This is a genomic window from Parashewanella sp. 2210YD4-3, from assembly GCF_056591735.1.
Genome location: NZ_JBWQOG010000009.1, coordinates 57,672 through 167,910 on the forward strand (window position 1 = coordinate 57,672; position 110,239 = coordinate 167,910).

Here is a 110,239-nt window from a genome sequence, read left to right on the forward strand (position 1 = left end):
ATTACTCTATGCCGACCACTTAGTTCAGTGACACTTCAAGTATTACAGGGGAGATGACCTATTTTTTCTTCGTTGGACGCTGCCAACCAGAAAAATTTCGCTGCTTACTGCGTGCCACGGCTAATTGTTCATTATCCACTTTAGTCGTTATCACCGAGCCCGCGCCAACCGTGGCCATATGACCTATTTCAGCTGGTGCCACCAGCGATGAATTAGAGCCGATAAAAGCGCCATCACCAATGATGGTTTTAAACTTATTTACGCCGTCATAGTTACAGGTAATGGTACCAGCACCAATATTGGCTTTCTCACCCACTTCGGTATCACCAAGATAGGTTAAGTGACCCGCTTTTGAGCCTTTACCTAAGATGGATTTTTTCATTTCTACAAAGTTGCCTACATGAGCATCTTGCTTAAGCTCTGCTCCTGGGCGTAAACGGGCAAAAGGACCAGCACTGGCATCTTCACCTACAATGGCATCTTCAATGATGGAGTAAGGCTTAATAACCGCATTATCAGCAATGGTACTGTTGATGATGATTGCACCTGCACCAATCGTAACGTTATTGCCAAGTTTTACTTCCCCCTCAAAGACGGTATTGACGTCAATCATCACATCCATGCCGACATTCACGGTACCGCGGATATCGATACGACTCGGGTCACGTAGGTTTGCCCCTTCAAGCATCAGCTTTTCTGCCTGACGAGCTTGATAAGCACGCTCTAGTTGTGCCAGTTGTACTCGGTTGTTGGCACCTTCAACTTCAATTGCCGATTCAGGATGTGCGGTGGCAATATCTACCCCTTCAGCGTGTGCCATGGCAATCACATCTGTCAGATAATATTCACCTTGGGCGTTGTCTGAAGACAACTGAGACAGCCAGATTTTTAGCTGTTTACCTGGAAGCGCCATAATGCCGGTATTAACTTCATTGATGGCGAGCTGCTCTGCATTGGCATCTTTTTGCTCCACAATGCCAATGACTTTGCCATTGTCACGCACGATACGACCATAGCCTGTTGGATTATCCAGCTTAACTGTCAAAATAGCTAAACCATTATCAGACTTAGCTTCAAGTAATGCTTGCAGGGTTTGAGGTTGGATAAGTGGCACATCACCGTAAAGTACTAATACCGTGTCATTGTCATCAATGTGGTTATTCGCTTGCGCGACCGCATGACCTGTGCCTAATTGTTCAGCTTGCAGTACCCAATTTAGGCTGTTATCCGTCACGGTTGCTTTTAGCTTGTCACCACCATAGCCGTACACCAAGCTAACGTTTTTCGCGTCAAGTTGATGCGCGGTATCAATCACATGCTCGACCATAGATTGGTGAGCAATAGGGTGCAGTACTTTTGGCAAATCGGAACGCATCCGAGTTCCTTTGCCAGCCGCAAGAATAACAACATTGAGAGCCATGGTAATGTCCTTTAAAAAAATCTGTCGATGATTTTAACGGAATTGAATTTAAAGCGGAAAAATAATTTGAGGGAAACAAGAAAAAAGCCCAAGTTTGATAGCAGGCTATCAAGCTTGGAAGTCGAATTTATACTTTCTGAATAAATGAGGTTGTCATAGTACGGCTATCTCTGGATAGGGTGGATGAGGCTTTAGAGTCCTTCACTTCCTCAAAAGCGGCAGATAGATTAATAAAATAGCCTTTAACGGCATGCTCATTATCATATTTTTTATTTAATTCGGATGATGCACCTTCAGGAGGACGCTCCATCGTACGTAAACGATTTATGGAATCAGTAAGCGCAAATTGTGCTAAATCAAAGCCTTCATAAATGCTTTGCAACTGTTGCCCTTCTGGACTATTCGTTAAGTAATATACGAGTGCCGGTACTAACACATCCGCCGACAACCCGTGGGTTAAATCCACTTGTATTTTTTCCCCTTCCTGCACCGACTGTTGCATCCACTGAGTAAATTTTTCTTCATTTTGTTGAATATAAATTGGCAATCTTTCAGGTAAAGATTCAAGAACAGGTTGCCCATCATCATCTCTCACACTCTTTAACAAATCAGTTAATTCTTCAGAATGAAGTAACTGATCATCATATAAATAATCAATCATCCCATCTTCGGATATTCTTACCTCAAAGAGTTCATGGTATGACTCAGGAGTCGCCGCTTTCATTCTTAAAAATGTTGCATACGTGCTGGTTGATATTGCAGGGGCAAATGTCGGTTTATCCTCCGGCTCACGTAAAGGCTCACTTAGAGAATCACAGATAGCTTCTTGTGCAAGTTCAGCATGCACATTGACATACTTTTGGTAATCATTCATTGCCGAGTTATAAAAATCACCTATCAATTGCTGATTGGTGGCATCATGGGTTTTATGAAATCGGTTACTCAGCCCTTTGAAAAAATCTTGAAGCCGTTCGAGTATACCTCTTTTGAGCGCTTGTCCATTATCTCCCTTCAATATGCCTTGCATACGACTAATATTAAGGTTTACTTGTGCAGTATCGTTTTTAACTCCAGACATAACGTTGTTCATCCATGCAATTGGTTATGTATAAGTGTAGAAAAAATAGAGGAAAGTAATACCAAACTTATTATCTTTCTGTGAAGTTTGGTAATAAATGTTCATTTAAAGGCATTAAAAAAGGCGACCCTGAGGCCGCCTTTTTTCATTCACCATTGATTTATCTGGCAATGTTCTTCTTGATGGTTTCTACCACGCGAAGCTGTGCCATGGCTTTGGATAACTCCACCATAGCAGATTCGTAGTCGAAATCTTGTCCTGCATCAGCAAGTAAGGCTTCGGCACGTTTCTTGGCTTCATTCGCCGCGTCTTCATCAATTTCGTCGGCACGCAACACCACATCAGCTAATACCGCAACCGAAGTGTGTTGTACTTCTAGCATTCCGCCAGATAAGTAAAACACTTCTTCAGCGCCGTCTTGCTTAACGATGCGTGCCATGCCAGGCTTGATAGTGGTCAGTAAAGGCGCGTGACCAGGTTTAATACCCAGTTCACCTTCAGTACCGGTTACCTCTAATAGTGATACTCGGCCATTGAAAATGCGCTTTTCCGCACTCACGATATCAAGATGTACTGTCATGGCTGCCATCCGATCTCCTTAAGAAACTAGGCCTTGCGAGCAAGACCTAAGCTCTATTATTACTTGTTGGCTTTTTCTACCGCTTCTTCGATAGAACCAACCATGTAGAACGCTTGCTCTGGAACGTGGTCATAGTCACCGTTTAGTAGGCCTTTGAAGCCTGCAATGGTGTCTTTCAGAGAAACGTACTTACCAGGAGAACCGGTAAAGACTTCAGCCACGAAGAATGGTTGCGATAGGAAACGCTCAATCTTACGTGCACGCGCTACGGTAGTCTTATCGTCGTCTGACAATTCGTCCATACCAAGAATCGCGATGATGTCTTTTAGCTCTTTATAACGTTGCAGTACAGTTTGTACACCGCTCGCTACGTCATAGTGCTCTTGACCAACAACTTGTGGGTCTAGCTGACGAGACGTTGAATCTAGCGGATCAACGGCTGGGTAAATACCCAAAGATGCAATTTGACGAGACAATACAACGGTCGCATCCAAGTGAGCAAACGTCGTTGCTGGCGATGGATCCGTTAAGTCATCCGCAGGTACGTATACCGCTTGTACAGAGGTAATAGAACCTGTCTTCGTCGAGGTAATACGCTCTTGAAGTACACCCATCTCTTCTGCAAGAGTTGGCTGGTAACCTACCGCTGATGGCATACGACCTAGAAGTGCTGATACCTCAGTACCGGCTAGGGTGTAACGATAGATGTTATCAACGAACAATAGTACGTCTTTACCTTCGTCACGGAACTTCTCAGCCATTGTAAGACCAGTCAATGCAACACGTAGACGGTTTCCTGGCGGCTCATTCATCTGGCCGTATACCATGGCTACTTTGTCTAGTACGCCTGACTCTTCCATCTCGTAGTAGAAGTCATTACCTTCACGAGTACGCTCACCAACACCCGCGAATACAGATAGGCCCGAGTGAGCCTTCGCGATGTTGTTGATAAGTTCCATCATGTTTACGGTTTTACCTACACCGGCACCACCGAACAGACCAACTTTACCACCTTTAGCAAACGGACATACTAAGTCGATAACTTTGATGCCGGTTTCTAATAGTTCAGTAGTACTTGACTGATCTTCATATGATGGAGCTTCACGGTGAATGACGTATTTGTCATCGCCACCGATTTCGCCAGCTTCATCAATTGGCTCACCCAATACGTTCATGATACGGCCTAGAGTAGCCGCACCAACTGGAACTTGAATTGGTGATCCTGAGTTTTCAACCTCGATACCACGACGCAAACCGTCTGATGAACCCATAGCAATGGCACGAACTACACCACCACCAAGCTGCTGCTGAACTTCCAGCACCAAGCCATTACAGGCACCTTCACCTACGATTTTCAGAGCGTCATATACCTGAGGTACAGCAACTTGTGGAAACTCAACGTCCACAACCGCGCCAATTACTTGGACAACAGTACCTGTGCTCATGATTAATCCTCTAAAATTTTTTTTACCTAGCCTAAACGGCGGCTGCGCCTGATACAATTTCCGACAGTTCTTGCGTAATCGCTGCCTGACGGGCTTTGTTGTATACCAGTTGCAAATCGTTGATCAGTTCACCAGCGTTGTCTGTTGCTGCCTTCATCGCAACCATACGGGCTGCTTGCTCAGACGCAACGTTTTCAACAACACCTTGGTACACTTGAGACTCAACGTAACGAACCAATAGTTGATCCAATAATGCTTTCGGATCTGGCTCGTAGATGTAGTCCCAATGATGACCGATGTACTCATCATCTTTTTCCGGTTTTGGCAAAGGTAGCAGCTGTTCGATCACTGGGGTTTGTGTCATGGTATTTACAAACTTGTTGAATACCACGTACAAACGATCCAATTTGCCTTCGTTGTAAGCTTGTAGCATTACCCGTACGGTACCGATCAAATCTTCTAACGCCGGAGCGTCGCCAAGACCTGATGCGTGTGATACCAGGTTACCACCAAACTTTTTGAAAAATTGCACACTGCGAGAACCGATAGGACAAAAGTCCACTTCAGCGCCCTTGTCTGTCCAAGTTTTCACGTCTGCCGCAACTTTCTTAAACAAGTTAACGTTCAGACCACCACAAAGACCACGGTCGGTTGACACTACGATGTAACCAACCCGCTTGGCATCTCTCACCTCTAAATAAGGGTGTTTGTACTCAAGAGAGCCTTGCGCGACGTGACCGATCACCTTACGCATAATATCCGCATACGGACGGCTAGCTTCCATTCGATCTTGCGCACGGCGCATCTTACTGGCAGCAACCATCTCCATCGCGGAGGTGATCTTCTGAGTGTTTTGAACACTCCCGATCTTAGTTTTAATCTCTTTAGCGCCGGCCATCTCTACTCTCCAATCTGGACCTGAGGTGCCTTAAGACACCTCCTGTACATTACCAGGTTTGGGTTTCAACGAACTTGTCTAGACCTGCTTTAAGACTTGCTTCGATGTCGGCGTTATAGTCGCCAGTCTCGTTGATGGTCTTAAGTAGATCAGCGTGTTCGCTGTTCATGTATGAGAGCAGAGCGGCTTCGAAGTTACCGACTTTGTTCAGCTCAACACCTTTTAGGTAACCTTTTTCAGCTGCGAAAATAGATACAGCTTGATCGGCTACGCTCATTGGTGCGTACTGCTTTTGCTTCATTAGTTCGGTAACACGCTCACCATGCTCAAGTTGAGCACGTGTTGCATCATCAAGGTCAGATGCAAACTGAGAGAACGCTGCAAGCTCTCGATACTGTGCTAGTGCGGTACGAATACCACCAGACAGTTTCTTAATGATCTTGGTTTGCGCAGCACCACCTACACGAGATACCGAAATACCTGGGTTAACTGCTGGACGTAGGCCAGAGTTAAATAGGTCGGTTTCTAGGAAGATCTGACCATCGGTAATCGAAATTACGTTGGTTGGTACGAACGCAGAAACGTCACCCGCTTGGGTTTCAATGATTGGAAGAGCAGTCAAAGAACCAGTCTTACCTTTCACTTCACCCTTGGTGAACTTCTCTACATACTCTTCGTTTACACGAGCAGCACGCTCTAGTAGACGCGAGTGAAGATAGAATACGTCACCTGGGTATGCTTCACGGCCTGGTGGACGCTTAAGTAGTAGCGAGATCTGACGGTAAGCAACAGCTTGCTTAGACAAATCATCGTATACGATCAGCGCATCTTCACCGCGGTCACGGAAGTATTCACCCATAGAACAACCAGAGTATGGCGCTAGGAATTGAAGCGCTGCCGCTTCAGAAGCCGTTGCTACTACTACGATAGTGTTTTGTAGTGCACCGTGCTCTTCCAGCTTACGTACTACGTTAGCAATGGTAGAAGCTTTTTGGCCTACCGCTACGTATACACAAGCAATGCCTGAGTCTTTCTGGTTGATGATGGCATCAATTGCCATCGCGGTTTTACCGGTCTGACGGTCACCAATAACAAGCTCACGCTGACCACGACCGATTGGGATCATAGAGTCAACGGCTTTATAACCGGTTTGGATAGGTTGTGATACTGACTTACGTTCAATAACACCTGGTGCGATTACTTCTACAGGAGAGAAGCCATCGTTATCCAGTGGACCTTTACCGTCGATTGGTTCACCTAGTGTGTTTACCACACGACCTAGTAGACCACGGCCTACTGGTACTTCTAGAATACGACCAGTCGTTTTAACTTTTACGCCCTCTGCCAATCCGGCATAAGAGCCCATCACTACGGCACCTACAGAATCACGTTCTAAGTTCAACGCGATTGCATAACGGTTGCCTGGCAATTCGATCATCTCACCTTGCATAACGTCCGCTAGGCCGTTAATGCGGATGATACCGTCACTTACTGCAACGATAGTACCTTCGTTGCGTGCTTCACTGACGACTTCGAACTGCTCGATCCGCTGTTTAATCAGATCGCTGATTTCAGTGGAATTCAGTTGCATGCTCAAACTCCCAATTACGACAGCAAGTCATCGGTCATACGCGATAATTTTCCGCGTACTGAACCGTCAATGACAAGGTCGCCTGCTTTGATGATGACACCAGCGACTAAGCTAGCATCAATGCTGCAATTCAGCTTTACTTTGCGTGCTAGACGCTGTTCTAGTTGCTTGCTGATTTGCTCAAGTTTCTCTTGGCTTAATTCGGTTGCAGAAACTACGTCAGCTTCTACTTCCTTCGCCCAAGCATTACGAAACTCGACAAAAAGTTCAGCAACAGCAGGTAGAACTTCTAAGCGTCCGTTTTCAGCCATTACTTTGATCAGGTTTTGACCATGTTCGTTAAGCTGGTCACCACAAATACCGTTAAAGAATTCCGCCAACTTCTGTGGGGCTAAAGCGCCTTTCAGTGTTGGAGCAATATCTTCATGGCTAGCGACTTGTGCAGCAAACTCAAGCATTTCTGCCCAAGTATCAACTGCACTTTGCTCAACAGCATAGTCAAACGCTGCCTTTGCGTAAGGGCGAGCAATGGTGGTTAACTCAGCCATAACTCCACTCCCTTATCAAATTTCAGCAACCAGTTTTTCAACAATGTCACTGTGCGCGTTTTGATCAATTGAACGTTCAAGGATTTTTTCAGCACCTTGAATAGCTAGAGAAGCAACTTGCTTACGCAATTCTTCTTTAACACGATTACGTTCGGCTTCAATTTCTGCGTGACCCTGAGCGATTATTTTCGCACGCTCAGCATCAGCCTCAGCTTTAGCTTCATCTACGATTTGAGCTTTACGCTTGTTAGCGGACTCAATGATTTCGTTTGCACTAGCTTTGGCTTCTTTTAGTTGGTCAGTGGCTTTCGCTTGAGCCAACTCTAAATCTTTTGCGGCGCGATCCGCATCAGCTAGACCGTCAGCGATCTTCTTCTGGCGCTCTTCGATTGCAGCTAGAAGAGGTGGCCATACATTCTTCATGCAGAACCACACAAAGATTGCAAATGCTAACGTCTGCCATAGTAGAGTGATGCCGATATTCACAACAGCCTCCTAATTAGAGTTAAGACAGAAGCGTGTGTTACAGCATGCCACCCAATGGGTTGGTGAATAGCATAAATAATGCAATACCCACACCGATCATAGTTACGGCGTCAAGTAGACCCGCTACGATGAACATTTTAACTTGAAGCATAGGAGCCATTTCTGGTTGACGTGCAGCGCCTTCCAAGAACTTACCACCTAATAGGCCGAAACCGATTGCAGTACCTAATGCACCCATACCAATCAGTAGAGCAACAGCGATTGCTGTCATACCTAAAATCGTTTCCATCTTTATCTCCGATTCTAAATCTAATTTAGTTGTTTGATTTAGTTAAAAAATTTTCTTCAGCAATCCTTAATGATCTTCATGTGCCATGCTTAAATAAACAATGGTCAACATCATGAAGATAAATGCCTGCAAGGTAATAACTAGAATATGGAAGATTAACCAACCTAAGTGTAATGTCACACCTAGAGCGGAAAGAGCCAAGTTAGTACCGTACATTAGCGCAATAAGGATGAAGATCAACTCACCCGCGTACAAGTTACCGAACAAACGCAAAGCCAATGAAATTGGTTTAGCGATAAGTGTTACGGATTCTAGCAGGAGGTTGACTGGTATCATTGCCCAATGGTTAAAAGGCTGTAGTGTTAATTCTTTTGCAAAACCTGATACACCCTTAACCTTGATGCTGTAATAAATTATCAGCAAAAACACACCTAAAGCTAAACTGAAGGTAATGTTAAGGTCAGTTGATGGCACCACTTTCAAATATGGAATACCCATTGCCATAGCTAACTCAGGTAGCCAGTCAACAGGGACCATATCCATGAAATTCATCAAGAATATCCATACGAAAATGGTTAACGCAAGAGGTGCAATCAGAGCATTTTTGCCGTGGAAAGTTTCTTTAACACTGTTGTCTACAAATTCAACAATCATCTCTACAAAGCACTGAAGCTTCCCAGGGACGCCTGTTGTCGCTTTTTTGGCAACAGAGCGAAACAACCACAAGAATAGAACACCCAAACCTACCGAGAAGAACAATGAATCAGCGTGCCACGCCCAAATCCCATCACCAACGGTTAAATTGGTAAGGTGATGTTGGATATAGCCCTGCGGTGTTAGCGCTTCACCAGATGCAGCCATGATTCATCCCACTTAACTTTGCTTGAAGTATAAAGGTGCCGTCCAATGCACCATCAGCGCCAATAGATAACCCACAAACACCGGCATAAAACCGAATTTGAATACGCTAAATATCAACGAGAAGAATGCTATTGTCAGCAGCAACTTTACCGCTTCCCCCCAGTAAAAGCTTTTTAAGACTTTATCTGCTTGGCTTGCTCCTGAACGAGAGAAAGCAAGGGTTGCGAACACAAAATTAGGAACTACGGCAACAAGGCCCCCCGCAAAAGCGGCGATCCCGTATTGTAATTCCCATACGATAGAGAAGATGATAAAACTGACGACAGACACCACAGCTTGAGCCAAAACCAGTTTATAGGCGGCACTACGGCCACGACGAGCTAAAATCGCAGTCAAATTACCCTCTCCATTTCCATACTTTTTTTATCGATATTGCCAATGAATTTTTTATTCAAGGCTATTCAGACAAAAAAGCTGGCGAAAGTATACCGGAGTGGGGTTTCAATGCAACTTTGTAAACACGAAAATAACGGGTTTGCAATCAGAACAGTGGTAAATAGGCTGTCAGATCACATTAACATTTTTACGGAAGGTGATACGGCAAGTGTAAACAAGTGAATAACTAGCCGCGTACGGTGGGACATAAACGACTAGTTATAGAAAATTAGTGAATTTTACTTAATATCCCATCCAGCTCAGATAAATCTTGATAATTAATGACGATTTTACCTTTACCTTTGCTGTTATGACTGATGGCGACTTTGGCTCCAAGCTTTTCGACTAATTGTGCTTCTAGGCGTTCCACATCGCTGTCTTTTTGTTTCGCAGTTTGCTCTTTTTGTGGGTTTAAGGCTTTATTGACCAAGCGTTCAGTATCACGAACGGTCATCTCTTTCGCCACCACTTGACGTGCTAATGTGGTCTGTAAATCGCCTTCAGCGGCCAGCAAGGCACGGGCATGCCCCATATCCAAGTCACCGTGCTCTAATAAACGCTTAACGGGTTCATTAAGGCCATTAAGACGCAATAAATTGGTGACTGTGGTACGAGATTTACCGACGGCATCAGCGACTTGTTGATGAGTCAATTCAAATTCATTCAGTAAACGGTCAAGGGCAATGGCTTCTTCCATCGCATTGAGATCTTCACGCTGAATGTTTTCAATCAGAGCAATAGCAACCGCAGATTCATCGGGGACTTGTTTTACAATACAAGGCACTTTTTCAAGTTCCGCTTGCATTGAGGCACGCCAGCGACGCTCACCAGCGATGATTTCGTACTTACCACTGTCTACCTTACGCACTACGATAGGTTGAATAACCCCTTGAACGCGAATGGATTCAGCCAATTCATCAAGGGCATCGGGTGACATGTCTTTACGTGGTTGGTATTTGCCCGGTGTGAGTAAATCAACATCAAGGCGCATCAATTCGTTGTGACCAGGTACAGCCTGTGCCTGAGCTTCAATCTGCTGCTCAGCCTCGACTTGCTCTTGTTCCAATTTTTGTTGAGAAACTCGACTGGTACTCAGTAAGGCATCCAGTCCTTTACCTAATCCACGTTTTTTCACTGTCATTTTGTTTCCTTAAGCCGTCGCTTTTTGCTCACTACGGCGAATGATCTCACCAGCCAATGCTAAGTAAGCTTTAGCACCAGCACTGGATTTGTCGTAATACATAGCTGGCGCACCAAAACTTGGTGCTTCAGCTAAACGCACGTTTCTTGGGATCACAGTCCGATATACTTTATCACCAAAGTGTTGTTTCAACTGATCAGACACATCATTAGCTAATCGATTACGGGGATCGTACATGGTGCGCAAAATCCCTTCAATGCCCAACCCTGGATTTACCATCGCCGCTAACTTACTAATGGTGTCCATCAATGCCGTTAATCCCTCAAGAGCATAATATTCACATTGCATTGGCACTAATACGCTATCGGCTGCAGACATGGCATTAACCGTTAACATGTTCAATGACGGTGGACAGTCGATAAAAATAAAATCATAGTCATCTTTAACTGGTGCTAATGCAGTTTTTAACCGCACCTCTCGAGCAAAAAACTCCATTAACTTAATTTCGGCCGCCGTAACATCACCATTTGCGGCTATCAGATCGTATTTGCCACTTGAATTAACCACGACTTCTTTAAATGGCGTTTCATCCACCAACAAATCATAAGCCGTGCGTTTCACATCGTACTTATCGATACCACTACCCATGGTGGCATTGCCCTGAGGATCAAGATCGATTAACAGTACTTTGCGTTTAGTGGCCGCCAATGATGCCGCTAAATTCACACAAGTCGTTGTCTTTCCTACGCCACCTTTTTGGTTCGCTACAGCAATAATTTTTGCCACATTCCTGTCCTATTTTGTCTGTAACTTCAATAAATGTCGTTGTTCATCTAAACGAGGTACTTGTAATTCTATGGTGTCAATGACACGGTAACCATCAGGGATATGCGCCATTTCATCATCGGTTAATTGCCCTTTTAGGGCATAAAAAATACCTTGTTCATTCGGTAAATGATGACACCAATTTAACATATCTTTGACCGATGCAAAGGCTCGACTCAAAACCCCATCAAATCCTTTTTCATCTTGATAAGTTTCGACTCGGCTTTCCACTGACGTGACATTGTGGATCCCTAATTCAAACTGAACTTGCTTTTGAAAGCGAATACGCTTGCCAAGGCTATCAAGTAATACAAATTCTTTGTCTGGATTTAAAATAGCTAACGGTAACCCAGGTAATCCTGGACCAGTACCAACATCAATGAAACGTTGTCCGGTTAAGTAAGGTGAGACGACGATCGAATCGACAATATGCCTTGTGAGCATTTGTTTGGGATCACGCACCGAAGTTAAGTTATAAGCTTTGTTCCACTTATCAAGCATAGCAATTAAACCTAGAAGTTGCTGCTGTTGTTGCTCGGTAACGGTTAATTTTGCCGCTTGAATATCTAACGCCAATTGCTGCTTTAACTCTGATGTCATGTTTAGACTCACCAAATCCAGTTAAAAAAAGTAATCAGACATTATGAAGCTCTACAAACAACAAGGGAAGACATTCGTCTTCCCTTAGTGCGTTTTTTCGATATTTTTACAAAAAATTAGCTACATTTCCGTAAAAGGCCACGCTTTTTCAGATGTACTAATAATATTGAAATTGCCGCGGGGGTGATCCCAGATATACGTGACGCTTGGCCAATGGTTTCTGGCTTGGCATCATTAAGTTTGCCTATCACTTCATTGGATAAGCCTGGCACTTCTTGATAATCCAGATCGTTTGGCAGACCGGTATTTTCATTACGCTGCTGTTTTTCAATCTCTTGCTGCTGACGTTGAATATAACCGGAATACTTCACTTGAATTTGTACTTGTTCCGCCGCTAACGGATCTTCTAGTGCTGGACCAAATCCTTCAATCCCTGTTAGTTTGTCGTAATCCATTTCTGGACGACGCAAGAGTTCTTCAAAGGTGGCTTCGCGAGAAATCGGCGAATTCAAGTGTGGGTTTAGATGATCAATAAGCTCTGAATTGGGGTGTACCCAATGACTGCGTAAGCGTTGAAGTTCCAGCTCAATCGCTTCTTTTTTGTCACTAAACGCTTGCCAACGAGCATCATCCACCAAACCAAGTTCACGACCTTTTTCGGTGAGACGCATATCGGCATTATCTTCACGTAGCAATAAACGATATTCGGCGCGGCTGGTAAACATGCGGTAAGGCTCTTTAGTACCTAAGGTTGATAAGTCATCAACAAGCACGCCCAGATAAGCTTCATCACGACGTGGACACCAAGATTCTTTACCTTGAACTTGCAAGGCGGCGTTCATACCAGCAAGCAATCCTTGAGCGCCCGCTTCTTCATATCCTGTCGTACCGTTGATTTGTCCTGCAAAGAACAAACCATCAATATATTTAGTTTCAAGCGAATTTTTTAGATCTCGTGGATCAAAATAATCGTACTCGATGGCATAACCCGGACGAATGATCTGAGCATTCTCCATCCCCTTGATAGATCGCACTAAGTTTAGCTGAACATCAAAGGGTAAACTGGTTGAGATCCCATTTGGATAGATCTCATTAGTATTTAAGCCTTCAGGTTCTATAAAGATCTGATGAGAATCTTTATCAGCAAAGCGCATGATCTTATCTTCAATTGATGGGCAATAACGAGGCCCAACACCATCGATCACTCCTGAATACATCGGGCTTCTGTCTAATCCACCACGAATAATGTCGTGGGTTTGCTCATTGGTATGCGTGATGTGACAGCTGATCTGCTGCGGGTGTTGATCTACATTGCCTAAAAACGACATCACTGGCAAAGGATCGTCGCCCTTTTGTTCGGCCATTTTCGAGAAGTCTAAGCTATTAGCATCAAGACGTGGCGGCGTACCGGTTTTTAAACGCCCCATACGCATTGGCAGTTCTTGCAAGCGTTTTGCAAGGCTGATTGATGGTGGATCGCCCGCACGGCCGCCACTGTAGTTTTCAAGCCCAATGTGGATCTTGCCACTTAAAAATGTGCCTGCCGTTAACACTACGGTTTTAGCTTTAAACGCCAACCCCATTTGTGTCACTACACCGACAACGCGATCGTTTTCAATCACCAAGTCATCAGCCGATTGTTGAAATAAACGTAAATTAGGTTGGCTCTGTAAAATTTGTTGGATCTTGGCTCGATACAAGCTGCGATCGGCTTGAGCACGAGTCGCTCTAACCGCTGGGCCTTTACTTGAATTTAAAGTACGAAACTGTATACCGGCATAGTCAGTAGCAATGGCCATTGCCCCACCTAGCGCATCGATCTCTTTAACTAAATGCCCTTTACCTATACCGCCAATGGCTGGGTTACATGACATTTGACCCAAAGTATCAATATTATGTGTCAATAATAGGGTTTGCGATCCCATTCTTGCTGCCGCTAAAGCGGCTTCTGTTCCAGCATGGCCACCACCGACTACGATGACATCAAACGCTTCATGAAACTGCATTTCACACCTTTAAATTTGCGTTAATACGCGATAACGATCGTTGACATCAAGATAATGAGTTTTCAATTCGATCTGGATGTCTGTATGGGCTGTATTTTATCACGTTACCCACAATGAGTGAACGATGAAGTGAAATAGAATTTGATCAAAGGATCCGCTATATAATATATAAAGATCTATATAAAGATCTTTTATTATTACTTATTATTAAGCAGACCCTATCCTGTGCAAAAGTGATTAAAGGTGTTATTTTTCAATAAGTAATGCGCACTTGGATCATGTGATCAATTTGCGATCTATTCGAATATAAGCTGGGGATAGATCGCATGGTTATCCACAGGCCTGATCCAATTGAAATTAACGGTCGATCTTATTCCTGCTTGATCAGAGGTAGATCCAAGTTTACCCACAGAGTTATCCATAGTCTGGATAACCCGTGAATAAAGACGATCTAAGGTGTGGGAAACTTGAAGTGAAATACAGAAAAGTTAAGCTATTTGATCTTTCCAGCTTTCTAACCAACTGATAGCGGTATCTTCTGGAAGATTTTCGTCTAACACATCGATCTGGATCTTATCCACAATGGTGGTGGCACCGAGCTGTTGAAAACCTTGGATCAAAATTTCAGGCCCTTGGCAAAAAGTATCGTAACTTGAGTCGCCAATGGCACAGATCGCAAATTTTACTTGGCTTAGATCTGGTAATTGATCCATTAATTGTTGTGCGAAAGGTTGGATATTGTCGGGTAATTCACCAGCACCGTGAGTTGAAGATACCACCAGCCAGATACCATGATGAGGGATATCATCTAGGTTAGGTTCTAGATGTTGAGTGACATCATGCTGTTCTAATAATGCTATTAGTTCATCTGAAACATACTCAGCACCGCCCATCGTTGTGCCAACAATTACTTCTATTTTTGCCATTTAATTTTACCTACGAGTGTTATCTAACTGCATCTTAGCATTGAAAACTTGTGTAATTCGATATTAGATATGAGATACAGTGAATGAAATATCCTTCATTATTTATGAGTCGAGTATGAAGTATTTAGCTATAACATTGATGGTTTGGGCCTTGATAGGCTGTCAGGCTAATCCAATGAAAGATAAGCCATTAGCTATCAACTCATCTTTTCATAAGGTGCTAAATTTAACCTCAGGTAAACATATTGTGGTCGATGTTCCTCAATATGAAGCTGCCAGCATCGGTAGCTATAGCATGCGTTTGTATGGTATTTCCGATCCTAATTTTCCATTCGATAACTTTATAACGGGCTTGATCCAACCACGAGATGGGGTGGTTATAGCGGTCGATATCATTGAACAATCCAACTCACAAGCAGTGATCCAAGTAACCATACAAAGTGCTGGCAGTGGTGGTTATCTGCAAAAAGATCGCTATCGAATTTATGGTAATAACCTTAATTTTATCAAATCTACATAGTTAATAAGGTATAGAGCAACCATCTGTTTTTAGAACTTATTTTCCCAATTGGGGTCTATTGAATAATGATAAATGAGTGCATGCGTAAATTGGATGTTGAAGTAAAATGGATGATAAGAAACAGGGAAGTATCTGTGGAGGTGAATACACTGCGGATTACATAAATATTAAGGCGATAAACGGTTCTGCTTTAGAAGAACCTATAATGACTCGCGAATCACAACCTTTAATAAATGTTAAGTATATTGCTCTAGCTCTGGCATTAAATAGCTTTTTTGTTTTTTTTCTCAATGTGAATATCGTCGTTACTCAACCTCAAAAAGAGGCTCTTTCTGAAGCTAAAAATACTCGAAACGTTCATTCATATTTGTACTTCACTCAAAAAGAACTCGCCTCTGAGCCATTGGTTCAACCTGAAGCGTTAGCCGTAAAAGAAAAGGTGGTTTTATCTAAATCTGTTTCGCTACCCCCTATAGACTTCAAAGATAATCAAAAAGTGGTGAACAAGACTACGGGTGACATGTCTTTCAGTGTAAAGCCGTCAATACCATCAATAGAAAGTATAAAATCGGCGACAAGATCTTATTTACAAACAAAGCAGGTAGCAGAACTATCGTTGGCCGCTGGCCACTATGCTGATACACAAACACAGTTAGGTACGTTAAGTGAGATGACACCCTCAATGGAATCGGCATGGGTTCCCAAAGCAGAAAAATTTGAAGACAAAAGGCTTATTCACTCTGCGCTTGATCCAAATAGAATTGTTAAAGAAGGGCACGAATGTTGGAGAGTGATAAAAATAGGGAGCAAACTAAAGCCTGATGCTGAGATCCTTGGTTATAAATTTAAATGTGGTCTCACAGATACTGAAAAAGCGCTAAAAGCCGCGTTGAGTAATAGAGTAAAAAACTGATGGCTAAACTTCAGCCAAGAAATTCGAAACTTGATACAGGCTATATACAGTTTAAATTTCATAGCATCATAAATTCGGGGTACTAATATCAGGTTGCTAGGTATTACGATGGCTATTGCGCAAGTTTATGTTGGAACATCTTACTCTTTATTAAGTGAAGAATCTGATGAAGTCGCTTCCTCTGCATCTGTAAATATTAATCTGGCAGATGATGACTTAGAAGCTATCTTTACGGACGAGACAGGAGATGAAGCATTACGGTGTATAAGCAGTTATGGTGCCGAACAACTGTGTAAGAAAAGAATCAATTACGACATAGAATCTTCATCTGGAGAGCGCATTAAATATCATCAAGTTTCACTGTTTTTTATCGCTTGTAGAACCGGAAATAAAGAGGTAGTTGATGCATTGCTATCAGGAAAACCGGATTTAAATGAACAGACTTGTTGTGACGGTGAAGTAAGCCGTCGTACACCATTAATGGTAGCTATTATTAAAAAACATACGGATATCGCAGAGTTATTAATAAAAGCTGGAGCTGTGGTTGAGTTAGTTGACGAGCAAGGCATGAATTGCGAAGAAATGGTTGAGATCGGTTACCAATACCAACCGGAATCTAAAGAAAAATTATTAAATCTCATTATTGCTAATGAGGCTGTTTACTGGGAAGGTCCTCATCAGGTTCCACTATACAGCCTCTATAAAAATGCTAATAATCCATTGGAATTATCAACTGGCTATTTAAGATTAAATTTCAGAGATGTTCCAAAAAAGCTCTATTTTAAAGTTAGAGTTTAATTATTATCCACGTTCCCTGTGTGATAATTATTTCCTGATTTGAGGCTTTATTTGCCAATACAGAACGAGCTGAATATTTTCCCAAGCAAATCATCAGAGGTGAATTCTCCGGTAATTTCAGACAGTGCCATTTGAGTCATTCTTAATTCTTCAGCCAAGAGTTCACCCGCCATATAGACATCCAGTTGTTCTTTACCTTGAAGTAAGTGTTGTGTGGCGAGATCTAAGGCTTCTAAGTGACGACGGCGGGCGATAAAACCACCTTCAAGATTACTCTGATAACCCATTAAGGTTTTTAAGTGCTCTTTAAGGCTATCAACGCCTTCGCCTGTTTTAGCTGAAATACCAAATACTGGGTGATCTTTGGATTCGTTATCGTGAGCGCCAAGAATTTCTTCAGTAATATCGGCTTTATTGCGAATGACGGTGATGCCAAGATTTTTAGGTAAGCGATCGATAAAATCTGGCCAAATATCGTGGGGATCGACTGAGTCTGTGGTGGTACCATCAACCATGAATAGCACACGATCGGCACGGTCTATTTCTTCCCATGCCCGTTCAATCCCGATTTTTTCAACCGCATCTTGAGTATCACGCAGACCTGCCGTATCAATAATGTGCAGTGGCATACCATCTAAATGAACGTGCTCGCGCAGCACATCGCGAGTGGTACCTGCAATATCGGTCACAATTGCAGATTCTTTGCCTGCGAGGGCATTCAATAATGATGATTTCCCTGCATTTGGGCGACCAGCAATGACGACTTTCATGCCTTCACGCATAATGGCACCTTGCTGAGCACTGGTTTTTACGCTGCTCAAACTATCAATGATTTGATTGAGTTTATTGGCAATTTTCCCATCACTTAAAAAGTCCACTTCTTCATCAGGAAAATCAATCGCGGCTTCAACATATAAACGCAGGTTTGTGACGTCATCCACCAATTGATGAATGTGATTAGAAAACTCACCTTGCAGAGAGTGCAGGGCACTTTTGGCGGCTTGTTCACTGGAAGCATCAATTAAATCGGCAATGGCTTCAGCTTGGGCTAAATCCAGCTTGTCGTTCATAAAGGCTTGTTCACTGAATTCCCCCGGTTTGGCGGTTCGCACCCCTTGAGTTTCCAGCACGCGTTTGATCAACATATCCAATACCACTTGACCGCCGTGACCTTGAAGTTCAAGCACATCTTCTCCAGTAAAGGAGTTAGGCCCTTTGAAGAATAACGCAATACCTTGGTCAATAACGCTATTGTCTTGATGTTTAAAGTCACAGTATTCGGCGTAACGCACTTTTGGGATATGACCGAGCACCGATTGGGCTACTTGCTCAGCTAACGGGCCTGAAACTCGAATTATGCCAACTCCTCCACGACCGGGAGCGGTAGCTTGGGCAACAATGGTATCTGTGGTCACGGTACTTTCCTGTGATTTTCTATATGGATTGAAAATGGGTTACATCTTTTTAGTAATACCACTTAAATGAAAATAATATTAATAAAAAAGGCGGCTTAATCGCCGCCTTTATTTTATCACTTAGCTGTCGTTATTACTTATTTTCAGCTTTTTTAGCCAGCTTAGCGTAAATGATTTTTTGCTGAGTGATAGCCACAAGGTTACCCACTACCCAGTAAAGTACGATACCTGATGGCATCCAAAGGAAGAACACCATAAAGATCAGTGGCATGTACTGGATCATTTTTTGTTGCATTGGGTCCATCTGTGGTGACACAGGTTGCATTTTTTGCATTAGCCACATGGTGGCACCCATTAATACAGGCAGAACATAGTATGGATCTTTAACGGATAAGTCGGTGATCCACAGCATGAATGGTGCATGGCGCAATTCGTAACTTTCAATCAACACCCAGTAAAGTGCGATGAATATTGGCATTTGCAGCAAGATAGGTAAACAGCCACCCATAGGGTTCACTTTTTCTTTCTTGTACAGCTCCATCATCGCTTGACCCATCTTTTGACGGTCATCACCAAAGCGTTCTTTGAGTGATTGCATCTTAGGTTGCAAATCACGCATTTTCGCCATTGAAGTATATTGCTTTTTGGTAAGCGGGTATAAACCACCACGAACCACTAAGGTGATCAAAATAATCGCAACACCCCAGTTACCCACGATAGATTGGAAAAACATCAATAACCAGTGGATAGGTAGAGCAAGCCACCAAAGGAAACCGTAATCCACTACAAGGTTTAAGGTTGGTGAAAGTGCTGATAGGGCTTCTTGATCTTTTGGACCAACATAAAACTCAGATTGAATGCTTTGAGAAGCACCTGGCTGAACGTCGTATACCGCACCACGGAAACCAATATTGGCTAGGCCACCGGCACTGGTGCTGGTATAAATGTTGTTTTTGTCACCCGCTGGCGGAACCCAAGCTGAAACAAAGTAGTGTTGCAACATTGCAACCCAGCCACCTAAGGTGTGTTCTTTAAGTGGGCTTTTAACAAGCTCATCAAACTTATATTTTTCGTAGCGTGTATCTTGGGTTGAGAATGCAGGGCCACGATAAGTCGGCATCATCATGCTAGTTTCATGATCTTTAATGCTTTCTTTTAGCTGACCGTACATCTGAACTTGTAGCGCTTGGCTTGAAGTGTTGTTGATGTCATAGCTCACACCAACGTTAAATTTGCCACGGGTAAAGGTAAAGGTTTTTACATATTTTACGCCGTTTTCTGCTACATAAGTCAGTGGTACTTTAAGGGTATCTTCACCATTTTCGAGCTGATAGTTTGGCTTGACGCTGCTAAATGTTGCGCGACCATTAACACTATCAATACCACCTTTACCAATCAGACCGCTTTGGGCAATGTAAGTAAAGGTTCGGTTTTGATGCAAAATAACAAATGGTTCGTCTTTACCTTGCTCAAGTTTATGAGACACCAAAGCGGCATAAACAATGTCACCACCAACAGGGTTAATTTTGACATTAAGTTGATCGGTGGTTACTTCAATCAATTGTGTTGAAGCCGTAACTGAAGTCGGTACGGAATGCTCCGCTTCAGGTACGTCAGAAGTACCAGCATGATTAATAGCATTGCCAGTGGTTTGGGTTTGCTGTGCGGTTTGTGTGGGTTGTGGATTTTTATCCACTTGCCACTGTTGCCACAGTACGAAGCTCACAAGCAGCAGACCAATTAGCAATATATTGCGTTGAGATTCCATAGCCTATTTGTTACACCTGTCGTTTTTTTCGGGGACGGGATCACTCCCGCCGGGATGTAAAGGGTGACATTTTAATATGCGTTTGATTGCAAACCAACTCCCTTTAAAAAATCCGTGGATTTTTATTGCGTCAATAGCATATTGGGAGCAGGTTGGGACAAAGCGGCATCGCGGTCCAAGTAGTGGACTGATCACAATTTGGTAGGTACGAACGAGTGTTATGCCTAACCATTGTAACGGCGACATAGCTTTCGCCATAATTTTTCCACCAATTTATGTAGAGCAGCGTTATCCATTTTAGTTACACCATGACGAACCAACACCACAATGTCAATGGCTGGCAAATCATGTTGATGACAACGAAAACTGTCACGAATGATACGCTTAACTCGATTTCGAGCTACGGCAAGTTTCACCTGCTTTTTAGGAACTGTTAAGCCCATACGAGGATGATTGTGATCATTACTGACCGCTAACAGTGTAATTTCAGCAGAAGAAGCCTTGATAGGATTAGAAAAAACAGTGGAAAATTGAGCGGGAGTTAACAGACGTAACTCCCGCGGAAAGGTTTGTTGTTTATCTGCCATTAAACATTAAGCAGATAAACGAGCGCGACCTTTAGCACGACGACGTGCTAAAACCTTACGACCACCTACAGTAGCCATACGGGCGCGGAAGCCGTGAGAACGCTTACGCTTAAGGTTGCTTGGTTGGAAAGTACGTTTACTCATTTTGGCAATCCGTCTTTATTCTATAGTTAACCTGACTTTTAGCTCTTTTCTATATAAATAGAACAGAACCTAGGGTCAAAAAGAGGGCGAATTGTAATCACTTTATGTTTGCTCGTCAATATGGAAGCAAAATAAGTGTAAAAATAATGTTCACTGTCTCTTTCAGGGGATTAGAGAAGATCACTAAGAGTTGTGGATAAGTCTGTGTGTTAGCACTACATCTAGTGATCTGATCGCAAAAATAACACTTTAAAAGAGCAAGTCATTTGATCGTGACTGATCACAATTTATAGGGCGCGGTTGGCACATATAGGCGAATAGCAGATCTTTTGTGATCGAAAAAGATCTCGCTCGTTTTCACCTTTTTGATCTATCTGGGGATAAATGCATTTAAAGATGGCGATCTTCGAAGACAAACTATAGAATATTTAACCTTTCGGGTGATCATTTGGGGATGAAATAAGTGGCAGTTTCACTTTGGCAACAGTGTATCGGGCGACTGCAAGATGAGCTTCCAGCTCAGCAGTTCAGTATGTGGATCCGACCGTTACAAGCTGAAATGGATGGGGAAACCTTGGTGTTGTACGCACCAAACCGCTTTGTGCTGGATTGGGTTAGGGATAAATACCTCAGCATGATTAACCAATTCTTTATTGAGCAGATGGGAGCCGATGCTCCGAAGTTACGCTTTGATATTGGCAGTAAGCCGGTGGTAAAAACGCCTTCAGCAGTCAGTGTAGCACCTGCCTTTGAGCCTAAAGCGGCGAAACCTAGAAAAGCAAATTCAGCGGCGACACAAGCGGCGAACCCGAACCATCGTAGCAATATCAACCCTACGTATCAGTTTGATAATTTCGTAGAAGGTAAATCAAACCAGTTAGGTAAAGCAGCAGCATTGCAAGTGGCTGAAAACCCTGGTGGTGCGTATAACCCGCTGTTTTTGTATGGTGGTACTGGTTTAGGTAAAACTCACTTATTACATGCCGTGGGCAATGGTATTATCAAAAATAAGCCAGATGCCAAAGTGGTGTACATGCACTCAGAGCGATTTGTGCAAGATATGGTAAAAGCCCTGCAAAATAACGCCATCGAAGATTTTAAGCGTTATTACCGTAGTGTTGATGCGCTATTTATTGATGATATTCAATTTTTTGCTAATAAAGATCGCTCTCAAGAAGAATTCTTCCATACCTTTAATGCGTTGCTTGAAGGTAATCATCAGATTATCCTAACCTCAGATCGCTACCCGAAAGAGATCGACGGTGTGGAAGATCGCTTAAAATCTCGTTTTGGCTGGGGATTAACCGTAGCGATTGAGCCACCAGAGCTTGAAACTCGCGTCGCTATTTTGATGCGTAAAGCCGAAGAAAGCGGCATTGTGTTGCCAGATGAAGTGGCATTCTTTATTGCCAAGCGTTTACGTTCCAATGTTCGTGAACTTGAAGGGGCATTAAACCGAGTTATCGCCAATGCCAACTTTACCGGTCGTCCAATTACTATTGATTTTGTGCGTGAAGCTTTACGAGATTTACTGGCGCTACAAGAAAAATTAGTGACGGTTGATAACATTCAAAAGACGGTTGCAGAATACTACAAAATTAAGATGGCCGATATGTTGTCTAAGCGTCGCTCCCGTAGTGTGGCAAGACCACGACAAGTTGCGATGGCCTTAGCGAAAGAGCTGACTAACCAGAGTTTACCGGAAATTGGCGATGCCTTCGGTGGCCGTGACCACACTACAGTATTACATGCATGCCGTAAGATTGCTCAACTGAGAGAAGAAAGCCACGATATTAAAGAAGATTACGCCAATTTGATCCGTACATTATCGTCTTAGCTACACAATATTGTCGTTAAAATAAACACTAAGCGAAGTGATAACGTTGTTATTTCTGTCGAAGCTAGTGTTTATGAATTAATTGAATAATAATAGAATTACTTTGTCGATCACGACACGCAAAATCCAAACGCTAATAAGGTAACCATCAGGGAGCTAGACATATGAAATTTTCTATTGATAGGGATGCGCTATTAAAACCGTTGCAATTAGTCAGTGGTGCAGTAGAAAAAAGAAGTAATATGCCTATTCTGTCTAATGTTTTGATGGAAGTGAGTGGTAACTTACTTAGAGTCACTGGTACAGACTTAGAAGTTGAGCTAGTCGGTGAGTCTGCCCTTAATACAGACGCGGAAGAGTCACGCATTACCGTTCCTGCCAAAAAGCTATTAGATATCGTTAAGTCTTTGCCTGAGCAAACCGAGCTTTACTTTGAACTACAAGAAGGTAAAGCCTTACTTCGCTGTGGACGAAGCCGTTTCTCATTAGCGACCTTACCGGCTGATGAATACCCAAACGTCGAAAGCTTTGATGCCGATATTGAGTTTAGCCTTAAGCAAGGTACGTTAAAAACGGTTATTGATTCGACACAGTTTTCAATGGCAAACCAAGATGTTCGTTATTACCTCAACGGTTTGTTAATGGAAACCGATGGCAGTGTCCTTCGTGCCGTTGCTACTGATGGTCACCGTTTAGCACTGAGCCACAAAACCGTAGAAGCGTCATTACCTGAAAAGCAGGTGATTGTGCCTCGTAAAGGGGTGATGGAAATGCTTCGCTTGTTGGATGATGAAGACAAAGATGTCACCATTGCCATTGGTGATAATGCCATTCGTATTACTACAGAAACCGCGGTATTTACCAGTAAACTGGTTGATGGGCGTTTCCCTGATTATCAACGTGTATTACCAAAAGGCGGCACCAAAGTGGTGATTGCCAGCCGAAATTCGCTAAAGCAAGCCTTACTGCGCGCATCGATTTTATCCAATGAAAAATTCCGTGGTGTAAGGGTGTCACTTGAATCTGGATTGATGAAAATCACCGCCAATAACCCAGAGCAAGAAGAAGCGGAAGAAATTGTAGATATCGATTATAACAATGATCCATTAGAAATTGGTTTCAATGTCAGCTATTTATTGGATGTACTTAACCATATTCGCGCTGAAGATGTACGTATCACCTTAATTGATAACAACTCTAGTGCCCTTATCGAAAACCACGAGGAAGAAGATTCTATGTACGTGGTTATGCCAATGCGCCTGTAGAGGGGCATTTCGCATTTTGGTTGTATGAGTTTAACTCAATTACACATTCATCAATTTCGCAATATTCAATCTGCTCGGTTGCAATTTGACGCTGGGCTTAATTTAATTTGTGGTGAGAATGGCAGCGGCAAAACCAGTGTGTTGGAAGCCATTTATTTTCTAGGAATGGGGCGTTCGTTTCGCAGTCATCTTAGCCAGCGCGTTATTCAATATGACGCCAATGAACTGACCTTATTTGCTGAGTTGAATCAGCCGGAAGGCAAGATGAAGCTAGGCCTAAGGCGTTATCGCAGTGGTGATATTGACGTTCGCTTACAAGGGGAAAAACTAAAACGGTTATCTGAGCTTGCTGAAACGCTGCCTATTCAGGTAATCACCCCAGAAAGCTTTTCTTTATTGTTTGAAGGTCCAAAAGCCAGACGTCAGTTTATTGATTGGGGAGCGTTTCATTCCGATCTTCAATTTCACGGGGTTTGGGGTAACGTCAGGCGCATTCTCAAACAACGTAATCAATTACTTAAGCAACAAGCCAGTCAAGAAACGCTAAAGGTTTGGGATGCAGAGTTGGTTCGTTATACAGAAGCTGTCACAGAGATCAGAAATCACTATGTTGACTCGTTAAATGCGGTGTTAACAGGTATAATTGATAAGTTTTTACCTCAGGTCGAAGTTAAGGTCAGTTTTACTCAAGGTTGGGATAAGAAAATCCCTTATGCTACTGTGCTTTACAGTCAATATCAGCGGGATTTAGCCGCCGGTCACACCAGCAGTGGTGCTCATAAAGCTGACTTACGATTACGGGTAGGGAATCTACCGGTACAAGATGCGTTATCTCGAGGTCAACTAAAATTACTTGTGTGTGCGCTTCGTATCGCACAAGGCAAATTATTAAAACAGCAAATCGACAAAAGCAGTGTGTATTTGGTTGACGATTTGCCGTCGGAGTTAGATAGCAAACACCGACAGTTATTACTATCGCAGTTATTAGAAACTGAGGCGCAAGTGTTTATTACCGCCATCGAACCAACTGCGATCACGGATTCGTTACATAGCCCTCCAGTACAAATGTTTCACATGGAACAGGGAAATGTTACGGTTAAGGACGCCACTTCATTGTGAATTGGTTAAGGTTATTATTGAGAGAATAATATGTCAGAGAATAGTTACGATTCTTCGAGCATTAAGGTATTAAAAGGCCTTGATGCAGTACGTAAACGACCTGGGATGTACATCGGTGACACTGATGATGGTACAGGTCTACACCACATGGTATTCGAAGTGGTCGATAACTCCATCGACGAAGCCTTAGCTGGACACTGTAGTGAAATCACCATCACCATTCATGCCGACGGTAGTGTTGGAGTAAAAGATGACGGTCGTGGTATACCGGTTGCGATTCACCCTGAAGAGGGTGTCTCGGCGGCACAGGTGATCATGACGGTATTGCACGCCGGTGGTAAGTTTGATGATAACTCTTATAAAGTATCAGGCGGTCTGCACGGTGTAGGTGTTTCGGTGGTAAACGCCCTATCTGAAAAGCTGCAATTAACCATTCGTCGTGATGGTAGTGTTTACGAGCAGTTCTACCACATGGGTGAGCCTGAAAAACCCATTGAAATTATTGGTGAAACCGATAAGACCGGAACTGAAATTCGTTTCTGGCCGAGCGGTGAAACCTTTACCGATTTATTGTTCCATTTTGATATTCTGGCTAAGCGTGTGCGTGAGTTGTCGTTCCTTAACTCTGGGGTGGCGATCCGTTTGGTTGATGAGCGTGACAACAAAGATGAATTCTTCAAATACGAAGGGGGTATCGGTGCGTTTGTTGAATACTTAAACCGTAATAAAACACCAGTCAATAAAGACATTTTCCACTTTGTGGCAGAAGGTAAAGACGGCATTGGCGTTGAAGTCGCTATGCAGTGGAACGATGGTTATCAAGAAAACATCTTCTGCTTTACCAACAACATTCCACAACGTGATGGCGGTACTCACTTAGCCGGTTTCCGTGGTGCTTTGACGCGTAACCTGAACAGTTACATGGAGCGTGAAGGCTACAATAAGAAAAACAAGACCAGTGCCAGTGGTGATGATGCTCGTGAAGGCTTAACCGCGGTTATTTCAGTGAAAGTGCCTGATCCAAAGTTCAGCTCGCAAACCAAAGATAAATTGGTATCAAGTGAAGTAAAGTCAGCGGTTGAGCAAACCATGAATGAAAAGCTCAACGAGTTCTTATTAGAAAATCCCGTTGAAGCTAAATTGATTGTCGGTAAGATCATCGATGCTGCTCGTGCTCGTGAAGCGGCGCGTAAAGCCCGTGAAATGACGCGTCGTAAAGGTGCATTAGACTTAGGTGGCTTGCCGGGTAAACTGGCAGATTGCCAAGAGAAAGATCCTGGTCTTTCAGAAATCTACATAGTGGAGGGTGACTCTGCTGGTGGTAGTGCTAAACAAGGTCGTAACCGTAAAAATCAGGCGATTCTGCCACTAAAAGGTAAAATCCTGAACGTAGAAAAAGCCCGTTTTGATAAGATGTTGTCTTCGCAAGAAGTGGCAACCCTAATTACGGCATTGGGTTGTGGTATCGGACGCGACGAATACAACCCAGATAAAACCCGTTACCACAACATCATCATCATGACCGATGCTGATGTCGATGGCTCTCACATTCGTACACTGCTGCTTACGTTCTTCTTCCGTCAAATGCCTGAGTTGATTGAGCGCGGTTATGTGTACATCGCTCAGCCTCCTTTGTATAAAGTGAAAAAAGGTAAGCAAGAGCAATACATCAAAGATGAAGCGGCATTAACTCAATACCTAACGACTTTGGCATTAGATGGCACCAGTATTCACCCAACTCAGGGGGCACCGGGTATTTCGGGTCAGCCATTGGAGCGTATGGTGATTCAGTATCGCCAAGTAGAGAAAATCATTGATCGTTTAGAGCAACGCTTCCCTAGCTTTATTACGGAGCGTTTGTTGTATCAAAGCAATGTTCAGCCGCTTCTGAGCGATGAAGGTAAAATGACTCAATGGTTGAACAGCTTAATTGAAGATCTTACCAACAATGAGTCAGGTGGCGTATTGTTCTCGGGTAATGTGATCTTTGATTCTGAGCGTCAGGTATATTTACCAAACTTGACCATTCGCAAGCATGGTATTGATACCAGTTACCTGTTTAGCTTTGAGTTTTTCCAATCGAATGATTATCAAACCATTGCCAGCTTGGCGGCAGATATGGAAGGCTTGATCGAAGAGGGTGGTTTTGTACAGCGTGGTGAAAAACGCAAAGACGTTGCTAACTTTGTTGAAGCACTTACTTGGCTAGTAGGTGAAGCCAAACGTGGCTTATACATTCAACGATACAAAGGGTTGGGTGAGATGAACCCTGAGCAGCTTTGGGAAACCACTATGGACCCAGAGACTCGTCGTATGCTGCAAGTAACCATTGAAGATGCGGTGGGTGCTGATCAGCTATTTACCACACTAATGGGCGACCAAGTAGAACCACGTCGTGACTTTATTGAGTCTAATGCACTTAATGTAGCAAACTTAGATGTGTAAATAGTATTAAGTCAGTCGACGGGGAATGCGTCGACGTGGAGCAAAAGGGGTCTGTTCAGATCCCTTTTTTGTTTCTGGAATAGACAAGGATAACTTACTGTGAGGTAAGTCTTGGTGGCCTTCTGCATTCTGTAATTGGGCTTCAAATAATCTTCTTATAGGCGCACATTTGCTTGCAGGCCAATATTTTTCTGCAATCCCCCAAGGGGTATACAACTCAACCGTTGTTTCATCAACACGAAGCTCAAGCATAGGCGCAATACTGGCACCATTCTCAAGCAGTTTCTTTACTGCTAGTTGATTCATGGTGAGCGTGGCAATATGGATAGGCTTGCATTTATGTTTGTCTTTTAAAGATAAATTGCAATCAAGCGCAGGTTTATAGCTACCTAAAATTCTAAATGAAAGTAATAGCTTCAATGCGTTGTGGCTGTGGTTGACGATAGCAAGGTGAAGTGGAGTCACTTGCCCATCGAGATAAAGGGGTTGCTGATTGATTGTTAGTTCCAAGAAAGTGTTGGCGGCTTGGTTTATTTGACTTATGGCTATATCATAATTGAGTAATGCCATTAACGTTTCATAGTCATCATTTTTAGCTGCTATATGAAGGGGGGTGATCCCGTTTTTAAGTATGGCAGCTTTCATAAAGTCAGGGTTGTGTTTCATCAAGCGGTGAATGAGCTTGGGTAGTTTAGCTTGTGTTGCTAACATCAATAAATTCTTTTGTCCTGACTCTATACTTCTTAAGCCTTTGTCCCAAAGAATGTTAATGAGCGCTTGTTTACGATAAATAATGGCAAAGTGCAACAAGTTCAAGCCTTGGTTAGATTGGGCTTGAATATGAAGCTGTAATGGCGCGTTAGGTGTTAAACATAATAAGGTTAAGGCTTTTTCATCCCCTAATTTTACGGCTAAATGTGCGGCAGAAAAGCCATTTACATCGTATAAATTAAGCGCTGTTGCAAGGTTAGTTTGAGATAATAACCACTCCAACACATGGTATTGTTTTGCCGCTGTCGCGAGATGAAAAACCGTTTGATGGTTGTTCTCAGTCTGTTGTTTACAAGAAGCACCTGCTTTTGTAAGTTGCTTTACGCAATCTAGCTTACCTAATTTAACGGCGTAATGCAGTGGAGTTAAACCTTTACCATCTACCTTATCAATATAAAGCCCTTCTGCAACCAGTAGAGGAATTAGGGTATGTTGCTCATTGATGCATGCGTGATGTAACAAGCTTTGAGCATCATTACCTTCTAATGTTTCCCAATCTGGTATTTGTTCCATTAGGTGTTGTAAATGCTCTCTAAGTCCACATTGGCAGCAGACATACAACAAGGTGCGCTGAAGCGTTACTTTTGAATATTTAGGTTCTTTCTCTAGCCAAATATTGATGTCTTCAATTGTTGTTTGAATGACAGTTTTAGGATGTTGGTTTATAAAGGCATGAATAACAATAGGTTGATTCCATTGTTGGCAACATTTTATCCACTTCAATACATTGCCGGTATGAAGAGAGTATGGAGTGATCACTGCGGATTCAATCGCTGTTACTGGCAGTTTTTCCTTGTTTTCTAGCCATAAGTCCATTGCCATATCATCCTGTCCGCCTTTTATGGATAACAGTGTTCGCGTTGCTTGTTTTAAACTTGCGATATGGTGCGATGATGCTTGTGGCTGACTGATCATAGTATTGAGCTCATCCATTACAGTCGTAATCGTTGTTTGTGATAGTAAATGCCACAGTTGTTGATTACGGCTCCAAGGAGTTTCCACCCACTGATAAAGTTGTGCTGAGTTGTCTACTACATAGGGAGTACTCTTTTGGTTGATGTACTCTTGTAAACTGGTTTTTACCGATAATATCCAATCAATATCGTTTAAAGTCGACGTGATAGACAAAGCTTTTTGAATTGCTTGAGTTGAACCAAGCTTTAATTTCGGCTCAGTTGCGACTATATGCAATAGCAGTTCGGCTTCTGTTATTGAGTGTGATTGTGGGGATAAACTAGCCACAGATATCATCAAACTGTCTAAATCTAAGCCTTCTTTCACCGCCAGTAACACTAACACCGCAAGTTGAGGTTGATAGGTAAGAGAAGCTATAAAATTAACCTGAGGCGCAGAAAGTGGGTGGGTGCTGGGAGTCACTCTTTCCTTATGAATAGAGAGATGTTGCATAAGCTCTTCTAACATAACGTACACGGCACACTGCCATTTATGGCTATTTAATATTGAAGGGTCAAGCTTACAGATACTATCAATAATGGGCTCTACAGAAATTTGTGAACTTAACGCTATAAATTGATGAGCAAGCGCTTCAGGGAGTTGACCCGGTATGAACTTTACTATTTTTGAAGCCATATTCCCCAATTCTACGGGGTTACCATTAGCAGATGTCGTTTGATTGATTTGGTATGCCATGGTTAGCGTTATCTATCCTCGTATATAGAATTACGTATTGAAGCAGATTTTGGCTCAACAATTGAAGCTTTTGTGAAGCAAGTTTAATTAAAACAAGTTGATGAGATTTCTTGAACAGGCCTATTATTTAGAATACATCTTATTCAATTTCTATTATTTATAAATTGGAAAGGGCTATTTTTATACTGAATTGAGTAATTAAGGCAAATTATGTCCACAGGGGTTGTAAGTGGTCAATCCGTTAACGCTTGGGTTGATTCAGACATTGATAAACAGACATCGGCACAAGATAACAATGAAGAGCTTGAATCGAGTTTCGCAGAGATCTCTCAGCAACAAGGCTTATCTGAAAGCTATAAAAATGCTGTGAGTAATAGTGTATATGAGGTTCTTATCGCTTTCAAAGACGCAGATCAGGCCTGTGCCATCGAACAGTTGCTTATAATTAGAAGTGATAAGTGTTCCACACAAAGCAAACTTCAAGCTTATGAACGGCTTTTGGAGTTAACTAGTCCAGCATTTCGTAGTCATTTCCGATTGGAGCATCTCAATGATGGCTCATTATTTCTTAAAGCGTTTAATATTGAGCAAGTGCTAGAAGACTATGAATTAATTGAACTATCAAGTGTATGCACTCTCAACAAATCTTTAGAAACCGCAGGTTGGGATAATATAGACATTACGAATATAGAGTTCGAAAAGTTAAAAGCCGACTGCCTTCCTTTAGAACAATATTTTAAACGTGATCAGTTACAGAGGGTTAAATGGCTTTGGGTTCAGTTTGTCACTGATGACACACCGGCTTATCTCCGCTTTAATGCCTTTTTAGAGCTCAAAACGCATTTGGCTGCCCCAGCTGATGTCTCCGAGTTTTCTATACTTCCTTTAACGTCGCCAACAACCCCAAATGAACCTGTCCGCAATGGAGTGAGGTTGCAAATAGGTAAACGTGTTCGAATTGTAGAAGACTCTGGTGCTGCGACTTTGAGGACGGAACTAGTTGATTATTATCATCGTAAAGTAGGGCAAGAAGAGAAGTGTTTTGATAAACAACTTGATCAAGATTTACATCGATCTGAATATGCCTTTGTCGATGAGCACGGACTAAAAACGGTTTTGAAGAATGAAGACTTATCGCCAGATAAGCTTAACAGTATAGAGGCCCGCGAAATTAGCAGCCCGTTTCAAGTTGGCTTTAAAAAAATGTTAGCTTGTCAGGACTTTGTAGGAAAAGTATTAGAACATTTCACTTATGGGGTTGGATTAAATAAGCCCGTTAAAGCTAAAACATTTACTATTCTTTCTCAGGAACACCATCTCTTTGAATTTCATATTGAATCTTGGACGCCAGATCAAATGCTTGAAGGCACTAATTTGCTAAAGGCTATGGTGGCCGATGTGCAAGTGCTTATTGGTCCGAACGAAGTGACTTGTTTTGGTTTGGTTAACCGCAAAGAGAATTGATCTCTGTTATTGATATGCCAACAAGAAAAGAAGCTAAATCTGGTGAAACCGTTGAACATGCCGCAGGTACCACTGTTTAAGTAGCGCTACAGAAACCATCTATATAGGGCGGCAATGTTATTAGCAGGAAGCAAACTAATGGGCACCTTCATGGGTGCCCATTGGTTACACCATTAAGACTGCAGTAAAGAAATATCCGCCACTTGCAAGAACAAGGTGCGTAAGTGATTCAACAAGGCTAAACGGTTACGCTTAAGCGCTTCATCTTCTGCCATCACCATTACATCTTCAAAGAAGGTATCGACGTTAGTACGAAGTGCAGCTAACTGATTAAGCGCCGCTTCATAGTTACCTTCTGCAAACAGTGGTGCAAGTGCTGGCTCAAGCTCAGTTAATTGTGCGGCCAGTTTGATTTCAGCGTCTTCAGCAAGCAAACTTTGATTGATTTCACTTGAACCATCAATCACATTCTTAGCCAGAATGTTCGATACGCGCTTATTAGCCGCGGCAAGCGCTGTCGCCTCTTCGCGCTTTCTGAATTCAGAAACGGCATGAATACGTTTATCAAAATCTGCAGGCTCTGTCGGTGTGCGAGCGAGTACTGCTAAGATCACATCTACATCTACGCCTTTATCTTGATACCAAGAACGGAAACGTCCCATTAGGAATTGCAGTACATCATCGTGAGTATTGTCATTGCTAACACTATTACCGTGAAGTTCAGCCGCTTTAGCAATTAAATCGACCAAGTCGAGTGGCAGTTTGTTTTCTACGATAATACGTAAAATACCAATCGCGGCACGACGAAGAGCAAATGGATCCGCTGCGCCTTTCGGGGCTTGGCCAATACCGAAAATACCCACTAGAGTATCGAGCTTTTCAGCTAGAGCGACAGAGCAGGAAACCAATTCGGTAGGGACACGATCACCTGAGAACTTAGGCTGATATTGCTCTTGCAGTGCAAGTGCAACCGACTCAGTTTCACCATCAAGGCGAGCATAGTGCATCCCCATAGTGCCTTGAGTATCGGTAAACTCCATCACCATCTCGGTCATCAGGTCGGCTTTCGATAACAAACCAGCACGGGCTGCATCATCTTGGTTAGTGCTTAATAACCCTGCGATGTATCCGGAAAGGGCACTAATGCGATTTGCGCGATCTTTCAACGTACCCAACTGCTTTTGGAATACCACACTTTCTAGACTTGATAAGCGCGACTCTAAGCTGCGTTTTTTATCGGTGTTAAAGAAGAATTCTGCATCGGCTAGGCGAGGGCGGATCACTTTCTCGTTACCATCAATAATTTGCTGTGGATCTTTCGACTCAATGTTGGTCACAAAGATAAAATGAGGCAGCAAGTTACCAACATCATCAAATACTGGGAAGTATTTCTGGTCGCCTTTCATGGTGTACACCAAGGCTTCTGATGGCACATTTAAGAAGTCATTTTCAAAGTTGGCTTTCAGTACCACAGGCCATTCAACCAATGATACTACTTCGTTTAATAGCTCGTCAGTCAGTTCAGCGATACCACCCAGTTCTTTCGCAGCTTGCTCAGCACCTGCTTTAATAATGGCTTTACGCTCTGCGTAATCAGCCATCACTTTACCGGTTTCTTTTAGAGTTGCTAAGTAATCATCTGCATGAGTCAGTTCAAACTCGCTTTGACCCATAAAGCGGTGACCACGAATGGTACGCGCTGATTGAATACCTAATACCGTGCCGTCAATCGATTCAGCCCCTAAAAGCATAGTAACTGTGTGAACCGGACGAATAAATTGGGTAGTGTTGCTACCCCAACGCATTGGTTTTGGAATAGGTAATTTATCTAAAGAACGTTGAGTCATTTCAGCGACTAACTCGCTGGTGGCTTTACCCGTGACTTGGGCTTTATGCAGCAGCCATTCACCTTTGTCAGTCACAAGGCGCTCAGCCTCTTCGACACTGATGCCATTTCCACGTGCCCAGCCCATAGCGGCTTTGGTTGGGTTGCCATCGGCATCAAAGGCACTGCTTACGGCAGGACCACGTTTTTCAACGATTTTGTCGGCTTGTGCTACGTCTAAGTTTTCAATACGCAGTGCCAAACGGCGTGGAGCAGCGAACCATTGTGAGTTATCAAAGGTTAATTCAGCTTTGTTAAGCTCTTCAGTAAAATTAGCTAAAAACGCTTCAGCAAGTGTTTTAAGGGCTTTTGGTGGTAACTCTTCAGTACCAATCTCAATGAGTAAGTTTTCTTTTTTCATTTTCTAATTACCTCTTTACTTACACATTGGGAAGCCAAGTGCTTCACGTGCGGCATAGTAAGCTTCAGCGACACCTTTCGCCATGGCGCGAACGCGCAAAATGTAGCGTTGACGTTCGGTTACTGAAATGGCGTGACGAGCATCAAGCAGGTTGAATGCATGAGACGCTTTCATCACTTGCTCATAAGCAGGCAGTGGCAATGGCTTTTCAAGTTCTAATAGCTTGTTGCACATTTCTTCACATTTGTCGAAAGTGGCAAATAAGAAATCGACGTCAGCATGGTCGAAGTTAAACTCAGATTGCTCGACTTCGTTTTGGTGGAATACGTCACCATAAGTGATTCGACCCATAGGGCCGTCTGTCCACACTAAGTCGTAAACGCTGTCTACGCCTTGAATATACATCGCAAGACGCTCAAGACCATAGGTGATTTCACCAGTAACAGGAGTACATTCAAGACCACCGACTTGTTGGAAGTAGGTAAACTGGCTGACTTCCATACCGTTTAACCAGACTTCCCAACCCAGACCCCATGCGCCTAATGTTGGAGACTCCCAGTTGTCTTCAACAAAGCGAATGTCGTGGACTTCTGGATCTACGCCTAAGGCTTTTAGAGAACCTAAGTACAGCTCTTGAATATTGTCAGGAGACGGTTTCAGTACCACTTGAAATTGATAGTAATGTTGCAGGCGGTTTGGGTTTTCACCATAACGACCATCGGTAGGACGGCGTGATGGCTGCACATAAGCACTGCTCATTGGCTCAGGTCCGATTGAACGCAAGAAAGTTTGTGGGTGGAATGTTCCAGCCCCTACTTCCATGTCCAATGGTTGAATGATAGCGCAACCTTGCTGCGCCCAGTATTCTTGCAGGGTGAGAATAAACCCTTGAAACGTTTTTATATCGTGATTGCTGCTCATTACTGTCGCTATATAAAGTGGGTAGAAAATGGTTTCGATTATACCTTCATGGTATCGTTCTGAGTAGGTTATTTTCTAGCTTTATGATCCCCAAGGGAAATTTATTTAAATTTTAATAGATGTCATAAAGTAGAGTTACTCTTACCGAAGCCTTATTTAAACGCCAACAGAAGCGCACGTCCATGTGCTGACGACCGTAACATCCTGTTACGGACGGTTGTCTTATTAAATAAGGCTTCTCATTGTAGGTTGTCTATGTTTCGCTGTTTATAAAGCTAACTGCTGAACTGGGTAGCCTATTAAGCTGGCAGGTCTGAATAGAGTATTTAAGGAAAAATGGAATGACAAAAATCCGCTGCGCTTGGGTAAGTGACGATCCTATCTATCAGGACTATCACGATAAGGTTTGGGGACGTCCTGTATATGATCCACTGGAGTTGTTTGAAAAACTTTGTCTTGATGGTCAGCAAGCAGGATTGTCTTGGATCACCATTTTAAAGAAGCAGCACAATTATCAACAAGCCTTTGCCAATTTCGACCCTTATAAAATCGTCGAATTTACTGAGGAAGATGTTGAGCGGTTAATGCAAGACAAAGGCATTGTCCGTAACCGTTTAAAGATCCAGTCTATCATTCGTAATGCCAAAGCCTATATTGCCTTTGTAGAGCAGGGTAGTGACTTCTCACAATTCCTTTGGGAATTTGTAGATGGGAAGCCCATCGTTAACGAATTTCTATCTATGAAGGAAGTGCCTGTTGAAACCCCTGAATCGCAAGCCATGTCAAAGGCGCTAAAAAAGCTTGGGTTTAACTTTGTAGGACCAATGATTTGTTATGCATTCATGCAAGCTGTAGGGATGGTGGATGATCATACGCGAGATTGTTTTTGTCGAAACTCATAAGAAAAAGGTGTTTCATGTGAAACACCCTTTTGTTTGTTCAAATAAATTGGATTCTAGTTTTTTTTGCAGCCAGTCTTATTTTCATCAATGATCAAGTTACCTTCTACTCTGTAACCAATTTGACCAATAACAAATGCGTGCTGTAAATGAGAGATAACAACATCTGTTAAGCCTACAGCGCATTTATCTTTTTCAATCGCATTGTCCATTGCGGTTTTTACATTTGGAATACCAAATGGGAAAATAACCACTGGATATTTATCTTCACCAACAACTCTCTTACCATCTAAGAGTTTACCTGAATTAATGTCGTAATTTTTGGTACTACCCACTGTCATGTCAGCTACTCGTACAGTACAACCACTTAATGCTAGAAGTGATAAAGATAACCCTGCGACAATAAATTTTTTCATTTTCAAATACTTCCTTATTTTAAAAAGACGTGGATTATACTAAAAACACATAAAATAGGAATTATTTATATAAAATAACATCAGAAAATAAAAAAGGTGCTTCATAACGAAGCACCTTTTTTACTAGAGCCTATGAACTTACTTACTTTCAAAGAAAAACGGCTTACGTCTCTTCTTATCACCATTAAGTTCATTCATGGTTTCGGCATTGTAAAGTTTACCATTGACCATAGTGTAAACCACTTTATCGGTATTACGAATGTTCTCTAATGGGTTGCCATCAATCACAATTAAGTCAGCCAGTTTGCCTTTTTTGATGCTGCCAAGCTGGTGATCTAATGCAAAGGTTTTTGCTGGATTAATGGTCGCCGTTTTCAGCACTTCCATATTGGTCATGCCGCCTTGGGCAAACATCCACATTTCCCAGTGTGCGGCAAGACCTTCACGTTGACCGTGAGCACCAATGTTGGTAACTACGCCGATGTCATTCAGTTCCTTGGCAACCTTAACCACATTAAAGTGATTATAGTGACCATCTGGCGCTTTGGTACGACGCATTGAACGCGAGTTTAACAGCTCAGATGGTACATACTTAGACAGGCGAGGGTGTTCCCACACATTGGTTTTGTCGTACCAGTAGTGTTCACCTGAAATACCGCCATACGCCACAACCAAAGTTGGCGTGTAAGCAGTATTCGATGCTTTCCACACTTGTTTGATGTCGTTATAAATAGCTGCAACGGGAAGAGAGTGCTCTAAAGTTGTATGTCCATCAACAATCATTGAAAGGTTGTGTTGAAGTAGCGAACCACCTTCAGGCACTACCATCATATCCAATTCACGTGCAGCCGCGATCACTTGTTGACGTTGGTTACGACGTGGCTGGTTATAACTCTTCACCGTAAAGGCTCCGACTTTCTTTAAGCGCTCTAAGTGGAACTTGGCATCATCGAGTGAATCTACGTGCGAGGTATAACCCGGTCCATTAGCACCGTATAAAATGGTACCCGTTGAGAAGATACGAGGTGCAGCAATGTTACCGGCTTTTTGTTGCTCAGATGCGGCAAACACTTCGGTGGTATCATTGGATGGATCGTGAATGGTGGTGACACCTAAAGCAAGGTTGGCGTACATCATCCAGTTTTGTTGTGGAATGATCTCATTGCTACCTTGTGACCCATGAGCGTGAGCATCGAACAATCCAGGCATAATGGATTTGCCACTGATGTCGATAACTTTGGCATCTTTTGGAATGCTCAGTGAGTTATCACCAACAGCTGCAATGTGGTTATTTTTGACAATGACAACACCGTTATTGATAACTTTGTCGCCTTCCATAGTGATCACTTGGCCACCAACAAACGCGACGGTTCCACGTGGAACATAGGTGTCTTTTTTGAAACCTAAATTTGTGATGGTTGGCTCAGCCTTCTTGTCATCTTCTTTGGCTTTGGTGTAATTGGTATCAACTTTAGCTTGATACAGCTCAGGGCCAAGCGTCCAGTATAACTGGCTGTTGTTACCGCCCCAACTGATGCTTTCGCCTGCACGCGTACTGAGTTGAGCTACTGGTAAGTTGCTTGCGCTAGGGCCTATGTTGACGGTTTCACCGTGCTTAGCAAATGGAGTAACAAACACTTTGAAGCGTTCAGCAAAGGCTAAGTTATTTCCATCAGGAGAAATGCGGAATTCTGTGGCGAGCTTACTGGTATAGTGAGTACGCTTTTCGTGACCATTTAGGTCGATGGATGCAAACTCTGGTGTTTTGCCATAATCCATAAAGTAGACACGATCATTATTGCTACCAAACTGTGGTTGGTAACCACTGCTGGTGATAAAGGTGTTACGCTTACCTTTAATGTCTACTTTGTATAAGCCTGGCTCTTGCGACCACGTTTTAGAAAGTAAGCGACCACCACTGGCTTTACGATATACAACCGTTTTACCATCAGGAGAGAAGGTCGGCTCGACAAACTTGCCCGGCTCATTGGTTAGCACTTTTGGCTTGCCGCCTCTGGCACTGACTACGCGAACACTGCCTTGCTTTTGGTCATTCCATGTAGTGAACACGATTTTTTTACCATCACGTGACCATTGTGGAAACAGTTCGGCAATATTGTCATTTAAACGGGTCAAGCGTTTTGGCTTACCGTTTTTAATGTTGCGGATCCAGAGCTTACCTAAGGCCTCATAAACCACTTTTTTGCCGTTAGGAGACACTTGTGCCATACGCAGCATTTTGACGTCAAAGCTGTCTTTATCAATGTCTTGTTTAACCACTACTGCTGGCTGGATATCACGAGTATCATTAACTTCAAACGGGATCACATTGGCCGTTTGAGTTTTTGTGTTCAGACGATTGATCTTACCGCCTGCCCAAAACACGATATCACGATTATCCGGTGTCCATGCCATGGTTGGATACACGCCGTGAATAGCCCATGTTTCTTGCATATCGCGGTCAAGCTTGTCATAAAGTTTGGTTTTAAGACCTGACTTTAAATCTAAAACATACAGTGTCGACTGGAAACCATCACGCTTAATGTAAGCGAGTTTAGTGCCATCTGGGCTAGGAGTAGGACGAATAGCGCCACCTGTACCAGAGGCTAAGACTTTAATATCACCGGTTTGGGTGTCATAACGTTTAATTTTGTAAATGCCTTTCACTGAATCTTTTGAGTAGTGGAAGGTCTTGCCTGGCGTCGCATCTTGGCTGAAGTAAATATAACGGCCATCAGGTGAATAGGCTGGCTCACCTAAATCTTTTTGATCATTAGGACGTTCGGTTAATTGAACGCCTTTGCCACCAGTAACATGATATAACCATACTTCACCAGCACCTAAGCTACGACCAGAAGTAAAGTGTTTACGGGCGACCAGATATTGTGAGTCAGGACTCCATGCCGGGCTGTTCAGTAAACGAAACGTTTCATTAGTTACTGCACGCTGATTGCTGCCATCGGCATCCATAACCCAAAGGTTATCACCACCGTTTTCATCAGAAGTAAACGCAATGGACTTTCCATCAGGGCTATAAACAGGCTGCATTTGCCACGCCATGCCTTTTACAAGGCGCTTGGCTTTACCGCCGTTAATTGGCATTTGGTAAATATCACCCAGCAGATCAAACACTATGTGTTTACCATTAGGGCTAACGGATACGTTCATCCATGTGCCTTCGGTGACATTAATATCGACGCTTTGGGTAGGTTGATTGGCAGGTTCGTTAACCGACCATTTGGTTTCTTCTTTGGCTTGCGCAGTACTGATGGAAAGGCTCAATGCCATTGCCGCATACAGCGGGCTTAACTTGGAGGTGAACATTTGGATTCCCATTCTCAATTTTAGTTATTTATGCAACATGATTTATCGCATATTTAACCAAAACTTAAAAGGGAATTAGCGTTACAAACTGTGTGTTATTGATTAGAAGTTGTAAGGCATATTTATACCATTCACATCAATTAACTGTGATTTTAGGGGAGCGTTAGCAAAGTAAATACAAGGCGCAATGACGAATCATAGCCGTAGCTATGGGGAGGAGTTGCAACGATGTAGTTACGAAGCTAAGGCTTAATCAAAAGCATAGTTAATTGGTACGAATGGTATCACAAGCCTTTTTGAATCAAGTATTGGTATGGTGTGCTGCTGGTATCTTCTGCGAGTAACTTGTGATCCATGAATTGACAGAAGCTTGGAATATCTCGAGTAGTAGCTGGGTCATCGGCGATGATAAGCAAGGTTTCGCCGTCTTGCATATGACGCACTTTTTTTCGCACCATCATTACTGGCTCAGGGCAGCGCAATCCAAGTGCATCAAGTTGGTGATTGGCATTTTCAAAAAGTGTGATCATGGTTCATCTTGTTTACTGCAAAAGTGGCGGCTATTTTACCATCGAGTTTTAAATTGCCAAGTTTATGAAGAATAAATGTGAATCTTGTTCCACGTGAAACACGAGTTAATTAAAAAATAAGGCGTCCTGTTCCACGTGAAACAATGCTTAATTGAGACTTAATCAGTTTGTTTTAAGTGCTCTAATACAATCGGAGTGATTTGCTGAATAAGAGACACTGAATTTTCAATATCTAGTTCAAACCAACCATCAGTGCCCAACATATAAAGTCGTTCTATGTTTAGATTTAAGGGATGGGAATCAGAATGGCAACCAGAAAGCTTGAAAGTACCAAAAGGAGTTTGAATGCGGCTGATGGAAAAAGGGGTCATAATCTCACATTTAATAAAGATTGAAGAAGAGATAATGACTCTCTTCTTCATCTCTCATATCTAAGTTAAACTCGTTCAAACACAGTAGCAATACCTTGGCCTAAGCCAATACACATGGTGGCTAATCCTAGAGTCGCGTTTTTATCTTCCATAATATTGATGAGCGTGGTGGATATACGCGTGCCAGAACATCCTAACGGATGCCCCAGAGCAATCGCACCACCGTTAAGATTAATTTTCTCATCCACCTTATCCATTAAGCCTAATGCTTTAACGCAGGGCAGTGATTGTGCGGCAAAGGCTTCGTTGAGTTCGATAATATCAATGTCATCGATGGTGAGTCCGGCACGAGTCAAAGCTTTTTGGGTGGCAGGAACGGGACCAAATCCCATGATTGCAGGGTCACAGCCAGCTACGCCCATAGAACGGACGCGAGCACGGATAGGTAAGCCAAACAGCTTAGCTTTTTCTTCTTCCATTACCAGCATGGCCGATGCACCATCGGAAATAGCGGATGAGGTGCCAGCGGTAACCGTACCGTTTACAGGATCAAAAACAGGACGAAGGCTAGATAACGCTTCAAGTGATGCGTCAGAGCGGATCACTTGGTCAGCCGTGATTTGAGTTAAGGCGCCATCGGAGTCATGACCATTGATCGGATATATCTCTGAATTAAACCGACCCTCAATGGTTGCGGCATGTGCGCGTTGATGAGAGCGCAGTGCAAACGCATCTTGTTGCTGACGATCGATATTGTGTTGCCTTGCTAACAATTCAGCCGTTAAGCCCATCATGCCCGATGCTTTTGCGACTTGATGCCCGAGTTGCGGGTGGAAATCAACGCCGTGATTCATTGGGACATGTCCCATATGTTCGACTCCGCCAACGATAAAGGTATCGCCCATACCCGTCATAATGGCACGAGTGGCTTGATGGAGTGCTTCCATTGATGAGCCGCATAGACGATTTATGGTCACGCCTGCGGTAGTTTTAGGCAAACCCGCTAATAGTGAAGCATTGCGAGCGATGTTAAAACCTTGCTCTAAGGTTTGCATCACGCAGCCCCAGATCACGTCTTCGATTTGCTGAGGGTCTACTTGTGGGTTACGGGCAAGCAGACCTTTCATTAATTCGGCGGAAAGGGTTTCAGCCCGAAGATGGCGAAACGCACCGCCCTTGGAACGTCCCATAGGAGTACGAATACAATCAACAATTACTGCATTTTTCATGGTCAGTTCCTTATTGTGAAATGGGGAAGTAGCGGCCATTGTTTGCAGCCAGTTTACGAAGAGAATCGGTGACTTGGTATAACGGACCGAGGTGAGCATAGCTATCGGCTAACTCAATAAACTTGTCTATACCAAAGGTGTCTAAATAACGGAACACACCACCACGAAAAGGCGGGAATCCTAAGCCGAACAAGAGCGCCATGTCCGCTTCAGCAGGTGAAGCAATAATCCCTTCGTCTAGACAGCGAACGGTCTCGATGATCATTGGGATCATGAGTCTGGCAATAATAGCGTCATTATCAAAGGACTGTTGAGGTTGGCAGACGTTAGCTAGCAATGCGTTTACGGCATCATCGGGTTGCTTTTTGAGTTTACCCCGTTTGTCGGGTTGATATTGATAAAACCCGATGCCATTTTTTTGTCCAAGACGTTGAGCATCTAATAACTGTTTAATGACATCTTGCTGTGGTGTAGGCATGCGCTCAGGAAAGCCATTCGCCATGACTGTTTGTGCATGATGAGCGGTGTCCATGCCCACAACGTCCAATAGGTATGCAGGACCCATGGGCCAACCAAAGGTTTTTTCCATCACTTTGTCGACTTCGATAAAATCAGCACCATCAACAAGTAATTGATTAAAGCCTGCAAAGTAAGGAAACAATACTCGGTTAACAAAGAAACCGGGGCAGTCATTAACGACAATTGCCGTTTTGCCCATAGCGCTGGCATAAGCCACCACTTTTGCAATCGTGGCATCAGATGTGTGTTTGCCACGGATCACTTCCACTAATGGCATCTTATGTACGGGGTTAAAAAAGTGCATGCCACAAAAACGTTCAGGGCGTTTAAGATTGGTAGCTAATGAGTCTATGGATATGGTGGACGTGTTAGAGGTGATGATGGTGTCTTCGCTGACATTAGATTCAACCTCAGTGAGCACTTGGGCTTTCACCTTTGGGTTTTCCACCACGGCTTCTACCACTATGTCAGCGTGAGCAATCGAAGTGTAATCCAAGGTAGCAGATATTTGGTTGAGCACTTTAGCCATTTTGTCGGTCGTTAGCCTACCGCGAGACACTTGATTGTTCAGTAACTTCGCCGCTTCAGATAATCCTAAATCTAATGCAGGTTGATTGATGTCCTTCATGATAACGGGGACACCTTTACTGGCACTTTGGTAACTGATCCCACCGCCCATAATGCCAGCACCTAACACCGCGGCTTGCTCAACTTGCGATTCGACAGATTTAGCCGCTTGCTTACTTTTATGTTTGACCACTTGCTCGTTGAGGAAAATTCCAATTAACGAGGTCGCCGCTTCCGTTTTTGCCAATTCAATAAAAGCATGATGCTCAGCGATAAGCGCTTCAGCTCTATTTTCGGTATGTGTTTGCTCAATTACTTTAACGGCAGTATAAGGGGCAGGGTAATGCTTGCCTGCGATTTGGTACACCATAGCTTTAGCCGTGGTAAATGCCATCAATGATTCCATCGCTGGAAGTGGCAACGGCACTTGTTTTTGCTGACGGCGAGCTTGCCAATCCAATTTGCCATTAATGGCATCGTTAAGCATCTTGATGCCAGCTTGATGTAATTGCTCTGGGGCGATAATGGCGTCAATAGCACCCACTTGCATTGCTGCATCAGGCTTATGTGGTTTACCTGTAGTTATCCACTCAAGAGCATTATCAACGCCGATTAATCGTGGTAAGCGTACCGTGCCACCAAAGCCAGGAATTAAGCCAAGTTTAGTCTCAGGGAGTCCAAGGCGAGCATTCGGTTCGGCAATTCTAAAATCAGTGGCTAAAACAGTTTCAAATCCGCCGCCCAAGACGAAACCATTAATGGCTGATAAAGTAGGAAAGGGAAGATCTTCAAGTTTATTAAACACCTTATTCGCTTTGACTAGCCAGCTAAACAGACTGTCATCATCTTGCTGGAATAACCCTAAAAACTCTGTAATGTCTGCGCCAACGATAAAAGCAGGTTTTGCAGAGGTGAGTAGCAAGGCTTTAGGGTTGGTTTTGATGATGGCATTTAAAGCTTCATCAAGAGAGGTTAATGTTGCTGAATCAAGCTTATTTACAGACTGGGTCGCGTTAAAACACAACTGGGCGATATGATCATCCAGCATGGCGACTTGAATACTCTGGCTTTGATAAATCATTATTTTATCCTTGGTGTTTAGCGTACTGCAAAATAAAAGCGGTGAATAACGTCTATTAGATTGACGGTTAAGCGCACAAAAAACAAGCATAAATTTAAACGGGTGTTTAAATTAAAAAACTTTAGCATGATTACAAACTTAACAAGAGATGATCAAGGATTCATGAAGCAAATTTAACGGGAAATTATCACTAAGAAGTGCAATGCTTTGTTTAGGTTAAATTGAATGGGGAGGCCGTCATGTCTGAACTAGCACTCGCTGTCAGCTACGGGTCTTTGAGTTCGTTAGATGCTAAGCAATTAAGCGAGATTCAAAAAAAAACTGATAAATCAAAAGTAGTGGGTCTGTTGGATCGTTTTTTGGATTTTGTTTTCGGCACTCATCGTAAAGAAGTGAAAGAAGCGTATTTTGATCTTATTTCTGAGACGAGTTCACCACAAGAAAAACAACAGGCATTCTGGTATTTGCAAGCCGCCGCTAAAGCAGAGTTTAAATCGTGCTTTACCGTCGAATTTGATGCTGATGCATCACAAGTTATTTATCGGTTTACATTTCCAGAGACTGTGAAAACTGATGTCTCCAAGCTTGAAGTTCGAGTTGCCCCCTCCACTGAGTTTACTCAAATGAAGCCTTTGGTGGACGCTTGTCATCACGCTGAACTTTTTACATTAATGCAAAAACTGGATAGTGGTGCAACGCTAGGCAATAAAGAATACGAAAGCATCACTGACGAAAATAAGCTTAAAGCCTTTGTGCGTTTACGTCAGTTGGTGAAAACTGAGCACCGTAATGATTTTACATTTGAGCCATCTACTGCTGACGGTAAGCTTGAAATAGGGGTTAAATCACGTAACGTAAATAGATTTTCTTTGTGTGTTTATCCTGACGCTCAATTTCAACGATTCATTAATAATACGGTGAATACTCAAATTGAGACAAGACGAGCGGGTGTTGAGCTATCCAATCAGTCGTCAGCAATAAAATGGACGCAACTAAAAGGGCACAAGCCTTGTCCTTGCAGATTTGAGGAAGTCATGACTGCTGATTTAAATCGAGATCCGTATACATTGGATGACGGAACGAAAACGATAACCTATACAGCTGAAGATGCTGTCGACACTGCAAGTAAACTCGAAGAAGTCAGTGCCTTATGTTGTAATGACCAACAAAGGGAAATATTAACCATATTTGCATCGCAAAGTATCTGGTTAACGCTACCTATGTGGGATAAACAATTAATGACGAATAACATGGGGGCAGATGGCACAAGAACAAAAGATGGCGCCAATTATCAGATCACAAAGCTTGCAGGTGGTAATCTGCTCGTTAGTGCTCATTGCTATCGGGAATCTTGTTGTGATAACAACAACCCCGACCACTGGCCAATAGGCATGAATCGGAGTGATTATAGTAAAAGCTTTGATGTTGATTTTGTATTTCTCGTCACAAAAGACAGTGTGATTATGGTGTCGAAAGATATTCGCAAACAACCATTTCCAGAATCCGTTACTCAAGCCGGCAGGCGCTAAGAATTCTTATCCTTCCATTTGAATGGATTGAATGCCCATCAGCCGTGTAGGCTATGATACACTCAGGCTCCGATTTTTATCATTAGGAGCCTGAGCAATGTCCTCGATAGGTCAACATTATTCGCAACACATTACTGAGATGAATCGCAGAGTGGCTGAGATTTGTCTGCGTCACAACCTATCTGGGCTGGTTTTTCATTCTGGTCAACCGAAACGCCAGTTTTTGGATGACATGGATTACCCTTTCAAAGTAACCCCTAATTTTAAATCTTGGTTGCCATTATTGGATAACCCCAACTGTTGGATATTCGCTGATGGGCAGAATAAACCGACCCTCATTTATTATCGTCCAGTTGATTTTTGGCATAAAGTTGCCGATGTTCCAACTACCTTTTGGACTGATGAATTTGATATCAAACTGCTGACAAAAGCCGATAAAATTTCAGAGTTTTTACCAAGTAATATTGCAGATTGGGTGTACCTCGGAGAAGAAACACAATTGGCTTCTGAGCTTGGTTTTATTCAAATTAATTCAAAGTCGGTTGAAAACTACTTGCACTTTAAACGCTCATTTAAAACAGATTATGAGTTAGATTGTCTGCGAGAAGCGAATCGTTTAGCGGTAAATGGTCATCTTGCTGCGAAACAAGCCTTTCTCGGTAGTGGCAGTGAATTTGATATTCAGCTTGAGTATTTAAAAGCGGTCGGCCAAGGTGAAAATGATGTGCCTTACAACAACATCATTGCACTGAATGAGAATGCGGCCATCTTGCACTATATGGTGCTTGATCATCAAAAGCCTGTTGAACATCGTTCATTTTTGATTGATGCAGGTGCGACCTGTGGTGGTTACGCCTCTGATATTACTCGTACCTACTCGGCTGAACAAAACCGCTTTGCAGCTCTTATCGTTGCCATGGATAAGCTACAACATGAAATCATTGCCGAAATGAAGGTCGGCAAGAGCTATGTAGATCTGCATTTATTAACTCATCAAAAAGTCGCTCAAGTTTTGTTGGACTCTGAGTTGGCTACTGGCAACCTTGAGTTGTTAATTGATTCTGGCATTACTCGTGCATTTTTCCCTCACGGCCTAGGTCATATGTTAGGTTTGCAAGTACATGATGTGGCTGGCTTTAGTCCAGATGAGCAAGGAACCCATGTTGCCTCACCAGTTGATCATCCTTTCTTACGTTGTACTCGTACATTAGAAGCTGGGCAAGTGTTAACCATCGAGCCGGGCCTGTATATTATCGATACCCTGCTTAATGAGTTGGATGAAAAGAGTCGCCAACAAATTAACTGGAAAGTGGTCGATGAATTGCGTCCATTTGGTGGTATTCGTATTGAAGATAATGTCATTGTTCATGCTGATCGTATTGAAAATATGACTCGTGATTTTGGACTCGCCTAAGTCGTGGCGAGTGATCGGTACTTGGTTCCAGCACAACCCTTGGTGCTGGAAGAGGACATTAAAAAGAGCCGTTTTATCACTATCATATTTCGCTGTCAGTCTGAGAAAGAACTAAAGTTGGCGCTCACAAACTATAGGCGTGATTATCCTGATGCTCGACATTATTGTTGGGCGTTTGTGGGAGGTGCGCCTAAAGAGATGGTGAACTGTGGTTCTAGTGATGATGGTGAACCATCAGGAAGTGCAGGGCGGCCAATGCTATCGGTATTACAAGGTGCTGATATTGGCGAAATAGGCGCCATTGTGGTTCGTTATTTTGGTGGTACAAAACTTGGTGTTGGTGGGCTGGTTCGTGCATATAGTGCAGGAATAAAGCGAGGATTGACACAACTGCAAACAGATGTTCAGCAATTACGAGATGAAGCACGACTCAGTTGTGATTATGCTCAGCTTAGTGATGTTGAATATCTATGTAAAAAATACCAAGTATTGATCCAAGACCAACAATTTACTGAGCAAGTGTTGTTATCCTTGGCAATACCAAAATCTAATCGCCAAATTATTCAGCAGGAGTTGGCGACGTTATCTCAGGGTCAACTTAGTCTTAAATTTGTGGAATAATAGTGACTCTTACAGCAAAGGATTGAAGCGTATTTCTCCATGCAATATCGCACTATCATAAGAATAACTGGCCTGTTAATGGGGCTGTTTTCCATCACTATGCTGCCGCCAGCATTGGTCGCCATTTTTTATAATGATGGCGAGGGGATGGCATTTATTAAAGCCTTTGTGGTGAGTTTGTTATTGGGGTTCTGTTTGTGGTACCCCAATCGTTATCATAAAGCTGATCTGCGAACCCGAGAAGGCTTTTTGATTGTGGTGTTGTTTTGGACAGTGTTGGGTTCAATCGGTTCTTTGCCTTTTATTTTTGCCAACAACCCAGATATGAGCTGGACGGATAGCTTTTTTGAATCCTTTTCAGCCTTAACCACCACCGGGGCAACGGTGATCGTTGGCCTTGATGATCTACCCAAAGCGATTCTTTTTTATCGCCATTTACTGCAATGGCTTGGTGGAATGGGGATTATTGTTCTGGCGGTAGCCATATTACCTGTTTTGGGGATTGGGGGAATGCAGCTTTATCGTGCTGAAATCCCAGGGCCAGTTAAAGACAGTAAAATGACTCCTCGGATTGCCGAAACCGCTAAGGCATTGTGGTATATCTATTTGTTTTTGACCTTAGCCTGTGCGGCGGCCTTTTGGTTTGCAGGTATGAGCGCTTTTGATGCTATTTGCCATTCATTTTCTACCATCGCTATTGGTGGGTTTTCCACTCATGATGCCAGTATGGGTTACTTTAATAGCCCTGTGATCAACTTAATTTGTGTGGTGTTTTTGCTTATTTCTGCTATCAATTTTAGTTTACACTTTGCGGCGGTGACCAATAAAGGTTTCAACTTAAAAGTGTACCTAAAGGACGCCGAGTTTAAAGTGTTGTTAGCAGTGCAGCTTATTCTTACTGCGATTTGTTTCTTAGTGCTTTATCAAACCAATATTTATGACTCGGCTGAAGAAACCTTAGATCATGCCTTATTCCAAGCCGTTTCGGTTTCCACGACTGCAGGGTTTGGTACTGAAAGCTTCCATAGCTGGCCGCTGTTTTTGCCTATGCTGCTTATATTTTCTAGTTTTATTGGTGGATGTGGCGGATCTACAGCGGGAGGCATGAAGGTTATTCGTATCATTTTACTGGTGCTACAAGGCTCAAGAGAAATGAAGCGTTTGGTTCATCCTCGTGCCATTTTTACGATTAAAATTGGCAATTCGGTATTACCCGACAGAGTCATTGATGCCGTGTGGGGGTTCTTTTCGGCTTATGCCCTAGTCTTTATTATCAGTATGCTGGCGTTAATGGCGTTTGGTGTTGATGAGTTGACGGCGTTCAGCACGGTAGCGGCTTGTTTGAATAACTTAGGCCCAGCTCTTGGTGAAGCGGCCAGTAATTATGCTACCCTCGGTGATGGTTCGAAATGGGTACTATTGATCACCATGCTATTTGGACGCTTAGAAGTATTCACTTTGTTAGTCCTGCTTACGCCAACTTTCTGGAAGAACTAATGCACAATATCGCTCTAATATATTCAACCGTTGATGGTCAAACCAAACGTATTTGTGACGCCATGGTCGGACATATGTCTTCCAATGCTAAGGTGACAGTATTGTCACTGGAGCAAGCAACAACGGCAGAGTTAACACAGTACGATAAGGCTATGATTGGTGCCAGTATTCGTTATGGTAAATACCGTCCAGCGTTATTTGAGTTTATTAAGCAACATCATAAGTGGTTAACTGAAACCCAAAGTGGCTTCTTTTCGGTGAATGTGGTGGCAAGAAAACCAGAGAAGAATACGCCTGAAACCAACCCTTATATACGTAATTTTCTTAAACTGTCGACTTGGGTTCCTGCTGTTCAAGGGGTATTTGCGGGTAAGATTGAGTACCCAAAATATGGTGTGTTTGACCGCACTATGATCCGTTTTATTATGTGGATCACTAAAGGACCAACGGATACGAGCGGTACCTACGAGTTTACCGATTGGCAGCAGGTTGAACGCTTTGCCAAGAAATTCATCTCATAACAAGGTAAATTTGTTCAGTATTATAATAACTTAGTTGGGTTGTGAGATTCCTTTTGATAGAATCACAAGCTTTCCTACTGTTGTATGATCGTTATTACTAGGGCACGCCCTAACAGTAGGGTTGGGCTTTCGTTCGCTATGGATAGTTATTGGAAAGAATTTTCTGATCATTGAAAACATGGAGAGCCGAAGCGTATCATTAGCCATCAATCAATCAATCAGTTGAGTCAAACCATGCGTAGTCGATTCAAGCTTGTCTTTACTCTTGTTTGCATTTTAAGTGCACAACTCTTTTCCTTATCAGCGAAAGCAGCATTATGGATTGATACTTCAGATGCTTATTTACGTGCTGATATCCAACAACTGGCCGATGCTGGTTTTATCAAAGTTCCTGTTAATACCTACCCTTTAATGTGGTCTGGAGTCGCTCAAGATCTGGCGAAAGTAGCCACTGACCAAGTTCCAGAGAACTTAATGTCAGCATTTTTACGTGTGCAAGCGAAGTATAAATCCAGCCAACAGCGCAATGCTAAGCTTCGAGCGGGGGTTAGCAGTGATAAACCCATGTTCCGAAATTTTGGTCATGCGTTAAGAGCTAAAAATGAGCTTGGTGGGTCGTATTCTGATTCAGCAGGAAGCTTTTATTATCAGTTATCAGCGACAATTGCAGATAGCCCGAATGACGGTAAAAATATTCGGTTTGACGACTCTTACGTTGCGACCACTATAGGGAACTGGGTATTGAGCGCAGGTACTATCAGTCAATGGTGGGGGCCAAGCTTTGATTCGGCATTAATTAAGTCTAATAATGCGCGTCCAATGCCATCTCTATTATTGACACGAAATAACCCTCAAGCTTTTGATTTACCGGTTCTAAATTGGCTGGGTCCATGGAATTTTAGTGCAGGGTTCAGTAAGTATGAAAGTGAACGTTTCGCGCCTGATGCGTTATTGTGGAATCTTAGAGGCAGTATTCGTCCGTTCGATAAATTAGAAATCGGCTTTTCTTGGACTACACAATTTTGCGGTAAAGGCCAAGAATGTAGCACCAAAATTTGGTTAAAAGCCATAACAGGCAATGATGATTGCAGTAATGATACGACAGGCGATGGCAGTGGTTGTACTAAGTATGGCAATCAGATGGCTGGCTTTGATATTCGATACAATGATGTATGGTTCTCACAGCCAATAGGTATTTATGCTGAAAAAGGCTGTGAAGATGCCAGCGGTAATCTGCCTTGGCAAATTGCAGACTGTGGTTATATATATGGCTTCGATACGCGTGTGCATGTTCAAGAAATTCCAGTAAAACTCTTTACTGAATACACTACTACCAAAGTAGCTTGTGGCACTGACCCCCATGTGTTTAATTGCTTTTACGAACACTCAACTTACCGCAGCGGATCGCGTTATTACAAGCGCAGTTTAGGCAGCACCTATGACAGTGACGCGAGAGCGTTCAGTCTAGGAGGAATGGCGCAGTTTGGTGACAACCGCATGACGACTCGAGTTCGATATGTAAAGCTTAATGATGATGGAAAGAGTCCTGGCATTAAGTGGACTCCAAACATTCCTAAGCAAGATGTCTGGCAGCTTGAAACCAGTTATGAAATGCCCATGTTTGAAGGTTTGATGAACTTTGGTGGGACATTTTCACACATTAAGAAACCCGATGCCGACTCAGATTCAAAGCTAAGGTTTTTTGCTAACTATGAATACAGTTTCTGATTAAGCAATTTTAGTTCGTTACATACACATTTAATATTCAAGAGCAGTATGATTTTCAGTAAGTCATACTGCTCTTTTATTTCTGTCATATTTCCTTTCTTTGTTTGATGGCTGAACTCAACATTCAGGTCTATTCTTGAATGAGTCGTTGGCAAAGTTGCGCTGCTTAGCTTTAAGCATACTCTCCAAGAAGTTCAGGTGTTGACCTGATGGTAGCAACATCCCGACAAACGTTAATGTATTACAAAACTTACAGGACGTCGGCATGAGCTTACTTGAACATCCCGTTCATTTGATCATTGTATTATTTGCGTTATCGCTGCTGCCCTTATTTGCAGTCATGGGAACCTCGTTTCTCAAAATCTCCATTGTGCTATCTATGTTGCGAACGGCATTGGGTGTGCAGCAAATTCCGCCCAATATGGCGATTTATGGATTATCTATGGTGCTAACTCTGTTTATTATGGCGCCTGTGGGGAGTGAGATTTATGCTAATTTACAAAAAGATCCGATTAAGCTTAGTGCGCCCGATATTGTAGAGCGTTTAAATAAGCAAGCGGCAGAACCTTACCGTGAATTTTTAATAAAACACAGCCATGCCAAGCAAATTATTTATTTTTCTAAAGTAGGACATAAGATTTGGCCTAAAGCCTACCATGACGACCTTGATAAAAACTCATTAATGGTACTGATCCCTGCTTTTACTCTAAGCCAATTAATCGAGGCATTTAAGATAGGGTTGCTGTTGTACTTACCCTTTGTTGCCATCGATATCATTGTGTCGAATATCCTCCTTGCGATGGGGATGATGATGGTATCGCCCATGACCATCGCACTGCCGTTTAAGATCCTGATCTTCATTATGATGGGGGGATGGGAAAAACTCATTAGCCAATTGATGTTGTCATACTCATGAATGTATCAGACTTTATACACCTCACCTCAGAACTGCTATGGATCACCTTGTTGCTTTCAATGCCGACTGTACTAGTGGCGTCGGTACTGGGGGTGCTGGTGTCATTAGTGCAAGCATTGACCCAAATTCAAGATCAGACCTTACAGTTTCTTATCAAACTGGTTGGGGTCAGCATCGTGATGGCCATGACCTATGATTGGATGGCCGTTGCCATGCTCAACTTTGGTAATGAAATGTTCAATTTGATAGATAGAGTGGGGTAGGTTTGGAGACAGAGTTCTATAAAGCTCTCACAGAACATTTACCTGTCTTTTCCCTAAGCATGATGCGTCCCTTGGGGATGATGCTGTTATTGCCACTCTTTAAAAGTGGTAGTTTAAGCAGTGGTTTAATGCGTAACGGCCTTGTCATGATGTTTGCTTTTCCTGTGATGCCTACGCTAATGCATATGCATGAGCATTTGTTAGAAGCCACTTATCTTGAATTGATAGGCTTATATCTCGAAGAATTTGCCATTGGTCTGGTTATCGGTTTTTGTGCCGCTGTGCCATTTTGGGCCATTGATATGGCGGGCTTTTTGATTGATACCATGCGTGGTTCGTCGTTATCAACCGTGCTTAACCCGTTATTGGGCGTGGAATCTTCTGTTTATGGTGTCATTTTTGCTCAAGTCTTGAGTGTGTTATTTCTGGCCTCAGGTGGATTAAACTTTTTACTCAGTGCGATGTATGAATCCTATTTAGTATTGCCTCCCGGGACGGCGCTTGATTTGAATGGAAATATTCCGTTATTTGATTTCTTTTTACAAGAATGGCGGTTGATGAATGCCCTGTTTATGGGATTCGCTATGCCCGGCATGGTGATCATGTTGCTTACAGATACCGCTTTTGGTTTGGTAAACCGTTCCGCTCAACAACTCAACGTATTTTTCCTTTCCATGCCGGTGAAATCAGTGATGGTCATACTGGTGATGATCTACTGCATCAACTTTGCGTTTCATAATTATTTGGAGCGTACTGACAATGCTGAATCTCATTTTCAGACTTTGTATAAGTTGATGGAACCTAAGCCATAGGGAGGCGGCACTATGGCTGAAGGTGGACAAAAGACCGAAAAACCTACCGAGAAACGAATACGCGACGCCCGTAAAAAAGGGCAAGTGATCCAAAGTAATGAGATTGTTACAGGTCTGGAAATGGCGGTGATCCTTGCGTACTTCTTATTTATGGGTCACGACTTTCTAAATGCCAATATCAAACTCATCGAACAAGCCATTCATTATATGAATTTGGATTGGAAAACCGCCACAGAACAAATTTTTTTAGGGTTTGTGGAATTACTTCTCAAATACTTTGGTGGGTTAGGGTTAGTGCTTTCAGCCGTCATCATCCTTGGGCACATTGTTCAAACTGGACCTTTGTGGGCATCTGAAGCTTTAGAACCTAAGTTCGATAAGCTCAATATTGTTAATAACGCCAAGCAGTTGTTCTCAATGAAAAGCTTATTCGAATTAGCCAAGAATATTATTAAGGTGTTAGTCCTTAGTGCGGTGTTTTATTACATTTTGCACAAGTATTCGAACTCGTTTCAGTATCTGCCGATTTGTGATGAGCAATGTGGCCTTAAGGTAATGATGACCTTAATTTTATGGCTGTGGGGCTGTTTTGTGGGGTGTTATTTATTGTTTGGGGCGGCGGACTATGCATTCCAACGTCACTCCACTATGGAAGAGCTCAAGATGTCCAAAGAGGAAACCAAACAAGAGCGAAAAGATACCGAAGGTAACCCTGAAATCAAGCAAAAGCGCCGTGAAACTCAGCGTGAAATTGCCTCAGGCAGTTTAGCCTCAAATGTGAAAAAATCCTCGGCAGTAGTACGAAATCCCAAGCATTTAGCGGTATGTTTATTTTATGATGCTGAGGAGTCACCTATCCCAAAAGTGCTTGAGAAAGCACAAGAGCATTTAGCTTTGCATATCGTAGATATTGCAGAAAAGGCACAAGTACCTGTGGTGGAAAACATACCCCTCGCAAGAGCCTTGTATTCAGAAGTAGAAGCTGGAGATTTTATCCCTGAGAGTTTATTTGAACCAGTGGCTGAATTGATGCGGATCGTGATGTCGCTTGATTATGATGATGAAGATGACGACTTCGATGAAGAAGATGAGAACGAGAATGAGGGAGAAATAGAAGATAATAATGATGAGAATGAGGGCGAAATGGGAGAGGGTGATGAAGCCGAACAAGATCCGGCTTCAGATGAAGAGCCTCGAGATTAGCGACTACTATTCGCCCATGCTTCAAAGCCACCATCAAGACTGTAGACGTCTTCAAACCCTTGACCAATCAAAAACTGAGCCGCTTGTATACTACTGATCCCGTGGTAACAAATTACTACCGTAGGTGCATCCAAATCAGCGTTTTGGATGAAGTCGGTTAAGTTGTCATTAGTCAAATGAGTGGCATTAGCAATATGGCCTTGACTGAAACTGTCAGGATCACGAATATCCACCAACTGTATGTTCGGTATAGCTGCCATTGCAATTAAGTTGGCGACATTAATGTGTTTAACTTCTGACATTTTCAAATCCTATTCCCAATTTAAAATCACTTTCCCAGATTGGCCAGAGCGCATGACATCAAAGCCTTGTTGGAAGTCATCGACAGAGTAGTGATGAGTAATGATTGGGGTAATATCCAGTCCAGATTGGATCAAACTTGCCATTTTGTACCAGGTTTCAAACATTTCACGACCATAAATGCCTTTGATCTCTAGCCCTTTAAATATGACTTTACTCCAATCGATGCCCATATTTTCAGGTGGAATACCGAGCATAGCGATTTTGCCGCCGTGATTCATGGTATCTAACATACCTTGGAAGGCCGATGGTACGCCTGACATTTCCAAGCCAACGTCAAAGCCTTCACTCATACCAAGTTCAGCCATAACGGTTGTTAAATCTTCATTGGCCACGTTCACGGCACATGTTGCGCCCATTTTTCGAGCCAGATCTAGGCGGTATTCGTTAACGTCAGTGATCACAACATGACGGGCACCAACATGCTTACATACAGCCGCTGCCATAATGCCAATTGGGCCAGCACCTGTGATCAACACATCTTCACCCACTAAATCAAACGATAAAGCCGTGTGAACAGCATTGCCGAAAGGATCAAAAATAGAGGCCAAGTCATCACTAACATCATCAGGAAGTTTAAACGCATTGAATGCAGGGATAACCAAGTACTCAGCAAAGGCACCCTCACGGTTTACGCCAACACCTGTGGTATTGCGACATAGATGAGTACGACCTGCTCGGCAGTTACGACAATGCCCACAAGTAATGTGCCCTTCACCAGAAACTCTGTCACCCACGTCAAAACCGCGAACGCCTTCGCCCACAGCGACCACTTCACCTACATATTCATGGCCTACTACCATAGGTGTTGGGATAGTCGCTTGTGACCATTCATCCCAGTTGTAGATATGGATGTCGGTACCACAAATGGCGGTTTTACGGATTTTGATCAGTAAGTCGTTATAACCCATTTCTGGTTTATCAACGTCGACCATCCAAATGCCTGGTTCTGGCTTTAATTTACTTAAGGCTTTCATTATTTGATGATACCCATTTCTTTACCAATGCGAATGAAGGCTTCTATGGCTTTATCTAGTTGTTCGCGAGTGTGGGCCGCCGACATTTGTGTACGAATGCGCGCTTGTCCTTTAGGAACAACAGGGAACGAAAAACCAACTACATAGATGTGCTCTTCTAAAAGACGGTTAGCAAAATCACCTGCCAGTTTAGCGTCACCAATCATTACCGGAATAATAGCATGATCAGCTCCTGCCAAGGTAAAGCCAACGGCAGACATCTGCTTACGGAAATAACGAGCATTGTCTTTAAGTTGATTTCGCAAATTAGCACCGTCTTTGAGCATGTCTAATACGCGAATAGAAGCACTGACAATCGCAGGAGCTAATGAATTTGAAAACAAGTAAGGACGAGAGCGTTGACGCAACCACTCAATGACTTCTTTTTTACCCGATGTAAAACCACCGGATGCACCACCTAAAGCTTTGCCAAGTGTGCCTGTGATAATGTCGACGCGATCCATCACTTCACAGTATTCGTGAGTACCACGACCGTCTTCACCTACAAAGCCGACAGCGTGAGAATCATCCACCATAACAAGAGCGCCATACTTGTCGGCTAAATCACACACACCACGTAAGTTAGCAATCACTCCGTCCATAGAGAATACGCCATCAGTCGCAATCAGAATATTACGAGCACCAGCATCTTTAGCGGCTTTGAGTTGCGCTTCCAAATCCGCCATGTCATTGTTGGCATAACGGAAACGTTTGGCTTTACATAGGCGCACACCGTCGATGATGGAAGCGTGGTTTAATGCGTCAGATACAATAGCGTCATTGGCATCCAGTAAGGTTTCAAATAAGCCAGCATTCGCGTCAAAGCATGAAGAGTAAAGAATGGTATCTTCCATACCCAAAAACTCACTTAACGATGATTCGAGCTGCTTGTGAATACCTTGAGTACCACAAATGAAGCGTACTGATGCCATTCCAAACCCATGGTCATCCAGCCCTTTTTGAGCCGCTTTGATCAATTCTGGGTGATTGGCCAATCCTAAGTAATTGTTGGCGCAGAAGTTAATGACTTCTTCACTGTTAACGTTAATGGCGGTCTGTTGTGGTGAGACAATGATGCGCTCACTTTTATAAAGCCCTTCAGCTTTAACGTCAGCCAGCTGCTGGTTAATTTGTTGGTAAAAGGATGATGAAGCCAAAGGACGCTCCTTTAAATCAGAGGTTAAATTATCGGAATTTTGCGGATTGCATTAGCCGATGATATACGAATGGGGCTAAGTGTACCCCTATGCCGTGTATTGTTCAAAAGGATCATGGAGTTGGGATATAAGAAGAGGTGTAAATCTTAACGCACGCCCAACGGTCGTGCGCTTGATTAGTCTTGTAAGGACGTTATTTGTGGCTTTGGCTTAACTCTATATAACGCTGCTCAAGCTGTTCAAAAGCCGGTTTAGCACTAGCAGTGGCATAGTTTTTGGTCAGCATAATCACTCTTGAAATACCGTCATAGAGTTCAAATTTCTGAATATTGGAATTGGATGATTGTGCTAATCGATAGCTGATCCAAGTAGCGGCGATCATCTTTAAGGTATCGGCAAATCGGTCAAGATCACTGTCAGGGATTTCAAGAATACCACTGTTAACTAGCTGACGAATGATACCTTGGCTGGCTTGCATGACTTTAACTTGTATTGCATGGTAACGCTGCTTTAGTGAATCATCTTTTTGCAGAATGTCACTGAGATTGGCATAGAAGAAACGAAATTGCCATAAGCCATAAAACATCGCATCAAAGTAATTAACTAGACGTTCTGGGCTGATATTGCCTTCTTGTGGTGGTTGAAAGTGTTCGTGTAAATGGCCTTCGTATAAACTGAAAATACTTTGAATGATGTCTTGTTTGTTTCGAAAATGGTAATACAGATTACCAGGGCTTATCCCTAAATGAGCCGCAATATGGTTGGTGGTGATCGCTCGCTCGCCGTGCTCATTAAACAGCTCAAGGCTGGCGTGGATGATTTTATCACGAGTTTTCATTTGGCTTCCTAAGGATTGGTTTACTTATATAATTCACGTCAATTTGCTAGGGTATGGTAGCATTAGCGTTAATCTTCAAGCAAAATCTGTAATTGGAACGTTACATGAATCGTTTTTGGTATTCCGCTCTTTTATATTTGTTGTCTCCATTATTAATCAGCTACTTAATAGTGAGAGCGATAAAGAGTAGAGACTACCGAGGTCGCTGGTCGGAGCGGTTCGGATGGCATAAAATTGAACCAACAGAGGTGTTATTTCATACAGCATCTATGGGGGAGACCCAAGCTGCGATACCTCTTATTCGAAATATTATAGAGTCTTATCCTGAACATAGGGTAACTATTACCACAACTAGCCCAACAGGATCGGCGTTAGTTAAAAAAGCGTTTGGAAGTCAGGTTCAACATTGTTATTTACCGATGGACTTTGCTTGTGCTACCAAACGTTTTGTTAAACAGTTGGCGCCTAAGTTGGTGGTGATTTTGGAAACGGAATTATGGCCAAACTTGGTTCATTATTCACAAAAGCAAGGGGCTAAAGTGCTGCTTGCGAATGCGCGATTATCAGCTTCTTCTTTTGCTAAATATCAAAAATATCCCTCCTTAACAGGCCCAATGCTTAAGGCGTTGGATTATGTAGGCGTACAAACTATAGACGAGCAGCAACGCTTCATTCAACTCGGTATCGACGCTTCAAAAACAGAAGTGACAGGCAGTCTTAAGTTTGACCTGCCGATCAGTGATGAAATCTTTGAGGAAGGAAAAAAGTTAAGATCACATTGGCAGCGGGACACGGCTCCAGTTTGGATTGCTAGCAGTATTCATCCGGGAGAATTTGATGCGGTTCTTGACGCTCATCAACAAGTATTGAAGCAACACCCCAATGCTTTATTAATTATGGTGCCTCGCCACCCTGAGCAGTTTGACGTTGCGGCTAAATCTATTGCCACATTTAAGATGACATTGGCAAGGCGAAGTCAACAGCAGCAAGTCAGCAACGACACGCAAGTATTGTTAGGAGACACCATGGGAGAAATGTTGAAGTTTCTTGCTTGTGGTGATCAAGCTTTCATAGGCGGCTCGTTTATTGAACATGGCGGACAAAACCCTTTGGAAGCAGCCGCAATGGGGCTTGCAGTACTCATGGGTGAGTCGCGTTATAACTTTACCGATATTTGCCAGATGCTGGCACAGGTTAATGGCTTAAAAACCGTTAATTCAAGTCGCTCTTTAGCTGAGTCGCTTTTAGAAAATATAAATGACGAAGAAGAGTTGAAAAAACGACAGCAAGCGGCAAAACAATGTGTTGAAGCCAACCGTGGTGCCGTTTTAAAACATCAAGCCATCATTCAAGAAAGACTATAACCCGCTAATAATTGTTGCCAATTATGTTCATTAAAGGCCAGTTCTGGAAGTTTGGCCTTTTCTTTATCAAATGAACGGCGAAGCCTCGCAATATTACTTTGTTGCCAAGAAGACGCGGGTTTACGCATTTCACCTCGATCAAAGTCAATCAAATAAAATTGTTGTTGATCCCACAAGATATTCTTAATGTTGAGATCAGCATGATAAACACCAAGTCGGTGAAAGCGCGCGATTGTTTGTCCCAATAATTGCCAACGGTCATCATCCATGGTGCTTTTTGAAAGCAATCCGTGTAAATCAATGGCATTCTCAATCCGCTCTATCAGAATATCACCACGATACCATAAACCTGTTTGTTCTATTTTAGCCGCCACGGGGCGTGGGACAGGCAGATTGAGTTGGATCATATGTGCAAGTAGCCTTAGTTCAGCCATAGGGCGAGTATATTCCTTACCCATGAACAGATATAAATCCCGGCTGAATTTTGCCATCAATCCGCCACGCCAATAATGACGAAGTACCCATTGTTGGTCTGTATTGCTTTGAATAAACCAAGTGGTATGACGGCCTGTTGAGGTTCCCGTTATCGCGCCTTTCTCCTGCCAGAAATTGGGTTCAAAGTGTTCTGACTTTAATGATTGGCATTGAGGGTTTGCTACAGCAAGAGTGACGCTTTTATGGGTTTTTATCTGCATTTTCAACTTGAACCATGGCTTGTAACGCCATTCTACATTAATATTAATCGCTTGCGTAAATATCACTAGGGCGTGCCCTAATAACAACTTGGTGTTCTTAATGAAGCTGGATCTTTCAACAAAACAATCTTTGTGTGTATTGCGGCTCTCTGCAATTGGTGATGTATGCCATGCTGTAGCAATGGTACAAGCTATCCAGCGTCAATATCCTCATCTTGCTATCACTTGGGTGATAGGTAAGGTCGAATATCAGTTAGTGAAACATGTGCCTAATGTAGAATTTGTTATTTTTGATAAGTCTCAAGGTTGGCGTAGCTATACCAATTTAAAAAGAGCATTAAAAGGACAATGTTTCGATGTATTGCTGCACATGCAGGTGGCGTTAAGAGCCAGTGTGGCATCGATGATGATCAAAGCAAAAGTCAAAGTTGGTTTTGATAAAGCCCGAGCAAAAGAAGGGCAGTGGTTATTTACCAATCATCAGATTGAGCCACAGCATGAACCTCATGTACTGGATGGTTTTATGGGATTTGCTGAGGGCATAGGCGTCAAAGATATTACCCCTAAGTGGAATATTCCTATCCCTGAAGCTGACGAGCTTTGGGCACAACAGCAATGCCAGCGGCCTACGTTTATTATTTGTGCAGCGGCCAGCAAAGCGGAACGTAATTGGTTGCCAGAGCGTTATGCTCAAGTAGCGGATCACATGGCAAACAAAGGTTACCAAGTGATGCTGTGTGGTGGCCCTGCGCAGTTAGAATTAGATTTAGCTCAACAGATCAGTGAGCATTGCCAAGCTCAGCTTGTTGACCATGTAGGCAAAACCAGTTTGTTGAAGTTACTAGCCTTACTTAAGCACGCAAATTTAGTGTTGGCTCCCGATACTGGGCCAGCCCATATGGCGACAACGCAAGGCACACCAGTGATTGGTTTATACGCTCACTCAAACCCGGGACGAACCGGGCCATATAATGATAGAAATAAAGTCGTCAGTGTCTATCAAGACGTTATCGCAGAGCAGCAACAAGGTGCAGTAAAATGGGGCCAGCGTGCGAAAGGTGAAGCCTTGATGGAGCGGATTGGAGTTGATTCTGTGTTGCAAAAGTTAACAGATTTTTAGACCATTATTTGGTAGTAAAAAAGAGATCAACTTAGTTTTATATAAAAATACAAAGTATTGCAATTGATTGCTATGGTTGTTTCAGGGATAAAAGTACTTTTCGGCATTTTTTAATTGTGAATCACCCATATCAATATGAACAGTAACAAAACGTTTTTATTCATTCCCGTCTCCTGTGCCAGTGGTATCGGGGAGTATATGCGTTCATTGGTCATTGCCACTGAAGTTCAAAAAAAGTGGCCCGAAAGTCAAATTCATTTTATTTTGAATCGCAATGCTCCTTACGCAAAAGATTGTCCATTTCCTACCCAACTCATTGATACCACTCCAACTAAGGACATTAGAGGTGTCAACAGTATTATGTCGGAGCTGCTGCCAGACGTGGTGATATTTGATGCATCTGGTCGAAAAGCACATTTTCAGCATGCTAAAAACATCGGTGCGAAGACGGTCTTTTTTAGCCAACATACTAAAAAAAGAAGCAAAGGACTTAAGCTAAATCGATTGAAGTTAATTGATCATCATTTTGTTGTTCAACCCGAATTTATCATGCCTGATTTAAGCTGGTTGCAGAAAATGAAACTGAATTGGTTCAATAAAGAAGCGCCACAGTGCATTGGGCCTGTATTTTCTCAGCCAAATAAAGAGCAAGGTCAACGATTATTAAATGAATACGGATTAATTGAGAAGCAGTACCTTATATTTAGTGCTGGTTCCGGTGGGCATAAGGTAAATGGAGAGTTAGCCGCTGAGCAGTTTTATCAACAAGCTAAAACATTTTCAGAAAAATATGATGTTGATTGTATAGTGATTATGGGCTCGAATTATCCTAAAAAAGTCCCTGTTTCCACTGAAAGACTAACAGTGTTGCCATCAGTAGATAATCCAACCTTTATCAATTTATTGGCTATGGCTAAAGCTACCGTGATCAGTGGTGGTGATGCTTTATTACAAGCCATAGCTTTGAAGGTGCCATCATTATCGGTACCGGTATCGAAAGATCAGCCTGCGCGAATAGATATTTGCTACCAGCATGGTTTTGTGATGAAAGTTGAGAGTAAGTTATCGATGAAAAAAATTGAAAAGCTGTATGCTGATGCAGATTTAAAATATGAGTTATTGCATACAGCAGACGATAGTAATGGTTTGGTGCATGTACTTGAAAGTTTAGAAGCTGTATTTAGGTAAAGATTAAATGTTTGATAATAAACGAATTGCTATTGTAATAAATAGCTTAGCAGGCGGTGGTGCGGAAAAAGTAATGCTTACGCTTGCACAAGAATTTATTAAGCTGGGGCATGAAGCGCACCTTTTTGTACTTCAAAATAACGGCGAGTATCAAGTTCCAATGAATGTTCCATTGCATGTTTGTTTTGAAAAAGGAACCAAAGGGCTAGATAGTGTTTTTAAGGTGAAATTTAATGCAAGAAGCTTAAAGAACACAATTGATGATGTGCAACATGAGATTGGTAAATTTGATTTGTTTCTATCTAACCTAGATACAAGTAACCAACTGATGACCCGAACGGGTTTATCACCACTATACTGCGTCGTCCATAACTCTGTGGAACAAGAATTAATTCGTCAAAAAAAGCTTGGTCCCATCGCTTATTTCAAAATGTGGCGCGCTAAACATTGCTTAAGTGGACAACGATTGATTACTGTCTCAAATGGAATCAAGAAAGAAATTGAACAAGTGGGGCGTATACAACCTAAATCAGTGCAGACCATTTATAACCCTTTTGATGTTAATTACATAAAAGCTCAATCGGAAAAGGTTAATACATCAATTCCAAGTGAAGAATATTTGATACATGTTGGTAGAGTTGCAAAGCAAAAGAGACATGACATTTTATTTGAAGCTCTTAATGAAATGGAAAGCAACATCAAATTGGTACTGCTATGCAATAACCCTAAAAAAGCGTTAAAGCTGGCAAAAAAACATGGAGTAAGTGATCGAATCATTTTGCCAGGCTTTCAAGCAAACCCCTATCAATGGATTAAGAGCGCGAGAGCGCTTGTATTAAGCTCTGACTATGAAGGTTTGCCGACAGTTATCATTGAGGCATTAATATGTGGTACGCCTGTAATTAGCACAGACTGCCCACATGGTCCTTCAGAGATCTTAACGGGTGAGCTGGCTGAAAACCTTGTTTCAGTGCAAGATCCAAAGTCACTGGCAACAAAAATTGATAATTTACTAAAGAAGTCAAAAGTTACCATTGATGCTGAGTTATGTAAGCATATCGAAGCGGAAGAAATAGCAAAACAGTACTTAAACTTAAAATAAATTGATAATAACAGTATGAAATTTAGCCATCTTATTTCTAATTATATGGCTTCACAATATTTTCAATATCGGCCGATTGTTGTGTGCGTTGCTTCATCATTGATAATCGATACTTAGTATTTCGCCAAAATGTACTTTTATTGCCGTGACGTTTGTTTGGGTTCATGGCTACAATTTCACTGTCGAAATCGGCTTCAAATACACAATAAGGCTGTAAACCGATGACTTGTAAATTAAGTTCACTGTGAAATTGTATATCGACATCCACAGGTCTAAAAAAGCGTTTTCGAGCAAGGAGTTTTTCTGCGCCTTGACGACTGATCACATAGCCCGTTGTACAGTTGGGCACTCTTGTATAGTTAATACATGCCACAGTGTCAGACAGAGCGATAGTTTCTGCTGCGGGATTATTACGATTGTCTGATAGTTTGATGATATCCCATCCTTGCAATCGGTCAATCGTGGTCAGAATAGTGGTAAAACCGTCAGATAAATTAATATCATCTTCCAAAACAACGGCATGAAGTTCGTCAGAATCTAGAAGTTGTTGCCATACTTGACGGTGGCTGGCGTAGCAGCCAATTTCTCCCACTGTGAGATCTCGATGATAATAGCGTTTGTTTAGCTTATCATCGTAAATCGCTTCTATTTCATCCTGAGATAATGCTGAGCCAACGACGGCACTGAAGTGAGTTCCCCGTAAAGATAATTGGGATAGTTGTTGCTGCAGATGCTGCCAACGGGATTCATTCTGCGGCATGTTGATGACAAAAATAACAGGTTGCAACATTTCCTCCATCCAATTGTTAAGGTTTAGAGGCAAAGTATAATAAGAGTTAATTTTCGGTGTAGATAGGGATCTCCTTTGGATAACGGCCTTTTATGGTGCGATAAAATGCCAAAATGTGATTCATGTCCAGATTAATATCGCCAGTAGGGTAAATCGGGGGCTCGATACGCAATGTTTTGTGTTGGTAGTCAAACCCTGCACACACAATAGGTACCTTGGCTTGAACTGCAATATGGTAAAACCCCGTTTTCCAGCGATTGACTTTTCCGCGAGTGCCTTCAGGAGCTAAGGCGAGGGCATAGTCTTCATGTGTGGCAAACTGTTCGCAGGCGGATTGCACTAAGTTATTATTTTTAGTGCGGTTGACAGGACTGCCGCCTAAAGCCCTAAATAACCATCCCCATGGTGGAATAAATAATTGGTGTTTACCTAAAAAGTGGATACGACGTTTAACGGCTGAACGGGAGAGTATGCCAATAATAAAATCCCAGTTGCTGGTGTGAGGGGCGCCAATCAAAATAAATTGGCGATCACTCGGTAGTTGTCCGCTAATGTTCCAGCCAAACAGCTTCAGTATCCACATAGAAAAACTTGCCATCATGATCCAATCTCTAAGAGGTCATATAGGCAGTTTTAGCTTATTTTCATCACACTGTCGAGGTTAATGGCGGTGATGGTGCCTTTCTGGCAATCCCCACATACGTTTTAAAAACTGCCTTGGTCCTAAGCGAATTAAGCTGATTGAACACATCAAAGCAACCAATGTTGCTGAAATGACGATTAAAAGTATGGAATCATGATGCTCTGTTGCAGGCTGAATTTTGGCTTTAGGTAAGAGCCAATATCCTGTGGTGATAGCGATAGCGCCAAGCATTAATGGTTTTAAATGGTATTTTAAGTGTGTTGCCGTCATTAAAGGTGGCAGAATTAAAGCGCCCATAACGGCTAAGACATGCCATTGTTGAAACGCTAAGCTTGCAGCCAGTACTGAAGACGCGAGTAATGTAAATCGGCATACCACAAATAAAGGCAGCAGTAGTAGCACTTGAACGGCGGCAGTTGATAAAAGCCCAGTTGGTTGCCCAAGAATATTTACCAGCAGTAAACTGAAAATCACTACAGCAGCATTACTATCAATAATGGTTAAAGAAAAGCCATTACTTTCAGACGAGTCAGAAGAACGATTAACAGAAAGCTTAGACATGACAAGACTAAGCACAAACTGAAATACTGCGTAAACCCAGCCAAGAGTGACTAAAGTGAACAACACTGCTTCAGGAGTAAAGTTTTGTGGTCGTGGATTTCGTATTGTTTCAGGCAGTCGGTGCTCTATATTTTGTCGTAATATACCTAAGGTTAACGTCAATAATATGAGGGGTAAGATTTCGATAACCCAATGCCAAAAAATAGTGAGTTCGTGTTCAACATCGTGTTGATGAAGCTCACCCATTTCAGTGAGCATTAGTATCAGCAGCAACCCGATACCAAGTATGCTTCCAATTCCTGCGTGATATTCAAATTGACCTTGTGGATCATCCGTTTTTTCAACATGAGGTTGATGCAATACAACATGTAAAATTGATCCTGTCACAAAGGCTTGTAGGTAGACGGTGTTATCAAGAGAGATATGAGTAAGGAACTGTTCTCCAAGAAGGTAACCTATTGTGGTTAGTAGCATCATCAAGCCCAATACCAGAGCGGCCCAACGGTTACCGACTTGTGGTTTTAATAGCCACCACATGGCAATTCCTACAGGCAGGCGGTGTAAGATGATCCCTAACGCAAGTAAAGTAGAGTTTTCAGGCTGCTGAGCCAACACCAAAGCGCCACCATCGGTTAGGGTGTGCAATAATAAGCCGCCAACTCCAAGCGTTAATGTCAGGTTATGGGTTAATTCCGAATGGCGGTGAAAAATCCGCTCGCTCATGGTTGGGCCCCACATGCCAATGGCGACAAACAATAACGCTAGCCAGCTGCCATGTTCAAGTAATTGAGGCAAAATGTGGATCAGAACTAAGCCACCAAGAGAGACAAAAATAAAACCATCAAGACCTTTTTGTAATGCAGAGCCAGATGAGAGCACTCGATAGCAAACTGGGCCTGCAAGTAAAGCAATAAGACTGGCAACGAGATAGAGCATGAAAAAACCTAGTTAAATATAGAGTCTTTGGACTCTATGACGATAATGTGTTGAAACTTTTGCTGTATCCCTAAATGTAAATGGCAGCCCAGCTGTATAATTGTATCTGGCATTAAAGAGTTATACCAAAGCAATTATAATATTAATCTCAAATGCTTACTATTCCCATTTATGATTTTGCGACTTTTATCTGAATGTTAAGTTAAAGGCGAATTAATGTATTCATAAGGTAAAGTTTATGGCTTTCTACTCACTATTTCTAAAAAAGCAGATAGAATTACTATCATTCCTATTAATCCCGAGTAAATAAGACGTTTTCATGGATATTCTTTCTGCGACTGTAATGCTATTTTTAATCATGGATCCCCTAGGGAACTTGCCAATTTTTGCTTCGATATTGCGTCATATCGATCCTAAAAAACGCCGTCGAGTATTGATCCGTGAATTGCTTATTTCACTTGGGATCATGTTGATTTTCTTATATGCAGGTGAAGCCATGCTGGGCTTCTTAGGCTTGCGCACCGAGTCGGTAAGTATTGCTGGTGGTATTATCTTATTCTTAATTGCCATTAGAATGATTTTTCCTCAACCCGGTGGAGTAGTGGGCTTAGCCGCAGGTGAAGAGCCTTTTATCGTCCCCTTAGCCATTCCGTTAATGGCAGGGCCTTCAATCTTAGCGACCTTAATTTTATTGGCGCATACCGATAGCTCTCGAATGACGGATTGGACAATTGCCTTAATTATCTCTTGGGGGTTAAGTGCGATAATATTGCTGTTCAATGGCCTGTTTACAAAAGTTTTGGGTGAAAAAGGCCTATCTGCTGTTGAGCGACTGATGGGAATGGTTCTGGTGATGATTTCGGTACAAATGTTCCTTGATGGTATTGCAAAATATTTAGGGACTGCAGCTTAAGCTGATTGATTTTTAATCTCCACCATGAATACAATGATGAATATTGTATGCAATTCATGGTGGGAAAATGGCTTTTATCGCAAGGATGCTGCTGATCATAAGTGCAGCAAGTAACATAGTGCATGCTGCACATTTGTCTGAGTTTCGAGATATACTGCCCTATCGAGGCGATATCACAACGATGGAGTCACGCGATAGTAACCGCAACCTTTCTATTCCTGCCGTATATATTGATCAAGGTGCTTGGCATGGCTTTCATCTACCTGAACCTCAAGATTATGGTAGCTTTCCAGGGCCGATGGTCATTGCTCAGGAATACAGTGTTTATCTAAGTAATAACTTGCAAAAGTTGATTATAGAAGATGCTCAATCAGGTAAAAAATTAGACTTCCAAACGGCAAAAGAAATTGAAGTTTATAGTCAGCCTGATGGTTTATACCAGCGCTATCAATGGGATGATTTACACCTAACGTTAAGTCTACATTTTATAGATTCACGCACGGCGAGTATCCGCACTCAACTTCATAATGTGACCGATACAGCTCAGTCTTGGCGTTTATATTGGCAAGGAAAGCCATTCTCTCGTCATTCTAAAATTAAAGACCATCAGTTCATTAAGGAAAGAACGGTCGATAATCAACAAGTGGAATGGCAACTGAATAACAGTAATCGAACGTGGCAATTATTACTTGATGATGCTCGTTATCGCGTGGCTTTTCCGCCTCATGTCAAAGTAGATGCCGTCGACGATTTAGGTTATCAAGCAGCTACCACCATTACTCTTGCCCCTAAGACACAACAAGCCTTGCTGAATGTTCAACAATACTTTCATCACAGTGATGAAACTGAGCGTTTCCCAGTGGTTGAATGGTCAAAGCTAAGCGAGAGAATAGAGATACATCGCTTGAATTGGCAAAACAAACTCAAGGACATTCCCAGTACATCGATGGGAAAGATGGCCGCAAAGGCGATGCTGACTCTCACCCATAACTGGCGCAGTAAAGCGGGAGCTATTATCCACGATAGTGTTACGCCATCGGTGAGTTTTACGTGGTTTAATGGGGTATGGGCATGGGACAGTTGGAAGCAAGCGGTGGCCTTGGCTCGATTTGATCCCGTTTTAGCTAAATCAAATATTCGTGCCATGTTTGCTTATCAATTTCAAAAGGACGATGCTGTTAGACCCCAAGATCATGGCAATTTACCTGATGCGATTTTTTATAACAAGAGCCCTGAAAGAGGTGGCCATGGTGGTAATTGGAATGAACGTAATGGTAAACCGCCACTAGCCACTTGGGCGGTATGGCAAGTGTATTTACAAGATGGTGATAAAGCATTTCTTAAAGAGATGTACCCCCAACTTGTTGCCTACCATCAGTGGTGGTATCGAAACCGAGATCATAATCGCAATGGGTTAGTGGAATATGGTGCCAACTTGCACCCATTGCATCAAGAACACCAAAAACCTAAGCGTAAAGCCATTATTGAAGCCGCAGCATGGGAATCGGGCATGGATAATGCCCCTCGTTTTGATGACAGCGAAGATCTTAATATTTGGGTAAATAAAGACAAAAAAGGGAGTCCAATTGGCTATTCTCTATCACAAGAATCAGTAGATTTGAATGCTTACTTATACGCTGAAAAACGTTTACTGGCTGAGATAAGTCAAAAATTGGGTTTAGGAAGTACCAGTAAACAGTGGCAGAAACAAGCGAGCAAGCTTGGCCTGCAAATTCGAACTCAGTTTTGGGATGCTGACACTCAATTTTTCTATGATCGTCGATATCATAACAACACATCATATTTACTGATTAAGCAAGGCAAAGGGGTTGAGGGTTGGCTGCCGTTGTGGGCAAAGGTAGCCAGTACTGAGCAGGCTAAGCAATTGATCAAAGCGAATCTGACACCGACACGATTTGGCACTAAGATCCCATTTCCAACCGTCAGTGCCGATAGCCCTCATTTTGCTCCAAGTCGATATTGGCGAGGCCCTGTTTGGCTTGATCAAAGTTATTTTGCGTTAGTTGGTTTAAATAACTATGGCTATCATCAACAAGTACAGCAATTGGCAAAGCAACTGGTTAAACATGGGCAAGGCATTGTAGGTCACGGGGTGATTCGAGAAAATTACCACCCGCTTACAGGGGAGGGATTACATGCCAATAACTTTAGTTGGTCTGCTTCTGTGATTCTGTTGATGTATCACCAGTGGTTAGAGGCCGTTCCCAATTAAAGATTTTTTGATTTGTTACATCCTAAAATTTGAAAAATCAAGGCACGAAGAATGAAGTTTAGTGAACTAAACGAAAGATGAGTAACGAAGAGTTTGCAAATTTTAGGTGTAACCCGAAGGGCTGCGTTTCTTTTTTGTTTAAACTGCGTTGTCAAATGTTCGTGTAGATTACTACACTTCACATTTTCCGCCTTGTTTAACCTAAAAAATTAACAGCAGCAAATCAAAAATCTAATTGGGAACGGCCTCTTGCATCTCAATCTGAGCCACCGCATGTGGTAGAAAAAATTCACTAACCGTCATTTGATGATGTTTATAAGTAAAAAATCGACGTCGCCCCCAAACATGCTGGCAAGGTTGACCTAGCGACTGAGCCAATTGGCTAATAGCTCCGTTTGGCAGTGATTCAGCCACTTGGATATCACCGGGAATAAATTGGTGATGACTGTATAGCAACTGCCCTAAAGGTTGTGTCCCCAGTCCTATAAAATCTACTTGAGTCTGCTCAAGCAGCGGAGCAGGAATTAAAGTGCGGGCAAACACCCACGGGATCTCATCTAAGCACAGCAATACTTCACGAATCCATACTTTTGATTGCTTGGGCATTTCTTCTGCAAAAGGCAGAAGTAGAGCTTCACCTAGTACTTTTACTTCAAAATTTTGGCAGCAGGCCTTAAGTTTTTCAGTTAAACTGCCGTTAGCAAGTAACCAAGATGTTAAATTGGTCGTACATTTAGGTAACCTTGGTTGCTCCGACCAAGAAATTGGTTCACCGAAAGGAAAGCTGTGTGTTGGTGACATTAATAGCTTTTTATTTTGTTGATAACAGAAATCTCAGTGTACCATAGACCAATAAAGCACAAACAATAGATAACAAACAATCTGGTTGGTTTAGTCGTACGAACTAACAGTAAGCAAATTGTTTTAGGGTAAAATTAATGAAAATGCGTTTCTGGCCAAGCATTATCGCTGGGATCATGCTAATCGTTTCAGGCTTAACCAATAAAGCAGAAGCCAAAATGGATGAATATGTCTATTTTGGATTTGAGCCTGAATTTGTGACTAACTATATCTCTTCTAGCCGAGCAAAACTGGGCTTTGTACGCGTGGGTATAGAGCTTATGGTTAAAGGGACAGCAGATCTTGAGTTGGTTGAGCACCATGAACCTTTGTTAAGAGCTGTGATCCTTGAAACTTTAGGGCAGCAGACTGAAGGTCAGGTGAAATCAATTACAGGGCGAGAAGACATCAGAATTGCCTGTTTGCAGCGGATAAACGAATTATTAACCCAAGAAACGGGTCGACCAATCGTAACCAATTTATTAATCACTAAATACCTCTACAATTAACAAACATAAAAAAGCCAGTCATGGGACTGGCATAGGGGCTGTTTATCTTCCAGGATGAAATTTTGTGCTATTTGAGCGCTTTTCTGTTCAAGGCGTGAGCAATGAGGCTTAGCATTCTAAGTAAATTGCTCACAACACAGAACAGGAAGTGCTCAAAAGCATCGAAGACAGCGTAAATTGGTCATTTCTGCTTCGTTATCACTTTTTCATGTGGGGAACCACATTTCACAAGCTCTGCCTTGCATAAAATAACCAATTTTTCGCTGCAAAAACCATCTAGAAAGATAAACAGCCCCTAGCTTGCTAGCAAGAATAATTACCCTCTTGGTCCAGCTTGCTTGATCACATCAGATACCGAGTATTTAGCAAAATTATCGGTAAACTCTTTCGCTAATTGCTGAGCATATTTTTGATACTCTGCTTTGTCGCTCCAAGTATTCATTGGATTTAATAGCTCATTATCAACACCAGAAACCGCAACAGGAATGTTAAGGTTTAATTGCTCTAAGTGAGTAGTTTCAACATCGGCTAGTTCACCAGATACGATTGCATCAATGATGGCGCGAGTGGTTGGAATATCAAAACGCTTACCAACACCGTAAGCACCGCCAGTCCAACCCGTATTCACTAAGTACACTTGGCTACCAAATGACTCTATGCGCTCCATCAATAGTTCCGCATAAACACTTGCTGGGCGAGGGAAGAATGGCGCACCAAAACAGGTAGAGAAGGTAGATTGAATGGCTGCAGTAGAACCCATTTCAGTCGAACCGACTTTGGCGGTATAACCCGATAGGAAGTGGAAAGCGGCTTGCTCTTTAGTGAGCTTAGATACCGGAGGTAATACGCCTGATACATCACAGGTAAGGAATACAACGGCGCGAGGCTCACCACCACGGTTATCTTCTTTACGAAGCTCAACATGCTCTAGTGGATAAGCAGCACGGCTGTTTTCAGTTAACGAAGTATCGTCAAAATCAGGCGTACGGTTAACATCTAGCATGACGTTTTCAAGCACAGTACCAAAACGAATCGCATTCCAAATTACTGGCTCATTTTTTTGACTCAAGTTGATGCACTTAGCGTAACAGCCGCCTTCAATATTGAACACACCACCTGGTGCCCAACCGTGCTCATCATCACCAATTAAGAAGCGTTTTGGATCGGCTGATAATGTGGTTTTACCGGTACCCGATAAACCGAAGAATAGAGTGGTATCGCCTTCAGCCCCAACGTTTGCTGAACAGTGCATTGGCAGTACGCCTTTGGCTGGAAGCAAGAAGTTTTGTACCGAGAACATCGACTTCTTCATTTCGCCAGCGTACTTAAGGCCTGCAAGTAATACTTTTCGCTCGGCAAAATTAATGATAACCGTTGCATTAGAGTTGGTGCCATCACGTTCGGGGTCACACTCAAAGCCTGGTGCGTTCATGATCTGCCAAACAGGCTTGTCAGCTGCATTAAAGTTTTCTGGTACAATAAACATATTGCGAGCAAACAAATGATGCCAAGCATACTCAGTGGTGACTTTTACCGGTAAATAATGTTCTACATCGGCGCCAACTTCTAAATCAGAAACAAATAACTCTTCTTTTTCAGATAAGTAAGCTTCCACTCGGTTCCAAAGTGCAGAAAATGCTTCAAGTTCGAAAGGCTTATTGACATTGCCCCAATCGATGTCGGCTTCGCTACTTGGCTCTTTTACAATAAAGCGGTCGTTCGGCGAGCGACCTGTGCGTTCACCTGTGCGTGCGACTAATGCACCAGCGGCGGTTAATTCACTCTCGCCACGTTTTAGCGATAGCTCAATGAGTTCAGCAGGGGTAAGGTTATGGTGCGTACGATGTGTTCCATCGGCCATGAGAGAGATCTCCGTTACAATGCAAGATGTTAAAGCTCAAAACCCATCTCAAAGGTGAGAAAAGAGCTGAAGTTGCCGCTTATAAACGACATTATTATGTGTGGCTTGAGCCACTAATTTTTATGCTGAGAATTGTAACTTAGTTGACATAAAATGCGATGGATTTTGCTGCAACGGGCATAAAAAAGCCGGGAATAATCCCGGCTAAGAATGTTTACACAGATTATTGTACGGTATTAGAGGTGTGAGCATGAGAAAACAGCGCCGCAACATCAATGCTGTCAAAGGTATAGTGAGTATTACAGTACTCGCACCCCATATTGATTTCCCCTAAATCGGCCAACATATCTTCAACTTCTGCTTGAGGCAAAGACAATAACGCTTGGCCTGTGCGCTCTTTTGAGCATGAACACTTAAAGCTGACATCAACAGGATCAAATAAGCGAACTTGCTCTTGGTGATACAGGCGATGCAGAACTTCTGTTGCAGGCAAACCAAACAACTCTTCCGATTTGATGGTTTGGGTTAATTGAGTGAGATGATCGAAGTCGTCATCCGATTTCACATTGTTGCCGCTAGCTGGAAGCACTTGCAAGAACATGCCGCCTGCTTGATTACCATCAGAAAATAACCATAAATGGGTCGGAAGTTGCTCTGATTGCATGAAGTAAGCTTCAATACATTCGGCCAGTGTAGGTTTGTTTAACTCCACCACGCCTTGGTAACGCTCACCATCGGTTGGCGTTAAGGTGATCACCACATAGCCTTTTCCAAACATATCTGCAAGGCTGGCATCATCGGCAATATCACCTTCCCAACGAGCCACACCTCGATGTTGCTGCTTATCATTGCTGTTAATTACCGCTAACGACACTGGGCCATTACCTTGAATTTGCACCGCAATATCACCACTGAATTTTAACGTTGCCGTAAGCAGTGATGTCGCAGCCATTAATTCCCCAAGCAACAATTGCATTGCTTTTGGATAGTTGTGGGCATGAATAATTTGCTGATAACTGTTTTGCAGTTGAACCATTTCACCACGCACGTCGGCGTTATCGAACAAATAGCGATGTAACTTGTCTATACTCATTGTTGATCTCACTCAATATCGCCTTGATGTTGTTTAAAACGTACAATCTGGCGACGTTGTTTTTTATCAGGTTTAGTGTCTGGAATAGGATTATTTAAGCGCTGTAGCCGACGAGTTTCGGCATTGGTGCTGCGCTTTTGAATGCTTTGTTCGGTCTCTTGATATAGGGTTTGCGCGACAATGGCCTGACCACGTTGGTCACTTAAAACCATTATGATGACTTCTTTTTCATCAAAGCCTTGGCGTAAACGGATAAGAGCCCCAATTTCAGCATTCTTACTGGATTTCGTACGCTGGCCGTTGTAGTGTACTTTGCCACCATCGATCATCTGTTTGGCGATAGCACGAGTTTTGTAAAAACGCGCTGCCCACAACCACTTATCGAGACGAATGGCGGTGACGGTTTTAAGTTCAGATCGCATTGAGTCTCCTAAGTGAGTACTAGTGGAAGATAAAGATGGCTCAGCCAAGGTTCAGTTGAAGTTTGTAATAGTCTTATAAAGAATAAAGGGTAACATTACGAAATTGTGACGCAAATTAGCATAAATAGACAGTTTTCGCCAATGACGAAACTGTTAAAGGCTTGTTGCAGATTAACGGCTAAGGTAGCATTAATAGATTGCGCCAAAAACGATAGGTTTCAAAATACCAAAAAATGGATGCATTAGATAAAGTTATAACAAAAGTAGTTGGCTTACCTCACAAGTCACTCAGCCGATTGGTATTCGGTTTAGGGTTAGTGGTGTGCCTGTATTTATTAGCACAAATTACTTGGCAATTCGTTCCTGAGCCTGATACTCCAAAGGTACCTTGGACACCATCTGCAACCAACTCTGCTGCGAGTCGAGCCGCTGTTAATATCGAGCCCATTCTCGACTTATCCTTATTTGGCAAACATGACGCTACGCAAGCGACAAAAACGCCAGAACCTGAGCCGGCGTTGATTACTGATGCTCCCAAATCATCTTTGTCTATCCAGCTTACTGGAGTGGTGGCGTCAACAGCCAAGAAAAAAGGGTTAGCGATTATCGCTTCTAGTGGTGATCAATCTACTTATAGCATCGGTGATAAAATTAAAGGCACTTCTGCATCATTAAAAGAAGTGTATGCGGACAGGATCATTATCACTAATGCTGGGCGGTTTGAAACCGTTATGCTTGATGGATTGCAATTTACTACAGCCGTTGAGGCCAATCGTGCGCTGCAACAAGCCGCTCGAAAAAAAGCGCAAAAAAAGGTGAATAAGATCACCGACCCTAGAATTACCGCACAAATTGCCCAAACACGCCAAGAAATCTTGGCGGATCCACAAAAGATTAATGATTACCTGCAAATATCGCCTTTACGTAGTAATGGCCAAGTGTTGGGTTATCGTTTATCCCCTGGTATGAAGCCAAGCCTATTTAAAGCGGCGGGTTTTAAAGCGGGAGATATTGCAAAAAGTTTAAATGGCTATGATTTAACCGATGTGTCGCAAGCATTCCAAGCAATGGCTGGTCTACAAGATATGAAGGACATATCCATCACGGTTGAACGCCAAGGACAACTCATCGAAATTGATTTCGGGCTACCTAATTAACGAATGAGCGAAAGGCTTAGGGGAAGTTTTAGAATGAAGAATAGCAAGATAGGACGAAAGTGGCTGATAGGGTTAATGACTAGCCTCATTCTTCTGTCACCAAGTGCCTCATGGGCAGAGCAACAATATGCAGCCAATTTCAAAGGCACTGACATTCAAGAATTCATTAATATTGTGGGTAAAAACCTCAATAAAACCATCATTGTCGACCCCACTGTTCGTGGCAAAATCAATGTTCGTAGTTATGATTTATTGAATGACGAGCAATATTATCAATTCTTTTTGAATGTATTGCAGGTCTATGGATATGCCGTTGTGGCGATGGATCATAATGTCATTAAGGTCATAAAAGACAAAGATGCTAAAACTTCATCGATTCGAGTCGCGGATGACAAAAAGCCGGGACAAGGTGATGAAATGGTCACTCGTATTGTGGCGCTTTATAACACTCAGGCTAAGTTGCTCGCCCCACTATTACGCCAGCTGAATGACAATGCTGGTGGTGGTAATGTGGTGAACTATGATCCTTCGAATGTGTTGATGATCACAGGTCGTGCCGCTGTGGTTGATAAGCTGGTGGAAATTGTACGCCGCGTAGATAAACAAGGCGATACTTCGGTTAAAGTACTACCGCTTAAATATGCATCTGCCAGTGAAGTAGTGCGGATCATGGATACCCTATATCGTCAAAATCGCAGCAGCTCGCAACTGAATGGCAGCACCCCCAAAGTCGTTGCCGATGAACGCACAAACTCAGTCGTGATCAGTGGCGATGAACAAAGTCGTGAACGTGCGATGGATTTGATCAAGCGCTTGGACGAAGAGCAAGCCAGTACAGGGAATACTAAAGTACGGTATTTACGTTATGCCAAAGCCGATGATTTGGTCAACGTGCTAACGGGCGTAGCGCAAAAGCTCACCAAAGATAAAAAAGGTCGCAAAGGTTCAAGTAACAGCTCCTCAGCCTCAACACAAAGCAAAGGAGATGTCTCGGTTGTCGCTCACGAAGAAACTAACTCATTGGTGATCACAGCTGAACCTGCTGAAATGCGTACTTTAGATAATGTTATTAATCAACTGGATGTTCGCCCTGCACAAGTATTAGTAGAAGCCATTATTGTGGAAGTCTCTGAGGGTGATAATGTCGGTTTTGGTGTGCAGTGGGGCAGTGCTTCAGGCGGCATATCACAATTTAATAATCTCGGTGCTGGGATTGGTGAAATTGGCGCTGGCGTATGGGCCGCTAGACCTAAAAAAGGCACAAGAGTCTGTTCCGAAAATGGTACTTGTACAGATAACCCTGAGCAAGATGGTGACGTGACCCTTCTGGCGCAAGCCTTAGGTAAAATTAACGGTATGGCTTGGGGGATTGCCTCGGGTGATTTTGGTGCCTTAGTGCAAGCAATTGCCGGCGATACCAACTCAAACGTACTGGCCACGCCTTCGATTACGACTCTTGATAACCAAGAAGCCAACTTTATTGTGGGTGACGAAGTGCCTGTTATTACGGGATCAAGCACCAGTACTGGTTCTACTACCAGCAATCCATTCCAAACGGTAGAACGCAAAGAAGTGGGTGTGAAACTGAAAGTAGTGCCACAAATCAATGAAGGCAGCTCAGTGAAGTTGACGATCGAACAAGAAGTGTCAGGCGTTAATGGTAACACGGGCGTTGATATTTCGTTCTCCACCCGTCGTTTGACGACCACTGTGATGGCGGATTCAGGGCAAATTGTGGTGCTGGGTGGTTTGATCAACGAAGAAGTACAAGAAAGCGTACAAAAAGTGCCATTACTCGGTGACATCCCAATTCTAGGTCACTTATTTAAGTCTTCATCAAGCAGAAAGACTAAGCGTAATCTGATGGTTTTCATTAAGCCAACCATCATCAAAGATGGATTGACCATGGAAGGCATTGCGGGTCGTAAATACAACTACTTCCGTGCACTTCAACTTGAGCAGCAAGAAAAAGGCGTTAACTTAATGCCGAACACTAAGGTGCCAGTGTTAAAAGAATGGGATCAATCAAAAGTGGTTCCTAAAGAGGTCAATGACATCCTTGAACGCTATAAACAAGGCAAAGGTCTAGATACCAAAATGCGCCGCAGTGATGACGCGCTTAAGGTCGTCACCGAAAGCAAAGATAAAGACAAAACCACGGAAAAGAAGTAGCCCATGAGTGACGTGCAGCAGCCCATCGAGCCAGATGCATTATCTCAGGTCACCTCTGAGGTAAATGCCGACATTGAACAAGACGGCAGTGAGTTTCATTCTGAAACTAAAGACCGATTGCCGTTTGCCTACGCTCACCGCCATGCGGTGGTGCTGGCCACTAATGAGGACAAACAGCTTAGTTTGTATCACACACCAACGACACAAGCACAAGTGCTACTGGAAGTGCGTCGGTATAGTGGCGCTGATTTACCATTGATAGAGCTAGATAATCAAGCATTTGAAGTGAAGCTGACTCAAGCCTATCAGAGTAACTCGTCGGAAGCGCAGCAATTGATGGAAGACATTGGCAATGAGATGGACTTGTTCACCCTTGCTGAAGAATTACCACAAACCGAAGATTTGCTTGAAGGTGATGATGATGCACCTATCATTAAACTGATTAATGCCTTGCTATCAGAAGCCATTAAAGAAGAAGCGTCTGATATTCATGTTGAAACTTACGAAAAACAACTGGTGGTGCGTTTCCGTGTTGATGGGGTGCTTAAAGAAGTCTTAAAACCGAATCGTAAACTGTCATCGCTGTTGGTGTCACGTATCAAGGTTATGGCGCGTTTGGATATCGCTGAGAAGCGTTTACCACAAGATGGGCGTATTAGTTTAAGAATTGCGGGTCGTGCCGTTGATGTACGTGTATCGACCATGCCATCCAGTCATGGTGAGCGTGTGGTACTACGTCTATTAGACAAAAACGCGGGTAATCTGGATCTTAAACAGCTGGGTATGACCGATAGCATACGAGTTCAGTTTGATGCTTTAATTCGCAAACCTCACGGCATTATTTTGGTGACCGGTCCAACGGGTTCAGGTAAAAGTACCACCTTGTATGCAGGCTTAACTGAAATTAACTCAAGAGATACCAATATTCTTACCGTTGAAGATCCGATTGAGTATGAGCTTGAAGGCATAGGTCAAACGCAAGTAAATACCAAAGTGGATATGACCTTTGCTCGTGGTCTACGGGCGATTTTGCGACAAGATCCTGATGTGGTGATGATTGGTGAGATCCGTGATTTGGAAACCGCACAAATTGCGGTGCAAGCGTCATTGACAGGTCACTTAGTTATTTCCACCTTACATACCAATACCGCTTCGGGTGCTATTACTCGTCTACAAGACATGGGCGTTGAGCCGTTTTTGGTGTCGTCCAGCTTATTAGGGGTGTTGGCTCAACGTCTAGTACGTACCTTATGTAAAGAGTGTCGCCAACCACACCAACCAAGCCCGTCTGAACTAGAATTACTTGGATTACAAGCGAATGATAGTGCCACTATTTATCGAGCGAACGGCTGTAAAAAATGCAGTTACAACGGCTATCGTGGTCGAACCGGTATTCATGAGCTATTGATTGTTGATGATACGGTCAGAGAGCTCATTCACAACGGCCACGGTGAACTCGCCATTGAAAAATATGTGCGTAAAGATATTCCGAGTATTCGTCACGATGGTATGAGTAAAGTATTGGCCGGTATCACCACCTTAGAAGAAGTGTTGCGTGTGACTCGAGAGGAATAATGGATGGCGGCTTTTGAATATAAAGCACTGGATGCAACAGGAAAGCAAACCAAAGGGGTATTGGAAGCCGATACTGCTCGTCATGCGCGAAACCTATTGCGAGAAATGCGCCTGACGCCATTAAGTGTCGATGCTGTTACTGAAAAAGAAGCCAAACGAGAACAGTTCACTCTGTTTAAAAAGCGGATTTCGGTGGCTGAGTTAGCATTGTTGACTCGTCAAATTGCTACGCTGGTAGCGGCAGGCTTGCCTATCGAAGAAGCGTTAAAAGCCGTAGGGCAGCAATGTGAAAAAGAACGTCTTGCCAGCATGATAATGGCGGTGCGTTCAAGGGTTGTAGAAGGCTATACCTTGGCCGACTCGATGGCGGAATTTCCGCATATTTTTGATGACTTATACCGTGCCATGGTGGCATCCGGTGAAAAGTCAGGTCATTTAGATGTAGTGCTCAATCGCCTTGCGGATTACACCGAACGCCGTCAGCAGCTAAAATCCAAATTGACCCAAGCCATGGTTTATCCAACCGCCTTAACCGTGGTGGCGATATTGGTGGTATCCATTCTCTTAGCCTCTGTGGTACCAAAAGTAGCCGAACAATTTATTCACATGGGGCAATCGTTACCGTGGAGCACTCAACTTATGATTTCCATGTCGGATTTTGTGCGGGACTACGGCATTGGAGTTGTGGTGGCGATCATGTTGTTGTTAGTGGTGTTTCAGCGTGTGGTTAAACAGCCCAAAGCCAGAATGCGCTACCACAAATTTATCTTATCGCTGCCAGTGGTCGGTAAAGTTAGCCGCAGCCTGAACACCGCACGTTTTGCTCGAACGTTAAGTATTTTATCCGCCAGTTCAGTGCCTTTACTTGATGGTATGCATATCGCCAGTGACGTACTGCAAAACGTCAGGGTGAAAGAAGCGGTGAGCGAAGCGACTTCAAGAGTGAGAGAAGGTACCAGCTTAGGCTCAGCATTAACCGCCACCAAGCTATTTCCGCCGATGATGCTGTATATGATTTCATCGGGTGAGAAAAGTGGTGAGTTAGAACAAATGTTGGAGCGCGCTGCCGATAGTCAAGATAGCCAGTTTGAAGCCAACGTTACCATCGCATTAGGCATATTTGAGCCCGCTTTGGTGATTTCCATGGCAGTGGTGGTGTTATTCATTGTGTTATCGATTTTACAACCGATTTTAGCTCTCAATAACTTAGTGAGTGGCTAGGGCTATTATTTAGCCAATAAAGAATTTATTTAAGGAGCAACAAATGCAAAACAAACGTCGTCAGCAGGGCTTTACCTTGCTAGAAATTATGGTAGTGGTCGTGATCATCGGTTTATTAGCCGGCCTGGTATTACCAAACGTATTAGGTAACAAAGAGAAAGCGGATACCCAAAAAGCGGTAGCCGACATCGTTACATTGGAAAATGCCTTAGATATGTACAAGCTGGATAATGGCGTTTATCCAACGACTGAGCAAGGTTTAGAAGCTTTAGTTCAGGCGCCAACCATTGACCCTGAACCACGCAATTACCGTGATGACGGTTATTTACGTCGTTTACCACAAGATCCTTGGCGTCATGATTACATTTTAGTTAGCCCTGGTGAGCACGGAAAGATTGATGTGTTCAGCATGGGCCCAGACGGTCAAGCGGGCACCGACGATGACATTGGTAACTGGAACTTAAAAGATTATCAATAAGATGCATCGACGCTCACAGCAAGGATTTACCTTGCTGGAAATCATGGTAGTGGTGTTATTGATGGGGTTGATGGCCGCGACTGTCACCCTATCTTTTAATACCTCAACGCCAGAGCAAAAACTGGAAAAAAAAGCCAGACAGTTTATGGCTACCACCGAATTGGTGATCAATGAAACCATACTCAGTGGCCAGTTTTTGGGGATAGTGATAGAGCCAGGCGGTTATCATTATGTGGTTTACCATGACAACAAATGGCAGCCATTAACCAATGACCGTATTTTGACTGAGCGTAAACTAGATGATGGCATGAGCCTATCAGTTGTGGTGGACGGATTACCGCTAAAGCAAAGTGATGAAGACCACAGCGACGACATATTTGAAAATGACGATGACAAGTTCAACATCGATGAATCTCTGCAGCCAAAAAAGAAGTTGCCGATACCGCAAATCATGTTGTTTCCTAGCGGTGAGTTGAGCCCGTTTGAACTGACATTTGCCATGAGAGATCAGCAAGGTAATGAGCATGATACATTGGTGGTCGGGGATGCTTTAGGACGGCTGACATTAGGAAGACCTGATGACCAACCATAAAGGAATGACCCTCATCGAAGTCATGGTGGCGTTAGCGATTTTTGCTGTTGCCGCACTGTCCATTACCAATAGCTTAGGGCAGTTAATGTCCAATATGCCGATATTACAAGAACGTACTTATGCGCAGTGGGTGGCGGACAATGTATTGGTGGATGCGGTACTTGAAAACAAACAGCAGTTTTTAGCCATAGGTAAGAAAGAAGGTGACACTGAAATGGCGGGCGAGCGCTGGTATTGGCGTCGCGAAATCATTAAAACCCAAAGTGATGATTTTCGTATGGTGAAAGTCAGCGTCAGTGATGACTCACGTTATGATCGCATTTTAACTCAGGTAAATACCTATGTATTTAAAGTTAAATAAGCGCCATAGCCGAGGGTTCACATTACTGGAAATGCTGGTGGCTATCGCCATTTTTGCGATTATTGGATTAGCCGCGAACTCGACCTTGCATGCGGTGTTAAAAAACAAAGAAGTCACCGAAGATTTTTCGGCTCGTTTAAAGGGGCTGCAACAAGGCTTTGGCATGATGGATCGCGATATTGGGCAAATTGTGGCGCGACCACCACGATTACTATCGGGCGGCCATGGAAGTACCGTGATCCAATACGGAGAAGTGATCCCTAATGTTGATGGACAGGCATTGATTTTTTATCGTTTGGGCTGGTTAAACCCTGACGGAATGTTGCCAAGAGGCAGTATTCAATCAGTAGCCTATGTGTTCACTGAAGATAAGTTAGAGCGATGGTATTTTCCTTATCCTGATCCTGTGATTGGCGCTAAGCCCACGAAAACAACCATCATAGATCATGTACAGAATATGGATGTACGATTTTTTGATGGTAAAAGTTGGCAGCAAGCGATCATGGGAAGTGCCTTACCACAAGCGATTGCAATTAAGCTTGAGGTAGAAGGCATAGGCACAGTGGAGCGTAAATTCTTATTGCCTAAAGGTGTGGGGCCAAGTACATGATGATGCGAAAACGCCAACAAGGTGTCGCCTTATTAGTGGTGCTTTTGATTGTGGCTCTGATCGCTGTAATTGCAACAGATATAACGTCACGTAATCAGATTTCAGTGCGCCGCACCATTAATTTGACAGAATATGATCAAGCTTATTGGTACGCCTTATCCTTGGAGCAGCTGGCGAACAAGGTGCTTAAAAAGGACTTAGATGACTCAAAAGGTGAAGTGAATTTGAGCCAAGTTTGGGCGCAAACTGGGGTGGTTTTTCCGGTTGAAAATGGTGCGCTAGCTGGAGAAATTAAAGATATGAGGGCGTGTTTTAACCTTAATGCGCTTAGTGTTAAAGCGACTCAGCCACAGAATAATAACGGCTCATCTAATCAAGAGCCGTTAGCGGTTCAACAGTTTGCCTCTTTATTGGAAGCACTCAGTGTTGAGCCATTTACAGCAGAGCAGTTAGCCAAGTCGTTAAGAAACTATATAGACACCTCTCCTGCGGTGGGTGGCTATTATGGCCCTGATGCTGAATATGAAGCACGAGATGTACCTTATCGAGCGGCCAAAACCATGATGAGCCATCGTAGTGAGTTGCGAGCGGTACTTGGATTTACCCAAAAGGTATACGATAAATTAGCGCCTTATGTGTGTGCAATCCCCGGCGATGACAAGCAGCTTATTAATATTAATACTATTAAGCCGGAGCAAGCACCATTGTTGGCTGGAATGTTACTGAATCAAATATCAGCCGATGAAGCCAAAGGCATCATCGAAAGTCGAGGGGCTAAAGGGTATGATGATTTACAAGAGTTTTGGTCATCGCCTGAGTTAGGCAGCATTGGTGGTAATGTCGATAAAGTTAAATCGACTTTTACCAATAAAAGTACCTATTTTGAGTTAGATGGCAAAGCCAAAGTAGGCGATGCCATCTTCCAATTACAAAGCATTTTGCAGGTAAACAAAGATCATTATGTTGACGTGTTAAGTCGGCAATATGGTGGTCAAAAATAAACTCCTCAAGGGTGGAGAAACACGGTGAGTGAACGCCTTTTTATACGACTAGGTACCCATGCTGACGATACATGTCAGTGGTTGGTTTGGTCGGAACAAGAACAAGAAATTATTGCATCAGGTGAGTTAGCCGATGCTACCCAATTGCACACATTAAGTGAGCGAGCTGGCGCTCGCCCTGTCGATGCCTTGGTACCAACGTTAGCCATCACTTTAACTCAGGTTAATTTACCTGAAAAAGGGCAGCGACAAGCATTAAAAGCTTTACCTTTCATGCTGGAAGATGTCCTCGCGCAGGATATCGAACAACTGCATTTTGTCCCGGGGGCCCGTAATGGCAGTGCATTATCTGTAGCCGTTGTGGCTCATGAGCAGATGCAATCATGGGTAGATTGGGTGAAAGCGGCTGGGCTCAATGTTAAACGCATGATCCCTGACAGCTTAGCATTACCTTTAGCTGATGGTTGTCAGTGGGCGGTCATGGATATCGGTAATGAATTGCTGGTGAGAACTGGTGAAGGCCAAGGGCATAGTATTCCAAGTGAATGGCAAGACTCTGTTTTGCCTAAGCTACTGCCACTACAAAACGCAGAAGATGAAATGGATACGGTCACCATTGCTAACTATAGCCCTATGGAGCTTGAAGGGGCAGAGCTGTTAGCTCAGCCACTTGAGTTACCCATGCTGGTACTGGCAAAAGGTGCATTGCATGCACCAATGAATTTGATGACGGAGCAGTATCGACCTAAACGAGAAGGCAATAAGACACTATTGTTATGGCGCAATGCAGCCATTATAGCTGCTGTATGTATTCTGCTGAGTTTCATTCATAAAGGGGTGGATATTTATCAAACTTATCAGCAGATAGAAGCCATTAAAGCTGACACCGTCGCCGTGTTTAAACGTGCAACCGGCCGAAGCAACACATCTAATGTTGAATTTCATTTGCGTAATTTGCTCAAGCAGTACAAAGGCAAGTCTTCTGGCAGTGATATGTTTGCCATGTTAGAGGGTGTGACTCAAGCCTTTAAAAAGGTGCCTAGTGTTCAGCCTAACTCGCTTCGATATGACGGTAATCGTAGTGAACTGAGACTGCAAATCAGTGCCGATAGCTATGATCAAGTTGAAGCGTTCAAGCAAGCGATTGGCAAAGGTTTTAAAGTGGATAGTGGCGCGCAAAATAAAGAAGATAACAAAGTCAGTACGATTTTAACCTTGAGGAGTCGATAATATGAAACAGCAATTCCTCAATTGGTGGAACAGTTTAGCGTTTCGAGAGCAACAATTGCTTTCGGTGGCGGCCGTAGTGATTGCGATTAGTGTATTTTATTTTGGCGTGTGGAATCCGATATCTTCAGCACAGCAAGACGCAAAGGCTGATCTAAAGAGTGCGAAACAAACACTAATAAAAGTAAAGCAAGACGCTAACCGTCTGATTGGTTATAAGCAGGCTAATCATGGTCAAAGTCGTGGTGGCAGCTTGAGTAATATTGTCAATCAGCAAGCGGATCGTTTTGGTTTGACCATTTCCCGCATGCAACCACAAGGCGATAAAATTCAGGTGTGGCTAGACGACGCGCCATTTAACGATGTATTGCGTTATTTAGATGCGCTAGTGGTAAGCCAAGAGCTAACCGTTGATAGCTTTGATGTGGCCAGTACCGATACCATTGGCGTGGTGCGTATACGCCGAATTCAACTTTCACGTTAAGAGGCAGGATAATAGTGAAACGGATCAAATACCTGATTTTAGGCGTGATGGTTTACCTTATTTTTTTGGTGGTATTAATGCCAGCTAGCGTGGTTATGCGTTTTGTTTCGCTTCCACCTCAAGTACAGGTAACAGGTGTTGGTGGCTCGATTTGGCAAGGCAGTATCGACACTGTGCAAGCATACGGGCGACAAGTAGAACAAGTGGAGTGGACCATACATCCTTATTCGTTATTAACGGGTACCTTAAATGTGGATGTTAAAATCGGTACGCGTAATTCAGCTATCTACGCTAAAACTAAACTGCAATTAACGCGCTCGACGATGAACCTGACAGACTTAATGCTGCAAACTGACAGCCAAACTTTAATTGGTAATACTCGATTACCGCTTCGTTCGAAAGTCGCAGGCGACATCACTCTTGGTATTTCAGAGTTTACCTACGGCCAACCATGGTGTGAGGCGTTGTCAGGTAATCTGCAGTTGCATGGCCTAGAAGTGAATAACCAGTTCGGTGATTTTCCCTTTGGTCGTTTTCGCCTAGGATTGGATTGTGACCAAGGTGAGGTGATTGTGACGACATCAGAGAAGGACAATCAAATTGGTGTTAGTGGGCGTTTGTGGCTAAAAGCCAATAATCAAGTACAGTTGCAAGCGAAAATTAAGCCTACTGCTTCAATGCCTGCTTCTGTGCGAGATAACTTAAATTATCTTGGACAAGCAGACTCTCAGGGAGCATATCCGCTAACATACAATGGGCGAATACCTGGGTTATAAATGATGTGAATGGTATTAAAAGCCGAAACAGAATTTGTTTCGGCTTTTTTATATGAATTTTGTATGAAAAAGTTAACTTATAAACCTCGTTTTTCATCTGATATTTTTCACTTAAATAGTGAAAAGCTACACATGTCTGGATAAAAGAGGGAATATCTACTGAGGGAAAACGTTTTTGTTAAAAACCTTATAATTTTAATGGTTGTGATTTAGTTTTGAATTCGTACACTGTTCGGCTGATAAGTTTACAGAGGGTGAGTGGAGTAAAAGCTCTATTTTTCAAAGGGTTAATGTCATTTTTACGGTATGACATTCTGCTTCTCATAATACACGGACAGTGGTATGCGTTTAAAAACAAAGTTGTTAAGTTTTTCGTTATTATTAGGGTTAGTTCCTGCATTAATTATTGGCGTGCTGAGTATCGTCACCGCCAACCAGTCATTAAAATTACAAATCTATCATCAACTTGAAGCGGTGAGGTCGATTAAAGCCAGTCAGGTAAAAGCCTATTTAGAGAGTAGTGAAAAAGATGTGCAGTTATCCAGTAGTATTTTAAAAGAAATTTTAATTACAGATACTGGTCTGACTCTCCACAAACTTACTCATAAACACGCGCAAGTGTTCGAAGAGTTTATTGCGCTTAAAGGGTATTACGATTTATTTATTATTGATCCACAAGGTACAGTCACTTATAGCGTGACTAAAGAAGCTGACTACCAAACTAATCTTGTGAACGGACCATACCGTAGCTCTGGCCTAGCGGATGTATTTCGGGAAGTTAAAGCTACTGGTCGATTAGCTGTTGCAGATTTTAAGCCCTATGCTCCCAGCAATAACGCACCACAGGCGTTTATTGGGTTACCTGTGACGCACAACGGAGAAGTGGTTGCGATTGCCGCGCTGCAATTTTCCATTGAAGCCATCAATGCCATCATGCAGCAGCGAGAAGGAATGGGAGAAACTGGAGAAACTTATTTAGTCGGGCCTGATCACCGAATGCGCTCTGATTCGTATCTGGATCCTGATGGACGCAGTGTTGCAGCAAGCTTTGCCGGTACCGTTGCTAATAACGGTGCAAAAACTCATGCCGTTGAGGAGGCACTTAAAGGGAATACAGGTACTGAAATCAGCCTAGATTACAATAATCATTCTGTCCTATCAGCCTATACTCCCGTTGATTTTTATGGGATCCATTGGGCATTGTTGGCGGATATAGATGAGAAGGAAGCTTTCGCCGCTGTCACAGCGTTAACTTACGAAGTTGTGCTTATATTGTTGATGATAATCGGCGTTGTAATTGTTTTAGCAACTCAATTAGCCAAAGGGATTTTAAAACCATTGGGTGGTGAGCCAATTGAGATGCAGCAGATTTCTGAACAAATTGCTGATGGAATATTAGAAAAACGACAGATCACCGAATCATCGACAGGGGCATATCGAGCGATGCAACACATGACTCAAAAACTCTCTGATATGATTTTTACCATTCAAACAAGCAGTGATCAATTAAGCAGTACCGCAGAAGAGACCAGTAGTGTGAGCTTGCAAGCGAACCAGAGCTTACAAGAACAACACGTTAGCATTGATAGTGTAGCTGTTGCGATGAACGAAATGGCCGTGACCATTGATGATGTTGCAAGTAATGCCGTTGGAGTGTCAAACCTTGCTCTCGATGCTCAAAAAATATCAGAACAAGCGACTGAAAAAGTGAATTTAAGTATCAACAGCATGGGCTCACTGGTCACGCAGGTCGATACCGCTTCTGACACGATTGAACAAGTACAAGCCCATTCTCAGCAAATTGGCAGTGTTCTGGAAGTGATCCAAGGGATTGCTGAACAAACCAATTTATTAGCTCTCAATGCGGCCATTGAAGCTGCTCGTGCGGGAGAGCAAGGTCGCGGCTTCGCGGTTGTTGCTGACGAAGTGCGTCAATTGGCACAAAAAACACAGCAGTCAACCAGTCATATTGAACAGATGATCGGGCAACTTCAGCATGGGACAACGAAAGCTGTGCAGGTAATGAGTAGTTCAAGTGAAATTGCTCATGCCACCATTAGCTCTGCAAAAGAGAGCGCTTCGGCGATTAAGCAGACGCTAGAGGAAATTAAACACATTACCGAAAATGCTGAATTGATTGCAACAGCAGTATCACAACAGTCGACAACGGCTGAAGAGATCAACCAAAGCTTTGAATCCATCAAACAAGTGGCGTTAGAAAATGCAACTGGCGCTGAGCAAGTTTCAGCGGCAAGTAATGAGCTGACCCAGCTTGCTTGTCAATTACAAGAACTAACGTCAAGTTTTCAAATTCGTTGATATAGAAGTGGCTAAATGACGTTAGCCACTTCTCTTTTAAAACCTTACTCGAATCCCATCTCTATCACATAGCTTAAGGCTAATTGACTGAAATGGAGTGCATCGGTTCCTGTTGGATCTGAATTCTCCAAAGTATCATTTTTACTGTGAATATTTGGATTCATATCTTTCATGTATGCTTCAAATGGCATCGCAGCCGGTACACCAATCGAATCCCAGCTGGCATGATCAGAACAGGCATAGCCACACTTGTCTGTACCATAGGTAATATTAGGTTGGTATGTATCAACAAGGGTTTGTAAAAAGTGGGTGAAGTCTGGATTGGTGTGGTCCATTTCAAAAACCATGTCTTTATCTGAACCTTTATAATTGGTCATATCCAATTGCATGGCTGATAGGATAGTTACGGGCTCTTTTTTTACTGCTTGCACGATATCGCGTGAACCGAGTAAGCCTCCTTCCTCCGCCGCATAGCCGTAAAAACGAAGGGTATATTCAGGTTGAATATGGTTTTCGGCCAATACTCTAATGACCTCAGTTTCAGAAGCGATGCCTGAGCCGTCGTCATCAGCACCGGGAGCGCGTTTGTTTAAAATGGTCCAACTTCCAGCGGTTGAATCTAAGTGGGCACCTATCACCACCACTTTATCAGGATATTTGCTTCCTTTAATCTCAAGTTCTACCGATTTTTGCGGAAAGCGTCGATGAGAAAACTGAGTGACTGTCGCAGGCTCCCACCCTTTCACCAAATTTTTCCAAGTAGCAAAGAGCTGATCTGAAGCTGCAACACCCTTTTTGAGTTTATAAAATCGATTGTGATTGGCCGATTCGATTTTAATTTCATTAACAATATGGTTGGCGTCCAATTGCGGCATCAGCTGTTTTATTTTGTCTGCTTGATCGATGTTAGGAGTCATAAACTTAGCATGAGGTGTCGTCCCTTTAGCACTGATCAGTGCTTGTTGCGGAGTATCAAACACCATAAAGCCGCCTAAGCCATGGTATTGTTGATGAAAAGATTGCGAGAATTGATTGAGCTTAGACTTAGGTAACTTCACCACTGATAATTGAGTCTGAGAGGAGGCTGAAATATTGGTAGCGCCTTGATTAAAAGCGAGAGTTGCCATATTTGAGGGGAGCGTTACCCAGACATCAGCCGATGTACTGGCTTGGCATTGAAGCGAGAGCGCTAAAGGTAGAGCTGCGAATAAAACAGATAAACGCATAGGTGGTCTCCTTATCTGGCGATAGCACTTAAATTAACAAGAACTATCACCAATGAATTGAGGATCATTTTTTGATAAAGAGTCATTCTAGACAGTGAATGATGTATTTAACCTTAATGTCTAGCCAATAAGAGTACGTAAATCCGAAGTACTGTCAAAGTGATCAAACTGTTTATTCGGTAGCTGAGAGTCTGGGTTTTCCACACCAATCACAAAGCCTATCCCCGCTTTTTTAGCTGCGGCTAGCACGTGTTCATTATCATCAACAAATAGGCAGCGACTTGGGGTTAAATCAAAGCGTTCAAATAATTGTGGCCAAAAACGAGGATCTTCTTTGGAATAACCCGTTTCATGGCTCGACATGAGATGATCTAGACCTGAACCCAGTTGTGTGTGTTTAAGCTTTAACGCTAAACTGGTTGGGTGAGCATTGGTGGCTAAGATCCTAGGCTTGTTCATCGTTTTCAAAGAGTGCAAAAATGGCATGCAATCATCACGCAACACAATGCGCTCCACTGAAGATTCGTGCAATTGGACGATGTCGATATCAAAGCGTTGCTGCCAATAATCCAAACAATACCAGTTTAAGGTCCCAGCCACTTCTTCATAAGCGTCTTCTACTAAAGACTGTGCGTCACTGACACTGATACGCTTGCTACTGGCAATGGCTTGTGGAACGATTTTTAGCCAAAGGTGGTTATCAAAGTGCAGGTCCAACAAGGTGCCGTCCATATCTAAAAGTACAGCATCAATCTGTTGCCATGGCAGCATAAAAATTCCTATTGTAGTTATCGATTTCAATAGGTAGATTGTAGGGAGATTAAAGGGAAAACGGAATCCTTTCTTTGCGCCTAGGAGTGTGCATGACACAGTCATTAAAAAAACCACAGATAGTTGATGCAAAAGTTGTTGCTAAAAGCCGCCTGTTTACCATTGAACAGTTAGATTTAGTGTTCTCGAATGGTGCTGAGCGTCAGTATGAACGTATGAAAGGTAACAATCGTGGTGCAGTAATGGTGGTTCCTGTACATAAAGGTAAGTTATTGTTAGCTCAAGAATACGCTGCAGGTACTCACAATTATGAAATAGGCTTTCCTAAAGGCTTAATCGATGAAGGCGAAACCCCTGAGCAAGCGGCAAACCGTGAGTTACAAGAAGAAATTGGCTTCGGTGCAGGTAAGTTAACTTTATTAAAAGAATTGAGTTTAGTGCCCAGTTATTTTTCCAGTAAAATGCAGGTGTTTATCGCCGAAGATCTTTATGAAAGTCGTCTAGAAGGTGACGAGCCAGAACCCATAAATGTCATACCTTGGGATTTGGGTGATTGGCGAAACTTGATAGATACACCTAACTTTACAGAGTCGAGAAGTGTAAGTGCATTGTTCTTGGCAATGGAATATTTATCTCAATCCTAGGAGTTGTTGTAGATGGCCACCGCTGTAGTAAAGCTGCCTGATGATATTGTTGAATCTGTGATTTCGATTGCAACCAAAGCTGGTAAAACCATTAAAGCCATATATGAGCAAGGGCAGTTTGAGCAACACATTAAGCAAGATGACACACCTGTTACCAGTGCCGATCTAGCGGCGCATCAATTAATTTATCAATTACTAACAGCCTTAACCCCTGACATCCCTATTTTGTCTGAAGAAGACGCCGATATCCCACTATCACAACGAGCGCAATGGTCTCAGTATTGGTTGGTAGATCCCCTCGATGGAACGGGTGAGTTTATTGCAGGCAGTGATGATTTTTCAGTACTGATTGCTCTCGTTCAGAACCATAAGCCAGTGTTAGGCGTGGTATATGCGCCCATGAAAGAGGTGTGCTACTTTGCACGTTTTGGTCATGGAGCCTTTAAACGACAACAAGGGCGAGATATACAAATCCACAGTTATCGACAGAGTGAGCTTATTAAGGTTGCCGTTAGTCGACGTCAAGATCCCCAAGATGTCTTAAATTTGTTTACCAAAGAACAAGACTTTGAATTAATTCGTCTTGGCGGAGCAGCATTAAAAAGTTGCTTGGTAGCAGAAGGGCTCGCTGACTGTTATGTACGTGTAGGCCCTACGGGTGAGTGGGATACTGGAGCTGCTCAAGTCATTATTGAGGAAGCTGGCGGAAAGGTATTAGATATTAACTTAAAACCGTTAACTTACAATTGTCGTGAATCGCTAGAAAACCCTGATTTCATTGTTATGGGAGAAAATAATAGGAATTGGGCAAAGTTGCTGGGTATTTAGTACGTACACAGGCAGTGCATAAAAATGAAGTTAAACCCTAAATTAACATAGGTTTAGCTTTCTTTTATTCCTTTGAAAAGTAATTAAGGTTAGGGTATCCGTTCTCATATTTTGGGCTCCAATATGGCTATAGTTGCTTCTACTCCTCAATCAAATATAGAAACTTATGCTTCTTCATTAATGGATACTCAAGCAGACATTGCTTCGATCGAAACGCAAGTAAAAGAGCATCCAGTCGGTGCTTCTCAAGTCATCAAACCTTCTATCACCTTTACTGAAATTGAACTTGAAAATCTGGTATCAAAATTAGAAGGTAAACTTGATAAGCTTGAGGTGTTAAAGGAAATAACAGCTCTTCCACCGAGGCAACAGCAGCAAGTCTGTATGGTGGCGCAAGTCACCAATATGCATTTTATTTCTCAGCAGCTAGCCATGATGGACACATACGCAAACCCACAAGACGCGGCTAGAGCCTTAGCTAATAGTGTAGATGAAGCAAAAAGAAAAGGTGGCTATCAAGTGTCACTACATGCACCTCAAATCCCCGTTTTTCGACATCAATTCTCCAATCCACAGTCCATGACATTTAAGGGCTTACAATCATTAATTCCAGCCGCAGATAAGTGGCTTGCACAAAAGCTTGATGAATGCCTATCTGCATCAATGATCAATGCACCTCTTAGAACAGATCAGCAAACACTGGATCAGATATCAACGCTCGCCAAACAGGTAAAAGCTCATTTAGGGGTAAACTAGTCCCAAGTTACTTAACCTACCCTGAACATGTTGCTTTATGCTCAAACAAAGTGTTCCTTAATTGATAAAATAAATACAATTTATTGTAATAAAGTCAGTGAGTAAAAGTGGCGGCGATCCAATCCAACTCCAGTGTTACAGATATTGAAATAGATGATGACAAGATTAAGCTGTTAAAAGACAAAGGTAAGTTATCACTTTCTGTAACTTTAGGTGATCTGAAAAATGTTAAGTTTAATGTCACTATTCATAAGCAGGTACTTGCCGTTGATTTAACATCAAGCAGCTGGTTTAACAGCACCGTTCCTTTTAGCGCCAGTAGAAAAGCGAAGTATTCCCGTCAATTTAAATGCAAAGTGTTGTCTCATCGCGGCTCTCATGCCTTGTCAAAAGCAATTATAGCTAAAAGTTTAAAGTCAGATATGGACTGTTTTCAAGAGGTGTTGCTGGCGTTAGAAAGTGAAAAACGCCATGCCGTTTTAATGTGCTTTTTGTTTCCACAAAGTGAATCTAAACAAAGTCATCGAGCAATCGAGGCACACACCCATCAAACAGAGGGGGAAAATGCCTTAAATCAAGTGAGGCAAGTACAACATTTTGAGCTTGTGAGTATCACTGAATTACCGAAAGAAGTGTTGCAACTGATGATAAAGCAGCCTGATTGTATTGAGGCAATGAAACAGCACCAGAATGAGTCTGGTATGCAGAATTTGTATTTGAAAATCATACAGTATTTTATTGGTGAGTTATGGTTCCATCAAGATGTAATATGCCCTCAGTTTATTGCTCATTTACCATCTCAGTATCAACAACAGCTGATTGAAATGGTGTTACAAAAAAAGGGGGCAATGGGTACGAATGTTCTGCTATTTATCAGCCAGTTACCAGAGGATTTGATCGTATGCCACGGGGTGCCACTATTAAAAAAAGCGTATAGCGTTGAGAACACATTTCTGGCTAAATTTGATGAAGACGGTTTACGGTCTTTTTTTGAGCGACTGAATGAGTCTGAAAGCTTGATTAACTTGTTTCAAGATTCAGAAAAAATGGAAGAATTATTTAGGTCTTGGGCTTCAAGTAATGGAACCACAGCGATAAAAATATTTAAACTTTTGCCTGAAGACTTAAAGCAAAAATATAAAGAAACCTTCGTGATAGCCTTAATTGAAAATTATAGTCAAATGAATTGGGCTGAGAGTGAAGAATTAGCTATTTTAGAGAGTTGTCAGTTTGAGCTGATATTGCCTAGATTGGTGTTAGAAAGTGCTATCCAGCCACCATGTAGAGGATCTATCGAGGCTTTGAAAGTTTTAGAAAAACAGCACGCTAATGATTTTTACCATCATTTTGTTCAAGTGTTGCTTAAGAATATCACCCCTAATGCAGTGCAATGCACGAACTTGTTTCAAAATCTGTTTAATGCTGAACAAAGACAGTGGTTACAATTAGAGGTTATTGGCGCCATTAGAGAGTTTATGCCTAAGTATTTAGATCTCATGCTGGCTGCTTTTGATGACAACCCTACTCAATGGTCTCGAACAAACGCCGCAGAAAAAGAGCAGATTTTAACTCACAGAATGTTAACCCTTGCACTGAATACCCATGACACTTCAACGGATTTGTTCCCTAGAGCTTTTGTTAGCACCTTACTACTGGCTCCCCTTGACCCAAGACATTACTTATCGGTGACAGATAGATTGACAATATTAACGTCTTACCCTTGTGAGGACATTGCAAAGGTGTTGAACTCAAACACAACAGAAAGACGAGAAGAGTTGGCCGACATTACGACGGATTTGGTGCGGCTTGGAGTGAGTCAATGTCCTGATTTCACTGTGAAGTTATTACTAAAACTCCACCCCGAGCACATTACTCAAGCCGTTACCCTCAAGATGTTAAATTCATTAATGCAAACCCACACCGCTCAAGCCTTCGAATTATGCAAGTACGTACAACCAGATAAAGCATGGCAGTCCCTAACAACTCAGCCAATCTATGTTAATGAGCGGCACCTATTTACTCGATTAGGCTTTACAAGGTTAGATGTCTTTGCAGATGGTGACTCGACTTTTGATGATGCGCTTTATGCATTGCTTACACAAGCACCAGTAACGGAAGAATATCAATTGATGTGGCAAACGTTTTTAGAAAACGATGTTCATCAAAACCAGCTACCAGTCATTATGGGGTTATCGCCCAGACAAAAACAATTATTAAAGGCATTAGTTGGTACTGAAAGTCATTTGGGCAAATTAGAAAAGCTCATTGCAAAGAGTGGCAAAAGCGATCGAGCATAAATTTTTCATATTCTGAAAGTAAAATAAGCTATATGACACAATATGTGATCAATGGTTTTTCTTAGAGTCTTATTAATTGTAAATTAATTAAAGTTCAAGTTATTAGCTATACCAAAGATCACAGCACATAATTTCTACATTCTTACTTGAAATGAAGATAAATTATGGCCGCCGTACAGCCTGACGTGAGCACTCTAGGTGTTCATATCAATGATCAACAAATCATGGAATTAAGAGACAATCGCAAGCTCACATTTGTTCATCAGCTCAATGAAAGTCAAACTCTACAATTCTCTGTATTGATCACTGATAACACCCTGATTACTGAGATTTTACCCAAAGGGCAATCATCTTGTACCAATGTTGAGCTTGACGAAGCTAAAGAAGCACAGCTCTGCCGCCAATTTTCATGCTGTTTATTGACTCATGATGGGGAGCAACTCCTTTCTACAGAGGTGGTGGCCAACAGTATTGCCACCGATTTAAATAGTCTTCAAACTGTTTTGACAAAATTAGAAAGTCAACGCAGAGATACCATTTTTCGTCGATTTGTCCAGTTAAAAGAACAAGAAAAACAAATTGAACATGTTGACTCTCTCTCTCTGCAAAAAGGCGATAGTGCTGCAGATGTTGAAATGGTGGAAATGAAAAGATCATCAGCTCGCATTTCAGAACATCTAATTGAAATAGCAATATATATCCGGAAAAATCCCAATTGCTATTCGTCGGTTAAATCACTGCTTGATGACGCAGACTGGGGCTTAGTTAAAACTGAAATATTAGCGTCTTTTTTTGATTCTCCTGAAGTCTACGAAAAAGATGCAATAACTGAATTATTACCCATTTTCAATAGCCAAGAACAACATACCTTTTTGACAAAAGTCTTGGAGAAAAGAGGCATCACTCCAGTACAGGTATTATCCCTATTAAAACAATTACCTGAAGAGCATTATCCTGAATTTGCTTTTCAGTTATTGAATCGAGCACTGGTTCTGCAGTCAAATCAGCGGGTGCCTGGCCAGTTTGAGGATTTTGGTACATTTTTCACAGAAATGCCTGAATCATTGACGCAGTGGTTTTGTGAACAAAATTTTTATAGTGAGGTGTTACAAGACTTTTTATCGAGATCACGTCAACAGTCGTTGGAGTTTTTTTACGAGCTACCAAATACAATACAAGAGCAAAATAAAAAAGCATTAACACTTGGCATTTATCAAGATACAACACAGCCTTGTTTTACTGGAACTATAGAAAAACACCTATTGGGCCAGTGCCAATCACATGAGCTTATTTTGTTCTTTGTGGCAGAGTATATTAATGCTGATCAAGCCGAACAGGCTCGCATTGCGAACATCTTTCGCGTTTTCATTAAAACCAATGAACAGGCTTTCTTCAAATCTTTAGTAGCGATGATTATTAAGGGAGAGCCATTAAGTCAGTTCAAGCTTGTCGAGTTATTATCACAGCTTTCGTTAAGTAACCAACAATCGCTGGTGTTGCAACAGAAAGTCGTTGAAAGCATTGCGCTGATCAAGCCTAGCAATATTGAGCGCATACTGCTTTGTTTTGAGAAGGCCACACATGAATGGATGTTTAGTCAATCTATGCCAACAATAACGGAGTTGGCACATCGGTTCTTGTACATCATTTCACCTCAACGATTTAAAGAATATCGAGAAAAAGAACAGCTTGATGCTGCATTGGCCAATTGGTTATTGCCACAGCTGTTGATAGAACCCACCATAGCAGGGAGTTATTTAGACGCTGAAGCGCGTTTGGAATATTTGACGGCCTATCCACCAGAGCATGTCGCTAACATCTTAAATGCATATGTCAGTTCTAATAATGAGTTCAGTGAGTTTAATAGTAATGACAGCGAAATGAATAAACTTGTGGTGAGTATGATACAAGCTGGAGCGCAGCAGCAGACAGAATATACGCTGACATTAATGAAGGTGCTAGATCCTAGTTATATTTATAATGCGGTTACCGCGCCAATGCTGGTGCGTTTACTGTCAACACACTGCACTCAGGTGTTGCCTTTATGCCGATTTGTTCGACCTCAGTTTGTGTGGCGATGCTTGTATGCCCAACCTCAGTATGTTGATGGAGTTCATTTATTTGTTCATTTAGGGCTTACAGAGCTGGATTATCGCCTTGCTACACAGGTAGATAGGAATGAAACCATTCCAGATGATGCAGATGTGGATTACGATTTGCACCAGTTATTGCAATTTGCACATATTGATAAAGGAAGTTGGCCGATGTGGCGTGCCTTTATTGCGGATAAGTCGATAAATTCTGTCCAGAAGCAAAAAGTGCTGCTGTGTTTGTCACCCGAACAAAAACAGCAATTATGGCATTTCGTTAAAGAGGATAAAGATGAACAGAGCTCTCTATTCATCCGAATGATGGGCGTATTTAAGAATGCGCAATATCGAAGCCTGTTTTTACAAACTTGTGATTCACAAACTGCGGCTGAGATCCAACAAGCCATGATAAAGCGCGCCGTAAGCAAACTCGAACAGGCCAGCATCCAGGGTTTGATAAATTTGCATGACGGGTTAGATGAGTCTCACCAACAACAACTCATCGCCAGTGTCGGCCAATATTCAGCCGAGTTACAGAAGCACCATGAGCAAGCTAAATAACCTGATTTTTTATAAAGAGCTCAGGTTAAACAGGAAATGTTATTAACCTGAGCTGCTGTCTCTTTAGTCGTTATTTTGCTTGAGCTTTGAAAAAGAGCTTGATAGTTTCGTATTAAAGCAACAACAACTCTAGGATTGAGATGTTCTTTTCAAAGCGGTTTTTCCCTTACTTCATCACCCAATGTCTTGGGGCGCTTAATGACAATATCTATAAAAATGCCTTGATATTAATGATCACCTACAGTCAGCTTGGTGAAACCAATATGGATATTAGCCTGTTTGTGAATCTAGCCGCTGGACTGTTCATTTTGCCTTTTTTCTTATTTTCAGCTCATGCAGGGCTGATTGCTGATAATGTCGATAAAGCCAAGTTGATCCAAAAGCTCAAATTACTCGAAGTCAGTATCATGGTGTGTGCCGCAGTGGCAATGTATCTGGGAAGCAGCACCTTATTGTTATTATTACTGTTTATGATGGGGACACAATCGGCGTACTTTGGACCTGTAAAATATTCGTTGCTTCCTCAGGCGCTCAAAGCCGATGAACTGGTTTCAGGTAATGCTTGGGTAGAAATGGGAACTTTTATCGCCATTTTACTCGGTACCTTGAGTGCAGGAATTATCGTAGCACAAGACAATAGCTTGGTTATCGCCTCGGCATCAGTTGTGCTGTTTGCCGTGTTCGGTTATCTAAGCAGTTGTAGTATTCCAGCACTGCCGCCCGTGAATAAACCAGTAAAAATACCGTTTCGACCTTTAGCTGGCACCTTACCATTACTTAAGCAAGTCAAAGCGGATAAACCAATATGGAACGCAGTGTTGGCCATCAGTTGGTTTTGGCTTTTAGGTGCCACTTATCTCACTCAGTTTGCCAACTTTGCCAAAATGTACTTATATGCCGATGCGACGGTAGTGTCATTATTATTGGCTTTGTTTTCGGTTGGTATAGCCTTAGGTTCATGGTTGTGTGAACGCATATCATACGGGCATGTGGAATTGGGTGTTCTGCCGTTTGGAGTGTTAGGACTTACCATCTTTGGTATGGATTTATTATGGGCCATTCCTGCCGCGCCGATAAACAGTCAGTACGTGTACCATTTCAGTGAGTTTATTGGAGCCAGTCAGCATTACCGTTTGATGTTTGATTTAGCCATGATAGGTGTCAGTGGTGGTTTATTTATCGTGCCGTTATACGCCTTTATTCAAACGCGTACCAAACCTTCTGAATGTGCTCAGGCCATCGCAGTCAACAACATCGTTAATGCATTGTTTATGGTAGGTGCAGCAATATTTGGCATTGTGGTTTTATCTATCATTGGTTGGACTATCCCCGAGCTATTTTTCTTGCTGGCCATCGCTAACTTTTTGGTGGCGGTATACATCTACACCCAAGTGCCTGAATTTGCGATGCGGTTTTTAAGTTATGTGCTGAGTCATATTTTGTATCGGGTGAAGGTCACTGGGCGAGAACACATTCCCACTCAAGGTGCTGCGATCATGGTGTGTAACCATGTCACTTACATGGATGCGTTGGTACTCATGGGGGCATCCACGCGTCCGATCCGTTTTGTGATGGATAAAAGCATCAGTGAAATGCCGGTTCTCAAGTATCTATTTCGTCATGCGGGTGTTATCCCGATTTGTTCGCCAAAACAATGCCGTGATACCTATGCACAAGCTTTTGAGTCCATTCATGAAGCTTTAAATAATGAGGAGTTAGTGTGTATTTTCCCAGAAGGGCGCTTAACCCCTGATGGAGAAATAGGCGAGTTTCGACCGGGCATCAATAAAATATTAGAGCGTGATCCTGTACCTGTGGTGCCAATGACGTTAATTGGATTATGGGGCTCATTCTTCAGCCACAAAGGTGGTCATGCTTTGACCACGCCACCTAAGCGATTTTGGTCGAGAATTGGCGTGAGCATTGGTGAAGTGGTTGATGGTAACCATGTAGATCGTAACGGGCTAAGAGAAAAAGTACTGGGCTTGTGGACATTAAGCTGCTGAGGACAAATCAGAAAAGGTAGCGTCTCATGCTCTACCTTTTCTTTACTATCCACTCCGATAAGCTTTTTTTATTACCTTTAAATAATATTCTGTTTGCTTTGTTATTGAGTTGATACTCATACATAGGATCGTAATATTGCTCTAGCAATACCGAAATCCAAATTAAGTGCTGAGAGACGTTATTTCGATGTTGTTGTTCATTAAGCGCATTAGTTACCAATTGCCTTATTTCCTTGTGAACTTTTCCGCCCAGACGTTTTTTAATGTTATCAATACTGGTAAACAGATAATCCGAAAATGCTTTGACTCCAAGTTCTCCACCCAGCTCGGTCATAAACCCTGCATGCATATCAATTACGTATTCTTTAAGTAATCGCTGCAACCGTTGTTCATGAAAATCTTCTAATACGATTATTGGTGCTTGTTGCATGGCTAAATAGAAGCTTTTCGGTATTGAGCTTCGTCCAATCAAATGGCTTTCATCTTCCAATAATAAAAATGGGAAGTCTTGAGCCTGATGTTTAAGCAGTTGTACCGCTAACGCATTTTCGAAATTAATTTGCGTAGGCTGGGCGGTAATATTACGCCCAAAGCTGGAACCGCGATGATTGGCCAGCCCTTCAAGATCAATGGCTTCCATTCTATGCGATAAAAACTCTGTTTTGCCGCATCCAGTACTGCCGCTCAATATCAACATCGGCCTCTTAGAAGCTTGTTCAATCGTCTCAATCAAATATTGACGCATGGCTTTATAGCCACCTTCGATATAAGGAATATAGATACCAGCATCTTTCTGCCATTGCTGCGTGACTTGTGAACGCAGTCCACCACGAAAACAATAAAAATAAGCACTTGGATTTTGTTGGATATAGTTTATCCAAGCATCGACTCGCTGTTGTTTGGTTTGTCCAGATACCAATTGATATCCAAGTTCGATGGCCGTTTGTTGTCCATGTTGTTTATAGCAAGTGCCCACTTTAGCTCGTTCACTGTCTGTCATTAAAGGCAAGCTGGTGGCAGTGGGGAAAGCGCCTTTACTAAATTCTATTGGTGCGCGTACATCCATTAGTGGACGGTCTTGTAAAAAAATATCTCGATAATGAGATTTGGGAATAATATCAGTCACTATTAAATACTTCCTTGTAATGTGATCAAGGTGTCAGACCCTGTCGGTTGCATCTCACCAATACAGGTCGCAATTTGTTGATGTTGTTTTAAGCTTGCCTGAAGTAGGTGTTCAGTTTCTGGGGAAACGGCAATCAATAAACCGCCGCTGGTTTGAGGGTCGCATAAAATGGCTTTTTCAATATCTGATAGCTTTGACAAATACTGGCCATAGCTATCAAAGTTACGCTCACTGCCACCGGGTATACAGCCAAGTTCAAGATACTTGTGCGTTTGTGGAAGTACTGGAATCGAATCAAATTTCAAAAATGCTGTTAGGTTTGCTCCCTGACACATTTCCGTTAAATGTCCACCTAAACCAAAACCGGTTACATCGGTAATCGCGTGAATACCGTTTAGTTTTGCAATATGGCTACCTATGCTATTCAGTTGGCACATAGCTTCAATAGCGATTTCGGCATCTTGCTCCGTCAATACCCCTTTCTTTTGGGCCGTGGTGTGAATGCCAATGCCAATAGGTTTGGTTAGATAGAGTTTGTCACCAGCTTGTGCGGTGGAGTTTTGTTTAAGGTGTTTGAGTGAGACTTGTCCTGTGACCGCTAACCCAAAAATCGGCTCAGGTGCATCAATGCTATGACCGCCGGCGAGAGCTATTCCTGCTTGTTGGCAGGCATAACGACCGCCATCAATCACTTTAGCGGCGACTTCGGGCGCAAGGGTATTAACCGGCCAGCCAAGAATTGCAATGGCCATAATAGGTTGACCGCCCATGGCGTAAATATCGCTTATGGCATTGGTGGCGGCGATGCGTCCAAAGGTGAACGGGTCGTCGACAATCGGCATAAAGAAGTCTGTTGTACTTATTATGGCTTGTTCATCATTAAGTTTATAAACAGCGGCGTCATCACGGGTTTCATTACCGACAAGTAAATTAGGATCGTTAAAGTTAGGGAGCTGTGAGTTGAGAATTGTAGATAAAATTTTCGGTGAAATTTTACAGCCGCATCCAGCACCATGGCTATATTGGGTAAGTCGGATTTGCTCTGATGACATAGTGATTAACCCTTGAATAAAAGTTAAACCTAGAAAAAGCAGTTAAAAACGTTCATAAGCGCAGAAAAAATTCCAATAGCAAGGCTTGGTTTGTAGCAAGTAGTGGTTGCTACTTGCAAAAGCCATAATGCAGCTAGTGGTTATTTTAGCCAGCATATGAGCGTTTAGCATCCCCCCTTTAAAAGGGATAAACTGCAAGACATTTCTAAATAAAGTTATGCAGTTTTTCACAATTTCAGCGACTAACTGCTTTTTTAGGTTTATCCACTATATCAGAGAAACAGCAATAAAAAAGGCTCTATAAAGAGCCTTTTATCGTAAAAAACAGATTAAAAGTAACAGCTTAAAAATTAGCGGTTAAGCTCTGCCAATTGCGTTTTTGCAGTTTGAAACGGATCTTTGAAATTTCCATCTGTGCTTTAAGCTCAAGGTGACAAACTTGTTTACGCTTAGCTTCTAGTAAAGCTTTTTTCGCTTGATAGTATTCTGCAAGATGCGTTTTAAGTTGTTCAAATTCCGCTTGCAGCTTTGCCAGCATTTCTTCTGCTTCTGGTAAGTGACCGACTTTTTGCTTGGTATTTAATAGCTGCATTTGATACTTCGCAGCTTCTATACGCTCTTGTGGTACTTTGCGTAAATCACTGGCAAGCCCTAGGTAGCTTAATAAACGAATTAACCATTTAGTTGGATCATAATCCCACCACTGAATACCGTTACGGTAATCGTTTTCGAAAATATGGTGGAAATTATGGTAACCCTCACCATGGGTAAATAAGGCTAAAATACCATTATCGCGAGCGGTGTTTTTATCGGTATACGTTTGTTTACCCCAAATATGGGCTAACGAATTGATAAAGAAAGTCGTGTGATGACCAATTACTAGGCGCAAAACGCCTGCAAGTATGAGCATCGATAGGATATCACCGTTAATCCAGCCTAAAAGCACAGGCAGACCAATATTCATCAAAATGGTCAGCAATAGATAATGCTTATGCTGCCACATGACAATACTGTCTTTTTGTAAATCTCTGGCATTGTTGTAGTCATGATAACGATGCGCTTGGTATTCACGCAGCATCCAGCCAATGTGACTGTACCAAAATCCCATTTTAGCCGAATAAGGGTCCTTGTCGTTATTATCCACATGCTTATGGTGAATGCGATGATCTGACGACCAGTGTAGGGCACTGTTTTGTAGAGCGAGTGCACCACCTAACGCATAGAAAAAACGAACAATTGCGTGTGCTTTATAGGCTTTATGAGACCAAAGACGGTGATATCCGGCAGTAATAGATAATCCGCTGAAGAAACATAAGGTTACAAACGTTAGCCATTCTAAGCCGTCAAACCCATGAGTGATCCCGCGCCAAGGAACCAAGATTACGGCAGCAAGTAGGGTTGATGCAAATAGTATGACGTTAAGCCAAATCAGAGGTGGTTTTTTCATTAGTTTTTAATTTTTAAATTTTAGCGTACAACTGTTCGCTAATTTAGCTTGCAATGGCTCAAGGGTCAAGAATTTGGATTATTTTATTGAATCAATCACCGACAATGATTGTCAACATTGATTGTAAGCTTGGGCTATCTACAGGCATACGAGTACCATAGGCTGTATATATATAAGTAAAAATGAAATATTCCCATTCCTTCTTATCCAGCAGGAGTAGAGGTTTGCTGCCAGCCTGTAATAATATTTTTGCGGCTTGAATATTGCCTCGTCTAGCACAAAGGGTTATAGGTGCTAATTGTGTTGATGCCCCAACCCAACTCCAATTGATTTGCTTGGTAAAGTTGACTGTTTTGGTTGCTTTATCAATATTGACTCCTAGCTGAGTCAGTAATTGTAGAGTTTCTAATTGATTATTTTCAATCGCAAGGTGTAAGCAGGTATAGCCTTCATAAGGCTTTTTCTGTACTGCGTAATCAAGCCATGCAACAGGTAATATTTGGAGTATATTATGGGCGCTGGATTCAGTGGCTATATGAGCGAGACTATATCCTCTATCATCCAATACATTTATTGATCTGGGGGCACTGGCAAGTATTGCTTCGTAGACCTTTTTGACATCTAAGTGAGCGCTCAACTGTAATGGGTTAAAGCGATAAAATGCGCCTTTAGTCGTACATAAAACATTTAGGCATTTATTATTCGCTTTTATCAATGCTTGCAATGCCTCTACAGATGAATTGAGAACGGCAATATGAGCAGCACTATATCCTTGTTCATTAATCTTAAAATAAGCATCTGGGTAAACCTCACATAGTGCGTTAACAGCATGAGCTTTATTGAGTTTTGCCGCTAACATGAGCGGGGTTAAACCAACATGCTCACCTTTACTGATGCTTTTGTTCAAGCCATTAAATCGCTTCGAACGGGCTAAATATTGGATGCAATTTTGGGCATCTTCCCCAATAGCGCAATGGAATAGATTAAGGACGCTGTCACCGGATAATGCAGCTTGAGCGAATCTTGAACTGAGCAATGATGTTTCGAGGAGATACTCCAGCCCTTGAACATTATCAAAGGTGAGGGCATGCTGGAGTAGTGAGAGTGGGGTAAAATGAAGAGTTTGTATTAACACCCCCTCTTCCAGCAGTGCTTGAAGTACAGCGGTGGAACCTAACGAGCTCAAAGCGAAAAACAAAGCATTTTTAAAATCTCTCGTTAACATTTGCCGGTTTGCATTTGCTTCTAACAGTTCTGTTACCACCCCCAAATTCCCTGCAGCTGAGGCTAAGTGAAGTGGAACGCAGCCATCGTCGTTGAGCTCATCTTTTTCAGAACGTAGTTTACGCAATAAGTGTGAAAATACGTCTGGGCAGTTAACCCCCAAATGAAGTAAGTGTTGTCCTTGGAGTGGGAGTTCTGGGTAATCTTGTAGCAACTGACTGCAAAGGTTATCTCTTTTCAATTCAAGTGCAAAAGCAATTGTCGACAGTTGTCTACTCACTACAACATTAGGGTTGAAGTTAGCATTCTTGATTAACTCTTTAATTAAATTAGGGTACGATTTTATTACCACTGCGATAGGGGAGTAACCTTCATTATCTTGAATTTCGAGCAATTTGGGGTTGTGATTAATAAAGAGATTGATGAGAGCTTGGTTTCGTTCTTTTATGGCATAGTGAAGCGGCGTTTCTCCTGTAAAAGAATTCTGAGCACCTTGGTGAGTGCCTCTATGGTTCAATAATGTGCGGACGCAACCAAAGCTACGATTCTGGGTAGCAATATGCAAAGCCGTGTCGCCATCTTGATTGATTTGATTAATGAGCAATCGATGTGAACCTGATTGTAGCAACAAAGAAAGGATTGCCTCATTGCCATAAAGACAGGCATGGTGCAACGGTGTATTACCTTTAAAGTCTCTTTGTTTAAAATCCAATATGTACAATTTTGACCATGACGTAACTAATTTTTCTCTTTGGTCAGATATGGCCGCATGGAATAGAAACGAACCTTTTTCATCAATTATTCTGCAAAATGCTTTGATGTATTCAAAGTTAATGGCAAACCAATGGCAGTCTTCAATATTGGTAACGACATCATTCCAAGAAGCAATAGAAGTTGATTTACTCAAGGTAAGCACTTCATCTTGTAACCTTTGACTAGATAGCTTAATAGAAACGACCAGTAAAATTTGCAACCCTTCAGCATCGTCATAATGTTGTCTAAGCCATTCAGAGGAAAGCTCATTCACTTCCTCGACTGAAAGTTGATTGATGGCATCTTTTTCGAAGGTTGGCTTTTGTAGTTCATGCTTTGCCTCTGAAAACAAGGCAAGTACGGTCAATTCATCAATTTTCTGTTGATAGTTTATAAGCGCTGTTGCTGAGTGAACTTGTGCTTTTTGCTGAGGCAGCACCTTGTTTACATAGCTTATGACCGCCTCATATAAAAGGGAGGAAGCTGGTTGCTCATTAAATAAGGCTGTAACCGTTAACAATGTTTCGAAACTACACTGAGGGGATAAGCTGCCCAGATGATTGATGATAGCTTGCGAATAATACGGATTAATCATAGGCAAATCTAATTTATGGTTAGCCTGTATCGCTTCAAGAAATTCGGATAGGGTGCTTGTTTGTTGAATATTACGCTCGCATGCTAGTTCTTTTTGGCGCTTTATCTTACTCGACAGTGTAGCGATAAGCGTGAGTAAATCTTTACTCTCATCAACTTCTTTAAAAGAAACAGCAGTGTCGTGGGCATAACAACCTTGTAGTCGCTGACACAATTTAGTAGCGCAATGCTGGCGGATCCAATTATGTTGGCTACTGATCAAATAATCGTGCAGGTAACTTGCCCATTGCCTTGCCGTTTCATAGTCCGTGATTTGTTCAGTAATGCTATCTAACAGAGGAAGTAATAATGGTAAAGGCACGTTCTGAGGAATAAATCTCGGACTAGCAGATGCGCATAACTGCTGATTGATCTCATTTTGTGATGTTTGAATGCCAAAAAACAATGAATCAACGGTAACCAACGCTTGATCAGACTCTAGGGTTTGAAGTGCAGAGGTTAAGATATCTTGAAAACTGGCATGGCAAAGGGCGATGGATAGCCGATTGGATGGTGACGGATCGGGCAGAACACCGTCATGAGGCATGCTTTTTGATAGAGCAGATAGTACAACGTTTTGGTGTTGGCGAAATTGGCGAGCGAGATAGAAGGGAGTATAAAAAACAGTTACTAATTGTTGGTAAAAGAATTGCTGATTTCCAGTTAGAATGGATGGAATTTCAGGCTTGTGAATTAATGCTGAAATCGGAAATCCAAACTGATCCATACATGAGGGTAGATTAGTCTTATCAAAAGATGGAAATTGAGCCATAAAAATCTGGTTGATGGCGTCTATGGTATTGGTTTCTGCTAATAAGAATTCTGAAATTAAACCGTGTTTTGCACAGCGTAAATATGCGATATGGCATCTAAAGTCAGGTACTTCTTTGGGGGTGGCTTTAATTTGTCGGCTTATTGAGATTAAGCATTTTGTTTTCGCGTCTTGAGAGATAGAATCATTATTGAGTAATTCAGCTAAGTGTGAAGCATAAATACCCTTTAACTGAAGCTCATAGCAATGTTCAACGCGAGAATCTTCTAGTCTTAAAAAAGAACGCTTTAATTGGGTGTATGCTGATAAATCGACCTCTTCCAACTCAGATTGTTCCCAATGTTCGGATAATTTCTCAAGGCTTTCGTTAAGCTTTGTAGTTTGCAAAACAACGTCATCATTATCCAAACGTGTAGGCTGATTAGACGTTTTCCAGTTATATTCATCTCCATCATTCGTTAATAGTTCCCATCCGCCAATTGGCAATGCTGTAGTTGAGTTCTCTGTTGCTGCCATGGCAAACCTCAATTTACTTGGTGTTTTGAAAAACCAACATTCAAAGACATTTCTTAAAGCTTGAAATTTTAACTTTTAATTAAAGCAGGGGGGGTTAATCTTTGTTCATTGCATATTTAGACTGTAACTTGCAAAAAAAAGGTGATTCCATTAGTGTCTGACCGCAGATTAGTTATTACATTTTGGTAGAGTCAACAAAGGTGAGCATGGGGATCCGAGCACAACAAAAAGAGAAAACGCGCCGCGCATTAGTCGATGCTGCGTTTAATCAGCTCAGTGCTGAACGCAGTTTTTCTAGCTTGAGTCTTCGTGAAGTCGCAAGGGAAGCGAACATTGCACCCACGTCGTTTTATCGTCATTTCAAAGACATGAATGAGCTTGGTTTAACTATGGTTGATGAAGGTGGCTTGGCATTGAGGCAGATGATGCGTAAAGGTCGCCAGCGCGCCGAAGAGGGTGGCAGTGTGATTCAAATCTCGGTTGAAACTTTTATGGAAGTGCTTGAATCAAATCCTAATGTTTTTCGTATTCTGTTGCATGAGCGTTCAGGGACATCAGCACCATTTAGAGCTGCGGTCGCCAGAGAAATCGAGCACTTTATATCGGAGCTTGCCCATTATACTGAGCAAACCACCCAAAGAAGTTATGAGCTTGCACGAGCACAAGCTGAAGCTCTAGTTACCTTAGTGTTTAATGCGGGTGCGGCGGCGTTAGATATGAAACGAAGTGAACGAAAAAAGCTAGCAGAACAATTAGTACTGCAATTGAGAATTGTCGCGCATGGCGCTCATACCATTCAGCATAAAATGGAAAAACGAGCGCCGAGTAAAAGTTAGCGGCGCTCTAATAATAACCCTGCTTCCATGTGGTCGGTATATGGAAATTGATCAAACAAGGCAAAGCGAGTAATTTTATGAGTCTTGGCCAAGGTTGCTAAGTTATCGGCTAAGGTAGTTGGGTTACAAGAGATATACAAGATTCGCTCGTAGTTTTGTACCATAGATAAGGTATTGTCATCTAAGCCCGCACGTGGTGGATCGACAAAGATGGTATTACAATTGTAGCTGTCTAAATCTACATCTTTTAAACGTCTATATTGACGTTTTTTCGCTAATGCATCACTAAAGTCTTCGGCTGACATACGGATAATATCGAGATTATCTATATTATTTTCTTTAATATTGTACTGCGCCGCATCAACGGAAGGCTTGGCCAGTTCTGTTGCTAATACGCGTTCAAAGTTTTGTGCCAGAGCAATAGAAAAGTTACCGTTGCCGCAATAAAGCTCGAGTAGATCACCTGTTGAAGCTTTGGTTGCATCCAATGCCCATTCCAGCATGTGACAAGCCACCTTAGCATTTGGCTGCGTAAAGCTGTTTTCTACTTGTTTGTAGATATAGTTGGTGCCATTGATAGGCAAAGATTCGATAACAAATTCGGTATCTACAGTGATCTTCTGTTTGCGAGCGCGGCCGATAAAGTTAATTTTGAATTCAGTAGACAGTCTTTCTTTTAAGCGTTGAATCTCTTGCTGCCATTCGCTATCTAGCTGGCGGTGATACAGTAATGAAACCAGAATTTCACCACTAAGTGTTGAAAGAAAGTCCACTTGGAATAGCTTATGACGAAGTGCAGGGTTAGGTCTTAGAGCACCCATCAGCTTTGGCATCAACGCATTGATTAAGCTGCTGGCAGGCAAGAATTGATCGCAGCGTACCTTTTGTTTCGTCCCTTGATCAAACATATAATAATAAAGGTCGTCGCCATCATGCCATACTCTAAATTCAGCGCGCATACGATAATGGCGAGGTTCTGAAGCAAAGACCTCAAGTTCAGGTGCATCAAATTCAGCAAATAATGCCTGTAAACGTTGTCTCTTATTGTCCAGCTGCTGATCGTATTGCGTAGGATCCATTGCGGCAAAATTCATAGGTTGCTCACCATCATCTGTAAAATTGGGCGCAAATTATTATACTACTAGTCGATAAAGTCCACGATTGAATAAAATGAGGTTACCTTGCCACAGTCTATTTTAGTTTTTGATTCAGGAATTGGTGGCCTAAGCGTCCTAAATGAAATCCAAAAACAACTTCCAGATCAGGACTATTACTATCTATTTGATAATGCACGCTTGCCCTATGGCAGATTACCTGAAGATGATTTGATTGCAGGAGCTGTGAAGTTAATCATCTCGGCTGTGAATAAGCTTTACCCCAGCATAGTCGTTATTGCGTGCAATACCGCAAGCACGGTAATGCTAGATGCGCTTAGGCAGCGAATTAATATTCCTGTGGTTGGCGTTGTGCCTGCAATCAAACCCGCCGCAAATTTATCAATCACGAAACACATCGGGGTACTTGCGACTTCAGGTACCATAGCTAGAGATTACACTCAAAGTTTAATTGCTAATTATGCCAGTGATTGCAGAGTAAGCCTTATCGCAGCTGATGAACTCGTTGCATTTGCAGAACGAAAATTAGAAGCTAAAACGGTCTTTCCGCATGAGCTTGAAAGTGTATTCAAACGAATACAAGCTTCGGATATTGATGTATTAGTGTTGGGCTGCACGCACTTTCCACTGCTTAAAGAAGAAATACAGCAGATAGTCGGCAAAAAAGTAACATTAATCGATTCAGGTGAAGCAATAGCAAACCGAGTGATGAGTTTGATGAATACACCAGAATCGAGCAGGCAATATAACGCTGAAGCTCTGGCTTGGTATACCACTGAAACAGTGAGTAATGGTTTAAATGAGAGCTTAATAAAAAGAGGGTTCAAAAAAATCAGCCCAATAACAGAATTATTGGGCTGATTTAAAAAGCGATTAAAGCAATAACTTAATCTCGGTCGCCAGAAGAGTCTTGAGTTCTGGCTTCACGTACTTTCAGTGTACGCTCCTGAAAGTTGTAGTCATTGAGCTTGCCCAGCGCCTTATCTGCTCCAGTGTCAGACATTTCGACGAACCCAAACCCTTTTCTGCGACCTGTTTTACGGTCTCGAACTAAACGAACGGAATTAACCGGACCATATTTAGCAAATAATTCCTTAACTTCATTTTCATGAACACGATAAGGTAGATTGCCTACATAAAGAGTCTTAGTTGGGCCGACGTATTTAGCGTCAGAAGATGGTGAAGCTGAATTAGGCATGATGCTTAATACAGTGGCTACGATAACAGCTCCTAGAATAAATGCGGCATAAGCTGGAAGAGTGCTACCAAATTGGTGGATCACAATGGCACCAATAACAGTGACTATTAAGGCAATGAGAAGTGACTTCTGCATATATAAAGATCTCTAAAATTAACGATAAGTATATGAAACACGTATATGGTAATGAAAATTTAATGAACACTCCATAGATCTGTTGAAAAAATATACGCAAGTGTGAGATTTTTCATGAAAAAATAGATAAAAAGTAATAAAAAAGTGGAGTTAATCTTAAAAAACGACCAAGTTGCGGGAAAAAGACTCAGTTGAAATAAAAACTTC

96 protein-coding genes and 1 pseudogene are annotated in these 110,239 nt (G+C 42.5%); 47 read left to right on the top strand and 50 right to left on the bottom strand.

Annotated elements, in window-relative coordinates; genetic code table 11:
* Window positions 1-58: 58 nt before the first annotated feature.
* From glmU to mioC, 16 genes are all read right to left on the bottom strand, one after another.
* Window positions 59-1,420 (bottom strand): bifunctional UDP-N-acetylglucosamine diphosphorylase/glucosamine-1-phosphate N-acetyltransferase GlmU, encoded by a 1,362-nt coding sequence (gene glmU / locus AC1EU0_RS13805; RefSeq protein ID WP_480303049.1) that lies wholly within the window; start codon window positions 1,418-1,420, stop codon window positions 59-61.
* A 127-nt stretch (window positions 1,421-1,547) separates the two neighbouring features.
* Window positions 1,548-2,498 carry a hypothetical protein gene (locus tag AC1EU0_RS13810; protein WP_480303050.1) on the bottom strand — a complete coding sequence of 317 codons (951 nt, stop codon included), beginning with the start codon at window positions 2,496-2,498 and terminating at the stop codon, window positions 1,548-1,550.
* Window positions 2,499-2,658: 160 nt separating this feature from the next.
* On the bottom strand, window positions 2,659-3,087 hold the full coding sequence (locus AC1EU0_RS13815; RefSeq protein ID WP_480303051.1) for a F0F1 ATP synthase subunit epsilon: 429 nt from the start codon (window positions 3,085-3,087) through the stop codon (window positions 2,659-2,661).
* A gap of 50 nt (window positions 3,088-3,137) precedes the next feature.
* Window positions 3,138-4,523 carry a F0F1 ATP synthase subunit beta gene (gene atpD, locus AC1EU0_RS13820; RefSeq protein WP_480303052.1) on the bottom strand — a complete coding sequence of 462 codons (1,386 nt, stop codon included), beginning with the start codon at window positions 4,521-4,523 and terminating at the stop codon, window positions 3,138-3,140.
* A gap of 31 nt (window positions 4,524-4,554) precedes the next feature.
* Window positions 4,555-5,421, bottom strand: coding sequence for a F0F1 ATP synthase subunit gamma (gene atpG, locus AC1EU0_RS13825; protein WP_480303053.1), 867 nt, complete (start codon window positions 5,419-5,421; stop codon window positions 4,555-4,557).
* A gap of 49 nt (window positions 5,422-5,470) precedes the next feature.
* Entirely contained in the window at window positions 5,471-7,012 is a 1,542-nt protein-coding gene (gene atpA / locus AC1EU0_RS13830) for a F0F1 ATP synthase subunit alpha (protein ID WP_480303054.1), read from the bottom strand.
* Window positions 7,013-7,026: 14 nt separating this feature from the next.
* On the bottom strand, window positions 7,027-7,560 hold the full coding sequence (gene atpH / locus AC1EU0_RS13835) for a F0F1 ATP synthase subunit delta (RefSeq protein WP_480303055.1): 534 nt from the start codon (window positions 7,558-7,560) through the stop codon (window positions 7,027-7,029).
* A gap of 15 nt (window positions 7,561-7,575) precedes the next feature.
* Complete coding sequence (gene atpF, locus AC1EU0_RS13840; protein WP_480303056.1) at window positions 7,576-8,046, bottom strand: F0F1 ATP synthase subunit B; 471 nt, start codon at window positions 8,044-8,046, stop codon at window positions 7,576-7,578.
* A gap of 37 nt (window positions 8,047-8,083) precedes the next feature.
* Window positions 8,084-8,335 carry a F0F1 ATP synthase subunit C gene (atpE, locus tag AC1EU0_RS13845; RefSeq protein WP_121837924.1) on the bottom strand — a complete coding sequence of 84 codons (252 nt, stop codon included), beginning with the start codon at window positions 8,333-8,335 and terminating at the stop codon, window positions 8,084-8,086.
* A 66-nt stretch (window positions 8,336-8,401) separates the two neighbouring features.
* Window positions 8,402-9,196 (bottom strand): F0F1 ATP synthase subunit A, encoded by a 795-nt coding sequence (gene atpB, locus AC1EU0_RS13850; RefSeq protein WP_480303057.1) that lies wholly within the window; start codon window positions 9,194-9,196, stop codon window positions 8,402-8,404.
* Window positions 9,197-9,208: 12 nt separating this feature from the next.
* A complete protein-coding gene (locus AC1EU0_RS13855; RefSeq protein ID WP_480303058.1) occupies window positions 9,209-9,592 on the bottom strand; it encodes an ATP synthase subunit I in 384 nt (127 codons plus the stop codon).
* Between the two features lie 268 nt (window positions 9,593-9,860).
* On the bottom strand, window positions 9,861-10,772 hold the full coding sequence (locus AC1EU0_RS13860; protein WP_480303059.1) for a ParB/RepB/Spo0J family partition protein: 912 nt from the start codon (window positions 10,770-10,772) through the stop codon (window positions 9,861-9,863).
* Window positions 10,773-10,781: 9 nt separating this feature from the next.
* On the bottom strand, window positions 10,782-11,558 hold the full coding sequence (locus tag AC1EU0_RS13865; protein ID WP_480303060.1) for a ParA family protein: 777 nt from the start codon (window positions 11,556-11,558) through the stop codon (window positions 10,782-10,784).
* A 9-nt stretch (window positions 11,559-11,567) separates the two neighbouring features.
* Window positions 11,568-12,197 carry a 16S rRNA (guanine(527)-N(7))-methyltransferase RsmG gene (gene rsmG / locus AC1EU0_RS13870; protein WP_480303061.1) on the bottom strand — a complete coding sequence of 210 codons (630 nt, stop codon included), beginning with the start codon at window positions 12,195-12,197 and terminating at the stop codon, window positions 11,568-11,570.
* Window positions 12,198-12,313: 116 nt separating this feature from the next.
* Window positions 12,314-14,203 carry a tRNA uridine-5-carboxymethylaminomethyl(34) synthesis enzyme MnmG gene (mnmG, locus tag AC1EU0_RS13875; protein ID WP_480303062.1) on the bottom strand — a complete coding sequence of 630 codons (1,890 nt, stop codon included), beginning with the start codon at window positions 14,201-14,203 and terminating at the stop codon, window positions 12,314-12,316.
* Window positions 14,204-14,691: 488 nt separating this feature from the next.
* Window positions 14,692-15,129 (bottom strand): FMN-binding protein MioC, encoded by a 438-nt coding sequence (gene mioC / locus AC1EU0_RS13880; RefSeq protein WP_480303063.1) that lies wholly within the window; start codon window positions 15,127-15,129, stop codon window positions 14,692-14,694.
* A gap of 115 nt (window positions 15,130-15,244) precedes the next feature.
* Between mioC and AC1EU0_RS13885 the strand changes: the two genes are divergently transcribed.
* The 3 genes from AC1EU0_RS13885 (at window position 15,245) to AC1EU0_RS13895 (ending at window position 17,360) form a co-directional block, all read left to right on the top strand.
* On the top strand, window positions 15,245-15,649 hold the full coding sequence (locus tag AC1EU0_RS13885; protein WP_480303064.1) for a PliI family lysozyme inhibitor of I-type lysozyme: 405 nt from the start codon (window positions 15,245-15,247) through the stop codon (window positions 15,647-15,649).
* Between the two features lie 106 nt (window positions 15,650-15,755).
* Window positions 15,756-16,562 carry a hypothetical protein gene (locus tag AC1EU0_RS13890; protein WP_480303065.1) on the top strand — a complete coding sequence of 269 codons (807 nt, stop codon included), beginning with the start codon at window positions 15,756-15,758 and terminating at the stop codon, window positions 16,560-16,562.
* 108 nt (window positions 16,563-16,670) lie between these two features.
* Window positions 16,671-17,360 (top strand): ankyrin repeat domain-containing protein, encoded by a 690-nt coding sequence (locus AC1EU0_RS13895; RefSeq protein ID WP_480303066.1) that lies wholly within the window; start codon window positions 16,671-16,673, stop codon window positions 17,358-17,360.
* Window positions 17,361-17,407: 47 nt separating this feature from the next.
* Here AC1EU0_RS13895 and mnmE read toward each other — a convergent pair whose 3' ends face one another.
* From mnmE to rpmH, 5 genes are all read right to left on the bottom strand, one after another.
* On the bottom strand, window positions 17,408-18,775 hold the full coding sequence (gene mnmE, locus AC1EU0_RS13900; protein WP_480303067.1) for a tRNA uridine-5-carboxymethylaminomethyl(34) synthesis GTPase MnmE: 1,368 nt from the start codon (window positions 18,773-18,775) through the stop codon (window positions 17,408-17,410).
* Between the two features lie 133 nt (window positions 18,776-18,908).
* On the bottom strand, window positions 18,909-20,543 hold the full coding sequence (yidC, locus tag AC1EU0_RS13905; RefSeq protein ID WP_480303068.1) for a membrane protein insertase YidC: 1,635 nt from the start codon (window positions 20,541-20,543) through the stop codon (window positions 18,909-18,911).
* A 3-nt stretch (window positions 20,544-20,546) separates the two neighbouring features.
* On the bottom strand, window positions 20,547-20,801 hold the full coding sequence (gene yidD, locus AC1EU0_RS13910; RefSeq protein WP_480303069.1) for a membrane protein insertion efficiency factor YidD: 255 nt from the start codon (window positions 20,799-20,801) through the stop codon (window positions 20,547-20,549).
* Window positions 20,768-21,130 carry a ribonuclease P protein component gene (gene rnpA / locus AC1EU0_RS13915; RefSeq protein WP_480303070.1) on the bottom strand — a complete coding sequence of 121 codons (363 nt, stop codon included), beginning with the start codon at window positions 21,128-21,130 and terminating at the stop codon, window positions 20,768-20,770. The genes yidD and rnpA overlap by 34 nt, the downstream gene beginning before the upstream one ends.
* A 6-nt stretch (window positions 21,131-21,136) precedes the next feature.
* Complete coding sequence (gene rpmH / locus AC1EU0_RS13920; RefSeq protein WP_006083827.1) at window positions 21,137-21,274, bottom strand: 50S ribosomal protein L34; 138 nt, start codon at window positions 21,272-21,274, stop codon at window positions 21,137-21,139.
* A gap of 463 nt (window positions 21,275-21,737) precedes the next feature.
* On the opposite strand from rpmH, the gene dnaA reads away from it, so the two are divergent.
* The 4 genes from dnaA to gyrB all read left to right on the top strand — a co-directional run bounded on the left by dnaA (window position 21,738) and on the right by gyrB (window position 27,940).
* Window positions 21,738-23,111 (top strand): chromosomal replication initiator protein DnaA, encoded by a 1,374-nt coding sequence (dnaA, locus tag AC1EU0_RS13925; protein WP_480303071.1) that lies wholly within the window; start codon window positions 21,738-21,740, stop codon window positions 23,109-23,111.
* A 164-nt stretch (window positions 23,112-23,275) separates the two neighbouring features.
* A complete protein-coding gene (dnaN, locus tag AC1EU0_RS13930) occupies window positions 23,276-24,376 on the top strand; it encodes a DNA polymerase III subunit beta (RefSeq protein WP_480303072.1) in 1,101 nt (366 codons plus the stop codon).
* A gap of 24 nt (window positions 24,377-24,400) precedes the next feature.
* The gene (gene recF / locus AC1EU0_RS13935) at window positions 24,401-25,495 is read left to right on the top strand and encodes a DNA replication/repair protein RecF (protein WP_480303073.1); all 1,095 of its coding nucleotides are present in this window, start codon (window positions 24,401-24,403) and stop codon (window positions 25,493-25,495) included.
* Between the two features lie 30 nt (window positions 25,496-25,525).
* Entirely contained in the window at window positions 25,526-27,940 is a 2,415-nt protein-coding gene (gyrB, locus tag AC1EU0_RS13940) for a DNA topoisomerase (ATP-hydrolyzing) subunit B (protein WP_480303074.1), read from the top strand.
* Between the two features lie 6 nt (window positions 27,941-27,946).
* On the opposite strand, the gene AC1EU0_RS13945 is transcribed toward gyrB, so the two are convergent.
* Entirely contained in the window at window positions 27,947-30,361 is a 2,415-nt protein-coding gene (locus AC1EU0_RS13945) for an ankyrin repeat domain-containing protein (RefSeq protein WP_480303075.1), read from the bottom strand.
* A gap of 210 nt (window positions 30,362-30,571) precedes the next feature.
* Between AC1EU0_RS13945 and AC1EU0_RS13950 the strand changes: the two genes are divergently transcribed.
* Window positions 30,572-31,825 (top strand): hypothetical protein, encoded by a 1,254-nt coding sequence (locus tag AC1EU0_RS13950; protein WP_480303076.1) that lies wholly within the window; start codon window positions 30,572-30,574, stop codon window positions 31,823-31,825.
* Window positions 31,826-31,998: 173 nt separating this feature from the next.
* Here the strand turns inward: AC1EU0_RS13950 and glyS are convergent, their stop codons facing one another.
* Together glyS and glyQ are read right to left on the bottom strand one after the other, a co-directional pair.
* Window positions 31,999-34,071, bottom strand: a complete 2,073-nt coding sequence (gene glyS / locus AC1EU0_RS13955; protein ID WP_480303077.1) for a glycine--tRNA ligase subunit beta — start codon at window positions 34,069-34,071, stop codon at window positions 31,999-32,001.
* Between the two features lie 15 nt (window positions 34,072-34,086).
* Window positions 34,087-34,992 carry a glycine--tRNA ligase subunit alpha gene (gene glyQ, locus AC1EU0_RS13960; RefSeq protein WP_480303078.1) on the bottom strand — a complete coding sequence of 302 codons (906 nt, stop codon included), beginning with the start codon at window positions 34,990-34,992 and terminating at the stop codon, window positions 34,087-34,089.
* A 341-nt stretch (window positions 34,993-35,333) separates the two neighbouring features.
* Between glyQ and AC1EU0_RS13965 the strand changes: the two genes are divergently transcribed.
* Window positions 35,334-35,894, top strand: a complete 561-nt coding sequence (locus AC1EU0_RS13965) for a DNA-3-methyladenine glycosylase I (RefSeq protein WP_480303079.1) — start codon at window positions 35,334-35,336, stop codon at window positions 35,892-35,894.
* A gap of 53 nt (window positions 35,895-35,947) precedes the next feature.
* Here the strand turns inward: AC1EU0_RS13965 and AC1EU0_RS13970 are convergent, their stop codons facing one another.
* The 6 genes from AC1EU0_RS13970 to fadB all read right to left on the bottom strand — a co-directional run bounded on the left by AC1EU0_RS13970 (window position 35,948) and on the right by fadB (window position 43,928).
* A complete protein-coding gene (locus AC1EU0_RS13970; protein WP_480303080.1) occupies window positions 35,948-36,307 on the bottom strand; it encodes a hypothetical protein in 360 nt (119 codons plus the stop codon).
* Window positions 36,308-36,445: 138 nt separating this feature from the next.
* Window positions 36,446-39,631 (bottom strand): amidohydrolase family protein, encoded by a 3,186-nt coding sequence (locus tag AC1EU0_RS13975; protein ID WP_480303081.1) that lies wholly within the window; start codon window positions 39,629-39,631, stop codon window positions 36,446-36,448.
* Window positions 39,632-39,915: 284 nt separating this feature from the next.
* Entirely contained in the window at window positions 39,916-40,161 is a 246-nt protein-coding gene (gene tusA, locus AC1EU0_RS13980) for a sulfurtransferase TusA (protein WP_480303082.1), read from the bottom strand.
* A gap of 158 nt (window positions 40,162-40,319) precedes the next feature.
* Window positions 40,320-40,532 carry a hypothetical protein gene (locus tag AC1EU0_RS13985; protein ID WP_480303083.1) on the bottom strand — a complete coding sequence of 71 codons (213 nt, stop codon included), beginning with the start codon at window positions 40,530-40,532 and terminating at the stop codon, window positions 40,320-40,322.
* 65 nt (window positions 40,533-40,597) lie between these two features.
* Window positions 40,598-41,761 carry an acetyl-CoA C-acyltransferase FadA gene (fadA, locus tag AC1EU0_RS13990; RefSeq protein WP_480303084.1) on the bottom strand — a complete coding sequence of 388 codons (1,164 nt, stop codon included), beginning with the start codon at window positions 41,759-41,761 and terminating at the stop codon, window positions 40,598-40,600.
* Between the two features lie 10 nt (window positions 41,762-41,771).
* Window positions 41,772-43,928 (bottom strand): fatty acid oxidation complex subunit alpha FadB, encoded by a 2,157-nt coding sequence (gene fadB, locus AC1EU0_RS13995; protein WP_480303085.1) that lies wholly within the window; start codon window positions 43,926-43,928, stop codon window positions 41,772-41,774.
* A 239-nt stretch (window positions 43,929-44,167) separates the two neighbouring features.
* On the opposite strand from fadB, the gene AC1EU0_RS14000 reads away from it, so the two are divergent.
* The 10 genes from AC1EU0_RS14000 to AC1EU0_RS14045 all read left to right on the top strand — a co-directional run bounded on the left by AC1EU0_RS14000 (window position 44,168) and on the right by AC1EU0_RS14045 (window position 54,432).
* Window positions 44,168-45,457, top strand: a complete 1,290-nt coding sequence (locus AC1EU0_RS14000) for a hypothetical protein (protein WP_480303086.1) — start codon at window positions 44,168-44,170, stop codon at window positions 45,455-45,457.
* A gap of 97 nt (window positions 45,458-45,554) precedes the next feature.
* A complete protein-coding gene (gene pepQ / locus AC1EU0_RS14005; RefSeq protein ID WP_480303087.1) occupies window positions 45,555-46,871 on the top strand; it encodes a Xaa-Pro dipeptidase in 1,317 nt (438 codons plus the stop codon).
* A gap of 3 nt (window positions 46,872-46,874) precedes the next feature.
* Window positions 46,875-47,492, top strand: a complete 618-nt coding sequence (locus AC1EU0_RS14010) for a YigZ family protein (RefSeq protein WP_480303088.1) — start codon at window positions 46,875-46,877, stop codon at window positions 47,490-47,492.
* A 39-nt stretch (window positions 47,493-47,531) separates the two neighbouring features.
* Window positions 47,532-48,989, top strand: a complete 1,458-nt coding sequence (locus AC1EU0_RS14015) for a TrkH family potassium uptake protein (RefSeq protein WP_480303089.1) — start codon at window positions 47,532-47,534, stop codon at window positions 48,987-48,989.
* Window positions 48,989-49,510, top strand: a complete 522-nt coding sequence (hemG, locus tag AC1EU0_RS14020) for a menaquinone-dependent protoporphyrinogen IX dehydrogenase (protein WP_480303090.1) — start codon at window positions 48,989-48,991, stop codon at window positions 49,508-49,510. The genes AC1EU0_RS14015 and hemG overlap by 1 nt, the downstream gene beginning before the upstream one ends.
* A gap of 234 nt (window positions 49,511-49,744) precedes the next feature.
* On the top strand, window positions 49,745-51,238 hold the full coding sequence (locus tag AC1EU0_RS14025; protein WP_480303091.1) for a capsule assembly Wzi family protein: 1,494 nt from the start codon (window positions 49,745-49,747) through the stop codon (window positions 51,236-51,238).
* Window positions 51,239-51,503: 265 nt separating this feature from the next.
* Window positions 51,504-52,154 (top strand): type III secretion system export apparatus subunit SctR, encoded by a 651-nt coding sequence (sctR, locus tag AC1EU0_RS14030; protein WP_480303092.1) that lies wholly within the window; start codon window positions 51,504-51,506, stop codon window positions 52,152-52,154.
* A 59-nt stretch (window positions 52,155-52,213) separates the two neighbouring features.
* Complete coding sequence (sctS, locus tag AC1EU0_RS14035; RefSeq protein ID WP_480303093.1) at window positions 52,214-52,417, top strand: type III secretion system export apparatus subunit SctS; 204 nt, start codon at window positions 52,214-52,216, stop codon at window positions 52,415-52,417.
* Between the two features lie 2 nt (window positions 52,418-52,419).
* Window positions 52,420-53,229 (top strand): type III secretion system export apparatus subunit SctT, encoded by an 810-nt coding sequence (gene sctT / locus AC1EU0_RS14040; RefSeq protein ID WP_480303094.1) that lies wholly within the window; start codon window positions 52,420-52,422, stop codon window positions 53,227-53,229.
* Window positions 53,230-53,241: 12 nt separating this feature from the next.
* Window positions 53,242-54,432 carry an EscU/YscU/HrcU family type III secretion system export apparatus switch protein gene (locus AC1EU0_RS14045; protein WP_480303095.1) on the top strand — a complete coding sequence of 397 codons (1,191 nt, stop codon included), beginning with the start codon at window positions 53,242-53,244 and terminating at the stop codon, window positions 54,430-54,432.
* Here AC1EU0_RS14045 and glpE read toward each other — a convergent pair.
* From glpE to AC1EU0_RS14065, 4 genes are all read right to left on the bottom strand, one after another.
* Window positions 54,429-54,734, bottom strand: coding sequence for a thiosulfate sulfurtransferase GlpE (gene glpE / locus AC1EU0_RS14050; protein WP_480303096.1), 306 nt, complete (start codon window positions 54,732-54,734; stop codon window positions 54,429-54,431). The two genes, AC1EU0_RS14045 and glpE, sit on opposite strands and share 4 nt — an antisense overlap.
* 9 nt (window positions 54,735-54,743) lie before the next feature.
* Window positions 54,744-55,769, bottom strand: coding sequence for an L-threonine 3-dehydrogenase (gene tdh / locus AC1EU0_RS14055; RefSeq protein WP_480303097.1), 1,026 nt, complete (start codon window positions 55,767-55,769; stop codon window positions 54,744-54,746).
* Window positions 55,769-56,965 (bottom strand): glycine C-acetyltransferase, encoded by a 1,197-nt coding sequence (locus AC1EU0_RS14060; RefSeq protein ID WP_480303098.1) that lies wholly within the window; start codon window positions 56,963-56,965, stop codon window positions 55,769-55,771. The genes tdh and AC1EU0_RS14060 overlap by 1 nt, the downstream gene beginning before the upstream one ends.
* 193 nt (window positions 56,966-57,158) lie before the next feature.
* The gene (locus AC1EU0_RS14065; RefSeq protein ID WP_480303099.1) at window positions 57,159-57,803 is read right to left on the bottom strand and encodes a TetR/AcrR family transcriptional regulator; all 645 of its coding nucleotides are present in this window, start codon (window positions 57,801-57,803) and stop codon (window positions 57,159-57,161) included.
* Between the two features lie 104 nt (window positions 57,804-57,907).
* Here AC1EU0_RS14065 and waaA point away from each other — a divergent pair, with 104 nt between their 5' ends.
* Window positions 57,908-59,167 carry a lipid IV(A) 3-deoxy-D-manno-octulosonic acid transferase gene (gene waaA, locus AC1EU0_RS14070; protein WP_480303100.1) on the top strand — a complete coding sequence of 420 codons (1,260 nt, stop codon included), beginning with the start codon at window positions 57,908-57,910 and terminating at the stop codon, window positions 59,165-59,167.
* Here the strand turns inward: waaA and AC1EU0_RS14075 are convergent.
* Entirely contained in the window at window positions 59,152-59,928 is a 777-nt protein-coding gene (locus AC1EU0_RS14075) for a 3-deoxy-D-manno-octulosonic acid kinase (protein WP_480303101.1), read from the bottom strand. The two genes, waaA and AC1EU0_RS14075, sit on opposite strands and share 16 nt — an antisense overlap.
* Window positions 59,929-59,962: 34 nt before the next feature.
* Here AC1EU0_RS14075 and AC1EU0_RS14080 point away from each other — a divergent pair, with 34 nt between their 5' ends.
* The 3 genes from AC1EU0_RS14080 to AC1EU0_RS14090 all read left to right on the top strand — a co-directional run bounded on the left by AC1EU0_RS14080 (window position 59,963) and on the right by AC1EU0_RS14090 (window position 63,272).
* Window positions 59,963-60,982: a glycosyltransferase family 9 protein gene (locus tag AC1EU0_RS14080; protein WP_480303102.1), complete on the top strand. Its 1,020-nt coding sequence runs from the start codon at window positions 59,963-59,965 to the stop codon at window positions 60,980-60,982.
* A 198-nt stretch (window positions 60,983-61,180) separates the two neighbouring features.
* Window positions 61,181-62,170: a hypothetical protein gene (locus tag AC1EU0_RS14085; protein WP_480303103.1), complete on the top strand. Its 990-nt coding sequence runs from the start codon at window positions 61,181-61,183 to the stop codon at window positions 62,168-62,170.
* Window positions 62,171-62,177: 7 nt separating this feature from the next.
* Complete coding sequence (locus tag AC1EU0_RS14090) at window positions 62,178-63,272, top strand: glycosyltransferase (RefSeq protein WP_480303104.1); 1,095 nt, start codon at window positions 62,178-62,180, stop codon at window positions 63,270-63,272.
* A 37-nt stretch (window positions 63,273-63,309) separates the two neighbouring features.
* Here the strand turns inward: AC1EU0_RS14090 and AC1EU0_RS14095 are convergent, their stop codons facing one another.
* From AC1EU0_RS14095 to AC1EU0_RS14105, 3 genes are read right to left on the bottom strand one after another with little or no spacing between them, the layout of a single operon-like run.
* Window positions 63,310-64,062: a glycosyltransferase family 25 protein gene (locus AC1EU0_RS14095; protein ID WP_480303105.1), complete on the bottom strand. Its 753-nt coding sequence runs from the start codon at window positions 64,060-64,062 to the stop codon at window positions 63,310-63,312.
* 46 nt (window positions 64,063-64,108) lie between these two features.
* The gene (locus tag AC1EU0_RS14100; protein ID WP_480303106.1) at window positions 64,109-64,663 is read right to left on the bottom strand and encodes a lysophospholipid acyltransferase family protein; all 555 of its coding nucleotides are present in this window, start codon (window positions 64,661-64,663) and stop codon (window positions 64,109-64,111) included.
* A 60-nt stretch (window positions 64,664-64,723) separates the two neighbouring features.
* Window positions 64,724-66,202, bottom strand: coding sequence for a ZIP family metal transporter (locus AC1EU0_RS14105; protein ID WP_480303107.1), 1,479 nt, complete (start codon window positions 66,200-66,202; stop codon window positions 64,724-64,726).
* A 319-nt stretch (window positions 66,203-66,521) separates the two neighbouring features.
* Between AC1EU0_RS14105 and AC1EU0_RS14110 the strand changes: the two genes are divergently transcribed.
* Together AC1EU0_RS14110 and AC1EU0_RS14115 are read left to right on the top strand one after the other, a co-directional pair.
* The gene (locus AC1EU0_RS14110; RefSeq protein ID WP_480303108.1) at window positions 66,522-67,115 is read left to right on the top strand and encodes a YhgN family NAAT transporter; all 594 of its coding nucleotides are present in this window, start codon (window positions 66,522-66,524) and stop codon (window positions 67,113-67,115) included.
* Between the two features lie 67 nt (window positions 67,116-67,182).
* The gene (locus AC1EU0_RS14115; RefSeq protein WP_480303109.1) at window positions 67,183-69,348 is read left to right on the top strand and encodes an MGH1-like glycoside hydrolase domain-containing protein; all 2,166 of its coding nucleotides are present in this window, start codon (window positions 67,183-67,185) and stop codon (window positions 69,346-69,348) included.
* Between the two features lie 231 nt (window positions 69,349-69,579).
* On the opposite strand, the gene AC1EU0_RS14120 is transcribed toward AC1EU0_RS14115, so the two are convergent.
* Entirely contained in the window at window positions 69,580-70,149 is a 570-nt protein-coding gene (locus AC1EU0_RS14120) for a chorismate--pyruvate lyase family protein (protein WP_480303110.1), read from the bottom strand.
* Window positions 70,150-70,325: 176 nt separating this feature from the next.
* On the opposite strand from AC1EU0_RS14120, the gene AC1EU0_RS14125 reads away from it, so the two are divergent.
* Window positions 70,326-70,697 (top strand): flagellar basal body-associated protein FliL, encoded by a 372-nt coding sequence (locus AC1EU0_RS14125; RefSeq protein ID WP_480303140.1) that lies wholly within the window; start codon window positions 70,326-70,328, stop codon window positions 70,695-70,697.
* A 316-nt stretch (window positions 70,698-71,013) separates the two neighbouring features.
* On the opposite strand, the gene AC1EU0_RS14130 is transcribed toward AC1EU0_RS14125, so the two are convergent.
* The 3 genes from AC1EU0_RS14130 to hslR form a co-directional block, all read right to left on the bottom strand.
* Window positions 71,014-72,558, bottom strand: coding sequence for a phosphoenolpyruvate carboxykinase (locus tag AC1EU0_RS14130; RefSeq protein WP_480303111.1), 1,545 nt, complete (start codon window positions 72,556-72,558; stop codon window positions 71,014-71,016).
* Window positions 72,559-72,781: 223 nt separating this feature from the next.
* The gene (gene hslO, locus AC1EU0_RS14135) at window positions 72,782-73,651 is read right to left on the bottom strand and encodes an Hsp33 family molecular chaperone HslO (RefSeq protein ID WP_480303112.1); all 870 of its coding nucleotides are present in this window, start codon (window positions 73,649-73,651) and stop codon (window positions 72,782-72,784) included.
* An 8-nt stretch (window positions 73,652-73,659) separates the two neighbouring features.
* On the bottom strand, window positions 73,660-74,073 hold the full coding sequence (hslR, locus tag AC1EU0_RS14140) for a ribosome-associated heat shock protein Hsp15 (protein ID WP_480303113.1): 414 nt from the start codon (window positions 74,071-74,073) through the stop codon (window positions 73,660-73,662).
* Between the two features lie 233 nt (window positions 74,074-74,306).
* On the opposite strand from hslR, the gene gspC reads away from it, so the two are divergent.
* The 13 genes and pseudogenes from gspC (at window position 74,307) to AC1EU0_RS14205 (ending at window position 88,046) form a co-directional block, all read left to right on the top strand.
* Window positions 74,307-75,230 (top strand): type II secretion system protein GspC, encoded by a 924-nt coding sequence (gene gspC / locus AC1EU0_RS14145; RefSeq protein WP_480303114.1) that lies wholly within the window; start codon window positions 74,307-74,309, stop codon window positions 75,228-75,230.
* A 33-nt stretch (window positions 75,231-75,263) separates the two neighbouring features.
* On the top strand, window positions 75,264-77,402 hold the full coding sequence (gspD, locus tag AC1EU0_RS14150) for a type II secretion system secretin GspD (RefSeq protein ID WP_480303115.1): 2,139 nt from the start codon (window positions 75,264-75,266) through the stop codon (window positions 77,400-77,402).
* A gap of 3 nt (window positions 77,403-77,405) precedes the next feature.
* Window positions 77,406-78,977 carry a type II secretion system ATPase GspE gene (gene gspE / locus AC1EU0_RS14155; protein WP_480303116.1) on the top strand — a complete coding sequence of 524 codons (1,572 nt, stop codon included), beginning with the start codon at window positions 77,406-77,408 and terminating at the stop codon, window positions 78,975-78,977.
* 3 nt (window positions 78,978-78,980) lie between these two features.
* Window positions 78,981-80,198 (top strand): type II secretion system inner membrane protein GspF, encoded by a 1,218-nt coding sequence (gspF, locus tag AC1EU0_RS14160; protein WP_480303117.1) that lies wholly within the window; start codon window positions 78,981-78,983, stop codon window positions 80,196-80,198.
* A 43-nt stretch (window positions 80,199-80,241) separates the two neighbouring features.
* Complete coding sequence (gene gspG / locus AC1EU0_RS14165; RefSeq protein ID WP_480303118.1) at window positions 80,242-80,676, top strand: type II secretion system major pseudopilin GspG; 435 nt, start codon at window positions 80,242-80,244, stop codon at window positions 80,674-80,676.
* A gap of 1 nt (window position 80,677) precedes the next feature.
* Window positions 80,678-81,268 (top strand): type II secretion system minor pseudopilin GspH, encoded by a 591-nt coding sequence (gene gspH, locus AC1EU0_RS14170; protein ID WP_480303119.1) that lies wholly within the window; start codon window positions 80,678-80,680, stop codon window positions 81,266-81,268.
* Window positions 81,255-81,629 (top strand): type II secretion system minor pseudopilin GspI, encoded by a 375-nt coding sequence (gene gspI / locus AC1EU0_RS14175; RefSeq protein WP_121837863.1) that lies wholly within the window; start codon window positions 81,255-81,257, stop codon window positions 81,627-81,629. The genes gspH and gspI overlap by 14 nt, the downstream gene beginning before the upstream one ends.
* Window positions 81,610-82,221 (top strand): annotated as a pseudogene (gspJ, locus tag AC1EU0_RS14180) (type II secretion system minor pseudopilin GspJ); the annotation flags it as partial. The gene gspI and the pseudogene gspJ, both read left to right, overlap by 20 nt.
* A 20-nt stretch (window positions 82,222-82,241) precedes the next feature.
* Entirely contained in the window at window positions 82,242-83,240 is a 999-nt protein-coding gene (gene gspK / locus AC1EU0_RS14185; protein WP_480303141.1) for a type II secretion system minor pseudopilin GspK, read from the top strand.
* A gap of 24 nt (window positions 83,241-83,264) precedes the next feature.
* Complete coding sequence (gene gspL / locus AC1EU0_RS14190) at window positions 83,265-84,470, top strand: type II secretion system protein GspL (RefSeq protein ID WP_480303120.1); 1,206 nt, start codon at window positions 83,265-83,267, stop codon at window positions 84,468-84,470.
* Between the two features lies 1 nt (window position 84,471).
* A complete protein-coding gene (locus tag AC1EU0_RS14195) occupies window positions 84,472-84,951 on the top strand; it encodes a type II secretion system protein M (protein ID WP_480303121.1) in 480 nt (159 codons plus the stop codon).
* Between the two features lie 14 nt (window positions 84,952-84,965).
* Complete coding sequence (locus AC1EU0_RS14200) at window positions 84,966-85,727, top strand: type II secretion system protein N (RefSeq protein ID WP_480303122.1); 762 nt, start codon at window positions 84,966-84,968, stop codon at window positions 85,725-85,727.
* 342 nt (window positions 85,728-86,069) lie between these two features.
* Window positions 86,070-88,046: a methyl-accepting chemotaxis protein gene (locus AC1EU0_RS14205; RefSeq protein ID WP_480303123.1), complete on the top strand. Its 1,977-nt coding sequence runs from the start codon at window positions 86,070-86,072 to the stop codon at window positions 88,044-88,046.
* Between the two features lie 44 nt (window positions 88,047-88,090).
* On the opposite strand, the gene AC1EU0_RS14210 is transcribed toward AC1EU0_RS14205, so the two are convergent.
* Window positions 88,091-89,272, bottom strand: coding sequence for a M20/M25/M40 family metallo-hydrolase (locus tag AC1EU0_RS14210; RefSeq protein ID WP_480303124.1), 1,182 nt, complete (start codon window positions 89,270-89,272; stop codon window positions 88,091-88,093).
* 120 nt (window positions 89,273-89,392) lie between these two features.
* Window positions 89,393-90,043, bottom strand: coding sequence for a GMP/IMP nucleotidase (yrfG, locus tag AC1EU0_RS14215; protein WP_480303125.1), 651 nt, complete (start codon window positions 90,041-90,043; stop codon window positions 89,393-89,395).
* A gap of 92 nt (window positions 90,044-90,135) precedes the next feature.
* On the opposite strand from yrfG, the gene nudE reads away from it, so the two are divergent.
* The 6 genes from nudE to AC1EU0_RS14245 all read left to right on the top strand — a co-directional run bounded on the left by nudE (window position 90,136) and on the right by AC1EU0_RS14245 (window position 99,225).
* Window positions 90,136-90,687 (top strand): ADP compounds hydrolase NudE, encoded by a 552-nt coding sequence (gene nudE / locus AC1EU0_RS14220; RefSeq protein ID WP_480303126.1) that lies wholly within the window; start codon window positions 90,136-90,138, stop codon window positions 90,685-90,687.
* A gap of 12 nt (window positions 90,688-90,699) precedes the next feature.
* Complete coding sequence (gene cysQ / locus AC1EU0_RS14225; RefSeq protein ID WP_480303127.1) at window positions 90,700-91,515, top strand: 3'(2'),5'-bisphosphate nucleotidase CysQ; 816 nt, start codon at window positions 90,700-90,702, stop codon at window positions 91,513-91,515.
* A 123-nt stretch (window positions 91,516-91,638) separates the two neighbouring features.
* Window positions 91,639-92,271, top strand: a complete 633-nt coding sequence (locus AC1EU0_RS14230) for a hypothetical protein (protein WP_480303128.1) — start codon at window positions 91,639-91,641, stop codon at window positions 92,269-92,271.
* Window positions 92,272-92,378: 107 nt separating this feature from the next.
* Window positions 92,379-94,568, top strand: a complete 2,190-nt coding sequence (locus AC1EU0_RS14235; RefSeq protein WP_480303129.1) for a hypothetical protein — start codon at window positions 92,379-92,381, stop codon at window positions 94,566-94,568.
* A 164-nt stretch (window positions 94,569-94,732) separates the two neighbouring features.
* Window positions 94,733-97,219 carry a hypothetical protein gene (locus AC1EU0_RS14240; protein WP_480303130.1) on the top strand — a complete coding sequence of 829 codons (2,487 nt, stop codon included), beginning with the start codon at window positions 94,733-94,735 and terminating at the stop codon, window positions 97,217-97,219.
* A gap of 140 nt (window positions 97,220-97,359) precedes the next feature.
* Complete coding sequence (locus AC1EU0_RS14245; protein WP_480303131.1) at window positions 97,360-99,225, top strand: MFS transporter; 1,866 nt, start codon at window positions 97,360-97,362, stop codon at window positions 99,223-99,225.
* A 31-nt stretch (window positions 99,226-99,256) separates the two neighbouring features.
* Here AC1EU0_RS14245 and mnmH read toward each other — a convergent pair whose 3' ends face one another.
* The 4 genes from mnmH to AC1EU0_RS14265 all read right to left on the bottom strand — a co-directional run bounded on the left by mnmH (window position 99,257) and on the right by AC1EU0_RS14265 (window position 106,748).
* Window positions 99,257-100,354: a tRNA 2-selenouridine(34) synthase MnmH gene (gene mnmH, locus AC1EU0_RS14250; RefSeq protein ID WP_480303142.1), complete on the bottom strand. Its 1,098-nt coding sequence runs from the start codon at window positions 100,352-100,354 to the stop codon at window positions 99,257-99,259.
* Window positions 100,354-101,403 (bottom strand): selenide, water dikinase SelD, encoded by a 1,050-nt coding sequence (gene selD, locus AC1EU0_RS14255; RefSeq protein ID WP_480303132.1) that lies wholly within the window; start codon window positions 101,401-101,403, stop codon window positions 100,354-100,356. The genes mnmH and selD overlap by 1 nt, the downstream gene beginning before the upstream one ends.
* Before the next feature lie 343 nt (window positions 101,404-101,746).
* Window positions 101,747-102,850, bottom strand: coding sequence for an acyl-CoA desaturase (locus AC1EU0_RS14260; protein ID WP_480303133.1), 1,104 nt, complete (start codon window positions 102,848-102,850; stop codon window positions 101,747-101,749).
* Window positions 102,851-102,941: 91 nt separating this feature from the next.
* Complete coding sequence (locus AC1EU0_RS14265) at window positions 102,942-106,748, bottom strand: ankyrin repeat domain-containing protein (RefSeq protein ID WP_480303134.1); 3,807 nt, start codon at window positions 106,746-106,748, stop codon at window positions 102,942-102,944.
* Window positions 106,749-106,954: 206 nt separating this feature from the next.
* On the opposite strand from AC1EU0_RS14265, the gene fabR reads away from it, so the two are divergent.
* On the top strand, window positions 106,955-107,584 hold the full coding sequence (fabR, locus tag AC1EU0_RS14270) for an HTH-type transcriptional repressor FabR (RefSeq protein ID WP_480303135.1): 630 nt from the start codon (window positions 106,955-106,957) through the stop codon (window positions 107,582-107,584).
* Here the strand turns inward: fabR and trmA are convergent.
* On the bottom strand, window positions 107,581-108,678 hold the full coding sequence (gene trmA / locus AC1EU0_RS14275) for a tRNA (uridine(54)-C5)-methyltransferase TrmA (RefSeq protein ID WP_480303136.1): 1,098 nt from the start codon (window positions 108,676-108,678) through the stop codon (window positions 107,581-107,583). The genes fabR and trmA overlap by 4 nt on opposite strands.
* Before the next feature lie 87 nt (window positions 108,679-108,765).
* Here trmA and murI point away from each other — a divergent pair, with 87 nt between their 5' ends.
* On the top strand, window positions 108,766-109,560 hold the full coding sequence (murI, locus tag AC1EU0_RS14280; RefSeq protein WP_480303137.1) for a glutamate racemase: 795 nt from the start codon (window positions 108,766-108,768) through the stop codon (window positions 109,558-109,560).
* A gap of 25 nt (window positions 109,561-109,585) precedes the next feature.
* Here murI and AC1EU0_RS14285 read toward each other — a convergent pair whose 3' ends face one another.
* A complete protein-coding gene (locus AC1EU0_RS14285; RefSeq protein WP_480303138.1) occupies window positions 109,586-110,032 on the bottom strand; it encodes an RNA recognition motif domain-containing protein in 447 nt (148 codons plus the stop codon).
* Between the last annotated feature and the right edge of the window lie 207 nt (window positions 110,033-110,239).

What these genes read in the sequence shown, in the direction of transcription:
- glmU (WP_480303049.1), bottom strand. Translation starts at nt 1,420, where the DNA reads ATGGCTCTCAATGTTGTTATTCTTGCGGCTGGCAAAGGAACTCGGATG.
- AC1EU0_RS13810 (WP_480303050.1), bottom strand. Translation starts at nt 2,498, where the DNA reads ATGTCTGGAGTTAAAAACGATACTGCACAAGTAAACCTTAATATTAGT.
- AC1EU0_RS13815 (WP_480303051.1), bottom strand. Translation starts at nt 3,087, where the DNA reads ATGGCAGCCATGACAGTACATCTTGATATCGTGAGTGCGGAAAAGCGC.
- atpD (WP_480303052.1), bottom strand. Translation starts at nt 4,523, where the DNA reads ATGAGCACAGGTACTGTTGTCCAAGTAATTGGCGCGGTTGTGGACGTT.
- atpG (WP_480303053.1), bottom strand. Translation starts at nt 5,421, where the DNA reads ATGGCCGGCGCTAAAGAGATTAAAACTAAGATCGGGAGTGTTCAAAAC.
- atpA (WP_480303054.1), bottom strand. Translation starts at nt 7,012, where the DNA reads ATGCAACTGAATTCCACTGAAATCAGCGATCTGATTAAACAGCGGATC.
- atpH (WP_480303055.1), bottom strand. Translation starts at nt 7,560, where the DNA reads ATGGCTGAGTTAACCACCATTGCTCGCCCTTACGCAAAGGCAGCGTTT.
- atpE (WP_121837924.1), bottom strand. Translation starts at nt 8,335, where the DNA reads ATGGAAACGATTTTAGGTATGACAGCAATCGCTGTTGCTCTACTGATT.
- atpB (WP_480303057.1), bottom strand. Translation starts at nt 9,196, where the DNA reads ATGGCTGCATCTGGTGAAGCGCTAACACCGCAGGGCTATATCCAACAT.
- AC1EU0_RS13860 (WP_480303059.1), bottom strand. Translation starts at nt 10,772, where the DNA reads ATGACAGTGAAAAAACGTGGATTAGGTAAAGGACTGGATGCCTTACTG.
- rsmG (WP_480303061.1), bottom strand. Translation starts at nt 12,197, where the DNA reads ATGACATCAGAGTTAAAGCAGCAATTGGCGTTAGATATTCAAGCGGCA.
- mnmG (WP_480303062.1), bottom strand. Translation starts at nt 14,203, where the DNA reads ATGCAGTTTCATGAAGCGTTTGATGTCATCGTAGTCGGTGGTGGCCAT.
- mioC (WP_480303063.1), bottom strand. Translation starts at nt 15,129, where the DNA reads ATGGCAAAAATAGAAGTAATTGTTGGCACAACGATGGGCGGTGCTGAG.
- AC1EU0_RS13885 (WP_480303064.1), top strand. Translation starts at nt 15,245, where the DNA reads ATGAAGTATTTAGCTATAACATTGATGGTTTGGGCCTTGATAGGCTGT.
- AC1EU0_RS13890 (WP_480303065.1), top strand. Translation starts at nt 15,756, where the DNA reads ATGGATGATAAGAAACAGGGAAGTATCTGTGGAGGTGAATACACTGCG.
- AC1EU0_RS13895 (WP_480303066.1), top strand. Translation starts at nt 16,671, where the DNA reads ATGGCTATTGCGCAAGTTTATGTTGGAACATCTTACTCTTTATTAAGT.
- yidC (WP_480303068.1), bottom strand. Translation starts at nt 20,543, where the DNA reads ATGGAATCTCAACGCAATATATTGCTAATTGGTCTGCTGCTTGTGAGC.
- yidD (WP_480303069.1), bottom strand. Translation starts at nt 20,801, where the DNA reads ATGGCGAAAGCTATGTCGCCGTTACAATGGTTAGGCATAACACTCGTT.
- rnpA (WP_480303070.1), bottom strand. Translation starts at nt 21,130, where the DNA reads ATGGCAGATAAACAACAAACCTTTCCGCGGGAGTTACGTCTGTTAACT.
- rpmH (WP_006083827.1), bottom strand. Translation starts at nt 21,274, where the DNA reads ATGAGTAAACGTACTTTCCAACCAAGCAACCTTAAGCGTAAGCGTTCT.
- dnaN (WP_480303072.1), top strand. Translation starts at nt 23,276, where the DNA reads ATGAAATTTTCTATTGATAGGGATGCGCTATTAAAACCGTTGCAATTA.
- recF (WP_480303073.1), top strand. Translation starts at nt 24,401, where the DNA reads ATGAGTTTAACTCAATTACACATTCATCAATTTCGCAATATTCAATCT.
- gyrB (WP_480303074.1), top strand. Translation starts at nt 25,526, where the DNA reads ATGTCAGAGAATAGTTACGATTCTTCGAGCATTAAGGTATTAAAAGGC.
- AC1EU0_RS13945 (WP_480303075.1), bottom strand. Translation starts at nt 30,361, where the DNA reads ATGGCATACCAAATCAATCAAACGACATCTGCTAATGGTAACCCCGTA.
- AC1EU0_RS13950 (WP_480303076.1), top strand. Translation starts at nt 30,572, where the DNA reads ATGTCCACAGGGGTTGTAAGTGGTCAATCCGTTAACGCTTGGGTTGAT.
- glyS (WP_480303077.1), bottom strand. Translation starts at nt 34,071, where the DNA reads ATGAAAAAAGAAAACTTACTCATTGAGATTGGTACTGAAGAGTTACCA.
- glyQ (WP_480303078.1), bottom strand. Translation starts at nt 34,992, where the DNA reads ATGAGCAGCAATCACGATATAAAAACGTTTCAAGGGTTTATTCTCACC.
- AC1EU0_RS13965 (WP_480303079.1), top strand. Translation starts at nt 35,334, where the DNA reads ATGACAAAAATCCGCTGCGCTTGGGTAAGTGACGATCCTATCTATCAG.
- AC1EU0_RS13970 (WP_480303080.1), bottom strand. Translation starts at nt 36,307, where the DNA reads ATGAAAAAATTTATTGTCGCAGGGTTATCTTTATCACTTCTAGCATTA.
- AC1EU0_RS13975 (WP_480303081.1), bottom strand. Translation starts at nt 39,631, where the DNA reads ATGTTCACCTCCAAGTTAAGCCCGCTGTATGCGGCAATGGCATTGAGC.
- tusA (WP_480303082.1), bottom strand. Translation starts at nt 40,161, where the DNA reads ATGATCACACTTTTTGAAAATGCCAATCACCAACTTGATGCACTTGGA.
- AC1EU0_RS13985 (WP_480303083.1), bottom strand. Translation starts at nt 40,532, where the DNA reads ATGACCCCTTTTTCCATCAGCCGCATTCAAACTCCTTTTGGTACTTTC.
- fadA (WP_480303084.1), bottom strand. Translation starts at nt 41,761, where the DNA reads ATGAAAAATGCAGTAATTGTTGATTGTATTCGTACTCCTATGGGACGT.
- fadB (WP_480303085.1), bottom strand. Translation starts at nt 43,928, where the DNA reads ATGATTTATCAAAGCCAGAGTATTCAAGTCGCCATGCTGGATGATCAT.
- AC1EU0_RS14000 (WP_480303086.1), top strand. Translation starts at nt 44,168, where the DNA reads ATGTCTGAACTAGCACTCGCTGTCAGCTACGGGTCTTTGAGTTCGTTA.
- pepQ (WP_480303087.1), top strand. Translation starts at nt 45,555, where the DNA reads ATGTCCTCGATAGGTCAACATTATTCGCAACACATTACTGAGATGAAT.
- AC1EU0_RS14015 (WP_480303089.1), top strand. Translation starts at nt 47,532, where the DNA reads ATGCAATATCGCACTATCATAAGAATAACTGGCCTGTTAATGGGGCTG.
- hemG (WP_480303090.1), top strand. Translation starts at nt 48,989, where the DNA reads ATGCACAATATCGCTCTAATATATTCAACCGTTGATGGTCAAACCAAA.
- AC1EU0_RS14025 (WP_480303091.1), top strand. Translation starts at nt 49,745, where the DNA reads ATGCGTAGTCGATTCAAGCTTGTCTTTACTCTTGTTTGCATTTTAAGT.
- sctR (WP_480303092.1), top strand. Translation starts at nt 51,504, where the DNA reads ATGAGCTTACTTGAACATCCCGTTCATTTGATCATTGTATTATTTGCG.
- sctS (WP_480303093.1), top strand. Translation starts at nt 52,214, where the DNA reads ATGCCGACTGTACTAGTGGCGTCGGTACTGGGGGTGCTGGTGTCATTA.
- AC1EU0_RS14045 (WP_480303095.1), top strand. Translation starts at nt 53,242, where the DNA reads ATGGCTGAAGGTGGACAAAAGACCGAAAAACCTACCGAGAAACGAATA.
- glpE (WP_480303096.1), bottom strand. Translation starts at nt 54,734, where the DNA reads ATGTCAGAAGTTAAACACATTAATGTCGCCAACTTAATTGCAATGGCA.
- tdh (WP_480303097.1), bottom strand. Translation starts at nt 55,769, where the DNA reads ATGAAAGCCTTAAGTAAATTAAAGCCAGAACCAGGCATTTGGATGGTC.
- AC1EU0_RS14065 (WP_480303099.1), bottom strand. Translation starts at nt 57,803, where the DNA reads ATGAAAACTCGTGATAAAATCATCCACGCCAGCCTTGAGCTGTTTAAT.
- waaA (WP_480303100.1), top strand. Translation starts at nt 57,908, where the DNA reads ATGAATCGTTTTTGGTATTCCGCTCTTTTATATTTGTTGTCTCCATTA.
- AC1EU0_RS14080 (WP_480303102.1), top strand. Translation starts at nt 59,963, where the DNA reads ATGAAGCTGGATCTTTCAACAAAACAATCTTTGTGTGTATTGCGGCTC.
- AC1EU0_RS14085 (WP_480303103.1), top strand. Translation starts at nt 61,181, where the DNA reads ATGCGTTCATTGGTCATTGCCACTGAAGTTCAAAAAAAGTGGCCCGAA.
- AC1EU0_RS14090 (WP_480303104.1), top strand. Translation starts at nt 62,178, where the DNA reads ATGTTTGATAATAAACGAATTGCTATTGTAATAAATAGCTTAGCAGGC.
- AC1EU0_RS14095 (WP_480303105.1), bottom strand. Translation starts at nt 64,062, where the DNA reads ATGTTGCAACCTGTTATTTTTGTCATCAACATGCCGCAGAATGAATCC.
- AC1EU0_RS14100 (WP_480303106.1), bottom strand. Translation starts at nt 64,663, where the DNA reads ATGATGGCAAGTTTTTCTATGTGGATACTGAAGCTGTTTGGCTGGAAC.
- AC1EU0_RS14105 (WP_480303107.1), bottom strand. Translation starts at nt 66,202, where the DNA reads ATGCTCTATCTCGTTGCCAGTCTTATTGCTTTACTTGCAGGCCCAGTT.
- AC1EU0_RS14110 (WP_480303108.1), top strand. Translation starts at nt 66,522, where the DNA reads ATGGATATTCTTTCTGCGACTGTAATGCTATTTTTAATCATGGATCCC.
- AC1EU0_RS14115 (WP_480303109.1), top strand. Translation starts at nt 67,183, where the DNA reads ATGGCTTTTATCGCAAGGATGCTGCTGATCATAAGTGCAGCAAGTAAC.
- AC1EU0_RS14120 (WP_480303110.1), bottom strand. Translation starts at nt 70,149, where the DNA reads ATGTCACCAACACACAGCTTTCCTTTCGGTGAACCAATTTCTTGGTCG.
- AC1EU0_RS14125 (WP_480303140.1), top strand. Translation starts at nt 70,326, where the DNA reads ATGCTAATCGTTTCAGGCTTAACCAATAAAGCAGAAGCCAAAATGGAT.
- AC1EU0_RS14130 (WP_480303111.1), bottom strand. Translation starts at nt 72,558, where the DNA reads ATGGCCGATGGAACACATCGTACGCACCATAACCTTACCCCTGCTGAA.
- hslO (WP_480303112.1), bottom strand. Translation starts at nt 73,651, where the DNA reads ATGAGTATAGACAAGTTACATCGCTATTTGTTCGATAACGCCGACGTG.
- hslR (WP_480303113.1), bottom strand. Translation starts at nt 74,073, where the DNA reads ATGCGATCTGAACTTAAAACCGTCACCGCCATTCGTCTCGATAAGTGG.
- gspC (WP_480303114.1), top strand. Translation starts at nt 74,307, where the DNA reads ATGGATGCATTAGATAAAGTTATAACAAAAGTAGTTGGCTTACCTCAC.
- gspD (WP_480303115.1), top strand. Translation starts at nt 75,264, where the DNA reads ATGAAGAATAGCAAGATAGGACGAAAGTGGCTGATAGGGTTAATGACT.
- gspE (WP_480303116.1), top strand. Translation starts at nt 77,406, where the DNA reads ATGAGTGACGTGCAGCAGCCCATCGAGCCAGATGCATTATCTCAGGTC.
- gspF (WP_480303117.1), top strand. Translation starts at nt 78,981, where the DNA reads ATGGCGGCTTTTGAATATAAAGCACTGGATGCAACAGGAAAGCAAACC.
- gspG (WP_480303118.1), top strand. Translation starts at nt 80,242, where the DNA reads ATGCAAAACAAACGTCGTCAGCAGGGCTTTACCTTGCTAGAAATTATG.
- gspH (WP_480303119.1), top strand. Translation starts at nt 80,678, where the DNA reads ATGCATCGACGCTCACAGCAAGGATTTACCTTGCTGGAAATCATGGTA.
- gspI (WP_121837863.1), top strand. Translation starts at nt 81,255, where the DNA reads ATGACCAACCATAAAGGAATGACCCTCATCGAAGTCATGGTGGCGTTA.
- gspK (WP_480303141.1), top strand. Translation starts at nt 82,242, where the DNA reads ATGCGAAAACGCCAACAAGGTGTCGCCTTATTAGTGGTGCTTTTGATT.
- AC1EU0_RS14195 (WP_480303121.1), top strand. Translation starts at nt 84,472, where the DNA reads ATGAAACAGCAATTCCTCAATTGGTGGAACAGTTTAGCGTTTCGAGAG.
- AC1EU0_RS14205 (WP_480303123.1), top strand. Translation starts at nt 86,070, where the DNA reads ATGCGTTTAAAAACAAAGTTGTTAAGTTTTTCGTTATTATTAGGGTTA.
- AC1EU0_RS14210 (WP_480303124.1), bottom strand. Translation starts at nt 89,272, where the DNA reads ATGCGTTTATCTGTTTTATTCGCAGCTCTACCTTTAGCGCTCTCGCTT.
- yrfG (WP_480303125.1), bottom strand. Translation starts at nt 90,043, where the DNA reads ATGCTGCCATGGCAACAGATTGATGCTGTACTTTTAGATATGGACGGC.
- nudE (WP_480303126.1), top strand. Translation starts at nt 90,136, where the DNA reads ATGACACAGTCATTAAAAAAACCACAGATAGTTGATGCAAAAGTTGTT.
- cysQ (WP_480303127.1), top strand. Translation starts at nt 90,700, where the DNA reads ATGGCCACCGCTGTAGTAAAGCTGCCTGATGATATTGTTGAATCTGTG.
- AC1EU0_RS14230 (WP_480303128.1), top strand. Translation starts at nt 91,639, where the DNA reads ATGGCTATAGTTGCTTCTACTCCTCAATCAAATATAGAAACTTATGCT.
- AC1EU0_RS14240 (WP_480303130.1), top strand. Translation starts at nt 94,733, where the DNA reads ATGGCCGCCGTACAGCCTGACGTGAGCACTCTAGGTGTTCATATCAAT.
- AC1EU0_RS14245 (WP_480303131.1), top strand. Translation starts at nt 97,360, where the DNA reads ATGTTCTTTTCAAAGCGGTTTTTCCCTTACTTCATCACCCAATGTCTT.
- selD (WP_480303132.1), bottom strand. Translation starts at nt 101,403, where the DNA reads ATGTCATCAGAGCAAATCCGACTTACCCAATATAGCCATGGTGCTGGA.
- AC1EU0_RS14260 (WP_480303133.1), bottom strand. Translation starts at nt 102,850, where the DNA reads ATGAAAAAACCACCTCTGATTTGGCTTAACGTCATACTATTTGCATCA.
- AC1EU0_RS14265 (WP_480303134.1), bottom strand. Translation starts at nt 106,748, where the DNA reads ATGGCAGCAACAGAGAACTCAACTACAGCATTGCCAATTGGCGGATGG.
- fabR (WP_480303135.1), top strand. Translation starts at nt 106,955, where the DNA reads ATGGGGATCCGAGCACAACAAAAAGAGAAAACGCGCCGCGCATTAGTC.
- trmA (WP_480303136.1), bottom strand. Translation starts at nt 108,678, where the DNA reads ATGAATTTTGCCGCAATGGATCCTACGCAATACGATCAGCAGCTGGAC.
- AC1EU0_RS14285 (WP_480303138.1), bottom strand. Translation starts at nt 110,032, where the DNA reads ATGCAGAAGTCACTTCTCATTGCCTTAATAGTCACTGTTATTGGTGCC.